The sequence below is a fragment of the Ralstonia mannitolilytica genome (genome assembly GCF_905397375.1).
GTDB classification, from domain to species: Bacteria; Pseudomonadota; Gammaproteobacteria; order Burkholderiales; family Burkholderiaceae; genus Ralstonia; species Ralstonia mannitolilytica.
The window spans coordinates 111,337-222,458 of record NZ_CAJPVG010000006.1 but is presented as its reverse complement, the minus strand read 5'-3'; the positions used below and the strand labels follow the sequence as shown (position 1 = coordinate 222,458).

Here is a 111,122-nt window from a genome sequence, read left to right as displayed (position 1 = left end):
GGCGGCTGCGTCATCGCAAGCCGCTCGGCAGCGCGACCGAAGTGCAGCTCTTCGGCCACCGTCACGAAATAGCGCAGTTGGCGCAGGTCCATGTCAGCGATTGATATGTTTTATGAATCAATGGGCTATCAATAATATATTTGACGCGCCTTTCGTCCAAGCGCATGCTGAGCGCCACAGAACAACGCCCACGGAGACCCCATGCCAGACAACAAGCGTTCCCAGCACATCACGCAAGGCGTGGCGCGCTCGCCCAACCGCTCGATGTATTACGCGCTGGGCTACAAGAAGGAAGATTTCAACAACCCGATGATCGGCGTGGCGAACGGCCATTCGACGATCACGCCCTGCAACTCGGGCCTGCAGAAACTCGCGGATGCGGCCGTGGCTGCCATCAAGGAGGCGAAGGCCAATCCGCAGACCTTCGGTACGCCGACCATCTCCGACGGCATGTCGATGGGCACCGAGGGCATGAAGTTCTCGCTGATCTCGCGCGAGGTGATTGCCGACTGCATCGAGACCTGCGTCAACGGCCAATGGATGGACGGCGTGGTCGTCATCGGCGGCTGCGACAAGAACATGCCCGGCGGCATGATCGCCCTGGCGCGCACGAATGTGCCGGGCATCTACGTGTACGGCGGGACCATCAAGCCGGGGCACTGGAAGGGCAAGGACCTGACCATCGTGTCGTCGTTCGAGGCCGTGGGCGAATTCACCGCCGGTCGCATGAGCGAGGAAGACTTCGAAGGCGTGGAGCGCAACGCGTGCCCCACCTCCGGTTCGTGCGGCGGCATGTACACGGCCAACACGATGAGTTCGTCGTTCGAGGCGCTCGGCATGTCGCTGCTGTATTCCTCGACGATGGCCAATCCTGACCAGGAGAAAGTCGACAGCGCCGCTGAATCGGCCCGCGTGCTGGTCGAGGCGGTGCGCCGCGACCTCAAGCCGCGTGACATCATCACGCGCAAGTCCATCGAAAATGCCGTGGCCGTCATCATGGCCACGGGCGGCTCGACCAACGCGGTGCTGCACTACCTCGCCATCGCGCACGCTGCCGAAGTGGAGTGGACCATCGACGATTTCGAGCGCATGCGCCAGCGCGTGCCGGTCATCTGCAACCTCAAGCCGTCAGGCCAGTACGTGGCGACCGATCTGCACGCGGCCGGCGGCATCCCGCAGGTCATGAAGATCCTGCTCAACGCCGGCCTGCTCCACGGCGATTGCATCACCATCACCGGCAGGACGCTCGCCGAAGAGCTCGCGCACGTGCCCGACCAGCCGCGCGCGGATCAGGACGTGATCCTGCCGCTTGACCGTGCGCTCTACAAGGAAGGCCACCTCGCGATCCTGAAGGGCAACCTGGCGCCGGAAGGCGCCGTGGCGAAGATCACCGGGCTGAAGAACCCCGTCATCACCGGCCCGGCCCGCGTGTTCGACGACGAGCAGAGCGCGATGGACGCGATCCTGGGCGATCGCATCCAGGCCGGGGACATTCTCGTGCTGCGCTATCTCGGGCCCAAGGGCGGCCCGGGCATGCCGGAAATGCTCGCGCCGACGTCGGCCATCATCGGCAAGGGCCTGGGTGAGTCGGTGGGCTTCATTACCGACGGTCGCTTCTCGGGCGGCACGTGGGGCATGGTGGTGGGGCACGTCGCGCCGGAAGCATACGTCGGCGGGACAATCGGGCTGGTGCAGGAAGGCGACTCGATCACCATTGACGCGCACCAGCGCCTGCTGCAGCTGAACGTGCCGGACGACGAGCTCGCGCGCCGCCGCGCCGCATGGAAGCAGCCGGCGCCGCGCTACACCCGTGGCGTGCTGGCGAAGTTCGCGAAACTCGCGGCACCGGCCAGCAAGGGCGCCGTGACGGATTGAGTCCGGACGGCGTCCCAACAAAAAACCCGCCATCGGCGGGTTTTTCTTTTGCGGAATCAGCGGTGCGGCGGCTTGCGCTCGGCAGCCAGCGCATCCTCCAGCGCCGCACCGAGCCAATCCATCAGCCGGGCCTCCAGCGTGCGGGTCAGGTCGGCGGCCAGTTGCTCGCTCAGCAGTGCCAGGCGCGATTCCATGGCCTCGCGGCATTGCGTTTCGATCAGCGCAGGCCACTCGGTCTGGAAGCGCCACATCACGTGGCCCATCACGCGTGCGGCGTCGGTGCCGGAGGGCGGCATGGCTGAGGTGGGCGCCAGACCCTGCTCGCGCAGCGCGGGCGGGACGACGTTCGCCGGCGCCGAAGCCGGCTCTGCAACCGGCTCAGCCACGGGCGGGGCGTCGTCCAGCTCGACGATCTCCGTCAGAACAGGGATGTTGTTGTCCGCTTGCGAGCCGGGATAGCGTCCGTCGCTCATGCGCGCCCCACGTCGTGGTGTTGGATCGGATAACCGCGATCGCGGTAGAAGCGGAAGCGCTCCCGTGCAGCGGCGCGGTCGGCATCGTCATCGCCGACGATCTCGATCAGCCGCTCGAAGCGCGCAAACAGCGGTGGCGGATCGAACGACAGGTTGACGAGGATGTCGTGATGCGGCGCGTCGTCCAGCGGCTCGGATGCATCGGCCAGCAGGATGGGCGTCTGGGCGGCCAGCGGGTGCCGCAGGCCGCAATGCGGGAGGAAGTCGAGTGCGCTGAAGGTCCACAACTGCGTGTCGAACGCTTCGAGCGCGGCGCGATCCCCCACCACGATCACGTTCTGGCCCGCGCCGTAAGCCTTGCGCACCAGCCGGCAGGCGTAGGCCAGCTTGCCGGGCACGTTGCTGTGGAAATCGACGCGCGTCATACGATGCCTTGCCTGCGATGGATCAGCCGCGGTCCATCAGGAAGCGCGTAAGCAGCGGCACCGGCCGGCCCGTGGCGCCCTTGGCCGCGCCGCTCTTCCAGGCGGTGCCGGCGATGTCCAGGTGGGCCCAGTCGTACTTCTCGGTAAAGCGTGCCAGGAAGCAGGCCGCCGTCACGCTGCCGGCCGGCCGGCCGCCGATGTTGCCCATGTCGGCAAAGTTGGACTTGAGCTGCTCCTGGTACTCCTCGTCCAGCGGCATGCGCCAGGCGGTGTCGAGCGACTGCTTGCCGGCAGCGATGAGCGCATCGGCCAGCGCATCGCTGCGGGCGTACATGCCGGTGTTGACGTGGCCGAGCGCGATGATGCAGGCGCCCGTCAGCGTGGCCACGTCGATCACCACGGCCGGCTTGAAGCGCTCCACGTAGGTGAGCGCGTCGCACAGGATCAAGCGGCCTTCGGCATCGGTGTTCAGGATCTCGATGGTCTGGCCCGACATGCTGGTGACCACGTCGCCCGGCTTGGTCGCGATGCCGCTGGGCATGTTCTCGCAGGTCGGCACCACGGCGATGACGTTCTGCTTGAGGCCCATCTCGGCCACGGCGCGCAGCGTGCCGAGCACGGACGCAGCGCCGCACATGTCGTACTTCATCTCGTCCATGCCCTCGCCCGGCTTGAGCGAGATACCGCCCGTATCGAACGTGATGCCCTTGCCGACGAGCACGACCGGCGCCTGCTTGGGCGACCCGCCCTCGTAACGCAGCACGATGAACTGCGGCGGCTCTTCGCTGCCCTTGGTGACGGCCAGGAACGCGCCCATCTTCAGGGCTTCGATCTGCTTGCGGCCGAGCACCTCGACCTTCAGCTTGAAATCCTTGGCGATCTGGCGCGCGGTGTTGGCCAGGTAGGTCGGCGTGCAGATATTGGACGGCAGGTTGCCCAGGTCACGCGTGAGGTCCATGCCGTTGGCGATGGCGGTGCCGCGGGCGGCGGCCACGCTGGCGGCCTTGGCGTCGGCCGCCGGCACAGCCAGCACGACCTTGCGCAGGCCGCTGGCGGCGCCGTTCTTGTCGCGCTTGCTCTTGAGTTCGGGATGGCGCTCGATGAAGCGGTAGCTCGCTTCGCGGATGAGCGTGACGGTGGTCAGCACGGACCAGGCGGTGTCCTTGTCGCGGGCGGACTGTTCGGTGAGCGTCCACGTGACGTTGGCGGCCTTGGTGCCGGCCAGCGCGCGCAGTGCGGTACGCACGGCTTCGGCATAGGCCCGGTCGGTCAGGTCGGCCTCCTTGCCGAGCCCGACCAGCAGCACGCGGGCGGCGCCCACGCCGGCCACTTCGTGCAGCAGCAGCGACGTGCCGCGCTTGCCTTCAAAGTCGCCCAGCTTGATCAGGCGGCCCACCAGGCCCTTGGTGGCTGCGTCCAGCGCCTTGGCGGCGCCGGCCAGGGTCTGCGACTCGAACAGACCGATCACGAGGCAATCGCTCTTGGCGGCCAGGGCGCCCGCTTTGGCCCAGTCCAGGGCTTTTGTGCTAAATTCCATCGCGCTTCTCTCTATGAGGCGAGTCAACGAAAGCCCACATTATCCGCGATTTTGCGCAGGGGCTCCGGTGGAACGCACACTGGTCATGACCTCGCCCTCCCATCCCGCATCCGCATGATTTTCGAACAAGCCCTGCGACGCGAGCTGTCCTTCACCGCCGGCGCCGTCTTTCTCGTGCTGCTGACGTTCATGCTGACCACCCTGGTGATCCGCATCCTCGGCATGGCCGCCAACGGCGAGGCGAATCCGAACGACGTCCTGCTCCTCATCGGCCTGGCAACGCTGGGCTACCTGGCGATTCTGCTGTGCGCCACGCTCTTCATCTCGGTGTTGCTGGTGCTGACGCGCTGGTACAAGGATTCCGAGATGGTGGTGTGGTTCACCTCGGGCATCAGCCTGACGGATTTCATCCGCCCCGTGCTGCGCTTCTCGCTGCCGTTCATCGTGCTGGTGGCGCTGCTGGCGCTGTTCGGCTGGCCCTGGGCCAACCAGCAGAGCGCGCTGTTCCGCGACCGCTTCGAGCAGCGCGACGTGCTGTCGATGATCTCCGCCGGCCGCTTCATCGAGCCCGCGCACGGGAACTACGTGCTGTTCATCGAAGGCGTGGATTCCGGCATGAAGCACGCCCGCAACCTGTTCGTCGCCAATGCCGAGCAGGACAAGATCGGCGTGGCGCTGGCCAAGACCGGCGAGTTCAAGACCATGCCCAACGGCGACCGCTTCGTCGTGCTCGACAAGGGCCGCCGCTATGAAGGCACGCCCGGCAAGCTCGACTACCGCATCGTCGAATTCGACAAATACGGTGTGAAGGTCGCCAACAAGCCACCCCAGGCCGACGCCAACCTGCCGACCAAGAGCCGCTCCACCAAGGACCTGCTCGCCAACCCGACGCCCGAAAATCTCGGCGAGCTGGTCTGGCGGATCGGGCTGCCGCTGCTGGCGCTGAACTTCGTGCTGATCGCCATTCCGCTGGCCTACGTCAACCCGCGTCTGGGCCGCTACACGCCGATGATCTTCGCGGTGCTGATCTACCTGACGTACTCGAACCTGCTGAACCTGTCGCAGGCGTGGGTCTCGCAGGGCAAGATGAACGTATTCATGGCGTGGTGGCCGATCCACCTCGTCGCCTTCATCTGCGCTGTGCTGCTGTTCCGCTTCCGCCACTACAGCGCGGCCGGCCTGAAGGGCATTTCGGCGCTGCTGGGCTTCGCTTCGCGGGCGGCACAGACCAAGGCGGGCGCATGATGAAGATGCCGGTCTACGAGAAGTACTTTGCGCGCCAGATCTACGGGGTGTTCGTCTTCATCCTGTTTGCGGTGCTGGCGCTGTTCATCTTTTTCGACATGCTTGGCGAGCTCGGCTCGGTCGTCGGGCGCTACACCACGCTCATCGCGTTCTTCCACGTGCTGCTGCAGGCGCCGACGCGCGTGTATGAAGTGATTCCGGTGGCGGCGCTCATCAGTGCCATCTACGTGTTCTCGCAGATGGCGAGCCAGTCGGAGTTCACGATCTTCCGCGTGGCCGGGCTCGACACGAAGCGGGCGCTGCTCTCGCTGTTCAAGATCGCGCTGCCCCTGGCGCTGGTGACCTACGTGTTCGGCGAGTTCATCGGGCCGAAATCGGAGCAATACGCGCAGAAGGTGCGGCTCGAGGCGCTGGGCGCCACAGTGTCTGCCGGCTTCCGCTCGGGCGTGTGGGTCAAGGATCGCGGCCCCGCCAAGGCCGACGGCAGCGGCGGCGAGGTCACCCGGTTCGTCAATGTGGGCAGCCTGCAGCCCGATCAGTCCATCAAGGGCCTGCGCATCTATGAATTCGATGCGGACTACCGGCTGAGCTCGATCCGCGTGGCGCAGCAGGCGCGCTATCAGGGCCACCAGAACTGGCAGCTGAATGACGTGACGGAAACGCGCTTCATCGAGTTCCCGCGCAAGCCCGGCACCGTGGCATCGCGGGACACCGTGCAGGCCGTGCCCGGCGCCCCGGATGCACTGGCGCCGGACTTCCGCGGCGAGCAGACCAAGGTGCCACAGCAGGAGATGCGTTCCGAACTCACGCCGCAGATCCTGTCGGTGCTGATGGTGACGCCCGACCGCATGGCGACGCTGGACCTGTTCCAGTACATCCGCCATCTGCGCGACAACAAGCAGGACACCCAGCGCTACGAGATCGCCCTGTGGAAGAAGGTGGTCTATCCGTTCACGGTGCTGGTGATGATGGCGCTGGCGCTGCCGTTTGCGTACCTGCATGCGCGTGCCGGAGCGGTCGGCCTGAAGGTGTTCGGCGGCATCATGCTGGGGCTGTCGTTCCAGCTGGTGAACAACCTGTTCTCGCACGTTGGCCTGCTCAACACGTGGCCGGCCATCTTCACGGCCATCGTGCCCGGGGCGCTGTATCTGGCGCTGGCGCTGGTGAGCCTGCGCTGGGTGGAGCGCCACTGATGGCCGCGCGCGCGCTCGTCCTGTTTGCGCACGGCGCGCGCGACGCCCGCTGGCGGGAGCCGTTTGACCGCCTGAAGGATCGCCTCTGTGTGCAGCAACCGGACGTTGACGTCCGCCTCGCCTTCCTTGAACTGATGGCGCCCGACCTGCCCGGCACCATCGACGACCTGGCCGCAGCCGGCGCCCACCGCATCACCATCGTGCCGGTGTTCTTCGGCCAGGGCGGGCACTTGCGGCGCGATCTGCCCGCGCTCGTTGCGCAATGCGCGCAGGCCCATCCCACCCTTTCCATCCATTGCGCCGATGCCGTTGGCGAGGACGACGCCGTGCTCGATGCCATCGCCGGCTATTGCGCGCGGCAGCTCAGCTGATCTGGCCAGGTAGCGGCTGCGGCGCGCGTGCAAAACGCGCATGCACGTTGTTCTCGACGTGGAAGCCGTGCGTGTCGAACTCGATCAGTTCCAGCGTCAGGCCCAGATAGCGACGCGCAAATACGTCGGCCAGGTGCGCACGGGCCGCGGCAAACATCTCCGCACAGACCGGCCCGGTCACGCTCTTGGGCCGCCCGGCCTTGATGCGGAACGTGACATGGATGAACGCGTCGTCTTCCGAGCCGTCTGCCATGCGGTATTGGTCGAGGCGCAGCGCACGCGTGCGGATGCCGCCGATGGGGAAGACGTCGGCGTGGCGGATCAGCACATCGCTGAGCACGCGCATCAGCTCGGGAATGCGGGCGTCGGCCTCGACATTGGCGGTGTATTCGATGATGACGTGCGGCATCGCAGGTATCCGAAGGGAGGATCAGAGATTAACGCTCTGCGGCCGCTTGCGTCGACAGCGCAGACTCGAGTGCATCCACCACTTGCGCTAGGCGGCCCAGCGACGGCGCACGTTGCACGCAGACATCCCAGTCGGCAGGCGCCGAGGCGAGCTTGTGCATCGACAGCGAACCCTCGGCCAGTTGGGCCCGGATGAGCCGCACGGGCGCAAACCCGAGCCCGAAGCCCTCTGCCACGAGCGCGTGCTGCAGCGGCACCGATTGCACCTCGGCGGCGACATTCGGCGTCACGCGATCGGCCTCGTAACGGCTCAGCAGCCACGCGCGCATCTCGCAGCCAGCCGGGTTGAGCACCCACGCCTCGTCCCGCACCTGCGCCATCGACAGCGCATGCGGCAGCTTGCGGGCCGGCGCGGCGATCAGGCTGACAGCCTCGGTGCCAATCACGCGCACATCCGCGTCGGCATGGTGACCCGCGGTATTCGAAGGCGCCAGCCACAGCGCGGCGTCCAGCTCGGCGCGCTTGAGCCGCTCGCGCAGCACGCCGCCCCACTCGCAGCTGAGCCGAAACGAAACGGCCGGGTAGCGCTGCCGCAGCGCCGACAGCGTCCGTGCAAAGCGGGCATCGCCCACGGCATGGCTGACGCCCACCCGCAGCACGCCTTCCGGCTCGGCCGTGGTGCGCACGCTGCCTCGCAGCGCTTCGAACTCCCCGACGATGGTGCGGCAGCGCGCCAGGATCGCCTCGCCCTCCGCGGTCAGACGAAACGGCTTGACGCGCCGATCGAACAGCACGGTATCGAGCGCGCGTTCCAGCCGCTGAATCTGCTTGGTGACGGCAGGTTGCGTGAGCGGCAGGCGCTCCGCCACGCGGGCAATGGAGCCCGTCTGCGCCAGCAGCACAAAGGTACGCATCTCTTCGAGCATGGCGACATTCCTACCAGTTATATTGAATCTGAACAAATTGAATTGGATTCATCTTAAGCCAGGCGCCACAGTAGTGCCACACGCGTTTTGCGTGGCCCTTCCACCCCACCACGAGGACGACCATGAAAGCCTTGGCACTGACCGACGGTTACGGCATCAACGCCTTGCACCCCATCGAGCGCGACGATCCCACGCCTGGTCCGGACGAGATCATCGTGCGCACGCGCGCTGCCTCACTCAACTACCGTGACCTGGAGATCGTCTCGGGCACGTTCTTCACGCGCTTCCCGCTGCCGCTGATTCCACTTTCGGATGGCGTAGGCCACGTCATCGCGGTGGGCGAGAACGTCAGTCGCGTGTGCGTTGGCGATCGCGTCGCCGGCACGTTCTGGCAGCGCTGGGACGGCGGCGACTTCCGCAATGCCGACACACGCCGCATGCTCGGCGGCCCGATCGACGGCTGGCTGGCCGAAACGATCCGCCTGGATGCGGGCGGCAGCGTGCTCGTGCCCCGGCACCTGAGCGACGCAGAAGCCGCCACCCTGCCCTGCGCGGGGCTCACGGCGTGGCATTGCCTGATCGAAACAGGCAACCTGCAGCCCGGCGAAACCGTGCTCGTGCAAGGCACGGGCGGCGTGGCGATGTTCGCGGTGCAGTTTGCGCTCATGGCGGGCGCTCGGCCGATCGTGCTGTCAAGCAGCGATGCCAAGCTCGAACGCGTGCAGACGTTGGGCGTGCCCGAGTCGGACACCGTCAACTACCGCGTGACGCCCGAATGGCATGAAGCGGTGCTCGCACGCACGGACGGCCGCGGCGTCGACCACGTGATCGAAGTCGGTGGAGGCGGCACGCTGCAACGTTCGCTGAAGGCATTGCGGGTGGGTGGACAGATCCACCTGATCGGCTACCTCGCCGGGCGCGACGGTGGTGTGAATCCGCTGGAGATATTCGCCCGCAAGGCCGTCATCCGGCCCGCATCTGTGGGGTCGCGCGGGTCGTTCGAGGCGATGAACCGCGCGCTGGCGGCGCACGGCCTGCACCCGATCGTCGACCAGGTACTGCCGTGGCAGGAGGCGCCCGATGCGTTCCGCGCGCTTGAGGCCGGTGCCGTCTTCGGGAAGGTGGCGCTGGCGTTCTGACGATGCTCAGGCGGCCAGGATATGCGGCTCGCTGACGAGCACCTCCGGCGCGGCGGCGCTCGCCCGCACGGCAAACGCGTCGCCGATCATCAGCAGGCTCGGATGCTCGGGGTCGATCCACGCGGCGGCAGCGCCGTCGGCCATCTGCTGCAGCGTGAAGCACGCCGAGCGCTGCTCGGGCGTGGTGGCCGCCTCGACGACCCACGCGGGTGTCGAGGGCGCGCGGCCGCGGGCGATCAGATCGGCGGCGATGGAAGCTGCCTGGTCGCGGCCCATGTAATAGACGAGCGAATCGGCCTGTGCGGCCGGTTCCGGTGTGACACCTTCGGGTGGTGGCGTGTCGGGATCGGCAGCCTTGGCTTGCGTGACGAACGCCACGCTGCGCGCCACACCCCGCTTGGTCAGCGGCTGGCGGATGGCCGACGCCGCGGCCAGCGCCGCCGTGATGCCCGGCACGACCTCGTAGTCGATGCCGGCTTGCTCAAGCGCCTGCAGTTCCTCGTCGGCGCGGCCGAACAGCATCGGATCGCCGCCTTTGAGACGCACCACGCGCTGGTACTTGGTCGCCAGGTCGACCAGCTGGCGGTTAATGAAGCGCTGCGCGGTCGAGCGCTGGCCGCAGCGCTTGCCCACCGGGATCAGCACTGCCTGCGGGCAGTACCGGAAGACCTCCGGCGAAACCAGTGCGTCGTGCAGCACGACTTCGGCCTCGCCCAACAATCGTGCACCGCGCACCGTGATGAGGTCTGCAGCACCGGGGCCGGCACCAATCAGGCTCACACGGCCGAGGGTTTTGCGGGTCTTCGCTTGCATGGATTGGCTTCCTTTGCTTTTCCGGACGGCGTGTGTCACCGCGCCGTCTCCACCTCAGGAAAATGCACGGATCATGCCAGCGGCCACGGTGTGGTGCGTCGCTTCGTCCACCAGGATGAAGGCGCCGGTCGCCGGATTGTCGCCGTAGGCATCGCACACGATCGGCTTCTGCAGGCTGATGTTGACCGTGCCGATGTCGTTCAGCGCGATCTGCTTGCGCCCGGTTTCGTGCGACAGCGTGTGCACGTCCAGCACGCGCTCGACTTCCGACACGCGCGCGAACACGGTGGCGGTTGTGTGCTTGAGCACGTACTTGCGGGCCGGGTTCAGCTCGTGCTCGTCGAACCAGCAGAGATCGGCATGCAGCTTCCTGGCGGCGCTGGCGGCAGTCGTCGGCGCCGCGACGATGGTATCGCCGCGCGAGACGTCGACGTCATCGGCCAGCCGCACGGTGATGGTTTCGCCCGGGCCGGCGGAGTCGGCGGCGCCGTTGGGCGTCAGCACTTCGGCAACCGTCGTCTCGCGGTTGGCGGGCAGCACGCGCACGGCCTGGCCCACGCGCACGGTACCGGCTTCGACGCGGCCCATGTAGCCGCGGAAGTCGTCCGCCTGCGACCCGTCCTGGCGCGCCACGAGCTGGACCGGGAAGCGCAGCGCATCGTCACCTACCGGTGCCGTCTCTTCCACCTTCAGGTCTTCGAGCAGCGCCAGCAGCGGCTCGCCCTGGTACCACGGCATGGCTTCGGACGCATGCACGATGTTGTCGCCGCGCAGGGCCGAGACCGGCACGTAGCGCACCGCATGTTCGTGATCCTGCAGGCCGAGTTGTACGGCCAGCGCATCGTAGGCGGTGCGGATTTCGTTGAAGCGCGCTTCGCTGTAGTCGACCAGGTCCATCTTGTTGACGGCCACGATCACGTGCTGCAGTTCGAGCAGCTTGACGATGGCCGAATGGCGCTTGGTCTGGGCGAGCAGTTGCGCCTTGCCGTCCACGGTCGTCACGCGCGTGGCGTCGATCAGGATGATGGCGGCGTGCGCGGTGGATGCGCCCGTCACCATGTTGCGCGTGTACTGCTCGTGGCCCGGCGTATCGGCAATGATGAACTTGCGGCGTGCGGTCGAGAAGTAGCGGTATGCCACATCGATCGTGATGCCCTGCTCGCGCTCGGCTTCCAGCCCGTCGGTCAGCAGCGAGAAGTCGATGTCTTCGCCGGCGGTGCGCTTGTTCTTGGCACGCGTGAGCGCCTGCAGCTGGTCCGTCAGCACGGCCTTGCTGTCGTACAGCAGGCGGCCGATCAGCGTGCTCTTGCCGTCGTCGACCGAACCGGCGGTGATGAAGCGCAGCAGGCCTTGGTGCGTTGCTTGATTCGTCATGATCAGAAATACCCTTCCTTCTTGCGCTTTTCCATCGAGGCTTCGCTCGTCTGGTCGTCCATGCGCGTGGCACCGCGTTCGGTGATCTCGGTGATGGCCGTCTCGGCGATGATCTCGGCCGGTGTGGCGGCGGTACTCGCCACCGGGCACGTGCAGCTGATGTCGCCCACCGTGCGGAAGCGAACCGACAGGACTTCGCTCACATCGCCGTCGGCCTTGGGCGTAATCGGCGTGACCGGCACCAGCAGGCCGTTCTTGCGCACGACTTCACGCTGGTGCGCGTAGTAGATCGGCGGCAGGGCGAGGTTCTCGCGGGCGATGTACTGCCAGACGTCGAGCTCCGTCCAGTTCGAAATCGGAAACACGCGCATCTGTTCGCCCTGCGCCATGCGGGCGTTGTACAGGCTCCAGAGTTCAGGGCGCTGGGCCTTCGGGTCCCACTGGCCGAACTCGTCGCGGAACGAGAAGATGCGCTCCTTGGCGCGGGCCTTCTCTTCGTCGCGGCGGGCCCCGCCCATCAGGGCGTCAAAGCCGTGGGCTTCGATGGTTTCGAGCAGCGTGACGGCCTGGGCGGCGTTGCGCGAATCGGTTTCCTTGCGCAGGCGTACGGTGCCGCGCTTGATGGAATCCTCCACATGGCCGACCACCAGGCGCGCGCCGAGCTCGGCCACGCGCTGGTCGCGGAACGCGATCACTTCCGGGTAGTTGTGACCCGTGTCGATGTGCACCAGCGGAAACGGCAGTTCGATCTTGCGGTCGCCCAGCCGGAAGGCCTTGAGCGCCAGGTGCAGCATGACGATCGAATCCTTGCCGCCCGAGAAGAGCAGTGCCGGGTTGCGGCACTCGGCCACCACTTCGCGGATGATGTAGATCGACTCGGCTTCGAGCCAGTCGAGGTGGTCGTTCTGCACAGGCGTCAGCGCCGTGCCGGGGATCTCGCTCATCACTCCCATCTTCATTTCCTCAAGCTTTGTGCGACAGGTTTGTCGCATGCAGACCGCATTCCTTGCTGTCGCGCGATTCCCACCACCAGCGGCCGGCGCGCACGTCTTCGCCGGCGCGTACCGCACGCGTGCAGGGCTCGCAGCCGATGCTGGGGTAGCCCTTGTCGTGCAGCGCATTGGTGGGCACGTTGTGCTGCTCGAGGTAGGCCCAGACCTCGGCCTCCGTCCAGTCGAACAGCGGGTTGTACTTGGCGATGCCGCGAGCGTCGTCGTCTTCGGCAAACGGCAGGTCGGCACGCGTCACGGCCTGCTCGCGGCGCTGGCCGGTGAGCCATGCATCGGCATCTTTGAGCGCGCGGTTCAGCGGCACCACCTTGCGGATGTTGCAGCAGGCCTTGCGCAGCTCGATGCTGTCGTAGAAGGCGTTCAGGCCGTGGTCGCGCACGTAGGCCTCGACGGCGCGGGCGTCCGGTGCGTATTGCTCGATCGCATGACCGTAGTGCTCGCGGATGCGGTCGAGCATTGCCAGCGTTTCCGCATGCAGCCGGCCCGTCTGCAGCGTGAAGATCGGCAGGTGTGCACGCACCGCCTCGGGGCTGCGCAGGATGGCGTCGGTCACGACCATGTCTTCGGCGGCCAGGCTCGTGGCGAACTTCGCCACACCGTGCTTGCCGGCGATTTCAGCCAGGCGCGCGAACAGCGTGGCCTCCTTGGCCGCCAGCGCCTGTGCCGTGCCGGTGTACGGAGGACGCGTCCACAGCGCCGGTCGCCCGATCGCGGACACCGGCACTTCCGACACGCTCACGTCCTGAACGTCGCTCACGCGGCCTCCTGCACGGCACGCTCGCGGCGGAACAGCGGGCGCGGGTCGTCGATGGCGCCCTGGTAGCGCACGCTGATCTCGCCGAAGCCGTTCAGCGCATCCTCGATGCTCTTGTCGGCGCGCACGGCGTAGGCGTCGAAACCGCAGCGGCGCATGAAGTCGAGCTGGTCGCGCAGCACGTCGCCGATGGCGCGCAGCTCACGCGTGAAGCCTAGGCGCTGGCGCAGCAGGAACGCCGTGCTGTAGCCGCGGCCGTCGCGGAAGACCGGGAAATCGACCGCCACCAGCGACAGGTTCGGCAGGTCGGCTTCCAGCGCGAACGGCTCGTCGTCCGGCGCCAGCCACACCGCCAGCGTGCCGGCACGCGCGCGGCCGAGCAGCGCATCGCGATGGGCTTGCCAGAATGCCAGCGGCACGATGGCGTGCGAAGCGGCATCCACTTCGGCTTGCGTCAGCTCGCCGCCTTCGGGGGCGCGCAGCACCGTCCACGCGTCCGCCACGATCTGCGGGGCACCGTTTTGCAGCTTGATGATCTTGCTCATGTTCGTTTCCCTGGGCTTAGGCAGTCTGCTTGTCGCTGTGGGCATAGACACGTTCCTTGAACGGCGTCAGCCCGATGCGGTGATAGGTGTCGATGAACCGCTCGTCGTCCGTGCGGTGGGCCACGAAGGTGTCGATGATGCGTTCGATCACGTCGGGCATTTCCTCGGCCTTGAACGACGGGCCGATGACCTTGCCGATCGCCGAATCGTTGCCCTGCGCGCCGCCCAGCGACACCTGGTACCACTCCTCGTCGTGCTTATCGACACCGAGAATGCCGATGTTGCCGACGTGGTGATGGCCGCACGAGTTCATGCACCCCGAGATGTTGAGCGACAGCTCGCCCAGGTCGTACACGTAATCGAGGTCATCGAAGCGCGCCTGGATGGCCTGCGCGATGGGGATCGACTTGGCATTGGCCAGCGAGCAGAAATCGCCGCCCGGGCACGCGATGATGTCGGTCAGCAGGCCGATGTTGGCGGTCGCCATGCCGTTGGCCTTGGCCAGCTGCCACAGCTCGAACAGATCGCGCTTCTTCACGTCGGGCAGGATCAGGTTCTGCTCGTGTGCGACACGCACTTCCCCAAAGCCGAAGCGCTCGGACCAATCCGCCACCAGCGACATCTGCTCGGCGGTGGCATCGCCCGGCGGCTGCGCCACGCCCGGCTTGAGCGACAGCGTCACCGCTGCGTAGCCGGGCACGCGGTGCGCATGCACGTTCCGGCTGACCCAGCGCGCAAACGCCTTGTTCTCGAGCAGAGCCTTCTCGTAGCCGGCGTCGGTGTCGGCCAGCTTCTCGTAGGCGGGCGGTGCGAAGAACTTGGCCACGCGGTCGAACTCGGCCTGCGTGATGGTCGACGGGCCGTCCTTCGTGGCGTGCCATTCCTCTTCCACCTGGCGCGCGAATTCTTCGGCGCCGATGGCCTTGACCAGGATCTTGATGCGCGCCTTGAACTTGTTGTCGCGGCGGCCGTAGCGGTTGTACACGCGGATGGCCGCCTCGATGTACGACAGCATGTGCTGCCACGGCAGGTCTTCCTTGATGATCGCGCCGAGGATCGGGGTGCGGCCCATGCCGCCACCGGCCAGGATGCGCAGCAGCGTCTGGCCGTTCTTTTCGTACACATACACGCCGATGTCGTGCAGCTGGGTCACGGCGCGGTCTTCGCGCGTGGCCGAAATGGCGATCTTGAACTTGCGCGGCAGGAAGGCAAACTCCGGGTGGAACGTCGACCACTGGCGCAGGATTTCCGCCAGCGGACGCGGATCGACGAACTCATCCGGCGCAACGCCCGCAAACTGGTCGGTCGTGATGTTGCGCACGCAGTTGCCGGAGGTCTGGATGGCGTGCATTTCCACCGACGCCAGCTTGGCGAGGATGTCGGGCACCTGTTCCAGCTCGATCCAGTTGTACTGGATGTTCTGGCGCGTGCTGAAGTGGCCGTAGCCGCGGTCGTGCTCGGCGGCGATGTGGCTGAGCATGCGCAGCTGGTTGGCACGCAGGTGGCCGTATGGGATCGCCACGCGCAGCATGTAGGCGTGGCGCTGGTAGTACAGGCCGTTCTGCAGGCGCAGCGGCAGGAACTCTTCTTCCGTCAGTTCGCCCGAAATACGGCGGCGCACCTGGTCGCGGAACTGCGCAACGCGGTCGGCGACGAGGCGGTGATCGTAAGCGTCGTATTGGTACATGACTGTTCAGTCCATTCCGGCTGGCGCCGGCGTGCGATTCAATTTGGGGGAAAGCGTTTCGTGATGTGGCTGCTGCCGTCGCTCAACGACAGCAGCAACACACAAGCAGGGTCGGCATGACGTTGCGCATCACGACACCAGCTTGATGGCCGTGACCGTCAGCGTGGCGGCAAGCGCGCCGCGCACCAGACGTTCCGGCAGATTCCTGGACAGGCGCGCCCCCAGCCAGATGCCGGGGATGGAGCCCACCAGCAGCGAGGCCAGCAGGTTCCAGTCGATCGTGCCGAGGTACATGTGGCCCAGGCCTGCCACGGCGGTCAGCGGCACGGCGTAGGCGATGTCGGTGCCGGCCACCTCGGCGCTCTTCAATTCGGGATACAGGATCAGGATGAGCGTCGCGCCGACGGCGCCGGCGCCAATCGACGACACCGTCACCAGCACCCCGAGCACCACGCCGACGATGATGGTTGCCACAGCCAGCGTCGAGCCCTGCAGGCGATAGCGCGGGTTGCGGGCGAGCCAGCCCAGCACACGCTGGCGGAACAGCAGCGAGATCACCGTCAGGATGACCGACACGCCGATCGTCACGCGGATCACGTGCATCCACTCGGCATCGAGGTTGCCCGCGTTCTTCAGCACGATCACCGTGATCAGCGCGGCCGGCAGGCTACCGAGGCACAGGCGCTTGACGATGTCCCAGCGGACATGCCCATGGCTGCGGTGCGCGATCGTGCCGACACCCTTGGTCAGCGAGGCGAATGCCAGATCGGTGCCCACGGCGGTCGCCGGCGAAAAGCCGAACATCAGCGTCAGCAGCGGGGTCATCAGCGAACCGCCGCCCACGCCCGTCAGGCCGACCAGCAGGCCGACCAGCAGACCGGAAACCGTATAAGCAAGCGTCATGGCGCGGGGGACACGAGGGACAGTGTGGGCGTGTTATCACGAAGTTCGAGCATCGTAATGAAGCGGCCTCATATCCCAAACCAATAAAAAATTGTTTGTTTATATGGCGTGGGTTATAAGTAGCGTTCTGATCGCTCGCTTTTCTTCGCATCCGATCGCGCGCCATGAACCTTCATCAATTTCGCTTCGTTCGCGAGGCCGTCCGGCAGAAATTCAACCTGACCGAGGCGGCGAAAGCGCTCTACACATCACAACCCGGGGTCTCCAAGGCCATCATCGAGCTGGAAGAGGAACTGGGTGTCGATATCTTCACGCGGCACGGCAAGCGCATCCGGGGTCTCACGGAGCCCGGCCGACGCATTCTCGCTTCCGTCGAGCGGGTACTGGAGGAAGTCGAAACCCTCAAGCGCGTGGGCAAGGACTACGCCGCGCAGGACCAGGGCAACTTCACCATCGCGACCACGCACACGCAGGCCCGTTACGCACTGCCCAAGGCGATCGCCGAATTCACGCGCAAGTACCCGAAGGTGCGCCTGTCCATTCAGCAGGGCACGCCGGCGCAGATCGCCGAGATGGTGCTGCACGACCAGGCCGACCTGGCCATCGCCACCGAAGGGCTTTCGCAGATCAAGGACCTGATCTCGATCCCGGGCTACCAGTGGCAGCACGTGGTGGTGACGCCGCCCGACCACCCGCTCCTCTCCCGCCCGAACCTGACGCTCGACGACTTGAAGGGCTATCCGATCATCACGTACGACCAGCACTTTGCCGGCCGTCCGAAGATCGACCACGCATTCGAGCTGCGCCAGATGAAGCCGGACATCGTGCTCGAGGCCATCGACGCGGATGTGATCAAGACCTACGTGGAAGTCGGCCTGGGTGTGGGCATCGTGGCCGGCGTCGCGTTCGATGCCGAGCGCGACCGCAACCTGCGCGCAATTCCGGCCGGGCACCTGTTCGGCACCAACGTCACCCACCTGGGCATCAAGCAGGGGGCGTACCTGCGTGGCTTCGTCTACACATTCATCGAACTGTTCGCGCCGACGCTCACACGCAAGCTGGTCGAGCAGCTGATGTCCGGCGAGCACGAAGCGTACGAGCTTTGAATCGCCCCGAATTCCGCCTGACAGGCCTGGAGACCTCATGACGACCCGACGTCGCCGCCTCTTCGACCGTATATGCGGCCTCGCGCTGTTCGCCGGCGCTGCCGCCATCGCCCTGCCCGCCCACGCCGATATCCGCGTCGGCGTGGTGCTGTCGAGCACCGGACCCGCCGCGGCCATCGGCATCCCGAGCAAGAACACCGTGCAGATGTGGCCCGCGACGATCGGGGGCCACCGCGCGCAGGTCATCATCCTCGACGATGCATCGGACCCTTCGGTGGCGGTGCGCGATGTGCGCAAGCTGATCGCCGAAGAGAAGGTCGATGTGATCGTCGGCCCGACCATCGCGCCGACGGCGCTCGCCTCGCTCGACGCCGTGGCCGAAGGGCAGACGCCCATGGTGGCGCTGGCCGCCTCCGCCTCCATCGTCGAACCGCAGGACGCCAAGCGCCACTGGGCCTTCAAGATGCCCCAGAACGATTCGCACATGGCGACGCTCGTCACGCAGCACATGGCGGATACCGGCGTGCGTACCGTCGGCTTCATCGGTTTTGCCGACGCGTATGGCGAGAGCTGGTGGCGCGAGTTCTCGAAGCTGGCCGACGTGCGCAAGCTGCACGTCGTCGCCAACGAGCGCTTTGCGCGCACGGACGCCAGCGTCACCGGGCAGGCGCTCAAGCTGATGGCCGCCCGGCCGGATGCCATCCTGATCGCGGGCTCGGGCACGCCGGCCGCGCTGCCCGAGCGCACCCTGGTCGAGCGCGGCTACAAGGGCCGGATCTACCAGACGCATGGCATCGCCAGCACGGAATTCCTGAAAGTGGGCGGCAAGGACGTGGAAGGCACGCTGTTCCCCACCGGCCCGGTCGTCGTCGCCCGCGAGTTGCCAGCCAGCCATCCGGTGCGCAAGGTCGCGGTGGAATTTGCCGAGCGCTACGAGGCCAGGTACGGCCCCAACACCGTCACGCAGTTTGCGGGCGATGCGTGGGGCGCGTGGCAGTTGCTCGACAATGCCACCGCCCGTGCGCTCAAGACCGGCACGCAGCCGGGCACCCCGGCCTTTCGCGCCGCCCTGCGCGACGCGCTGGAAACCACGCGAGACCTGACCGTGCCCAACGGCGTGCTGAACCTGAATGCACAGGATCACCAGGGCTTCGACCAGCGCTCGCGCGTGATGGGCATCATCAGGAACGGCCGGTTCGCCTACGCCGGCCCGCGTTAAACCCGAGCAACACAGATTCGAGATTCGCCATGACACGACTCGCCTTCATCGGCCTCGGCAACATGGGCACGCCGATGGTCCAGCACCTGATCGCCGCCGGCCATACCGTGCGTGCCTATGTGCGCCGCCCGGAAGCGGCCGACAACGCCCGCACCCTAGGTGCGGAGCCGGTCGCCACGCCGGCCGAGGCCGCGCGCGACGCGGAGGTCATCTTCACCAATGTCACCTCCACCGCCGACGTCGAAGCCGTGCTGCTGGGGCCGTACGGCGTCATCCACGGCGCACCGCGTGGTGCGGTCTGCATCGACCACAGCACGATCTCCGCCGTGGCTACGCGGCGCATTGCGGCGGAACTGGAAGCGGCGGGGCTGGAGTTCCTGGATGCGCCCGTCTCGGGCGGCACGATGGGCGCGCAGAAGGCCACGCTGTCCATCATGGTGGGCGGCAAGCCCGAGGTGCTGGAGCGCGTGCGCCCGCTGCTTCAGCTGCTGGGCACGACCATCACCTATATCGGTGCGGCCGGGTCGGGCCAGGTTGCCAAGGCGTGCAACCAGATCGTGCAGGTCATCAACATCCAGGGCATTGCCGAAGCGATGCTGTTTGCGCGCGAGCAAGGCACCGACCCCGCGCGCGTGCTGGACGCCATCCGGCCCGGCTTTGCCGGCAGCCGCATGCTCGACATGATGGGCCCCAAGATGGCCGAGCGGAACTTTGCCGCCGGCATCGAAGCGCGCCTGCACGACAAGGACTTCGGCCTCGTGCGCGAGATCGCCCACGAGCTGGGCCTGCAGATGCCGGCGATGGAGCTGGTGGCCTCGCAGCTCAACGCGCTGGTGGCCAACGGCTGGGGATACGACGATACGTCGTCCTTGCTGCGCGTGCTGGAACTGCAGAACGCGCACAAGGCGGGCTGAGCCGCGGCCCGTCGCCCCGCCTGCCTTGTTGGGCGAGCCGAACTTCTGGCATAATTGCCGGCTCGTTCGCACCTGCCCGGGTGGTGAAACAGGTAGACGCAGGGGACTCAAAATCCCCCGCCGCAAGGCGTGTCGGTTCGAGTCCGACCCCGGGCACCAGATTCCAAAGCCGCTTCTGTTGATGCAGAAGCGGCTTTTTCATTGCACGTCCGGCAGGACGAGGATGCAGGACAACGCGCCCGGCGCGGCGTGGGATAATCCCTGTTTTGCCCCGGGCGTGGCTCAAGAGGCCGGTTGCACGGGCGCGCGAGGGCCTGTATCCGCGTGGCCCGCCCCACAATCGACTTGCTTCCGTACCCAAAATGCCCGCATACCGTTCCAAAACCTCCACCGCCGGCCGCAACATGGCGGGGGCCCGCTCGCTGTGGCGCGCCACCGGCATGAAAGACGAAGATTTCCAGAAGCCGATCATCGCGGTCGTCAACTCGTTCACGCAGTTCGTGCCCGGGCACGTGCACCTGAAGGATCTCGGCCAACTCGTCGCGCGCGAGATCGAAGCCGCCGGCGGCGTCGCGAAGGAATTCAACACGATCGCCGTCGATGACGGCATCGCCATGGGCCACGACGGCATGCTCTATTCGCTGCCGAGCCGCGACATCATCGCCGACTCGGTCGAATACATGGTCAACGCGCATTGCGCCGACGCCATGGTCTGCATCTCGAACTGCGACAAGATCACGCCGGGCATGCTGATGGCCGCGATGCGCCTGAACATTCCGGTGATCTTCGTGTCGGGCGGCCCGATGGAAGCCGGCAAGACGCGCCTCGCGAACCCGGTCACCAAGACCGTCGAACTGAAGAAGCTCGACCTCGTCGACGCGATGGTGATCGCGGCCGACCAGTCGTATTCAGATGCCGAAGTCGCGGAAGTCGAACGCTCGGCGTGCCCGACCTGCGGCTCATGCTCGGGCATGTTCACCGCGAACTCGATGAACTGCCTGACCGAAGCGCTCGGCCTGGCGCTGCCGGGCAACGGCACCGTCGTCGCGACGCACGCGGACCGCGAGCAGCTGTTCAAGCGCGCCGGCCGCCGCATCGTCGAGCTGACCCGCGAATACTACGAACAGGAGAACGACCGCGTGCTGCCGCGCTCGGTCGGCTTCAAGGCGTTCGAAAACGCGATGACGCTCGACATCGCGATGGGCGGTTCGACCAACACGATCCTGCACCTGCTGGCGATTGCTCAGGAAGCCGGCATCGACTTCACGATGAAGGACATCGACCGCCTGTCGCGCGTCGTGCCGCAGCTGTGCAAGGTCGCGCCGAACACGAACAAGTACCACATCGAGGACGTGCATCGCGCCGGCGGCATCATGGCGATCCTCGGCGAGCTCGACCGTGCCGGCAAGCTGCACACCGACGTGCCGACCGTGCATGCGCCCACGATGAAGGACGCGCTGGATCAGTGGGACATCGTCCGCACGTCCGATGAAGCCGTGCAGACGTTCTACCGCGCCGGTCCCGCCGGTATCCCGACGCAGGTCGCGTTCAGCCAGAACACGCGCTGGCCGAGCCTCGACCTCGATCGCGCCGAAGGCTGCATCCGCTCGTACGAGCATGCGTTCTCGAAGGAAGGCGGCCTCGCCGTGCTGACCGGCAATATCGCGCTCGACGGCTGCGTGGTGAAGACGGCCGGCGTCGACGAGAGCATCCTCGTGTTCGAGGGCACCGCGCACGTGACCGAATCGCAGGACGAAGCGGTCGAGAACATCCTCAACGACAAGGTGAAGGCCGGCGACGTGGTGATCGTGCGCTACGAAGGGCCGAAGGGCGGCCCCGGCATGCAGGAAATGCTGTACCCGACGAGCTACATCAAGTCCAAAGGCCTGGGCAAGGCGTGCGCGCTGCTGACGGATGGCCGCTTCTCGGGCGGCACCTCGGGCCTGTCGATCGGGCACTGCTCGCCGGAAGCGGCGGCAGGCGGCGCGATCGGCCTCGTGCGCGACGGCGACCGCATCCGCATCGATATCCCGAACCGCACGATCAACGTGCTCGTGTCGGACGAGGAACTTGCACGCCGCCGCGAAGAGCAGAACGCCAAGGGCTGGAAGCCGGCGAAGCCGCGTCCGCGCAAGGTGTCGGCAGCGCTGAAGGCCTACGCGAAGCTGGTGATGTCGGCCGACAAGGGCGCCGTGCGCGACCTGTCGCTGCTGGACGACTGACCCCGGCGCAACTGCTGCTGAAGCCGCTCTCCGGAGCGGCTTTTTTCTTGGTGGCGATGCACAAGACCGCCAGGCTCGGAATCGACTACGGGTTCACCGCAAGCCGGCTCCGGCGCTGCGCCACCTGCAGCAGCACCAGCAATAGGCCCCCGGCCGCGATGAGCGCACCGGCCACGGGCACCGCCGCATAGCCGAAACCCGCCGAAATGACCGCGCCGCCGGCCGCCGCTCCGAGCGCGTTGCCCAGATTGAACGCCCCCACGTTGATCGACGACGCCAAACCGGGGGCCTCCGCGGCCGCGCGCATGACGCGCATCTGCAGCGGCGGCACGACGGCAAACGTGGCAATGCCCCACACCAGCAACGCAGCTGCGGCGCCGGCATGCGTTTTTGCAAGCACGGGAAAAGCCAGCATCGTCGCGATCAGGAGCACCAGGAAACCGATGAGGCTGCCGTCGAGCGAGCGATCCGCCAGCCGGCCTCCCGCCATGTTGCCGATGGAAAACCCAACGCCGATCAGCACGAGCATGGCCGTCACGAAAGCGGGGGTGGCGCCGGTCAGCTGGGCCAGCGTGGGGGCCACATAGGTGTACAGCGTGAACATCGCGCCGGCGCCCAGCACCGTGGTCAGCAGCGCACCCACGACGACGGGGCTCGTCAGCACGCGCAGCTCGGCGCGCAGGTTCGGCATCTTGCCGGCGTCACCCTTGGGCAACGCCGCGAACAGGCCCGCGATGGCGATGAGGCCGAGGCTCGCCGTCGCCATGAACGACATGCGCCAGCCGATCATCTGGCCGAGCCACGTGGCCGCCGGCACGCCGCCCACGTTGGCAATCGTCAGCCCCATGAACATGGTCGCCACGGCGCTCGCCTGCTTCTCGCGCGGTACGAGGCTCGCCGCCACCACGGAGCCCAGCCCGAAGAACGCGCCATGGTTCAGGCTGGTCACCAGACGCGCAAGCAGCAGCGTCGTGTAATTCGGCGCGATGGCCGACAACAGGTTGCCGAGCGTGAAGATGCTCATCAGCGCAATCAACGCCGAGCGGCGCGGCCAACGTGCCAGCAGCAGCGTCATGACGGGCGCACCGAGCATCACGCCGATGGCATAGGCGCTGATGAGCATGCCGGCCTGCGGAATCGATACGTGCACGCCTTCGGCAATCACGGGCAGCAGGCCCATGGGCGAGAACTCGGTGGTCCCGATGCCGAACGCGCCGGCTGCGAGTGCGAGCAACGGCAGCGTTGCGCTGACGGGTGCGCGATCAGAGGAAGCGGGTGTGGCATGCATGCCGCAAAACTCCTGGGCAAGACGCGGAAAGCCGACGGCATCGTGGCCGGACGCTCCGCAAACGTTTTGACAGGCTCGCAGTGTGCTGTCTTTGCCGTGCCGGAAAAACCCGTTGGGGGACCAAACAGTCTTGCGCGGAATTCAACAATCTCGGGCCCGTTATGGCGCACCTGCGGCATCACGGCCGTTTCCGCTGGACATCGCCAGATATATCATGTTGTGATACATTCGGGCCGAAACGCTGATTCCATCATGTCTGCCACCAATCCACGACCGTTGTCCAAGCAGGATTTCGAGACCCTTTCCGATTTCCGCTACCACCTGCGTCGCTTCCTGCGTGCCTCTGAAGACCTGATCCACTCCAAGGGCATCACGCCGTTGCAGTACCAGTTGCTGCTGCACGTGAAGGGCTACGCCGGGCGCGAGTGGGCGACCGTGGGCGAGCTCGCCGAGCGGCTGCAGGCGTCTGCGCACGGCACCGCGGCCCTGGTCACGCGCTGCGAGGAAGCCGGCCTGGTCGAGCGCCGCCAGAGCGACGCCGATGCGCGGCAGGTCGAAGTCCACCTCTCCAGGAAGGGCGATCGTCTCGTCGCGCTGCTGGCTGGGCTGCACCAGAGCGAGCTGTCGGCCTTCAGCCGCGCCTTCAAGATCCCGCATCTCGACCAAGCCGCTGACCCCTCCGCCGCGCAGTCACGTCATGCAAACCCCTGAACACTCGCTGCATCGGCGTGACTTTGCGACCGACACCACATTGTTCCGCACGACTGCGCTGGCGGTGGTCATTGCCGCATTTGCCACGCTGGCGGCGGTGGTGCTGCTCAACCTGATCCGCTTCTTCACCAACCTGTTCTTCTTCCAGACGCTGTCATTGGCGGATCGCTCGCCGGCCACCAACACGCTCGGGATCTGGGTGGTCGCGATCCCGCTCATCGGCGGGTTGATCGTTGGGCTGATGGCGCGCTTCGGGTCGGAGAAGATCCGCGGCCACGGCATTCCCGAAGCCATCGAGGCCATCCTGTTCGGCAAGAGCAAGATGTCGTCGAAGGTGGCGGTGCTCAAGCCGCTGTCGTCGGGCATCGTGATCGGCAGCGGCGGGCCGTTCGGTGCGGAAGGCCCGATCATCATGACGGGCGGTGCGGTGGGCTCGTTGTTTGCGCAGTTCTTCAAGCTCACCGCCGCCGAGCGCAAGACGCTGCTGGTGGCCGGTGCCACGGCCGGCATGACGGCAGTGTTCGGCACGCCGGTGGCCGCGCTGCTGCTGGCCGTCGAGTTGCTGCTGTTCGAATGGCGCCCGCGCAGCATCCTGCCGGTGGCAGTGGCGTGCGCGGTCGCGGGCTTCCTCCGTGTGCTCGTGCTGGAGCCCGGCCCCCTCTTCCCGCTGGAAACCGCACCGGCGACGCTGCCGGCGCTCGGCTCGTGCATTGTCGCCGGGCTGCTGTGCGGCGCGCTGGCACGGTCGCTGTCGATGGCGCTGTACAAGACCGAAGACCTGTTTGGCCGCCTGCCGATCCACTGGATGTGGTGGCCGGCCATCGGTGGGCTCGTGGTCGGCATCGGCGGCTATTTCGAGCCGCGCGCGCTGGGCGTCGGCTACGACGTCATCGGCGACCTGCTGCACAACCACCTGGCCATCGGCGTGGCGCTGGCGCTGCTGGTCGTCAAGGCGATCATCTGGGTGATCGCGCTGGGCTCGGGCACCTCGGGTGGCGTGCTGGCCCCGCTGCTGATGATGGGCGCCGGGCTTGGCGTGCTGATCGGCCCCGTGCTGTCGGGCGGCGATCCGGGCCTGTGGCCGCTCGTCTGCATGGCCGCCACGCTGGCTGGCGTGCTGGGCGCCCCGCTCACCGCCATTGTCTTCGCCTTCGGGCTCACGCACGATGTGAATGCCCTGCTGCCGATCCTGCTGGCGGTAGCGGTGTCCTATGGCTTTGTCGTGCTGACCATGCCGCGCTCGATCATGACCGAGAAGATCGCGCGCCGCGGCTTCCACATCTATCGCGAATACGCCGTCGACCCGCTCGAGCGCCACGCCGTCGATGAAGTGATGACGCGCTCGGTGCAGACCATCGATGCGCACGCCACGCTGCAGGAGACGCTGGCCACGCGCTTTGGGGCCAAGCAGGCGCACCGCGCATTCCCGGTGGTGCGCGATGGCGCCCTCGTCGGCATGCTCGACCGCGAGGCGCTACTGGCCGGCCAGGCGCGCGGCGCGCACACCGTGGCTGAACTGTTCGGCGCCAACGCACCATCAATGGCGCTGCCCGGCGAGACCTGCCGCATCGTCGCCACACGGCTGGCCGTGCATGGGCTGGAGCGGCTGCCCGTGGTGGCCGATTCGCAATCGCGCCGCGTGGTGGGCATCGTCTCGCGCAGCGACCTGGTCAAACCGTCGCTCGCGTTCTTCGACGAGGAGCAGCGCCGGGAGCGCTTCCGCCGGGTGCCGCTGTCGGGCACACGCACACACCTCCAGCTGCGCCGCCGTCGCAACGGGCGCGCCAGCCAGGCCCGCTGATCTCAGCCGGCCACGTGCCGGTTGCGGCCGCTTTCCTTGGCGCGATAAAGCGCAAGGTCTGCGCGCTTGAGCATCTCCGATGCGGTATCGCCCGGCCGGCGGGCCGTCATGCCCATGCTGACGGTCATCGACAGGCCGGTGGGAAAGTTGTCGTCGGTCTCGGCCACGGAGGCGCGCAGGTGCTCCGCGACTTCCGTTGCCGCGTCCAGCGTCGTGCGGCCCATGACGATGGCGAATTCCTCGCCGCCCAGGCGGCCGACCATGTCGCTGCTGCGCAGGACCGCGGTGGCAAGGGAGGCAAAGCGCTGCAGCGCCAGATCGCCTACCGCGTGGCCCCATGTATCGTTGATGCGCTTGAAGTGATCGAGATCGGCGAGCACCAGCACAAGCGGCTCGCCGCGGTTGTGCGCACGCATCAGCACCGTATCGAACAGCGCCAGAAAGCGCCGGCGCGTGAGCACGCCGGTCAGGTGGTCGAAGTGCGCCTCGTTGGCCAGTGCGCTGTTGGTGCGCTGCAGCCGCTGGTTCAGATGCCGCGTGACGCGATGATGCTGCCGTTCGCGCACCAGCGACCACACCACCAGAACGAACGTCGCCAGCACGCTCACGAAGAGCACGAAACAGAGGGTGCGATTGCGAGTGTGGTCCGCAATCTGCTGGCTCCACGCGGGCAGCGGCTCGGCCACGACGACGGTGAGATCGGCACTGGCATTGCGTGACACCGTCAGCGACGGCATTGCGCTGCCCTCGCGCCAGGCCAGCGTATCGCGGACGTCCTGCGGCACCCATCGCGGCACCGGGTGATGCGGCTGCGCGGCGGACTGGTACGGCCAGACGTCGAAGTCGACGCGCTGGTACGCGTCGTACCGATCGGTGGCGCTCATCTGCTGCAGACGGGCGCCCGGCAGCATCTTGCCGACCAGCGACGCGTCAGTCGACAGGATGATCAGCCCGTTTGCGTCAGCGACCAGCGAGGTCGGGTGCGATACCCAGTGCTGCAGGCGTGCCAGACTGACCTTGGTGCCCATCGCCGCAACGAGGTAGCCGCCCGCGTCGTACACCGGCGCGGCGAAGAACAACCCGGGCACGCCGGTGACACGCCCGACCGTGAACTGCTCGCCCAACCCGCCGAGCATCGCCTCCTTCATGTACGGCTGCATGCTCGACAGCACGCCGATGAACGACTCCGGGTGTCCGGCGATGTTGCCCAGCACCACATAGTGGTGCCGATTGACCACCCAGACGTAGTCGAGGCCGAGGTTGCCGGCGGTCGTACTCAGGAACGCGTTGATGTCGGCAACCTCCGGATACGACTGCGCCTCCTTGGCGCGCGAGCCCTGGTCCATCAGGCTCCAGCGGCGCGTATCGATGCGGTTGACCGCGCGCGGGATGGCATCGATCTGCGCGAGCGTCTGCGGAATGGCGCGCAGCAGGGCGACGTCGGCCGTGATCTGGCTCGACATGCCCTCGGCCACCTGGGCGGCAAGCTGGCGCCGGGCTTCGACCATCTGTTGCACGTCGCGCGCGGCAATCATGTCCGCAACGATGCATGCGGCAATCCAGCACGTTCCCACGCCGACCACCACCGCGGTCAGCGCAAGCGCGAGCCGGATCGCACGCCGCCGCGCCGGGCTGGGCGAAGATACCGCGGGCGCCGGGGGCTCCATGTCAAGCCCCACCGCTCAGGAAATGCGCCACCGTCGGATACCGCAGCACCACGCGCAGCTCGCGCATCAGGCGGGCATTACGCAGACGGCGCGATTCGCTCATGAACGACAGCAGCGTCGGCTCGATCTGCTGCGTGGCATCGGCCCGCGAGATGCGCGGCGGACGCGGCAAGCCGCGGGCATCGGCCACGGCGTCGAAGTAATCGCCCATGCGCAACTCCGACGCATCGCTTGCATGCACGATGCGCTGCGGCCTGCCGCGGAACAGCGCCGCGATCAATGCCCGCGCGAGATCGTCGGCGTGAATATGGTTGGTGTAGACATCGTCCTCGGCGCGCAAGGCTGGTGTGCCGCGCTCCAGCCGGGCGGTCGGCAGGCGCTCGGCCGCATAGATTCCGGGGATGCGCAGGATGGACGTGCGCCAGCCGCCGCCTGCTCCGAACCAGCGCACGCGGCGCTCGGCGGCCACGCGGCGCTGGGCACGGGCGGTGGCCGGCTTCACGGGGCGGCTTTCTTCCACCCAGGCGCCGCCGGCATCGCCGTACACGCCGCTCGTGCTGGCGTACACGAACGCACGCGCCTGGAGGCGGGTTTTCAAGCGGCCCGTGAAGCGGCCAGACGTGCGCGGCCGCTCGGGTAAAATGCGATGCTTTGTGGCCCGGGGGCTCCGGGCGGGACGCGCGAGCGCATGCAGCAGCGCGCCGGTGCGTGGATCGTCGCGGCCGGTGGCGGGCGGCGGTGCCAGGTGCAGGACGCGCTGGCTCAACCCGCGCAGACGGCGCAGCGATGCGGCATCGTCAAGATTCGCAAGCACCGGCACGGCGCCCGCTTCGCGCAAGGCAGCACGGCCCGCTTCGCGCGACGTGACGGCAAAGACGCGGAAACGCGTGCGCAGCATCGCCAGGCAACGTTGCCCGACGTCCCCGCAGCCGACGATGAGTACGCGCGGAAGCCCCAGACGTGACATGGATTCCGGTGGCCGGGCGACTGCCGGGCTCACCCTCGGATGTGCCGCCGAATGCGCCGCATTCAGGCGACCAGAGACTCTTTTCAACATATTCGGATTGTAGTATGGCTTACCAGATCAACGTGCTGCCCAGCGGCCGCCAGTTCCAGGCCGAAGACGGCGAGACCATCCTTGCAGCGGCGCTTCGCCAGGGCATCGGCCTGCCGTACGGCTGCAAGAACGGCGCATGCGGCTCGTGCAAGGGGCATGTGCGCGAGGGCTCGATCGTGCAGGGCAACCATTCGCCCAACGCGCTGTCCGCGCAGGAAGCTTCCGAGGGCCGCGCGCTGTTCTGCTGCGCCACGCCAGCCACGGACGTCACCATTGAAGTGCGCGAAGTGCAAGGCGCCGGCGACGTGCCCATCAAGAAGATCCCGTGCCGCGTGGCGTCCCTGGAAAAGGCCGCGCCCGATGTGACCATCGTCAAGCTGCAACTGCCGGCCACCGAGCGCATGCAGTTCCTGGCCGGGCAGTACGTCGAATTCCTCCTGCGCGACGGCAAGCGCCGCAGCTACTCGATCGCCAATCCGCCGCACGAAGAAGGCCCGATCGAGCTGCACATCCGCCACATGCCGGGCGGCGTATTCACCGACTACGTGTTCGGCGCCAAGGAAGGCGCGCCGGCCATGAAGGAGCGCGACATCCTGCGTTTCGAAGGGCCGCTGGGCAGCTTTTTCCTGCGCGAAGACTCGGACAAGCCGATCATCCTGCTGGCCTCCGGCACGGGCTTCGCGCCCATCAAGGCCATCATCGAGCACGCCCAGTTCATCGGCAGCAAGCGCCCGATGACGCTGTACTGGGGCGGCCGCCGTCCGCAAGACCTGTACATGCACGCCAGGGCCGAGGAATGGGCGCGCACGATCCCGGGTTTCACTTACGTGCCGGTCATCTCGAACGCCCTGCCCGAAGACGCGTGGACGGGCCGCACCGGCTTCGTGCACCACGCTGTGATGGCCGACCACCCAGACCTGTCCAACCACGAGGTCTACGCGTGCGGGGCGCCGGTCATGGTCAATGCCGCCCGCAACGACTTTGCCGCGCAATGCAAGATGCATCCAGACGCGTTCTTTGCCGACTCGTTCACCTCGGAAGCCGACCTGCACCCGGCGGGCTGAGGCGTTGCACAAATCCAAAGACGGTCAAAATTTGGTTTTGACTTGACATGGCATCCGTCTTATTCTTGCGCCTTATGAACCAGGCCCTGCACCTCCGACGCCGCCGTACGTTGCTCCCTTCGGGAAGCCGCGCGGCTGTCTGCTGATTGCATATCGGGTTCGCAGGATTCGACGATCACAAGGCCACGGGGCGACCCCCGTGGCCTTTGTCTTTTTCCCGCCGCTCTTTTCACGCTCTTTTCATTTCCTTGCCGCCTTTTTTCTGGAGCTTCTGCCATGGCGTTTGCTGACTACCCCGTCCAGTCCCTGATGTACATCACCAACCGGCCCGAGATCGTCTTCACCGAGGGCAAGGGCTCGTGGCTGACGGACCACAACGGCAAGCGATACCTGGACTTCGTGCAGGGCTGGGCCGTCAACTGCCTCGGCCACTCGAACGACGGCATGATCGAGGCGCTCAACACCCAGGCCAGGAAGCTCATCAACCCGAGCCCGGCGTTCTACAACGAGCCGATGGCCAAGCTGGCCGGCCTGCTGACCGCGCACAGCTGCTTCGACAAGGTGTTCTTCGCCAACAGCGGCGCCGAGGCCAACGAAGGCGCCATCAAGCTCGCGCGCAAGTGGGGCAAGAAGCATAAGAACGGCGCCTACCAGATCATCACGTTCGACCACAGCTTCCACGGCCGCACGCTCGCCACCATGAGCGCATCCGGCAAGGCAGGCTGGGACACCATCTTCGCGCCGCAAGTGCCGGGCTTCCCGAAGGCCATCCTGAACGACATCGCGTCGGTGGAAGCGCTGATCACCGATGAGACGGTCGGCGTGATGCTCGAGCCGGTGCAGGGCGAAGGCGGCGTGCTGCCAGCCACGCCAGAATTCATGCAGCAATTGCGCGCGCTGACCAAGAAGCACAAGATCCTGCTGATCGTCGATGAAGTACAGGCCGGTTGCGGCCGCTGCGGCACGCTGTTCGCCTACCAGCTCTCGAACATCGAGCCGGACATCATGACGCTCGGCAAGGGCATCGGCGGCGGCGTGCCGCTGTCGGCCCTGCTGTGCACCGATGAAGTCGCGAGCTTCGAAGCCGGCGACCAGGGCGGTACGTACAACGGCAACCCGCTCATGACGGCCGTCGGCTGCTCCGTCATCGAGCAGCTGCTGGCCCCGGGCTTCCTGGCCGGTGTGCAGGAGCGCGGTGCGTACCTGCGCACGCAGCTGCTGAAGCTGAGCGAAGAGTTTGGCCTGGCCGGCGAACGCGGTGAAGGCCTGCTCCGCGCCCTGCTGCTCGGCAAGGACATCGGCGGCCAGCTCGTCGAGGCCGCACGCGAGATGAACCCGACGGGCCTGCTGCTCAACGCCCCGCGCCCGAGCATCCTGCGCTTCATGCCCGCGCTGAACGTGACGACCGAAGAAATCGACACGATGATCGGCATGCTGCGTACGCTGCTGAAGGCGCACGCTTGAGCCTCGGCGCTCCACTGGCACAAAGAAAAAGCCCCGCAGACATCGCGGGGCTTTTTTGATGACGCTTCCGAACGCTTACTCGCCCAGATAGGCGGCACGCACCTTCGGGTCGTCGAGCATCTGCTTGGCATCGCCGCTCATGGTGATGAGACCCGAGTCCATCACGTAGCCGCGGTGCGCCGCCTGCAGCGCCAGGCGCGCGTTCTGCTCGACGAGCAGCACCGTCACGCCCTGCGCCGAGATGTCGCGCACGACCTCGAAGATCTTCTCCACCATGATCGGCGAGAGGCCCATCGACGGCTCATCGAGCAGCAGCAGCTTCGGCTGGCTCATCAGCGCGCGCGCCATGGCGAGCATCTGCTGCTCGCCGCCCGACATCGTGCCGGCCAGCTGGTTTGCACGTTCCTTCAGGCGCGGGAAGATGCCGAACATGCGGTCGATGTCCGCCTTGATCTGCGCATCGTCGCTGCGCGTGAAGGCGCCCATCTGCAGGTTCTCGGTGATGGTCATGCGCGCGAACACGCCGCGGCCTTCCGGCACCATCGCCAGGCCCTGCTTGAGCAGGTTGTAGCTCGGCACGCCCTTGATCGACTTGCCCAGATACTGCACGTCGCCGCCGGCCCAGCCCTGCAGGCCGGTGATGGCCTTCATGGTGGTCGTCTTGCCGGCGCCGTTGGCACCGATCAGCGTGACAAGCTCGCCTTCGCGGATCTCCAGATCCACACCCTTGACCGCCTGGATGCCGCCATAGGCAACCTTCAGGCCGTCGATCTTCAACATCACTGGTTTCATTGTTCCGTTCCTCCGCATCAGTGCGCCGATGCGCCGAGGTAGGCCTCGATCACGGCCGGGTTGCTCTGCACTTCCTGCGGCAGACCTTGTGCGATGACCTTGCCGTAGTCAAGCACGGTCAAGCGATTGCACAGGCCCATCACGAGCTTCACGTCGTGTTCGATCAGCAGGATGGTCTTGCCGTCGGAACGGATCTTGTCGAGCAGACCGCGGAGTTCGACCTTTTCAGTCGCGTTCATGCCGGCGGCCGGCTCGTCCAGGGCCAGCAGCTTGGGCTGCGTGGCCAGGGCGCGCGCGATCTCCAGACGACGCTGGTGGCCGTACGACAGGTTGCGCGCCGTGTAGTTGGCGTACTTCCCGATGCCGACGTAGTCGAGCAGGTCGTGCGCCCAGTCCTCGATCGACTGTTCTTCTTCACGGGCAGCCTTCGTGCGGAATACCGCGCCGACCAGGCCGGCCTTCGTGCGGACATGGCGGCCGACCATGACATTCTCGGCCGCGGTCATGTCCCCGAACAGGCGGATGTTCTGGAACGTGCGCGCGATACCGGCCTTGGCCACTTCGTGCACGGCGGTCGGCTGATACGGCGTGCCGCCCAGTACGAATTCACCGGAGTCCGGCGTGTACAGCCCGGTGATGACGTTGAAGAACGTCGTCTTGCCGGCGCCGTTCGGGCCGATCAGGCCGTAGATCTCGCCTTCGCGGATCTCCAGGTTCACATCGGACAGCGCCTGCAGGCCGCCGAAGCGCTTGCTCACTCCTCGAATCGAGAGGAGGACGTTGTTGTTGCTCATGTTGCGTGCCTCCAATCAGATGCGGGACAACCCACCGACCCGCGCCTTCTGCGGACGGTCTTCCTTGCGCGGCGAGGGCCACAGGCCCGCAGGGCGATACAGCATCACCACCACCATGGCCAGGCCGAAGAGCAACTGACGCAGCACTTCCGCTTCCACGATCACATGACCGAACAGCTTGTTCTGAAGCGGCTCAGCCAAGGCGCGCAGCAGTTCCTGGAAGCCCACCAGCAGGATGCCGCCCAGGATCACGCCCGGGATGTGGCCCATGCCGCCCAGCACCACGATCGCCAGGATGTAGATCGACTCCCACAGCACGAACGATTCCGGCGACACGAAGCCCTGGAACGATGCAAACATCGCCCCCGAGACGCCACCGAACGACGCACCCATCGCAAACGCCAGCAGCTTGATGTTGCGGGTGTTGATACCCATCGCCTTGGCAGCGATTTCATCTTCGCGGATGGCGACCCATGCACGACCGATCCGCGAGTTCTGCAGGCGCAGGCACACGATGATGATGATCGCGGCCAGGATCACGAACAGGTAGTAGTACATATAGACCGAGTCGAAGCGGATGCCGAAGAAATCATGGCGCTTCGAGAAGTCGAACCCAAAGATCTTGACCGGCTCGATCAGGTTGATGCCCTTCGGACCGTTGGTGATGTTCACCGGCCGGTCTAGGTTGTTCATGAAGATGCGGATGATCTCGCCAAAGCCCAGCGTCACGATGGCGAGGTAATCCCCGCGCAGCTTCAGGGTCGGCGCGCCCAGCAGGATGCCGAACAGCGCCGCAAGCCCCGCGCCCAGCGGAATCACCCACCACACCACCAAGTGCAGCCCGTTGGGGAACAGCTGGTGAACCCACTCGAACTGGGTGGACAGGTGCGGCGAGCCGAGCAGCGCCATCATGTACGCCCCCACCGCGTAGAACGCGATATAGCCCAGGTCGAGCAGGCCAGCAAAGCCCACGACGATGTTCAGGCCCAGGGCCAGCATGATGTAGAGCAGCGCGAAGTCCAGCACGCGCACCCAGTAGTTCCCGCCTGCGGCGCCCACGAGGAACGGCGCGAAGACAGCGAGGATCAGGAAGCCGTAAAGCGCGAGACGCGTTTTCTTCGGGGCCTTGAATTCGGTTGCAGTTTCAGTCATGGCGCTCCCCTTCTTATGCACGGTCCGCAACGCGTTCGCCCATGATGCCGGACGGCCGGAACAGCAGCACGCCGATCAGCACGATGAACGCGAAGACATCCTGGTAGTTCGAACCGAACACACCGCCAGTCAGATCACCGATATAGCCGGCACCCAGCGCCTCGATCAGGCCGAGCAGCACGCCGCCCACCATGGCGCCCGCCAGGTTGCCGATGCCACCCAGCACCGCGGCGGTAAACGCCTTCAGGCCAGGGATGAAGCCCATGTAGAAGTGGGCGTTGCCGTAGTTGGTCGCCATCATCACGCCAGCGACCGCCGCCATGGCAGCACCGATCATGAAGGTGGCGGAGATCACGAAGTTCGGATTGACGCCCATCAGGCCCGCCACACGCTGGTTCTCGGCGGTCGCGCGCATGGCGCGGCCGAGCTTGGTGCGGTTGACCAGCAGGATCAGCCCGATCATCACCAGGATCGACACCACGATGATGACGATTTCCTTGCCGGTGATGGTCGCACCCGTCGAGCCGATGTCGATCGGGTTCGAGGGCAGCAGTTGCGGGAAGGTCAGCGGGTTGCGTGACCAGATCATCATCGCCAGGGTCTGCAGCACGATCGACACGCCAATAGCGGTGATCAGTGGGGCCAGGCGCGGCGCATTGCGCAGCGGCCGGTAGGCGACCCGTTCAATCGTGTACGCGACGATGGCGCAAACCGGCATCGCAAACAGCAGCGCGAGCACCAGCGTCAGCCAGTCGGGCAAGTTGGGGAAGAACTTCTGGAGGAAGTTGATGGCGGTCAGCGCGGACATGGCGCCAATCATCAGGACGTCGCCGTGGGCGAAGTTGATGATGCCGAGAATACCGTAGACCATGGTGTAGCCCAGTGCGATCAGCGCGTAAATGCTGCCGAGCACCAGGCCGTTCACGATCTGCTGGATAAAGATATCCATGAGAACAGCTCCTGCTATGCCTTGCTTGTTGTAGGCGACGCGGTGGCGCGCCCGCAAGGTATGCGATCAATCGGATGGGTAAGGTGAGGTTGCTGGTAAGCGGCCTGCCGAACGCGCCCATGGTGAGGGCCTTGTGTAACTGGCGAGGCTATAAAAAACGGCACCGCAGGGGTGGGCGCGGTGCCGTTTCCAGGGCGGATGACCCTTGATTACATCTTCACAACGTCAAGAACGGTCTTCTTCTTGTCCTTGTAGTTGTACAGGGTGATGGAGCCTTCCTTCAGGTCACCCTTGTCGTCAAACGCGATGTTGCCGATCACGCCGTGATAGTTGGTTGCCGGCATGGCAGCCAGGATCTTGGCCGGATCGGTCGAGTTGGCACGCTTCATCGCATCGATGATCACGTTGACGGCGTCATACGTGAACGGGGCATAGATCTGCACCGGCGTGTTGAAGCGCGCTTGATATTTCTTCTCGAAGTCTGCGCCCTTCTCCATCTTCGACAGCGCCAGGCCCGCCTCCGAGCAGATGATGTTGTCGATGGCGTCGCCGGCCAGTTCGGCCACCTTGTCGGTACACACGCCGTCGCCGCCAACGATCTTGGCCGTGATGCCCAGTTCCTTGGCTTGCTTGGCGAACGGACCGCCGGTGGCGTCCATGCCGCCGTACATGATCACGTCCGGCTTCTTGCCCTTGATCTTGGTCAGAATGGCCTTGAAGTCGGTGGCCTTGTCGTTGGTGGCTTCCCGCGCCACCACGTTCATGCCGTCGGCCTTCGCGGTCTTCTCGAACTCGTCGGCCAGGCCCTTGCCATAAGCGGTCGCGTCGTCAACGATCGCCACGCTCTTGGCATTCAGGCTCTTGGCAGCGTAGTTCGCCAGTGCCGGACCTTGCTGCGCGTCGGTTGCCACCACGCGGTAGGTCGTCTTGAAGCCTTGCTTGGTGTAGTCGGGGTTGGTCGACGACGGCGAGATCTGCACGATGCCTGCATCGCTGTAGATCTTCGAGGCCGGGATCGAAACGCCCGAGTTCAGGTGGCCAACGACGGCAACGACGTGCTCGTCGACCAGCTTTTGCGCCACGGCGGTGCCGGTCTTCGGATCGGCCGCATCGTCTTCGCCCACCAGCTCCAGCTTGATCTTCTTGCCGTCGATGGTCAGGCCTTCCTTGTTGGCTTCTTCAACGGCCAGGCGTGCGCCGTTTTCATTGTCTTTGCCAAGGTGAGCAATACCGCCCGTGAGCGGAGCCGCGTGACCGATCTTGACGACGGTCTCGCCGCCGCCAGCAGCCGCGGCCGGAGCCGACGTTGCTGCGGGTGCAGCAGCCTGGTCTGCGGGCTTTTCCTCGTTCTTACCGCAAGCTGCTACGAGTGCCACGGCAGCCGCAAGCGGCAGAACTTTGGCAAACTTAATTTGCATGAGTGATCTCCTAGATCTCGCAAGAGCAAGGAGAGCGTCCTGCCTCCCGGCCGCTCCCCCCGCGCCGATTTGTTTCAATTTGAAACGCGCGCATTGTATCCCCTTTTTTTGCGGATGCAATACGCGTCGCAACAACGTTTTTTGCCGTAACCACGCCGTTTTACGGGGTTTCCCCAATGCACAAAAACGGGTGATTTCGCGCAGGCGAACACGAATGGCGGACGAGAAGATCAAGAAGCGTGCCAGAGCAGGGAAAACCCTGTCACCACGCGGCTTGCCGGGCGACATCCACAGTAAATCAAGGCTTGGCGGGTAGCGGGTCTCTTTTTGCGGCGCACAAAATGAAACAGCCACGCTCGATTGCGTGGCTGTCATTTATGAAAAAGCGCTCGATGCACCGCTTTGGCGCGCACTTCTTTAGGGCATTTTTTAAGTGGGCATTTACATAAACGCATTCAATTCATTTGAAGGCCCCTCGGAAGAGGGAAGGACATGTTTTCCTGGATTCCCTCCAGCGGTCGCACCGTCCGCGCGCCCAGCGCCTTGAGCCGATCGACGATCGACTGCGCCAGCTCCTCGGGCGCGGACGCCCCCGCCGTCAGGCCCACGCGGCGCTTGCCGGCCACCCATTCCGGTTTCACCTGTTCTGGGGTGTCCACCATGTAGGCCGGTACGCCCAGCTTTTCGGCCAGTTCGCGCAGGCGGTTGGAGTTCGAACTGTTCGGGCTGCCGACCACGATCACCACTTCGACCTGCGGCGCCATGAATTTCACCGCGTCCTGGCGATTCTGCGTGGCGTAGCAGATGTCCTGCTTCTTGGGCTCGTGCACAGCCGGAAAGCGCGCCTTGATGGCAGCGACGATCTCTTGCGTCTCATCCACCGACAGCGTCGTCTGCGTGACATACGCCAGCCGCGTCGGGTCCTTCACTGCAAGATGGGCAACGTCAGCCACCGATTCGACAAGCAGTATGCCGTCGTCGGCCTGCCCCATCGTCCCCTCGACTTCGGGATGGCCCTTGTGCCCGATCATGATGATCTCGAAGCCCTGCGCCCGCATCTTCGAGACTTCCACGTGCACCTTGGTGACCAGCGGGCAGGTCGCATCGAACACGCGCAGGCCGCGGGCCTGCGCCGCCTCACGCACAGCACGCGACACCCCGTGCGCGCTGAAGATGACCGTGCCGCCCACCGGCACGTCGTCGAGTTCCTGCACGAACACGGCGCCTTTGTTTCGCAGGTCGCTCACGACATAGGCGTTGTGGACGATCTCGTGACGCACATAAATCGGGGCGCCAAAAAGCTGCAGCGCCCGCTCGACGATTTCGATGGCGCGGTCCACCCCGGCGCAGAAGCCTCGCGGCTGCGCGAGCAGGACTTCGGCATCGGCTTGGGTGACAGGATCGACGGGCGCGTTCACGGTGGTGCTCATCACAGAATGCCGATCAGCTGGACTTCAAACACGATGGTCTGGCCGGCGAGCGGGTGGTTGAAATCGAACAGCGCGGAGGTCTCGCCCACTTCCTTGAGCACGCCGGCGTATTTGCCGCCGCTCGGGGCGTTGAATTCGACGAGATCGCCTGGCTGGTAATCCTCTTCAAAGGAGGAGTTTTCGCGCAGCGTGGCCAGCGACACGCGTTGCAGCAACTCCGGGTTGCGCGGCCCGAAGGCATGTTCGGGCGCAAGGCGGAACGTCGTCCGCTCCCCCTCGCGCATGCCGAGCAGCGCCTGCTCCAGCGTCGGCGCCAATTGGCCCTGGCCCAGCAGCAGCGTGGCGGGCTTGTCTCCGAACGTGGTCACGATGTCCGTGTCGTTCTCCAGCGCGATGCGGTAATGCAGCGTCAGATACGAATCCGGCCCAACCACCTTCACTTCGCCGCCTGGCGCCCCTTTGGGCGCGTCGTTCACCAAATTTTGCACGCTCAACCTGCTTGACCGAAAAGTAACCCGTTATTGTACGCCAGCCCTTTTCCCGGCCGCTGGCGTGGCGCGCGCCGCACGCAGCGGTCCACCGCGATCTCAACTATGGCAATCGTCGATTGGCCCGCCCACGAGCGGCCACGTGAAAAACTGCTCGCCCACGGCCCGGGCGCCCTGTCCGATGCGGAACTGCTGGCCATCTTCCTGCGCGTTGGCATGCCGGGCAAAAGCGCGGTCGACCTGGCCCGCGAGCTTCTCGCGCATTTCGGCTCGCTGAGGCGCCTTTGCCACGCCTCGCAACAGGAGTTCTCCTCGATCGACGGCATGGGGCCGGCCAAGTACGCGCAGCTGCACGCGCTGCTGGAGGTCGCGCGGCGCGCATTGAAGGAAGACATCAGCGTCGGCCTCACCTTCGAGTCGCCGCAAAGCGTGAAGGACTTCCTGCGCCTGACGCTCGGCCATCGCCCACACGAGGTGTTTGCCTGCCTGTTCCTTGACGTGCGGCACCGGTTGATCGCCTGGGAGGAGCTGTTTCGCGGCACGCTCACCGAAGCGCGCGTGTACCCGCGCGAGATCGCCAAGCGCGCTCTGCATCACAATGCCGCCGCCGTCATCCTGGCCCACAACCACCCCACTGGCCACGCCGAGCCGAGCGAAGCCGACGTCACGCTCACCCGCGAGCTCTGCAGGGCGCTGGCGCTGCTCGACGTCATCGTGCTGGACCACATGATCGTGGGCCGCACCACGGTTTACGGCTTTCTGGAGCACGGGAAGATGTAGCGCCGGCGCCGCACCACACGGCACGCAACGGCAATCCACGGATTGCGTTGATTTCACGGTGGTTTTGTGTGTATAATCCGCGTTTCGCTGAAGTGTCCCACCTCTACAGTGGCGCTGCGCATGGCTCAAGTCCTACGCGCCCGGTCGCAAACTGTAGTCATACGAATCAAGTTAGGAGTGCTCCATGGCACGCGTCTGTCAAGTGACCGGGAAAGCGCCGATGGTCGGCAATAACGTTTCCCACGCAAACAACAAGACCAAGCGCCGTTTTCTGCCGAACCTGCAGAATCGCCGCTTCTGGGTCGAATCCGAAAACCGCTGGGTGAGCCTGCGCGTCTCGAACGCTGGTCTGCGCCTGATCGATAAAAAAGGCATCGACGAAGTGCTCGTGGACCTGCGCGCACGCGGCGAAGTCTAATTAGGAGTTAAACATGGCCAGCAAAGGCGGACGCGACAAGATCAAGCTGGAATCGACCGCAGGTACGGGTCATTTCTACACGACCACCAAGAACAAGCGCACCAAGCCGGAAAAGATGGAGATCATGAAGTTCGATCCCGTCGCCCGCAAGCACGTCGCTTACAAGGAAACCAAGATCAAGTAATCCGCCACGGATTGCGCATCTGGCTTCCGCCCGTCCGGCACCATGCGGACCGGCACCGAAAACCCGCCTCATGGCGGGTTTTTTGTTGCGCGCCGCACGGTCAAACCGCGGTGTACACTGCTTCTCTTTCCGATTGACACGCGACTGCGCTACGCCCAGCCGCGTCTGCCCAGCCTCCCGCGTCTTCCATGAATTTCGATGTTGCCGTCGTCGGCAGTGGCCTGGCGGGCCTGACCGTCGCCCTGCACCTCGCCGATCACCGCCGCGTGGTCGTCATCAGCAAACGCAGCCTGCCGGAAGGCGCGAGCGATTGGGCACAGGGCGGCATTGCCGCCGTGCTCGACTCCGGCGACAGCCATGACGAGCACGTCGACGACACACTCATCGCAGGCGCAGGCCTGTGCGATGAGGCGGCCACGCGCTACATCGTCGAAAACGGACGCGAGGCCATCGAATGGCTGATCGGCCACGGCGTGCCCTTTACGCGCGACGAACAGGCCGAGCTCGGCTTCCACCTGACGCGCGAAGGCGGCCACCGCCACCGCCGGATCATCCACGCCGCCGACGCGACCGGCCATGCCGTGGTGACGACGCTGGTGGAAAAGGTGCGCAATCACCCGAACATCACGCTGCTGGAAGACCATTTCGCGATCGACCTCATTACCGATGCGAAGCTCGGCCTGCCTGGCATGCGCTGCCATGGTCTGTATGTGCTGGATGTGGCTTCGGGCCACGTCAAGACGCTCACCGCCAATCACACGGTGATGGCCACGGGCGGCGCGGGCAAGGTGTACCTGTATACGACGAATCCGGACACGGCCAGCGGCGATGGCATTGCCATGGCATGGCGCGCGGGCTGCCGCGTGGCCAACATGGAGTTCATCCAGTTCCACCCGACCTGCCTGTACCATCCGTTCGCCAAGTCCTTCCTGATCACGGAAGCGGTGCGCGGCGAAGGCGGCAAGCTGATCTTGCCCGATGGCACCCGCTTCATGCCCGCGCATGACGAACGCGCCGAACTCGCCCCGCGCGACATCGTCGCCCGCGCAATCGACTTCGAGATGAAGAAGCGCGGCCTGGACTGCGTCTATCTCGATATCAGCCACCAGAGCCCGGCCTTCCTCAAAGAGCATTTCCCGACAATCCTGGCGCGCTGCCTGGAGCTGGGCATCGACATCACCCGAGAGCCGATCCCGGTCGTGCCGGCGGCGCACTACACGTGCGGCGGCGTGGTGACGGATCACCTCGGCCGCACCGACATCGCCGGCCTGTACGCCGTGGGGGAGACGGCCTACACCGGCCTGCACGGGGCCAACCGGCTGGCCAGCAATTCGCTGCTGGAATGCATGGTCATCGGACGCGGCGCGGCGGAAGACATCCTTGCGCAGCCGCAATCGCACCCGACGTCGGTGCAGATTCCGGCTTGGGATGAAAGCCGCGTGACCGATGCCGACGAGGAAGTCGTCGTCTCGCACAACTGGGACGAACTGCGCCGCATGATGTGGAACTACGTCGGCATCGTCCGCACGAACAAGCGGCTGGAACGCGCGCAGCATCGCATTGCACTGCTGCGCGAAGAGATCACCGAGTACTACGCGAACTTCCGCGTGAGTCACGACCTGCTGGAACTGCGCAACCTCGTTGAAGTGGCCTCGCTCATCGTCGACAGCGCGCTGTCACGGCACGAGAGCCGTGGCCTGCATTTCTCGCGCGACTATCCCGAGACGCTGCCCAAGGCGCTGCCGACGGTCATGCAGCCGACGCATCGGCAGATCGCGCGCAAACGCTGAGGCCTATTCGACGATCCGCAGGGAATAGTCGGTGGCGCGCACGTCTTTCGTGAGCGCACCGACGGAGATGCGGTCCACGCCCGTTTCGGCAAACGCGCGGATCGTCTCGATGTTCACGCCGCCGGACACTTCCAGCAGCGCCCGCCCCGCCGTCAGGCGCACCGCCTCCCGCATCGCGGGCGTATCGAAGTTGTCGAGCAGCACGGACGTGGCGCCGGCTGCCAGCGCTTCTTCCAGCTGCGCGAGCGTTTCCACTTCCACCTGGATCGATACCCCGGCATTCAGCGCCTGGGCAGCACGCAAGGCCGCCGTCACACCACCGGCTGCAGCGATGTGGTTTTCCTTGATGAGGATGCCGTCGTACAGCGCGAGGCGCTGGTTCTCGCCGCCGCCAATGCGCACGGCATACTTCTGCGCAAGCCGCAGGCCGGGCAATGTCTTGCGCGTGTCCAGCACGCGCGCACGCGTACCGGCAATGGCTTGTGCGTAGCGCGACGTTGCGGTCGCCACACCGGAAAGCAGTTGCAGGAAATTCAGCGACGGACGCTCCGCCGTCAGCAACGAACGCGCAGGGCCTTCGATTTCGCACACCACGGAATCGGGCGCCATGCCATCGCCTTCGTGCTGGCGCCATGTCACACGCAGCGCCGGGTCGACGGCGTGCATGCACGCGTCGAACCAGGGCGTGCCGCACAGCACGGCGTACTCGCGCACAATCACGCGCGCGCGCGCATGCCTGTCTGCGGGGACGAGCAAGCCCGTGCGGTCGCCCGTGCCGACATCCTCCGCAATCGCTGCAGCCACGTTGGCAGCCAGCGCCTCGCGCAGTGCCGCGCCGAAGCTGTCGAAAATCGCCTGCGCGGTGCTGCCGTTCATCTGGGTCGCCGTCATGCCGGGCCAATTCCTTGGAAGAGTTGTGCATTGGCCGCCAGATCGCCGTGCGGCCGGACGGCGGCTTTCTCGCGTGCGGCAAAGTCGAGCATGCGGTCGATGCAGACCACGGCCTGCCGGGCTGTCGCCGGGTCGACGTGGATTTCGTTGCGGCCGGTCTCCAGCACCTCGGCCAGGTTCGTGAGCGCGTTCATCGCCATCCACGGGCAGTGCGCGCAGCTCTTGCAGGTGGCGGCATTGCCGGCGGTCGGCGCTTCGATGAAGCGCTTGCCGGGCGCGGCCATGCGCATCTTGTGCAGGATGCCGTTGTCCGTCGCGACGATGAACTCGTTGGCCGACAGCGACTGCGCAGCCGCAATCAATTGCGACGTCGAGCCCACCACATCGGCCTGCGCCACCACGGATTCGGGCGATTCCGGGTGCACGAGGATCTTCGCGTTCGGGTGTTCGGCACGCAGCAGGTCCAGTTCCACGCCCTTGAACTCGTCGTGGACGAGGCACGAGCCCTGCCACATCAGCATGTCGGCGCCGGTCTGCTTCTGGATGTAGCTGCCGAGATGCCGGTCCGGGGCCCACAGGATCTTGTTGCCCTGCGCGTGCAGATGCTGCACGATCTTCAGCCCGATGGACGAAGTGACCATCCAGTCGGCTCGCGCCTTCACGGCCGCGCTGGTATTCGCATAGACGACGACGGTGCGATCCGGATGCGCGTCGCAGAATGCGGCAAATTCGTCCGGCGGACAGCCCAGGTCCAGTGAACACGTGGCGTCCAGGTCGGGCATCAGCACGGTCTTCTCGGGGCTCAGTATCTTGGCCGTCTCGCCCATGAAGCGCACGCCTGCGACCACCAGCGTCTTGGCGGAATGGTCGCGGCCGAAACGCGCCATCTCCAACGAGTCGGACACGCAGCCGCCGGTCTCTTCGGCGAGGTCCTGCAGGTCGGCGTCGACGTAGTAATGCGCGACGAGTACCGCCTCGCGCTCCTTGAGCAGCCGCTTGATGCGGGCCTTCAGCCCATCGCGCTCCTCGCGCGACAGCGCCGGCGGCACTTTCGCCCATGCGTGGGCGACACAGCTCGCGCCGGATTGCGTCTCGGCCAGCATGTCCGGGCGCTCGAATTCAACCGTCTTGATGTGGGTTTCCATGGTGGTCTCCGCGTCCGTTCCTGCCGTTAAGGCGTCAGAAAGGTGGCGTGGCAATGAAACGGACGGCGTGTGAGGAGGACTCGCGCCGCGATGCTTTGCCGCAGCTTAAGAATGTGAATTGGGGCAGTTTACCCAAAAGAAAAGCCCCGCTGCGGAGCGGGGCTTCACCTATGAAACAGAAAAGTCAGGCGTAGCGGCGCAGGCGCACAGCGAATTCCTGGAGCGCGTGGATGCCGCTTTCCTCGGCGCGCTTGCACCAGTCCTGCAGTTGATGCAGCAGCTGCTCGCGCGTAGCGTTCGAACGGCTCCACAGCGCGCCCAGTTCGCGGCGCATCTCCACGAACGTGTGCAGCGACGAATGGTCCGAGACGATCTGCGAAAGCTGCTCGCGTTGCGGCGGGCCGAGCTTGGTCTCGTCGCGGTGGAACCACTTGCGGGCCGGCTTCAGCGCACGGTATTCGACATCGCGCGACGCCTTGAGCTTGGCCAGCTCCTGGCGATAGGCCGCCTTGACGGTCTTGGCGTAGCGCGCCATCACGTCATAACGGTTGGCGATGATGGCTTCCAGCGTGTTCTGGTCGACCGGTTTGACGTCGCCAAAACGTGCCTTGGGCGCCACCTTCTTGACCTTGGCCAACCCAACCATTTCCAGCGCACGGATGTAGCCCCAGCCGATGTCGAACTCGTACCACTTGACCGAGAACTTGGCCGACGTGGCGTACGTATGGTGGTTGTTGTGCAGTTCTTCGCCGCCGATGATGATGCCCCACGGCGACACGTTGGTCGAAGCGTCTTCGCACTCGAAGTTGCGATAGCCCCAGTAGTGGCCCAGGCCGTTGATGATGCCGGCAGCGTGGATGGGAATCCACAGCATCTGCACGGCCCACACCGTCAGGCCGATCGCGCCGAACATCACGACGTCGAGGATCAGCATCAGGCCGACACCCTGCCACGTGAACTTCGAATACACGTTGCGCTCGATCCAGTCGTCGGGCGTGCCGTGGCCGAACTTCTGGATCGTTTCCTTGTTCTTGGCCTCGGCCCGGTAGAGTTCGGCGCCCTCGAGCAGCACCTTGCGGATGCCTCGCGTTTGCGGGCTGTGCGGATCGTCTTCGGTTTCGCACTTGGCGTGGTGCTTGCGGTGAATGGCCGTCCACTCCTTGGTGACCATGCCGGTGGTCAGCCAGAGCCAGAACCGGAAGAAATGTCCAGCGATGGGATGCACGTCCAGCGCCCGGTGCGCCTGGCAGCGGTGCAGGAAAATCGTCACGCTCGCGATGGTGATGTGCGTCACCACCAGCGTAAAAATCAGGATTTGCCACCAGGCCCAGTCCAGGGTGCCGTTGGCAAGGAAATTCAGAAGAGAGTCGATCAAAGTGTTCTCCGTGGTCAACTCGGGTGATTGAAGCAGCCTGGGTCGATAGCGCCATTGCTGCCTCGTCAGGCCATCCGCTGTCGCACGGTGGCGACAGTGGGGTCGTGTTGGCGGAGATTCGGGTGTTGGCACCCGGCTTGCGCGTCACATCGGCGAACTCTCCGGCTGCCGGTCATATGACCTCCGCCCCTGCGCAATGCAAGGCTTTCGCGGCAATGCGTCGCAAGCTTCAGGCCATTGCGACGGCCGCCTGATCCTTCGGGGGAACATCCGGCATTTTAACCGAAGACCCCCTCTACTCCATGGGGGAAAACCGTGAGTTTGACCCTGAGCAAGGGCGCACCGTTCCGCACCGGGATGTGTTAAAGCCGGGCACCCAGGCGCCTCATGCATCACCCGCCGATAAGCTATCCCCAGCCACGGGCCCCAGCACGCGCACTTCCCGCTGCGGGTATGGAATGTCGATCCCCGCCTCCTTGAAGCGCCGATAGATCGCCCGATTCAGATCGGACTGCACACCGAGCTTGCCGTTGTGCGGATCGTTGATCCACACGCCCAGTTCGTACTCGATGCCGCTGTCGCCGAACAGCGCGAGGAACGCGGCGGGCGCCGGATCTGCGAGTACGCGAGGAATGCCCTCGGCGCACTGGACCAGCAAGGCCAGCACGGTCTCGGGGTCTGCCGCATACGAGGCCTGCACCCGCACCGCCACACGGACGGTGCCGCGCTCGTTATGGTTCTGCACGGCCTGCGCGACCATCAACTCATTCGGCACGAGTGTGTCGCCGTCGCCGTTGCGCACGACGGTGTAGCGCGTGCGGATCTGCGTGACGATGCCGGTGTAGCTGCTGACCGTGATCTGGTCGCCCAGCTTGAGCGAGCGCTCGAGCAGGATGATGAAGCCCGACACATAGTTGCTCGCGATCTTCTGCAGGCCCAGGCCCAGCCCCACACCCAGCGCGCCGCCAAACACCGACAGCACCGTCAGGTCGATGCCGACCAGCGACAGGCTCAGCAGCAGCGACACCAGGAGCAACATCGCCTTGGTCACGCGCGACAGCACCACCTTGAGGTTGGCGTCGAGCGCCGTGGCGCGGGTGATGCGGCTGTCAAGCCAGGAGCCGAACCACATCGCCACGAGCACCGTGACGAGAATCCACACGACGCCCATGAGCAAGGCGGCGAGGCTGACCTTCTGCTTGCCGCCCAGCGCAAAGCGGATGCCCTCGAGGTAATCGACCACGTCGCCCAGCACACCGAGCACGTAGAGCACCATGCCGATCCACATGAGCGTTGTGAGCACGCGCTCGGCCAGCACGAGCATGCCGTGCAGCTCGCCGTTGGCCGACAACACGCGGCGCAGCACATAGAAGCCCAGGTAGAGCACCGCCAGCCCGAAGAGCGGCACCGCCGCGAGCCGGAATACGCTGATCGGCATGGTGCCGACCAGCGCGTAACGGGCCCCGAGCACCAGCAGCCAGCCGATCAGCGGGAACATCGCCCGCTCCAGGCTCGACCACGCAAAGCGCAGCGCGAAGGTCTCGTTCACGTGGCGCGCATGCAGGCGCCGCGCGATCGAGCGGGCCATGAGCCAGGCCGCGCCGAGCAGCAGCACGAGCACGCCCAGCTGCCAGATAAAGCGCGGGCCGCCCAGGTCGGCGACAATGTCGTCGATCATGTGGCCCAGCGCGAGGTGGCTCAGGTTCTGTGGCAATCCGTTCATTCGGCCGACACGTTATTGCGTTCGATAAGGCAGGGCGTCGCCCGCGTGCTTCTGCCAGTTGGCGGCATAGCGCTGGGCGAGATCGGCGTCGCCGCGCACGATCAGGACGTTCTCGGCATTGCCGCGCTGCGCCGTCTGCGTGAAGTTGAAGCTGCCCGTCACGAGCACCGGGCGGGCGCCGCGCGGGTCGATCACGATGACCTTGTTGTGCGCGTTCTTGTAGCGCACTTCCAGCCACACGGGAATGCCGGCATTGGCGATTTCCGGCACGCGGCTGCCGTTGGCGCGCATCATCTGTTCGCGGTCGGCCAGCACCCGCACATCGACGCCGCGCTGATGCGCCGCCAGCAGCGCGCGCACGATCGCCTTGTTTGACAGCAGGTAGGCCTGCACCAGCACCTGCTCGCGCGCCTGGTCGATGGCGTCCGCGAGCAGGCTCTCGATATCGTCATCGGGCGTGAAGGCGGCCTGCACCGTACCTTTGGCCGGCAGAACCGGTGGTGTGCTGCGGGCCTGGGCGAGGCCGGTGCCACTGAATGCAAGCGCAGCGGCCAGCAGCAGACCGACTTGGCGTGCGGTCATGCGCGGCGCTCCAGTACGGCCGCGAAGAAGCCGTCGGTCTGGTGCACGTGCGGATACAGCTCCAGGTAAGGGCCCATCTCGAGCGCGATCTTCTGGGCCGCCAGCACCTCGCCGGCAGGCACGAGCACGAAGTCTTCATGCGCGGCCAGGAACTGCTCGACCACCTGCTGGTTCTCGCGCGCCAGCACGCTGCACGTTGCGTAGACGAGGCGGCCGCCCGGCTTGAGGAGCCGCGCCGCGGAGTCCAGAATCGACCGCTGCTTGGCTGACATCTCTTCCACGGCCCGCGCGGATTGCCGCCATTTCAGGTCCGGATTGCGGCGCAGCGTGCCGAGCCCGCTGCACGGTGCGTCGACCAGCACGCGGTCGATCTTGCCCGCCAGGCGCTTGACCTTGGCGTCGTGCTCGCTGTCGATCCGGCTCGGATGCACATTGGACAAGCCGCTGCGCGCCAGACGCGGGCCCAGGTTCGACAGGCGCTTCTCCGATACGTCAAATGCGTACAGCCGCCCCGTCGAGCGCATCGCCGCACCGATCGCCAGCGTCTTGCCGCCCGCGCCCGCGCAGAAATCGACCACCATCTCGCCGCGCTTGGGCGCCAGGAGCTGGCACAGCAGCTGGCTGCCTTCGTCCTGCACTTCGACGGTGCCGTTGGTGAAGATCTCGAGCTTGTTCAGCGCCGGCTTGCCCGCCAGGCGAATGCCCACCGGCGACAGCGGTGCCGCGGCGCCCTCGATGCCGGCCTCGGCCAGCGTCGCCAGCACCGTGTCTCGATCGCCCTTGAGCGTGTTGACGCGCAGGTCCAATGGCGCGGGATTGAGCCACGCCTCGGCAAGGGCCTCGGTAAATTCCGCACCGTGCTGCGCAACCAGGGCGTCAAAGAGCCAGTCGGGCAGGTTGGCTCGCACACGGGGCGCCAGCGCAGCGCGGTCGCGCAGTTGCCAGCGGTCGAGCCACTCGGCTTCCGCGGGATTCAGGAACGGCGCGATCGCTTCACGTCCTGCGGTCTGCACGAGGCCGAGCAGCGCGAGGCGGCGGCGCGCCGGCCCCGAACCGCTTTCGGCGAACTGGCCAAATTCGTTCTTTCGGCGCAGCACGGCAAAGGCCGCCTCGGCGACGATGCCGCGCTCGCGGTGGCCGAGTTCGTGGTGCTCACGGAAGTACTGGCTGACCACCATGTCGGCCGGTGCAGCAAAGTGCAGCAGGCGGGCGAGCACCTTGTCCAGGTGCTCAAGATGGCTGCCGTGCACGCCCGTGCGCGGGCGCGGCGTACGTTGGGCCGGCTTGCCTTGCGGTGCCCGGTACCAGCCACCGCCCCCCGAACCCGAACGCTTGCTACCCGACCCCCCATTGCGCGGCCGCTGGCGATCCTGGCTCATGCAGCCTCCCGGGCATCGGCCCCGATCACGAGTTGTGGAGCGTCCGGCGAAACACGCACCACGCCGTTCTGCACACTCAGCCGGTCTTCGACAAACCAGCGCACGGCGCGCGGATAGATCACGTGCTCCTGCGTGAGCAGCCGCGCGGCGAGCGACTGCGGCGTGTCGTCCTGGCGCACGTCGATGATGGCCTGCAGCACGATCGGACCGTGATCCAGATCCGCGGTCACGAAATGGACGGTCGCGCCATGCACCTTCACGCCCATGGCCAGCGCCGCCTCATGCGTATGCAGACCAGGGAAGCACGGCAGCAGCGACGGATGGATGTTCAGCATGCGTCCGGCGTAATGCTTCACGAAGCCGGGCGTGAGAATGCGCATGAAGCCCGCCAGCACGACCAGATCAGGCGAGTAGCCGTCGATGGCCTGCGCCAGCGCAGCATCGAAGTGCTCGCGGTCGGCAAACGTCTTGTGATCGACCACCGCCGTGGCGATGCCGTGCGACGCGGCAAATTTAAGTCCGGCCGCATCGGGCCGATTAGAAATGACGGCGGCAATGCGCGCCTGCCAGCCTTCTGCCTGGCAAGCCCGCACGATGGCTTCCATATTGGAGCCCCGCCCGGAAATGAGAATGACGATGTTTTTCATCGCGGCATTTTATCAAGTGCGCCGCAGTTCGCCGGAGAAAATCCGGTGCGGCGCTTGGCAAGCCCGCGTCACGCGGCTTTCCGGCGTACCGTGGCATTTTGCCGACGGCGCGTAGCAAAAAGCTCGCCGCATCCCAAAAATGGAGGGTGCAACCGTTGGCGTGCGATGGCGCGCTCTGATAATCTCAACACCATAATTGCCCGCACACCCGGGGGGGTCCGGTGTGCCGTCAGCGACGACTGGAAGTCCCTTGCGGCGTTCCGGCATCTTCGCTGCAACACTGCGCGGGCAATAACCGTGAAAGCCGATCGGCCGTGGGCGACCCAGCCCGGCCCGCCGGCCACCGCCCGCGCCGGGTCGGCACGCGTACAACAACAAGAGGGCCTTGCCCTCACCGGGGAATAAGAATGACGAGCTCGCTGCGTAGCCTGCTGGTGGTCGACGACCACCCCCTCGCCTTGTCTGGCACGACCACGTTTCTCGCGCACGCCTTGCCTGAAGTCCAGGTGCACGCAGCAATCGGCCGCCGCCAGGCGCTGGCGCTGGTGGACGAAGGCGTCCGGCCCGACGTGGTGCTGCTCGACGTCTGGCTCTCCGACTGCACCGGCTTCGACGCCATGCGCGAGCTGCGCGGCAAGCTGCCCGAAGCGCGCTTTGCCTTCATGTCGGCTGAGAACACGCCGGAGATCGTCGCCAAGGCACAGGCGCTGGGCGCCATCGGCTTCATCGGCAAGCACGCCGATGCCCATGCGTTTTCGAAGGCCGTGGCCGGCATCTTCAGCGGCGATGCGTCGTTCCCGTCGGAAGACGACATGGGCGGCAGCAACAAAGGAGGCGCCTCCCACGGCATCCCGATCACGCCGGCAGAACTCGGCCTGACGCCGCGCCAGGGTTCTGTGCTCGCGCTGTTGCTTGAAGGACTGCCCAATAAATCGATCGCCCGCCAGCTGGGCCTGACGGAGAACACCGTCAAGGAACACGTCTCGGCGATCCTGCAGCGGCTGGGCGTGCGCACGCGCATCCAGATCATCTCGCGCATGGAGCGCTTCCGCCTGACGGGCGCGGCCTGATTTGCGCGGCGCCGCATCCGACGGCGCCGGCTTTCCGCGTTGCTCAGTACGCGACCTGTGGCTCGGCCGCACGGCCCCGCAGCCAGCGCTTGAGCAGTACGCGCAGCATGTTCGGATCCATCGGCTTGGCCAGCAGCAGGTAGCCGGCCTCTTCCGCACGCGCCAGCGCGGCGGAGTTGCGGTCGCCAGTCAGCAGCACGGCGTGGGCGTCGGGATGGCTGACCTGCCAGCGTTCGAGCAGTTGCAGGCCGTCTTCCTCTCCGGGCAGGCGCAGGTCGCAGAAGATGATCTGCGGGCGAATGCCGCGCGCGAGCAGTTGGTCCGCGGCACGGCCATCGGCGGCGCTGTGCACCTCCACGCCCCACGCCTCGAGCAGTGCGTGCCAGGCCTTGCGGATCTGCGGATCATCGTCCACCACCAGTACCACGCCCGAGAAACGCGGCTGGTCCAGCACCGCACGCTTCTGCTCCGCCCGCGGCTGGGCGGCCAGCGGCGCCTTCACCTCGGCCGGCACGGGCCGCAGCGCCATCCAGAACATCGAGCCCCGGCCCGGCACCGAACGCACGCCGAACGTACCGCGCAGCAGGCGCACGCATTCCTTGTAGATGGCCAGCCCCAAGCCGAGACCCTGGCTTGGGTCGCGCTCGGGGTTTTCGACCTGGTAGTAGGTCGAGAAGATTTCTTTCTGGTGCTCCGGCGCCACGCCGATGCCGGTATCCCACACCTCGATGCGCAGATGCTTCTGGCGCACGCGCAACGCCACCATCACGCCGCCGCGCTCGGTATAGCGCAGCGCATTCTGCAGCAGGTTGAACAGCGCCCGGCGCAGCAGCACCGGCTCGGCCATGCCGAATACCGGCAGCGGCGGAATGCGCTGCGTGAGCGTCAGACCCTTGGCGCGCGCATCCGGCATGAACTGCTGGACCACCTCGGTGATGACCTCGCCCAGATCCACCGGCTCCAGCGTCGGCGAGGTCTTGCGGCTCTCGAGCTTGGACAGGTCGAGCAGCGAGCGGAACAGCAGATCGATCGTCGCCGCGCCCGAGGCAAGCTGCTCCACCAGCGGCGCCAGCGATTCGGACTGGTTGCGCGCCCGCAACGCCTCCACCAGCAGCACGAGCGCATGCACGGGCTGCCGCAGATCGTGGCTGGCCGCGGCCAGGAAGCGCGACTTTTCCTCCGACGCCGACAGCGCGCGCTGCTTTTCGTCCTGGTAGCGGCGCGCCAGCTGGCGGCTTTCGTTCTCGAGCTGGATTTCACGCACGAGCGTGTTGTGGATGTTCACCGCATGGCGCGTCAGCAGGGCCGCAAAGAAGAGCAGCACCCCGCGCAGGTACAGCCCGTGGCCCGGAAACGCCTGCTCCGCCAGCACGAAGTGCGGCGCCAGGATGCCCGTGCCGAGGATCAGCAGGCTCGACGGCACCGGCGCCTGCGACAGCACCGCGGCCGCCGCCACGCCGATGATCACGATCATCAGCAGGCTGCTGAACTCCAGCGACGGCGACATCAGGTACAACCCGGCCGAGCAGCCCCATGCCACGCCACCCACCGCCGACATGACGTGCATGCCCGTCCACCACTTGCGGGTGTGCGCAGCCAGCGTCATGCGGGGGAGGTCGTAGCGGTATCCGAAATAGAAGCGCAGGCCCGACGCCGTCAGGCACAGCATGATCAGGCACCAGCCCAGCAGCGCCGGGCGATTGGGCGCATCCCAGAATGCCGCCACTGTCAGCGCAGGCAGCACGACCGAGGCGGCAATCCCCATGGGCGCCCCCCGATGCACGGCGGCGAGCAGCTTGGCTCGGGCATCCAGTTCGAGCGGCGCACGGCTGGCCAGCCCGAACTTGGCGAAGAAAAGGCGCAACGAGGCGTTCAAGGGAATGCGGGGAAGAAGAAGCCGGATCTCAGCGGATATCGGATTGTGCCGCAAGCCCGCAACGGGCGGGCGCACCGTTCGGAGGATTGTGCAACAGCCCGACACCTGGCTCGCCGCGCGCCGGGGACGCGGCAATCCCTTATATAATGTGCGTTTTGCTGGATTTTTGCGCAGTGCCGCGGCAATCCAATCCGAAACGCTGCCCTTTCTTCCTCCATCACCGACGCCTCTCGTGAAAGTCTTTCGCGGCCTGCCCAATGCCGAAAGTCGCGCGCCGTGCGCGCTGACCATCGGCAACTTTGACGGCGTGCACCGCGGGCACCAGTCTCTGCTGGCCCGGGCGCGCGCGGCGGCCGACGCACGCGGGCTGCCGCTCACGGTGATGACGTTCGAGCCGCATCCGCGCGAATTCTTCATGCCGGATCGCGCGCCCACCCGCATTGCCCTGCTGCGCGACAAGCTCGAAAGCCTGCGGCGCCAGGGCGTCGACCGCGTGGTCGTGGAGCACTTCAACGCGCATTTCGCCGGCCAGACGCCGGACGAGTTCGTGCGCAACGTGCTCGTCGACGGGCTGCATGCGCGCTGGCTGCTGGTGGGCGATGACTTCCGCTTTGGCGCCAAGCGCGCCGGAGATTTCACCTACCTGCAGGCCGCCGGCGCGCAGTTCGGATTTGAAGTCGAGCAGATGGGCTCGGTGTCGGAGTCCGGCATTCGCATCTCCAGCTCGGCGGTGCGCGAGGCGCTGGCCGCGGGCGACCTCGAACATGCCCGCCGCCTGCTCGGTCACGGTTATGCCATCAGCGGGCACGTGGTGCACGGGCAAAAGCTCGGCCGCTCGCTCGGCTTCCCGACGCTGAATCTGCGCATTTCGCACCGCAAGCCCGCAGTGGCCGGCATCTTTGTCGTGCAGGTGCACGGGCTGGCCGAAAAGCCGCTGCCGGCCGTCGCCAGCATTGGCGTGCGCCCGACGGTGGACGATTCCGGCCGCGTGCTGCTGGAAGTGCACGTCTTTGATTACAACGCCAGCGTCTACGGCAAGCTGGTCCGCGTGGAATTCATGAAGAAGCTGCGCGACGAGGCTCGCTACGATTCGCTCGATGCGCTCAAGGACGCCATCGCGCAGGACTGTGTTCACGCGCGGCAGTTCTTCGGCCTGCCCGTTCCACCGGCCGGCGAGTCGCCAACGCTTCGGCGCGACTTCGCGACCTCCGCCACCGACCGAATTCAGTAGGCGGCTGACGCACCCGCCGCCCGAAAGCCACACCACGCACGCGCCTGCTCTGACCGGCGCGCTGCATCGATCCGATTTGCCCGAATCTGCCTCACATCACACCATGTCTGACGCCAAGAAGCCCACGCCGGAGAAAAGCAAGTACCCGGTCAACCTGCTGGACACCCCCTTCCCCATGCGCGGCGATCTGCCCAAGCGCGAGCCGCAATGGGTCAAGCAGTGGCAGGACAAGCAGCTCTACAAGAAGATCCGCGCCGCGCGTAAAGGCGCGAAGAAGTTCATCCTTCACGATGGCCCGCCGTATGCCAACGGCGACCTGCACATCGGCCACGCGGTCAACAAGATCCTCAAGGACATGGTGATCAAGTCGCGCGGCCTGACCGGCCTGGATGCCGTGTACGTGCCGGGGTGGGATTGCCACGGCATGCCGATCGAGATCCAGATCGAAAAGCAGTTCGGCAAGGGCCTGCCCGTCAAGGAAGTGCAGGAGAAGGCGCGCGCCTACGCCACCGGCCAGATCGCGCGCCAGAAGGCCGACTTTGAGCGCCTGGGCGTGCTGGGCGACTGGGCGGACCCATACCTCACCATGAACTTCCGCAACGAAGCCGACGAGCTTCGCGCGCTGGGCAAGATTCTCGAAAAGGGCTACGTCTTCCGCGGCCTGAAGCCGGTCAACTGGTGCTTCGACTGCGGCTCGGCATTGGCTGAGGCAGAAGTCGAATATGCGGATCGCACCGACCTGTCGATCGACGTCGGCTTCCCGTTCGCCGACATCGACGCGCTGGCGAGCGCCTTCCACGTCGGCGCCGATGTGCTCAAGGCCAAGCCGGGCTGGATCGTGATCTGGACGACGACGCCGTGGACGATCCCGTCCAACCAGGCGCTGAACCTGCACCCGGAAATCGAATACGCGCTGGTCGACACGCCGCGCGGGCTGCTGATCGTCGCGAAGGAGCGCGTCGAGGCCTGCCTGCAAAGCTGGAAGCTCGAAGGCACCGTGCTGGCCACGTGCGAAGGTGCCGCGCTCTCGGGCGTGCGTTTCCACCATCCGCTCGCGAAGATGGATGCGGGCTACGACCGCACCTCGCCCGTCTACCTGGGCGACTACGTGACCATCGACACCGGCACCGGCATCGTCCACTCCGCGCCCGCCTATGGCGTGGAAGACTTCCAGTCGTGCAAGGCGCACGGCATGCCCGACGCGGACATCATCAACCCGGTGATGGGCAACGGCGTCTACGCATCGACGCTGCCGCTGTTCGGCGGCCAGATGATCTGGGATGCCAACCCCAAGATCGTCGAGGTGCTGCGCGAATCGGGCAACCTGTTCGACGCGCACAAGTACAACCACAGCTACATGCACTGCTGGCGCCACAAGACGCCGATCATCTATCGCGCCACGTCGCAGTGGTTTGCGGGGATGGACGTGCAGCCCAACGACGGCAACGCCACGCTGCGCGAAACGGCGCTCGCCGGCATCGATGCCACCGCGTTCTACCCGTCGTGGGGCAAGCAGCGCCTGCACAACATGATCGCCAACCGCCCGGACTGGACGCTGTCGCGCCAGCGCCAATGGGGCGTGCCGATGGCGTTCTTCGTGCACAAGGAAACCGGCGCGCTGCACCCGCGCACGCCTGAGCTGCTGGAGCAGGTCGCGCAGCGCATCGAACAAAACGGCATCGAAGCCTGGCAGACGCTCGACCCGCGCGAGCTGCTCGGCGACGAGGCTGACATGTACGAGAAGAATCGCGACACGCTCGACGTGTGGTTCGACTCGGGCACGACGCACTGGCACGTCATCCGCGGCTCGCATGCGGCGGATCTGTACGACGCTTCGGCCGAGCTGCCGGACGGCCGCCTGGCCGATCTGTACCTGGAAGGCTCCGACCAGCACCGCGGCTGGTTCCACTCGTCGCTGCTGACGGCTTCGATGCTGTACGGCAAGCCGCCGTACAAGGGCCTGCTCACGCACGGCTTCACGGTGGACGGCGAAGGCCGGAAGATGTCGAAGTCGATCGGCAACACGATCGCACCGCAGGAAATCGCCAACAAGATGGGCGCGGAGATCATCCGCCTGTGGGTCGCCTCGACGGATTATTCGGGCGAACTCGCCATCTCTGACGAGATCCTGAAGCGCGTGGTCGAAAGCTATCGCCGCATCCGCAACACGCTGCGCTTCCTGCTCGCCAACCTGACCGACTACGATCACGCCAAACACGCGTTGCCGACCGAGCAATGGCTCGAAATCGACCGCTATGCCGTAGCGCTGACGGATGCGTTGCAGAAGGAAGTGCTGTCGCACTACGACGTGTATGAATTCCACCCGGTGGTCGCCAAGCTCCAGACGTTCTGCTCGGAAGACCTGGGCGGCTTCTACCTCGACGTGCTGAAGGACCGCCTGTACACCACGGCACCCGATTCCGTGGCGCGCCGCTCGGCACAGAACGCGCTGTATCACATCACCCAGGCCATGCTGCACTGGATGGCGCCGTTCCTGTCGTTCACGGCCGAAGAGGCTTGGCAGGTCTTCGCCCACGGCACGGAGCACACCGACACCATCTTCACCAGCACCTACTACACCGCCCCGGTGCCGCAAGGCGCCAGCGCGCTGCTGGAAAAGTGGGCCGCCATCCGCAACGTGCGCGGCGAAGTGACCAAGCAGCTCGAAGCGCTGCGCATCGACGGCAAGATCGGCGCGTCGCTGCAGGCGGAAGTGACGGTCGCTGCCGGTGACACCGTGTACGACGCCCTGGCGAGCCTCGGCGACGACCTGCGCTTCGTGCTGATCACGTCGGCGGCCAAGCTCGAACGCGCGCCCGAGGGCGGCGATCTGCTCATCACCGTGGCACCTTCGACGCATGCCAAGTGCGAACGCTGCTGGCACTACCGCGCCGACGTCGGCCACGACCACGCCCACCCGACGCTCTGCAAGCGCTGCACTGACAACCTGTTTGGCGCCGGTGAACAACGGAGCGCTGCCTGATGGCCACTCGCAACAACGGCAAGAGCAAGGCGGTTTCGCGTTCAGGCGGCGGTCATGGTCTGGGCCCCTGGCTGGGCCTGGCCGTGATCTGGATCCTGCTGGACCAGCTGACCAAGATCGCGATCCTGAAGACGTTCACGTACGGACAATCGCGCCCGATCACGGGTTTCTTCAACCTGGTGCTGGCCTACAACAAGGGGGCGGCGTTCTCGTTCCTGGCGGCGGCTGGGGGCTGGCAACGCTGGTTCTTCACAGGCCTGGGAATCGCGGCGGCGCTGTTCATCGTGTGGCTGCTCAAGCGGCACAGCGCGCAGAAGCTGTTCTGCTTTGCGCTCGCGCTCATCCTGGGTGGGGCGCTTGGCAACGTGATCGACCGCGTCGTCTACGGCCACGTGGTGGACTTCCTCGACTTTCACCTCAACACCTACCACTGGCCCGCATTCAATGTGGCGGACTGCGGGATCACGATCGGCGCCGTGCTGTTGATCGTTGACGAACTGCGGCGCGTGCGGCGCTGAACGCCGACGCAGTGGCGTGGTAGTGAATCAGTATCGAATCGCGTACCACGCCCGTTTGATGTACTCGGCCAAGATGGTTCCGCTCTCGTAAATCGGCAACGACTTGGTGAGCGTGTCCCCGGCGAATACGCCGTGCACGCCCCATGCCACATCAGGCCACACCTGGCGGAATACGTCCCGCGCCCGGCCTGTGTGGTACCAACTGGTGACCAGCACCGCGCGGCCGACATGCTGACCGGTCAACGCCCGGTGCGTCATCTGCGCGTTTTCCATCGTGCTACCCGATTCACACTCGTAGCCGATGCGGTCAGCCGGTATGCCGGCCATCACCAGCCGGCGCACGATCAGCAGGCAATCTCCCTCCCCGCTCACGAACACGCGCGGCGCCACACCCGCGTGATACAGCTCCGCCGCACCGATCACGCGCTGACCCGATTCCCCGCCGAGGACAACGATCACGTCTGCCCTCGCAGGCACGGACTCCTCGCGCAACCACGCTTTGGCTTCGCGCACGAGCACCGCGCCCGTCACCAGGGCGACAAGGGACAATGCGCCGACTACCGCCAGGACATTGCAGACTGCCGAACGAGCGAAAACCATATCGGGAATGAGCATTTGAGGAAAAATCCGGGCGCCGGACGGGCTTCGGGCCAAGCCGGTATCATCGCCACACTGACGGGCGGGCCGATCCGGCTCCGGGTTGTATCCTGCCCAAGCACATTGCGTCAATCGGACCCCAGCGGACAGTTATGGAACTGCAAGGCAAACATTTCGTGCTCGGCCTGACCGGCGGCATCGCGTGCTACAAGTCGGCCGAGCTCGTGCGGCTGCTGACCAAGGCCGGTGCGACCGTGCAGGTGGTGATGACCGACGCCGCCACGCACTTCATCACGCCGGTGACGATGCAGGCGCTTTCCGGACGCCCCGTCTTCACGTCGGAGTGGGACAACCGCATCGGCAACAACATGCCGCATATCGATCTCTCGCGCGAAGCGGACGCAATCGTCATCGCCCCAGCATCGACGGACTTCCTCGCCAAGCTTGCGCACGGCATGGCCGACGATCTGCTCTCCACGCTATGCATCGCGCGCGACTGCCCGCTGCTCGTGGCCCCCGCCATGAACCGGCAGATGTGGGCCGCGCCCGCTACTCAGCGCAACGCCGCGCAGCTGCGCGCGGATGACGTCACGCTGCTCGGCCCCGATGCCGGCGACCAGGCCTGCGGCGAAGTCGGCGACGGCCGCATGCTCGAGCCGGAAGACATCGTCGAGCAACTCATCGGCTTCTTCCAGCCCAAGCTGCTGCGCGGCCACCGCGTGCTGTTGACAGCCGGCCCGACCTTCGAGCCGATCGACCCGGTGCGCGGCATCACGAATCTGTCGAGCGGCAAGATGGGCTTTGCGCTGGCGCGGGCTGCATCGCAGGCCGGTGCGACGGTCACGCTCGTCGCTGGGCCGTGCCATCAGGACACGCCTGCAGGCGTATTGCGCATCGATGTGCAGACTGCCCAGCAGATGCACGATGCCGTCATGCGCGAGCTGGACACCACGAAGAACGACATTTTCATTGCCGTGGCCGCCGTGGCGGATTGGCGTGTGGCGCAAGCCGCGGAGCAGAAGCTCAAGAAGCAGAGCGATTCCGACGTACCGACACTGACGTTCACGCAGAACCCGGACATCCTGGCCGCCGTGGCACGCCGTGCGAATGCGCCCTTCTGCGTCGGCTTTGCAGCAGAAACCGAACGCCTGGAAGAGTTCGGCGAGGCCAAGCGCCAGAAAAAAGGCATCCCGTTGCTGGTCGGCAATCTCGGGCATCAGACCTTCGGCCGCGACGACAATGAAGTCGCGCTCTTCGATGCCAAGGGCATCACGCGCCTGCCGCGCGCCGACAAGCTGACGCTCGCGCGCCAGATCGTCGCCGCCATCGCCGACCGCGTGCACGGAGCACGGTCATGAGCGCCGCGCCGATCCGTCTATCGGTCCTGGACCAAAGCCCCGTCATCTATGGCCACAGCGCACGCGATGCCATTGCCGCGACGGTCGACCTGGCGCAACTGACGGATTCGCTCGGCTACACGCGCTACTGGTGCGCCGAGCACCACGGCCTGCGCGGCGTCAGCAACCCCGCGCCCGAAGTGATGATCGCCCGCGTGGCGAGCGCCACGAAGCACCTGCGCGTGGGCTCCGGCGGCGTGATGCTGCCGTACTACAGCCCGTTCAAGCTGGCCGAGCAGTTCCGCCTGCTGGAAGCGCTGTTCCCGAACCGTATCGACCTGGGTGTCGGCCGCGCACCCGGCGGCGACATGCGTACCGCGCAGGCCGTGGCCATGGGCGACTACAACCGGGGCGACATCTTCCCGCAGCAGGTGCAGGAACTGATCTGGCACCTGACGGGCACGCTGCCACCGGATCACCCCGCTTACGGCGTCATCCTGCAGCCCGAGATCGACACCCAACCCGAACTGTGGGTGCTCGGCTCCAGCGATTTTGGTGGCGCGTTGGCCGCGCGCCTCGGTACCCGTTTCGCGTTTGCCCATTTCATCAATCCGCACGTCGGGCACATCGTCGCGCAGCAGTACCGTACCGATTTCGAACCCGGCTACGACGCACGGCCGTACAGCGCTGCCGCCGTCTTCGTGATCGCGGCAGACACTGAAGCCGAGGCGCGCCGCTACGAAGCTGCGATTGATTTGCGCCGCGTGCAGATGGCGATTGGCGTGAATGGCCCGATCCCGACTGTCGAGCAAGCCGAAGCGCACGTCTACACCGAGCGCGACCAGGCCATCGTCATGCGGGAGCGGCCGCGCAGCATCATCGGCACACCGGAATCCGTGGCCGAGCAGATGCTTGCGCTCAAGAGCCGCTTTGTCGCCGACGAACTGATCGTGCTGACCGTCGCGCCCAGCTACAAGGCGCGCCTGCGCTCGTACGAGCTGCTGGCCGAGGCGTTTGCGCTACCATCTCCGGCTTCTGCAACCTCCTCGGCCTGCCCCGCATGAAACTCGACGTCAAGATCCTCGACGCCCGCCTGCACGAACAGCTTCCGCAGTACGCCACCGCCGGCAGCGCCGGGCTGGACCTGCGCGCCTGCATCGACGCCCCGCTCACCATCGAGCCCGGCACCACGCACCTGATTCCGACCGGCATGGCGATCCACCTGGCCGACCCCGGTTATGCCGCGCTGATCCTGCCGCGCTCGGGCATGGGCCACAAGCACGGCATCGTGCTGGGCAACCTGGTCGGCCTGATCGATTCGGATTACCAGGGCCAACTGATGGTGAGCACGTGGAACCGTGGCAGCACGGCGTTCGTGCTCAATCCGATGGAGCGCTTGGCACAACTGGTGATCGTGCCGGTGGTGCAAGCCGAGTTGAACATCGTCGATGACTTTGCAGAAAGCGAGCGCGGTGCCGGTGGCTTCGGCAGCACGGGACGCCACTGAGTGCATCGTCGGCACATAGAAAAACGGCCCGGAGTTTTTCCGGGCCGTTTTCTTTGGAGCGTCTGACGGGTCAGGCTTCCGCTTCTTCCTGGGCAGGTGCGGGCGGTGCTTCGTTCTCGGAGAACTCCAGCTTCACCGCATCCGCATCGTCCAGATCCACGACCACCTTTCCGCCGTTCACCAGCTTGCCGAACAGCAGTTCGTCGGCCAGCGCCTTGCGGATCATGTCCTGGATCAGGCGCTGCATCGGGCGCGCACCCATCAGTGGGTCGAAACCCTTCCTCGCCAGGAAGCGACGGAGCTTCTCGGTGAAGATGGCATCCACCTTTTTCTCGTGCAGTTGCTCTTCCAGCTGCATGAGGAACTTGTCGACCACGCGCATGATGATTTCCTCATCGAGCGAGCGGAAGCTGATGGTTGCGTCCAGACGGTTGCGGAACTCCGGCGTGAACATGCGCTTGATGTCGGCCATCTCGTCGCCCTGTTCGCGCGCCGTGGTGAAACCGATCGTTGCCTTGTTCATCGTCTCGGCGCCCGCATTGGTCGTCATGATGATGATGACGTTGCGGAAGTCCGCCTTGCGGCCGTTATTGTCCGTCAACGCGCCGTGGTCCATCACCTGCAGCAGGATGTTGAAGATGTCCGGGTGCGCCTTCTCGATCTCGTCCAGCAGCAGCACGCAGTGCGGCTTCTTGGTCACGGCTTCCGTCAGCAGACCGCCTTGGTCGAAGCCCACGTAGCCCGGAGGCGCGCCAATCAGCCGGCTCACCGCATGGCGCTCCATGTACTCCGACATGTCGAAGCGGATCAGCTCGATGCCGAGGATGAACGCGAGCTGCTTGGCGACTTCCGTCTTGCCCACGCCCGTCGGGCCGCTGAACAGGAACGAGCCGATCGGCTTGTCCGTCTTGCCCAGGCCGGCACGCGACATCTTGATGGCCGAAGCCAGCGCGTCGATGGCCGGATCCTGCCCGAACACGACCGACTTCAGGTCACGCTCCAGCGTCTGCAGCTTGCTGCGATCGTCCTGCGACACGCTTTGCGGCGGGACGCGGGCAATGCGCGACACGATGTCTTCGATCTCGCTCTTGCCGATGGTCTTCTTCTGCTTCGACTTCGGCAGGATGCGTTGCGCCGCACCCGCTTCGTCGATCACATCGATCGCCTTGTCCGGCAAATGACGGTCGGTGATGAAGCGCGCCGACAGCTCAGCCGCCGCAGTCAACGCCGACGACGCGTACTTCACGCCATGGTGTTCTTCGAAGCGCGACTTCAGGCCGCGCAGAATCTGCACGGTCTGATCCACCGACGGCTCCACCACGTCGATCTTCTGGAAGCGGCGCGACAGCGCTGCGTCCTTCTCGAAGATGCCCCGGTATTCCGTGAACGTCGTCGCACCGATGCACTTGAGCGCGCCCGACGACAGCGCCGGCTTGAGCAGGTTGCTGGCATCCAGCGTGCCGCCCGATGCAGCGCCCGCGCCGATCAGCGTATGGATTTCGTCGATGAACAGGATCGCGTTCGGGTTGTCCTTGAGCGACTTCAGCACGCCCTTCAGGCGCTGCTCAAAGTCGCCACGGTATTTGGTGCCGGCGAGCAGGGCGCCCATGTCGAGCGAGTAGACGACGGACTTCGCGAGGATGTCCGGCACTTCGCCCTTGGTGATGCGCCATGCCAGGCCCTCAGCGATGGCCGTCTTGCCGACGCCGGCCTCGCCGACCAGCAGCGGGTTGTTCTTGCGGCGGCGGCACAGCACCTGCACCACGCGCTCGACTTCCTGCTCGCGGCCGATCAGCGGATCGATCTTGCCGGCCTTGGCCAGCGCGTTCAGGTTCTGGGTGAACTGCTCGAGCGGGCTTTCCTTGCCGTCGCCGCCTTCGCCTTCGGGGTTGCCCTCGCCTTGCTTGGCGGGCTCCGCCTGGTCCTTGCGGATGCCGTGACTGATGAAGTTGACGACATCCAGGCGGGTCACGCCCTGTTGCTGCAGGTAATACACCGCGTGCGAATCCTTCTCGCCAAAGATGGCCACCAGCACATTCGCGCCCGTGACTTCCTTCTTGCCGTTGGAGGTCGACTGCACGTGCATGATGGCGCGCTGGATCACGCGCTGAAAGCCGAGCGTCGGCTGCGTGTCCACCTCGTCGGTGCCGGGCACGACGGGCGTGTTGTCAGCGATGAAGTTCTTCAGGTGCGTGCGGAGATCTTCGATGTTGGCGGCGCAGGCGCGCAGCACCTCCGCGGCCGTCGGATTGTCCAGCAGCGCAAGCAGCAGGTGCTCCACCGTAATGAATTCGTGGCGAGCCTGACGGGCTTCGACAAACGCCATGTGCAGGCTGACTTCCAGTTCTTGCGCGATCATGCTTCCTCCATCACGCACTGCAGCGGGTGCCCCGCCTGCCGTGCATGGGTTGATACCAATTCCACTTTCGTCGCGGCGATATCCCGAGTGTAGATACCGCACACGCCCTTACCTTCCCGATGCACAGTCAGCATGATCTGTGTGGCAGTCTCCCGGTCTTTGCTGAAATATTGCTGAAGGATCATCACGACGAATTCCATCGGGGTGTAGTCGTCGTTGAGCAGCAGCACCTTGTACATCGCGGGCGGTTTGAGCGCTTGCTCTTTCCGCTCCAGGACGGTGCCTGCATCGTGTTGTGGAGTGGTCGCTTGCCGGATTGCCATGGTCTTATTCTAACCACTCCTTTCGACTTCGCAATTTGGGGAAATAACGCTGACTTCAAGGTCTGCAAACGGTTTGGCCGAGCCGGCGTGCTTCCGTCGGCCCTCGGCGCGGAGGGGTTTTTCCGCCGCTGCCCGCCGGAGAGCGGCGCAAGCTCCGGGCCTGCCATGCCAATCGTTTTCTCATAGTGGGGGCGACCGGCTCAATTTCGAGCGAAACCTCTTCCAAAACTGACCGTTTTTCGCCACAAACCCATCTTCGGCGGCCTTGACAGTCTGTTGCTTTCCTCGAACAATCGAATTCAACATGTGCGTCTTACTGCCCCGCAAACCGTTGGCAGCAGGCCTCATGATGGTGAGCCGGGGAGGCCTCACACCAGTCGACAACAGATCGACAACCGCTTCAGGCTGTGGCGCCTGCCACGAGAAGACCGATCGCTGACGGCGCGGTTCCATCCGCGCCTTTCGTCGTGCCCCACGGCCGACGCCCGGCGATGACTGCGCGGTACCGCTCTGCACTGGCCCGACAGGCATGCTTTCCCCGCTCGGACTTGTGTTTCCACGGAGGGGTTGTTTATGGCAAGCGGTACTGTCAAATGGTTCAACGATGCCAAGGGTTTCGGTTTCATCTCGCCTGACGAGGGTGGTGAAGAACTGTTCGCGCATTTCTCGGCCATCCAGATGAGCGGCTTCAAGACGCTCAAGGAAGGCCAGCGCGTCACGTTCGAGGTGACGCAGGGTCCGAAGGGCAAGCAGGCCACCAATATCCAGTCGGCCGCCTGATCGGCGTCATGGGGCGCCCGCCGCTGGCGGACGCCCAATTGCAAAAAACCCGGTACCACGCCGGGTTTTTTGTTGCCGCAGCGGCGGACAATGGCGGCACACCGCAAGCAACACGCCATTTCGTCGCAGCGTGCGCCAGGGTGCGTGGATGATCCCCGTGTTCAAGGAGCCCCCCGCATGAAACAGCACATCGCCTGTACCGCCCTCTCCGTCGCCCTCATTGCGGCGTTACTGCCGGCCGGTGCCAGCGCAGATCGGCGATCTCATCAAAAGCGCCACGCAAGGCGGGCACGAATCCTCCGGCGGGTTGGGCGCCCTGGGGAATCTCGGTGGAATGGGCGGCGGCCTGCCGTCGCTGGGTTCGCTCAGCTCGGGCAGCACCGGCAATGTGGCCGGGGTGCTGGAGTTCTGCGTGAAGAACAATTACCTGAGCGGCGCCGGCGCGGAGTCGGTCAAGGACAGGCTGCTCGGCAAGCTGGGGGGCGCGCCCGCGTCTGACCCAGGCTATACGGATGGCACCCGGGGCATCCTCACCGGCGCCGACGGCAGCACATTCGACCTGGCCAGCATCAAGTCGCAGATCACCCGCCAGGCCTGCGACAAGATCCTGTCGCAGGGCAAATCGCTGCTCTGAGGCGCGACGCGGCCAGGCGCGCACTACACTGCAGTATCGATGGGCGTTCGCCCGCCATTTTGCTCGAGGCATCCATGCTGGAAACCGCCGCGCTGGCCGCCGGCTTGTCCTGGACCAGCGGCTTCCGTCTCTACCTGGCCGTGTTCGCTGCGGGCATCCTGGGCCGCGCGGGGTGGCTGCACCTGCCGCCCGGTCTGCAGATGCTGGAATCGTGGTGGGTCATCGGCTTGGCCGGCGTGCTGGCGGTGGCGGAATTCCTCGCCGACAAGATTCCCGGTTTCGATTCCGTTTGGGATGGCATCCAGACCTTCATCCGCGTGCCTGCCGGTGCGATCCTGGCTGCGGCTGCGTTCGGACAGCTCGATCCGCAATGGATGGTGGCTGCGGGACTGATTGGCGGGACGCTGGCCGGCACAGCCCATGCCACCAAGGCCGGCACGCGCGCGCTGATCAACACGTCGCCGGAACCGTTCTCGAACTGGGTGGCGTCGTTCAGTGAAGACGTGGCCGCCAGCGGCGGTTTGTTGATGGCGTTTTTCCTGCCGATCGCGTTCCTGGTGGTGCTGGCGCTGCTGCTGTTGGTATCGGCGTGGCTGCTGCCCAAGCTGTGGCGCGGCGTGCGGCGGCTGCGCGATGTGCTGCGCGGGCGCTCGCCGGGGCCGCAATCGCCCGGCACAACGCGGGTGCCTCACTAGGCGCCATCCGCGCGCAGCCGCGACAACGCGCCTCTAGGCGCTGCACGTGCCTCCCCTAGACAAACTCTGATTTATAGTTTCGCCCCTGCTCAGACGAAGCAGCCATCGGTACACTCGCGCCCATCGCTTCAGTGCCATAGAGAATGCGATCGAGGTGTGGAAACCTCGGGTATAGCGGGCAAGCGCCGAGCATAGGTGCTTGTCCTGAACCGTTATGGCTTGGCTTCGTCTCCTTCCTGGGGCGAGCCAGGCTTGAACGGCTTCGGCCGTGCCGATCGCTATACCTCGGTTTTCCACCTTGCCTGTGCTCGCCCACCCCTCCCGCCAAGGGTTGGGCGCGGTTCCGTTCATCACATGAAGAGGAATGCCGTGACCCGCTCGATCTTCCCATCCGTCGATCCCGCTGTTGCCGATTCGCGCGGCGAATATCAAAAGGGCGTTGGTGCTGCGCGGGACCTCCTGCATGCATTGGCCGCGCGCGCCGCAGCCATGAAGCAGGCCGCCACGAGCAAGACGGCTTCGCCGGAACGTCGCGGGCCCCCGCTGATTGATGGGCGAGGCCGACGCATGGGCCGCGGCGCCTTTGTTGCAGCATCGGCGTTGAGGCTTGTTGGGACTCGCCCGCCCCTTTGAGAGTGCAAGCCGCCCAAGACTGGAGCACACGCGGGCGGCTGGTTGCGGCTCGAAACGAAAAACCCCGGCCAGCCGAAGCTGCCGGGGTTTTTGTCATATCCATCGCGGCCGGAGCCGCGAGCGACATGCTTACATATTCTCGATCATCACCTGACCGAAGCCCGAGCACGACACTTGGGTCGCGCCTTCCAGCAGACGGGCGAAGTCATACGTGACCTTCTTCGACAGGATCGACTTTTCCATCGAGCTGATGATCAGATCAGCGGCTTCCGTCCAGCCCATGTGGCGCAGCATCATTTCGGCCGACAGGATTTCCGAACCCGGGTTCACGTAGTCCTTGCCCGCGTACTTCGGCGCGGTGCCGTGGGTGGCTTCGAACATTGCCACCGAATCCGACAGGTTGGCACCCGGGGCGATACCGATACCGCCGACTTGCGCGGCCAGGGCGTCGGAGATGTAGTCGCCGTTCAGGTTCAGCGTGGCGATGACCGAGTACTCGGCCGGACGCAGCAGGATCTGCTGCAGGAAGGCGTCGGCAATGGCGTCCTTGACGATGATTTCCTTGCCCGTCTTCGGGTTCTTGAACTTGCACCACGGGCCGCCGTCGATCAGCTCGGCGCCGAATTCCTTCTGAGCCAGTTCGTAACCCCAGTCACGGAAGCCGCCTTCCGTGAACTTCATGATGTTGCCCTTGTGCACCAGCGTGACCGACGGCTTGTCGTTGTCGATCGCGTACTGGATGGCCTTGCGCACCAGGCGCTGCGTGCCTTCCTTCGACACCGGCTTGATGCCGATGCCCGACGTTTCCGGAAAACGGATCTTCTTCACGCCCATTTCGTTGCGCAGGAAGGCGATGACCTTCTTGGCCTGCTCGCTCTCGGCGGCCCATTCGATGCCGGCGTAGATGTCTTCCGAGTTCTCGCGGAAGATGACCATGTCGGTCTTCTCGGGCTCACGCACCGGCGACGGCACACCCTTGAAGTAGCGCACCGGGCGCAGGCAGACGTACAGGTCCAGCTCCTGGCGCAGCGCCACGTTGAGCGAACGGATGCCGCCGCCCACCGGCGTCGTCAGCGGGCCCTTGATGGACACCACGTAGTCCTTCAGGACTTGCAGGGTCTCTTCGGGCAGCCATACGTCCGGGCCGTACACCTTGGTCGACTTTTCCCCGGCGTAGATTTCCATCCAGGAAATCTTGCGCTTGCCGGCGTAGGCCTTCTCGACCGCGGCGTCCACGACCTTGATCATGACCGGCGTGATGTCGAAGCCCGTGCCGTCGCCCTCGATGTAGGGAATGATGGGGTTGTCGGGGACGTTCAGGGAGAAGTCCTTGTTGACGGTGATCTTCTCGCCGGCCGGGACCTTGATGTGTTGGTACATGACGACTCCAGTGCTGACCGCAGGTGAGCGGATGGACGGTGGGGGTTGACAGCACAGCGCGCCGCGCGCGGGTTGGCCGATGCGGCACGCTGCAATGAACTGGCGATTCTAGCGGCCCGCGATGGCGCTCTCACGATGCACCGCACAAAATCCTTGCAAGCCGCAACTCTTATATAAGACACAAGAGTGAATTCCGCATTATGCCGGAAAATTTCACCATCCGCCATACTCCCGCGCGTGGCGGACCGGCCCCTAGCTGCCGGGCAAACCACCGTCCGGACGGTGTGCGACAACGGTGCGGGCATCCGTCAGTGCCGGCGCGGCGTCGGGCAGCGCGCTCCAGGCGGCGACAACCCGGGCCAACGCGTCGCGCAGCCCGGCGGAAGCGTCGGTGTTCAGCAACCCGGCCAGCCCCGCGGCATCCAGACCGGGGTGACGGCGCACCAGCCAGGCGAGCGTCTGGATGTGGTCGCCGAAGCGGCCGTCCGCCTCGAGCAAGGGGCACAAACGTGCCAGGGCCGCACGGCGGTCCAGCGGCGCTCCGGCGATCGTCTCCGATACCAGAAGGAAATCGTCGAGGTGCGAACTGGGCCCCGGCGCGGAGCGGAAAACTCCCGGCAAGGCGGCGAGCGCCACCCAACCACCGGCGGCCAGCAGCACGTCGCGGCGCCGAAGCGGCTCCGGCTTGGGCGGGGAAAGCGACAACGAAAGCGGGGACACGGCAGCATGAAGGAAAACGGGCCTGCATTCTCAAGGTCCGCAGCGGCGCCCTCCTATCAGACGAGTCCGAAATGGCGGCCCGCAGGCGGCGCGTCGGGCAACTTTCTTGCGTGGCGCAACATGGTTCACATCGCGGATCCGCGTGTGCCGGGACTTTCGTCGCCGCCCGCAAAAAATTCGATCCGGCGTGTCAACGGGCCTGTAACGGGCTGCGTTATTGCAGATGACTCATTTAGCGGGTCGATGGTTTAACTCACTGATCTATAAAAGGATTCACCATGAAGAAGCTGATCGCTGCCCTGATCGCCGGCCTGTTCGCCACCGGTGTGTTCGCTCAAGCCTCGGCCCCGGCTGCTGACGCAGCTGCTGCTCCGGCCGCTGAAAAGGCTGCTCCGAAGGCCAAGAAGGCCAAGAAGCACCACCACAAGAAGGCCAAGAAGGCCGCTGCTGCTGACGCTTCGGCTCCGGCTGCCCAGCAATAAGCTTGTGGCGACGCCGGGCCCTCGCGGCTCGGCTGGCCCAGAGAAAGCAGATGCTTATGCATCTGCTTTTTTTTCGCCCCGCTTTGGCCGATACCCCAGCACGCAAGTGGGGCTGTCAAAATAGCGCCATCTAGCTTGGGTACGTTGCGCGTTCCTCACAACAAGAAACAGGGAAGGCGCGATGGAATTCCGATCGATGTTCGCTGCGGTGCGGCGCAAACGCACCGTGTTGACGATGCTCTCTCTTGCCGCGCTGGCTGCGGCAGCCGTGATCGCAGGCTGCGGCGGCTCGTCCTCCGATTCCACGCCTGCACCGACGCCCGCGCCGGCTGACGCCGCCACGGCGGATGCCAATATCCAGGCCGCGTGGGTGGAGATCGGTGACAACAATCAGGCCATCGTCCGCGTCGCCACGAGCTACACGAACGGCGCAACACCGGCCGACAGCTCCGTGTGTCCGCTGCTGACGGTGGACGGCTCCACCACCCGCATGAGCCTGCGCGTGGCCGCCGGCACCGTGGCACAACGCACCACCGCCAGCGCCGCGAGCGATTCCAAGGCTTCGTCCTTTCCGGTGAGCGCCTGCGAGGCCACGGTGGCATCGACCGCCAAGGCCGCGTCGATCGGCTCCCGTGTGCTGCCGCTGCCCAAGGCCAACCCGCAACGCGTGGTGATCCTGGCGGACACCGGCTGCCGCATGAAGAAGTCGAGCAACACGTTCCAGGCGTGCAACGATCCGCTGTCGTGGCCGTTCTCGACTGCTGCCGCCACGGCAGCGGCCATGAAACCCGACCTCGTCCTGCACGTGGGCGACTACCACTACCGCGAAAACGCCTGCCCGCCCGACGTGGCCGGCTGCCAGGGCAGCCCGTGGGGCTACGGCTGGGATACATGGCAGGCCGACCTGTTCCAGCCCGCCGCCCCGCTGATGGCCGCCGCCCCGTGGGTGCTGGTGCGCGGCAATCACGAGGAATGCGCGCGCGCCGGCCAGGGCTGGTATCGCTTCCTCGATCCGCGCCCGTATTCCGCGGACCGCTCGTGCGACAACCCGGCCAACGACACCGCAGCCAACGCGTCGGACCCGTACGCCGTGGCCATCGGGAGCGATACGCAAGTCATCGTGTTCGATTCGGCCAAGGCGGGCACCACGCCGCTGGCGACCACCGACCCGTGGTTCCAGACCTACCAGAAGCAGTTCGCCACCGTCGGTACGCTGGCCGCCAAGCCGGGCGTGATGTCGATCTTCACCAACCACCACCCGATCCTCGGCTTCGTGCCGATCGCAGGGGGCACGCCGCTGGGCGGCAACGCGGCACTGCTGTCGGTCATGAACAGCCTGAACGCCACGGCCTACTACCCGCCCGGCGTGCAGGTGGCGCTACATGGTCACGTGCACGACTTCCAGGCCATCAACTTCACCAGCAACCATCCGGCGACCATCGTGGCGGGCAACGCCGGCGATTCGCTGGATGTGGCCCTGCCCGATCCGTTCCCGGCCATCAGCCCGGCCTCCGGTGTGACGGTGGGCAGCATCTCGCACAACAACTCGTTCGGCTTCATGGTGATGGACCGCCAGCCGGCGCCCGCCAAGGGCTGGCTGTTCAAGGCGTACACCGTCAACGGCAAGCTGCTGACGACGTGCACGCAGAACGGTTCGAGCCTGGTGTGCGACAAGACCGGCTTCGTCGCACCTTGAAGCGCCTGCGCATTGCGCTTTGGGTTGCCGCCACACTCATCCCGGGTGTGGCGCTGGCCGAATCGATTGGCATGACGCCCAAGCTGGACGCCGTGCCGCCGCCTGCCGAGTCGGCCGTGTTCAAGCCCGACCCGAACCTCGTCGCGCTCGGCAAGCGGGTGTTTTTCGACCCGCGCCTGTCGGAGCCGCAGGGCACGTCGTGCGCGGCGTGCCATGACCCCGGCCGGGCGTTCGCGCCCACGCTCAAGGGCGAGGCGCTGCGCATCGGCGTGCCGGCAGGCAGCCGCCCGGGGCACATGGCCGCGCGCAATGCGCCATCGCTGCTGTATCTGCGTTACGTGCCGCAGCGGTACTTCTTCCAGGACGACGACGCGAGCTTCCCGTCGCCGTTTGGCGGCTTCTTTGCCGATGGCCGTGCCGACTCCATCGCCGAGCAGATTCGCGGCCCGCTGTTCAGCCCCGATGAAATGGGCAATCGCTCGCCGCGCACGCTGCAGCGCAAGGTGGCCGGCACGGACCTCGGCCAAGCGCTGACGCAGCAATTCGGTGCCGATGCGGTCCGCGACCCCGAACGGCTCGTGGGCGCGCTGGGAAAGGCGCTGGAGGCGTATTTCCAGAGCGACGAGATGGCGCCGTTCACCTCGCGCTTTGATGATTTCCTGCGCAAGCGCACGCCGCTTTCGCCGGCCGAGATGCGCGGCCTCGCCCTCTTCCGCAACCCCGACAAGGGCAACTGCGCCTCGTGCCACCTGATGGTGGAATCGTCGTCGCGCCCGGAGCGCTCGCTGTTCACCGATTTCGGCTACGACGCCATCGCCGTGCCGCGCAACCCGCGGCTGCCCGCCAACAAGGACGCGCGCCACTTCGACGTCGGCCTGTGCCAGACCGCCCGCGCCCTCGGATGGCCCGAGCCCGACCAGTGGTGCGGCTACTTCCGCACGGCCGGCCTGCGCAACGTGGCCGTGCGGCAGACGTTCATGCACAACGGCGTGTTCCGCACGCTGCGCGATGCGGTGGCCTTCTATGCCACGCGCTCGACCGACCCGGCGCAGTGGTACCCCGGCGGCAAGCGTTTCGACGACGTGCCAGCCAGATACCAGGGCAACATCAACGTGAACGCTGTGCCGATGAACCGCCGCGCCGGCGCTACACCCGCGCTGACGGAAGACGAAATCGACGACATCGTCGCCTTCCTGCGCACGCTCACCGATGCGCGCTACGTGGCGCAGATGCCGGACCCCGCGGTGGACAAGGCACGCTCGGCGCACGCGCCCAGGGCGGGCACAAGGACCGCCGCCATCCGGCCCGACCAGGCCACTACGCGGTAACAACTTTTTATCCCCGCGGGCCCTCGCCGCATTGACGCCGGGAGGTCGAGTGCCGATCATGTTGCGTTTCGTTTCTGCCTTGCTTGCCATGACCACGCTCTCCCGCCTGCTTGCCGGCCTGTGCCTGTCGATCGCCGCCGGCACGGCCTTCGCGCAAACGCCGACCGGCCCGAACACCGGCCTGCCCGTCACCGATCTGACGATCGGCATGTACAAGGTCCACGCTGAAGTGGCCGCCACCCCGCAGTCTCGCGAGACGGGGCTGATGTTCCGCAAGTCGATGCCCGACACGGCCGGCATGCTGTTCGTGTTCGACGAGATTGCCGGACACTGCTTCTGGATGAAGAACACGGATCTGCCGCTCTCGATCGCGTTCATCACCGAGGACGGCACCATCTCCGACATTGCCGAGATGAAGCCGCAGACCGAAGACAACCACTGCCCGACCCGCGCCGGCCGCTATGCGCTCGAAATGAACAAGGGCTGGTTCTCGCGCAAGGGCATCAAGCCCGGCATGAAGGTCGGCGGCCTGCCGCGCTGAGGCGCATCCCACAACAACAGAGAGGAGACCGCCGCATGCACGCATTCAGCAACAACCGCCGCCGCTGGATGCAGCAGGCAGGCGCACTGGCCGCAGGCGCGGGCGCTGCCGCCGCAGGCTGGCCGATGGCAGCATCGGCGGCAGGGGCGGGCAAGGGCACGCGCCTGATCCTGCTCGGCACCGCCGGGGGGCCGACGCCCAAGAAGAACCGCTCAGCGCCGGCGCAGGTGATCGTCATCAACGGCGTGTCGTACGTGGTGGACTGCGGCAACGGTGTCGCACGCCAGTATGTAACGGCGGGGCTCAAGCTCAAGGACATTCGCCACGTCTTCCTCACGCATCAGCACTCCGACCACAACGCCGATTACGGCACGCTGATGCTGCTCGCCTGGGCCACCGACCTGACCGGCCCCGTCGACGCCTGGGGCCCGCCCCCGCTGACCGCGATGACGACCAGGTTTCTCGAACTGTACGACTACGACATCCGCACCCGCATTGCCGACGAAGGCCGGCCGCCGCTGGCGCCGATGATCCACCCGCACGAGATCACCGAAGGCGGGCTGGTGATGCAAGACGCCAACGTCAAGGTCACGAGCGCATTGGTGAAGCACCCCCCGGTGGCGCCCGCCTTGGCGTTCCGCTTTGATTCGGCAGACCGCTCCATCGTCATTTCCGGCGATACGGCGCCGAGCGAAAACCTCGTGCGCCTGGCCTATGGCGCCGACGTGCTCGTGCACGAGGTGATGCACCTGCCGTCGCTCGACAGGCTGCTCGCCACCGAGCCGAATGCCAAGACGCTGCGCGAGCATCTGCTGGCGAGCCACACCTCCACCGAAGACGTCGGCCGCATCGCCACCGAGGCCAAGGTGAAGACGCTGGTGCTGTCGCACTTCGTGCCGGGCGGCTATCCGTATCTGGAAGATGCGGTGTGGCTGGATGCGGTGCGCCCGCACTTCAAGGGCGAGATCATCGTGGGCCGCGACCTGCAGGAAATCTAGGGGCGGCCGCTGGTCGCTTCGTTGCAGTCGCGGTAGAGGACGTTGCGGTTGGCGGGCAGCGTCTCATCGGTGAGGAAGCCGGTGGGACCCTTCGTCCACCAGACGTACGGGCCCGACGCATAACGCGCGCCCGACGCCGAGATGACGTTGGCGAACACGTGGGTCTTGCCGTCGAGCGTGATGGCCGCCAGCGGTGTATCGCCCACCGTCATGTACTTCACGAGCAGCGTCTTGCCGCCCCCGCAGCTGTAGCGCACGTCGTGCGGCTCCTTGATCGGCAGTGCGGAGTACGCGCGGGCCTGGTCGATGGCCTTGTTCAACCCGGCCTTGGCAAAGTCGAGCGCGGTATTCAGATCGTCGGACGACATGCCGGGCACGGGCGACTGCTGCGCGGTGGCGAAGCCACTGAACACGCCGGCGCCCAGCGCCACGCCCAACATCATTGCGGTTGCAGAACGACGCATGGATCGGTCTCCTTGGAAGATCAGCGGGAGCCCGTTAGACGTGTACGGGCCCGAAAAGTCAGTCCGCCGCGTCGTCGGCTTCCGCGGCTGACGGGCTCAGCACAAGCGGTGTCGGCTCCAGGCGTTGCGGCAGTTCCTCGGACAACGCGCGCGCCGCTTCGGCAAAGCACTGCACGAGGCTGTCAGCCAGCGATGACGGCGCATGGTGCTCGGCACGCATGGCGCGCACATCGAAGGTCTGCGCCGGTTCCAGCGCGAACAGCGCGATGCGCTCCATGCTGCCGGTGGCGGCGGTGAACTGGTCGAGCATCGTCACCCCCAGCGATTCCTCCACCAGCGAGCGCGCCAGCGAATACGTCTGCACCTCCAGCGTCGACTGCGGCGCCAGTCCGCCGCGTGCCAGCGTCTGCCCGACGAGCGAGCCGAGCGAGATCTGGTCTTCGAGGCCGATGAACGGTTTCTCGGCGACGAGCCTGTGCAGCGCGCGACCGTCGGTCTTTCCGCCGACCCACGCGCGCGGTGCGGCCAGCAGGATGCGGCCCTGGGCAACCGGCGTCGTGCTGATGGCGGGATGCACGGGCGGCGCAAAGGCGAAGCCGACATCAATATCCTGCGAGAGCAAGCCCTGCACGATCTCGGCGGTGTGATGGGTGAACACGCGCACGAGCGTGTCGGGGTGACGCTGTGAGAAGCGGCGCACAGCCGGCGCGAGAATGCTCGGCGCCAGGCTCGGCGTGGCCGCCACGCGCAGGCGCCCCGCCCCCTTGTGGCGCAGGTTGGCCGACACGCGCCGCACGCGCTCGACCTCCTGGTACAGGCGTTCGACCTCCGCGAACAGCTCGAATGCCTCCGCGGTAGGCTGCAAGCGTCCCTTGGTGCGATCGAACAGGCGGAAGCCGAGCTGCAGCTCGGTGTGTTGCAGCACGCGCGTCACCACGGGCTGCGACACGTTGAGCATGCGCGCGGCCTCGCTGACGGTGCCCACCAGCATCACGGCGCGGAAGACTTCAATCTGGCGCAAGCGCATGGCCGCCGGTCCTCACAAATCCGAATGGGAAAGCGCCGATTGTGACATCGGCCCCGAGTCTTCGGCTAGGCCGGATCGGCGGGCGCCGGCGTGGCGGCGACGCCCTCCGCCTCGAGCGCATCCAGAAACACGCGCACCTTGCGCGGCACGAGCTTGCGCGCAGGCATCAGCGCGTACACACGCAGCGCGGTCAGCTCGAAGTCGGGCAGCACGCGCACGAGCCGGCCGGTGGCGACTTCGGCATCGCCCACGGAACGCGCCATGCGCGCCACGCCCAAGCCGCGCACGGCGGCGCGGGCGCGCATTTCGGCATTCAGCGTCTGCAGGCGCGGCTGGATCGGAACCTCGATCGGCTCAGCCGCTGGGTCGCCCGCGGGGCGGAAGGCCCAGCTCGCATCGTCGGGGCCGGAGAGGCAGGGCCAGCCGGCCAGGTCGGCGGGCGTCTTCAGCGGCGGGCGTTCCGCCAGCAATGCCGGCGAGGCGTACAGGCCGCGCGGGATCATCACCACGCGGCGCGCCACCAGCGACGAGTCCGGCAGCATCTGGTCGACCATCACGAAGACGATGTCGTAACCGCTGGCCAGCAGATCGGGCTGCTCCCACGAGATGTGCACCTGGATCTGCAAGTGCGGGTATTTCTCGAGCGTGCGGCATACCGGCTCGGTCAGGTGCTGTGCACCCACCTCGTACGGCGCAGCGATGCGCAGCGTGCCGGCGACGGTTTCGCTGGCGGCGGTGGTGTCGGCGTGCACTTCGCGCAGGCGCTCGAACAGTGGGGCGATGTCGTCGTAGAAGTGCGAGCCCGCTTCGGTCAGGCGCAGCTGGCGCGTGGTGCGCGTCATGAGCCGCACGCCGAGCGAGGCTTCCAGCCGCGAGACGGCGGCGCTGGCGGTCGATTTCGGGATCCCGAGCGCCTCGGCGGCGGCGGTGAAGCTGCCGGCCTCCACCACGCGGCAGAAGGTCTCCCAGTCGTTCCACTCCATTGTTCGCATGACTGGACAGTGTTCCTAGAGTTCGCCGTTTATCCGGCTGGCGGGCAAGTTTATGCTCGGGCACATGTCGCTGCAAATCCTCAAACCCGCGTCGCTGCGGGCGTTTCCCCATTTTTCTTCTGCGCGTGTCCACGCATTCGGGCTCGCGCTGGGCCTGTCCACCGGGCTCGACTTCGTGTCTTCGCAGATGTTCGCCGTGGCCGGGCAGCACATCCAGGGCGGCGTGCATGCCAGCCCCGAAGCGTATCTGTACGCCGTCACCGCTTATGCCGTGGCCGCGGTGGTGGCAAACCTCGCCATCGGCCGCATTGCCGCGCACGTGGGCTACCGCATGTACTCGCTCGTAGGGATCGCGCTGTTTGCCGCCGGCTGCGTGGTGTGCGCGCAATCGAACACGATTGGCGAGCTGGTGGTCGGCCGGACGATCCAGGGGCTGGGCGCGGGCGGCCTGTTCTCGGCATCGCGGATCCTGGTGCAGCTCACCGCAGAGCCCGACGAGCGCATCCCGCCGATGCTCATGTTCAGCGTCGGTCTCTTCGGCCTGACGACGATCGCGCCGTGGATCTGCGCCGAGGTGCTCGAATACAGCGAATGGCGCGTGATCTTCTGGCTGGAGCTCGTGCTGGCCGTCGTGGCGTGGATGGCGATGTTCTTCCTGCCGCCCGAACGTCACCAGCCCCGCACACGCGCCGCACGCCGCCCGCACGAGGCGCCGCCGCAGGACAGCCTGTGGGACTGGGTCGGCGTCGGCGCCATGGCCATCGGCGCGTTGTCGTTCCTGATGGGCCTGTCGGAGCTGCGTTATAGCCGGCTCACGGCGTCGCCGGCGATCCCGCTGCTGCTGATTGGCGGGGCGGCATCGCTGCTGCTGGCCATGCACCGGCTGCGCACGCACCCCGATCCGTGGCTCGACCTGTCGCGCCTGAACGGCCGCCGCTACCTGTGGGGCATCGGCTTCTACGGCGTGTACTACCTGATGAGCGGCTATTGGTCTTACCTGTTTCCGGCGGTGTCGCAAGGCGGGCTCGGTTTCACGTTCCGCACGACCACGCTGTTCCTGATGATCAGCGGCGCGGTATCGACCGTGGTGGCGGTGATCATGACGATCTGGCTGCCGTTCTTCTTCCGCAAGCGCCGCTTCATCGCGATCGGCTTTGGCGTGTATGCGGCGGCAGCGCTGCTGCTCGGCACGAGCCTGATGCCGGGCGCACCGGACTACGCCTTCTTCCCCGTATCGATGCTCGAAGGCATCACGCCGGGTGCGGTGATGATCCAGGTCGCGATGATGACCTACCTCGATCTCGACCGGGAAGACTTCGCGCACGGCTACCAGATGAAGAACATCGCACGCCAGTTCGCCACGGCAGTCGGCACGGGGCTGGCGGCGGTGTCGCTGCAGACGCAGCAGGCCGAATCGCGCTCGCTGATCGTGGCGCACATCACGCGTTTCACATCGGATCTGCAGGCCGCCGGACCGCTGACGCCGCAACGCCTGGCGAGCCTGTCGGCGGAGATCGACCGACAGGCCACGCTGGCGGCCGGCACGCAGCTCTTCAGTTGGTTTGCCGTGGTGTGCGGCGTGCTGGCGGTGGTGGTGCTGATGCAGCGCTCGCTGCGCTGAAAGCGCCCGCTACGATGTCTGCACCGCGTACTTGCCCGGCCCCACGGCGGCCAGCAGGAACAAGCCGCCCATGATCGTCAGGTTCTTGTAGAACTGGATCTTGTTGGCCGCCTGCGCCGCGCCTTCCATGCTCCAGTAATGGTGGCCAATCAGCGACGTGCCGAGCACGAACAGCGCCATCAGCAAGGCCAGCGGCCGCGTCCAGAAACCGATCAGCAGGCAGATCCCCACGCCCAACTCCATGATGACGGCAATGGCGGCGGCCACCGCCGGTACGGGCGCGCCCGTGCTTGCCATGTAGCCGACCGTGCCCTGGAAGCCGGTGAGCTTGGCCCATCCGGACATCACGAACAGCACCATCATGAGGATGCGGGCGAGCAGCATCAGCTCGTTTCGCCAACGTTCGATGAACGCGTCCATTTCTGGCCTCCGGGGCGCATTTTGGTGATTGCAGTCTAGGCGCTCGATTTGCCAAGTGTGGTTTCGAGCGCATCGAGTACCGCTTGGATCACACCGTGCCGCACGTGCTCCTTGCGCTCGATCATGCCGACAGTGCGCACGGGGGTCTGCGGCGGCATGGGCAGCACGCGCAGGGCGGGATCGCTCTCCCAACTGGCGCGGCGCAGGCGCGGCACCAGCGTCACCCCAACCTGCTGGCGCACCAGCTCAACGATCGCCTCGATCGAATTGACCTCGATGAACTCGTTGACCGCCATGTGCGTCTTGCGCAAGGCACGGTCGATGAGGGCGCCCGTGCGCACCGCGCGGTCAAAGCGCAGGAACGGGTGCGTACGCAACACCTCCTCGGCACGGCCGCCCGTATGGCGCCCGGCCACGACGACCAGCGGCTCGGTGTAGAGCGGGTGCCACGCGAGGTTGGCCGGCAGCCGCTCCAGATGCTCCACCACCAGCGCGCCATCGAGTTCCCCCGCCTCCACCTGCTCGGCCAGTTCGCCCGATTTGCCGGTGATGAGCTTCACGTCGAGCGCCTTGTGCACCTGCTTGAGGCCCGCCACCGCATGCGCCAACGACCCCATGACCGACACCACCGCGCCGATCGCCACGGCGCCGGCAAGCTCGGTCTGCGGCTCGTCGCCGATGCGCATGGCGTCGTACAGCGCCAGCAGATGTTCGGCCTGCGGCAGGAGCGCCCGCCCGCGCGCATTGAGCGTGACGGTGCGGCCCGAGCGGTCGAACAGGTCGCGGCGCAACTCGGCCTCGAGCGCACGCATCTGCAGGCTCACGGCGGCCTGCGTGAGCGCCACGCGCTCGGCAGCGGCGGCAAACGAGCCATGGCGCGCCACTGCGACGAAGGTGCGGAGAAAGCGGATCGTACTCACCGACGGAATCTCAAGATTTTCTTAAGCAACATCAAATGAATTTTAACTTTATTAAATCCAGCGCGAGGCAAATAATCGGCGTTCAACTCCATCCCGCTTGAGCACCATGTCCCACCGCTTCGACTGGCAGAACCCCTACCCGACCGTGCGCATTCCGCTGTTTGCGCGCAACGTTGTGTCCACGTCGCACCCGCTGGCCGCGCAGGCTGGGCTGCGCATGCTGCTCGCGGGCGGCAGCGCCGTGGATGCGGCCATCGCCGCAGCGGCCATGCTGACCGTGGTCGAGCCCGTCTCGTGCGGCCTCGGCAGCGATGCATTCGCAATCCTGTGGGACGGCAAGGAACTGCACGGCCTGAACGCCTCCGGCACCGCGCCGCAGGCTTGGAACCTCGATTACTTCCGCAAGAAATACGGCGAAGACGCCAACGGCAACCCCAAGCGCCCCACGCGCGGCTGGGACGCGGTAACCGTGCCCGGCGCCATCTCCGCGTGGGCTGCGTTGCACGAGCGCTTCGGCAAGCTGCCGTTTGCCGACGTGCTGGAACCTGCCGCCGAGATTGCCGAGCGCGGCCACACCATCGCGCCCATCGTCGCGCACAAATGGGCGGCGGCCATTCCCGAGCTGCACAACCAGCCCGGCTACGCCCAGGCCTTCATGCCGCACGGCCGCGCGCCGGAAGTGGGCGAAAAATTCAAACTGCCCGACGCAGCCGCCACGCTGCGCCGCCTCGGCCAGACCAATGGCCGCGATTTCTACGAAGGGGAACTCGCCGAGCGCATCGCCGCCTACTCGCGCGAATGCGGCGGCGCCATGACTGCACAGGACCTGCGCGACTATCGTCCCGAATGGGTCAAGCCGATCACCAAGCGCTACCGCGGCTACGACCTGCACGAGATCCCGCCGAACGGCCAGGGCATCGCCGCGCTCATCGCGCTGGGCATTCTCGATCGCTTCGATCTTGGCGCCCTGCCGGTCGACTCCGCCGATTCGCAGCATCTGCAGATTGAAGCGATGAAGCTGGCGTTTGCCGATCTCTACCAATACGTGGCCGACCCGCGCTCGATGGAAGTCACGCCAGAGCAGATGCTCGACGACGCGTACCTCGATGCACGCGCCAAGCTCATCGACATGGGCCGCGCGCAGATGCCGACCTTCGGCATGCCGCGCGCCGGCGGCACGGTGTACCTGACGGCCGCCGACGAGAGCGGCATGATGGTCTCGTTCATCCAGTCCAACTACATGGGCTTCGGTTCCGGCGTGGTGGTGCCCGGCACCGGCATCAGCCTGCAGAACCGCGGCTTCGGTTTTTCGATGGACGCGCGTTCGGCCAACGTGGTGGAAGGCGGCAAGCGACCATTCCACACCATCATTCCAGCGTTCCTGACCAAGGATGGCCAGCCGCAGATGAGCTTCGGCGTGATGGGCGGCGACATGCAGCCGCAAGGCCACCTGCAGACGCTCGTTCGCATGCTCGATTACAAGCAGCAGCCGCAGGCCGCGTGCGACGCGCCGCGCTGGAAGGTCAACCGCGATTTCACGCTGGACGTGGAAGGCACGATGAACGCCAAGACCGTCGCTGCACTGGAAGCGCGCGGCCACAAGCTCGAATCGGTGGCCGATCCGTACATGGATTTCGGCTCCGGCCAGTTCATCTGGCGCCTGTCGGACGACGCCGATCACGGCTACGTGGCCGCCAGCGACAGCCGCCGCGACGGCCACGCGGTGGGCTTTTAAGAAAGCTCCGCCGCACCAGCGCGCTGACCCGTGGGACCGGGCGGGCAACGCGCTGCAGTTCCCATAAAAACGATCCCGGCCGGCACCAAAGGAACCCTCATCATGACCGCCCCCTCTGCGGCAGGCACTGCTGCACCTGCTCGGCACGCAACAACGACTGCAGCGCACGCACGCCGCATCGTCATTTCGTCGTCGATCGGCAATGCGCTGGAGTGGTACGACTTTCTCGTCTACGGCTTCTTTGCGTCGGTCATCGGCAAGCTGTTCTTTCCGGCCGATGACGAATGGGTCTCGCTGCTGTTTGCAGTGGGCAGCTTTGGCGTGTCGTTCATCACGCGGCCGGTGGGCGCCATCGTGCTGGGCATGTATGCCGACAGAAAGGGGCGCAAGGCGGCGCTCACGTTGTCGATCCTGCTGATGATCGTCGGCACGCTGGCGATTGCCGTGATGCCGGGCTATCAGCAGATCGGTATCGTCGCGCCCATCACGATCCTGCTCGCACGTTTGGTGCAGGGCTTTGCGGTGGGCGGTGAATTCGGCAGCGCGACCGCCTTCATGGTCGAGCACAGCACGCGCGGGCGCGGCTACTACGCCAGCTGGCAATTCGCCAGCCAGGGCATTGCCACCATTCTGGCGGCCGGGCTCGGGGCGCTGCTCACCGCGTCGCTCACGCCGGCCGATCTGGAAGGCTGGGGCTGGCGGTTGCCGTTCGTCTTCGGCTTGCTGGTCGGCCCGGTGGGTTTCTACATCCGCCGCCATCTGGATGAGACGCCCGAGTTCGTCGCCGAGCAGAAGAAGACGACCGTCGATCCGCAAGCGTCGTTCAAAGCGCAGTGGACGAACCTGCTGCTGGCGGTGGGCGTGGTGGCGCAGTCCACCGTGTCGGTGTACGTGCTCCAGCTCTACATGCCGACGTATGCCGTCAAGCAACTGCATCTGCCGGCCGCACAGTCGTTCGCGGTGGTGGTACTCAATGGCGGGCTGCAGTTTCTGCTCTCGCCGGTGATGGGCGCGCTGTCGGATCGCATTGGCCGCATCCGCATCATGCTCAGCACGTCGGTGCTGATGATCCTGCTGATCTACCCGATGTTTGCGCTGTTGCGCGCGTACCCGACCATCGGTGCGCTGCTGGCGCTGCAAGCTGTGTCGGGCATCTTCAAGGCCGCGTATTCGGGCCCGATGCCGGCGCTGATGTCGGAGATCTTCCCCACGCGCGTGCGCTCGACCGGGCTGTCGCTCGGCTACAGCCTCGGCGTGACGCTGTTTGGCGGGTTCGCGCCGTTCATCGTCACATGGCTGATCCACACGACGGGCGATACGCTGGCACCGAGCTACTACGTGCTGACGGCCGCTGCGGTGAGCGGCATCTCGCTGACGATCATCGCGCTGCGTCGTTGCAAGGCAGTGGACGCTGCCTGAGCATTTACGCTTTCTTTACGCAGCGTCACGCCCCTTTTTCACGCTTTTTACGAGCGATTCGATACGGTGTCGTCATGTTCAACGACATGGCGACGCGGGCCGTCGCCAACTCATCATGGCGCGATCGATGCTCCTGTCTTCGCTGATTCCGCAATTGCTGCCGCCCTCGCCGGCGACGGTGCCTCGGGCGGCGGCGCTGCCGGCACGCCAATATGTGTGCCTGCGCGTGACGGTGCCCGGCGATGCACCGCACGCGGTTCGGCGGCAGCTGCATGCGCTGCTTGGCGACACGCTTGGGCTGTACATCGTCCGGCATGACGCTCGCCGCAAGGCAGTCACGGTCGACCTCGAACTGCCGCATGCGGATGTCGACGCGGTAGTGGGCGCGCTGCTGCGTGGCCTGCCCCGCGCCACACTGGGCCGCATCACGCCGCTGAGCACGTCCCACAAACGCGCGCATGCGCTGCTGCATTGAGGCGCGCCATGTTTTCGGGAATCTGGATTCCGCTGGTCACGCCGTTCCACCATGGCCAGGTCGACACCGCTGCCCTGCGGCGGCTGGTGCGCCATTACCAGGGCGCGGGCGTGTCGGGCTTCGTTGCGCTGGGCACGACCGGTGAAGCCGCGCTGCTCTCTCAGATCGAGCGCTACACCGTGCTGGAGGCCATCGCCTACGCTTGCGCCGACCGCACGCCTTTTCTGATCGGCGTAGGCGCGGCGGACACGCGCGAGGTGTGCGCGCAGATCCGTCATTACGAGCGCTGGAACAGCGCGGGCTACCTTGTTCCGCCGCCGTATTACGTGTGTCCATCGCAAGCCGGGGTGCACTGGCATTACACACAGGTGGCCGCCAGCACGGCGCGGCCCGTGGTGCTGTACAACGTGCCCAAGCGCACGGGCGTGTCGATCGCGCCTGCCACCGCACTGGCGCTGGCAGAGACCGCCAACATCGTCGCCATCAAGGAATGCGTGGCCGAGCAATTTGCCCAGATCGAAGGCGGGCCGCTCGCTGTCCTGAGCGGCGATGACGGCGCGCTCCTCGACTGCCTCGCACATGGCGGCACCGGAGGCATCCTGGCGGGCGCCCACCTGCGCCCGGATCTGTTCGTGGCGTTGGTCGCGCACCATCGCGCAGGCCGCGTCGACGAAGCACGGCGCCTCGCCAGCGCGCTTGCGCCCTTGGCCGAGCTGCTGTTTGCCGAGCCGAACCCGGCGCCCGTCAAGGCGCTGCTGTCGGAGGCGGGCCACATTGCTGCCGATACGCGCGCGCCCCTCCTGCCGGTGTCGGAACCGCTGCGGCGCCGCCTGCGCGCAGCGGTGCACGGGCTCGACCACATCGGCGGCGGCGCGGGCTTCGACTTGCGAAAGGCCCCTCAGGCGCCCTTGTACCAAGACGCGTCGAACGGTGCCCCGCGATGCATGTAGCGCGTGCCGCGATGGTGTCGGCGCGCCTTGGCCGGTGCCGGGGCGTCCGGCTCGTCGATGGTCTCGCGCTCGGCCACGGTGCGCGCGCGGGGCTGCTGGACCTGCGAATAGATCCGCTGCTCCATCCGGTCACGTGCAGCCGCCACGCGGTCGGGCGACGCGGGCGCCTCGGCCGCAGGCGGCGCCTCCACCGGCGTCGAAGCATTGGCCGGAGTGGCGGCCACGGCCACGCTCATCGCGTTGCCCGCCTGGGCCGCCGTGGGCGTGTGGCTGGCGAGACTCTTCACCCAGGGCGCGTGGTACATCCCCACGTAGATCGCGCCCGTGACTGCGATGAACGCAGCCGCGACGCTGCCGAACGCGCCATCAAACACCGCGGCGGAAACGCGCCCCCAGAAGGGCTTGCGCTCGGCATCGGTCTGCTCCACGTCCGACACCTCGGTGGGGTCGACGTGCGTGGCGGCCAGATGCGACGGATCCGCGGCGTCCGGTGGCTGAGCAGTGATGGAAGCAGGCAAACGCATGGTGAACACTCGAAGTCATGGATCGGCAACCTCATCTGCGCCGATCGTGATTCGGAAACCGCCGTGTGTCGGCAACATGACAGGGCCGGCGGGCGATGAGCAGCTTTGCATAGCAAGTTTCCTGCCGGACTTTGTGCGTTGCCGCAATCGTCTGCAAACCCTTGTTCCACCGGGAAAAACGTCCGGGAACAGACGATTGGGCCGCCCAACGGAATGTCCGTGCGCGCATACAGCGGGTAGACTTTGCAAAGTTTACCGGGTGTGACACCGGAACCTGCCACCGACCCCTAGCCCTCAAGGAGAACAACGTGCGTTGGGATGACATGCGCGAGAGCAACAACGTCGAGGACGAGCGCGCGTCCTCGGGGGGCGGCTTTGGCGGCGGCGGTATCCGCTTGGGCATCGGTGGCATCGCGGTGGTGGCCATCGTCGGTCTGCTGATGGGGAAGAACCCGCTTGAGATTCTCGGCATGGTGATGCAGGTGTCGCAGAATGCACCGGTGCAATCCGCGCCGGGCCCCGCGCGGCCCACCGGCGAAACCGACAACGACCGCAGCAAGGCGCTGGTCAGCCACGTGCTCGGCGATACCGAAGACACCTGGTCGCAACTCTTCAAGCAGGCCGGGCGCGCGTATCAGCCGCCCAAGCTGGTGCTGTTCCGCCAGGGCATCCGGTCGGGTTGCGGAGACGCCACGTCGGCGGTCGGCCCGTTCTATTGCCCGGCGGATACGAAGGTGTACCTCGATCTCGGCTTCTTCGATGAACTCCGCCGCCGCTTCGGCGCCCCCGGCGACTTTGCCGCCGCCTACGTGGTCGCGCACGAAGTCGGACACCACGTGCAGAACCTGCTCGGCGTGTCGGAGAAGGTCAGCCGCGCGCAGGCGGGCAAGCCGGAGCGCGTCGCCAATGCGCTGTCGGTCAAGCTCGAACTGCAGGCCGACTGCCTGGCCGGTGTGTGGGGCCACTACGCGCAGCAGCGTGGCCTGCTCGAGCGCGGCGATCTGGAGCAGGCGCTCACCGCGGCGCACGCCATCGGCGACGACACGCTCCAGCGCAACGCGGGCCGCAGCGTCACGCCCGATGCGTTCACGCACGGCACGTCCGAGCAGCGCATGCACTGGTTCCGCCAGGGCTTCGATGGCGGCGACCTCCGCCAGTGCGACACATTCCGCACTGGCGCGGACGCCTGAGCGCAGACGAGGCGGGCATGCTGTCACGCATGCCCTGCAACGCGCTTTCCCGTCGCGCGATTCGCCCCCGGAAAAAAAAGGCGCGCCCTCCTGGAAGACACGCCCACCGGCGATCCGCAGTCGCCGTCCGTACAACGGCCGACTGAACGTTGTACAGATGCAGGGACGCCGCATTCGCCCATGCCGGGCGGCTGCAACGTCATGCTGCGATCGTAGAAACGCACACCGGGCGCCGCATCCACAAATTGGGGGATGACACCACCAAGTGCGCTGGGGGAAAAACCGGCTCAGCGACCGCCGCTGCAATCGAGCAGCGCGCCCGTCACGTACGACGCGGCATCGGAGAGCAGCCAGACGATCGTTTCCGCGACCTCCTCCGGCGTGCCGGGCCGGCCGATCGGCGTCGTGGCACCCAGGCGCCGCGCCCGATCGGGCTGGCCGCCGGAGGCGTGGATGTCGGTCTCGATCAGGCCGGGGCGCACGGCGTTGACGCGCACGCCGTCGCGGGCCAGCTCGCGCGCCAGGCCCAGCGTCATGGTGTCGACGGCGCCCTTGGATGCAGCGTAATCCACGTACTCGTGCGGCGAGCCCAGCCGCGACGCCGCCGACGACACGTTCACCACCGACCCGCCCACGCCGCCGCGCGAAGTCGACAGGCGCCGCGCCGCCTCGCGCGCCACCAGGAAGGCGCCCAGCACGTTCGTCTCGAACATCGTGCGCAGGCGATGCGTGGTCATGTCGGCCACGTCCTGCGCCTCGGCGACGATGCCGGCGTTGTTCACCACGCCATGCAGCGCGCCAAACCGCCCGGCCGCCGCTTCGAACAGCGCGATCACGTCTTCGTCGCTCGACACGTCGCCCTGCACGGCCAGCGCCTGCGCGCCGGCCTGCTCGATGAGGCCCACCGTCTCTTCGGCCGCCGCCCGGTTGCCGCGGTATTGCAACGCGACCGACCAGCCGCGTTGTGCGCAAAGTACCGCCGTGGCGCGGCCGATGCCGCGGCTGCCGCCGGTAATGACGATGGTCTTCGACATGCCGATCTCCGATGTGTTGTTGTGCTGGCATTGTGCCGGCCCCCCGGCATTTCGGCACCCAGGGAGATGTCCGAATCCGGCGAACCCCCTCCCCGTGACAGGGCTAGACTAGGTGCCAGTTCACCCCATCACCGCCATGCACCTCGACCACAACGCCTGCTACCACGCCGTGCGATCGCGCGACCGGCGCTTCGACGGCTGGTTCTTCGTGGGTGTGACGTCGACCGGCGTATATTGCCGGCCCGTCTGCGCGGTGCGCACGCCGCAACAGAAGAACTGCCGCTTCTTCGCCACGGCCGCCGCCGCCGAGCGCGCGGGCTTTCGCCCGTGCCTGCGCTGCCGGCCGGAACTGGCGCCCGGGCACAGCCTGGCCGAGATGTCGTCGGACCTGGCGCGCGCGGCGGCCCGCATGATCGACGAAGGCTTTCTGCAGGAACACGACCTCGCCGCACTGGCCGCCGCGGTGGGCGTGACGGATCGACACCTGCGCCGCATCTTCCGCGCCGAGTTCGACGTGTCGCCCATCGACTATGCGCAGACGCAGCGCCTGCTGCTGGCCAAGCGGCTGCTGACGGACACCGCCCTGCCGGTCGGCGAAGTGGCCTTTGCGGCGGGCTTTGGCAGCGTGCGGCGGCTGAACAGCGGTTTCACCGAACAGTACGGATTTGCGCCGACCCGCTTGCGGGCCCGCGCGGCCGCTGCGCGCTCGGAAGACGGGCCGACGCTCATGCTCGGCTACCGGCCGCCGTTTGCGTGGCATGCGCTGCTGGCCTTCCTGGGCGCACGCGCCGTCGAGGGCGTGGAGCAGGTCGACGCCGACAGCTATGCCCGTACCATCACCGTGGACTACGCCGGCATGCGCCACACCGGCTGGCTGCATGCGCGCAATGTGCCGCAGCGTCACGCGGTGGCGCTCACGCTGTCGCCGAGCCTGCTGCACGCGATACCGCCCGTGCTGGCCCGCGTGCGGCGCCTGTTCGACCTCGACTGCCGGCCCGACCTGGTCGATGGGCATCTGGGTGCGCTCGCTGCCGGCACGCCAGGGCTGCGCGTGCCTGGTGCCGTGGACGGCTTCGAGATCGCCGTGCGCGCCATCGCCGGGCAGGTCGTTTCGTTGGCGCAAGCGCGGCGCATGCTCGGGCGGCTGACGGCCGCCTATGGCACACCGCTCGCGCAGCCCCGCGAAGGCGTGTCGACGGTGTTTCCGTCTGCGGCAACGCTGGCGCAAGTCGCGCCGCAGGCGCTGTCCACGCAGACCGGTCTGCAGGCGAGTCGCGCCGCTGCCGTGGTGCAGCTCGCGCGCGCCATCGACGCCGGCGACTTGCGCCTGGAGCCGCTGGTGCCGCTCGCCCCGACGCTGGCCGCACTGCAGGCGCTGCCCGGTGTCGGCGAATGGACGGCGCAATACGTTGCCATGCGGGCACTGGGCTGGCCCAACGCGTTTCCGCTGGGCGATTACGTGCTTCGCAAGCGCCTGGCCGATGCCCATGGCGCCTTGCCCACGCGCCGCGCCATGGTCGAACGCGCAGAACCGTGGGCGCCGTGGCGCGCCTATGCCGCCATGCACCTCTGGCACCGCGAGGACACCCTCGCCGAGACCGCTCCGGGTTGAATCCATGTACCGCCATACCTTCCGCTGTCCGCTCGGCGACCTGCTGCTGATTGCCACCGACACGCACCTGACCGGCGCGTTCTTCCCCGGCCAGAAGACGATTCCCGCGCACGCCGGTCGCATGCACGACGGCGCCGATGTGCCGATCGTGCGCGAGGCGCGGGCGCAGTTCGTGGCTTACTTCGCGGGCCGGCTGCGTGCGTTCGATCTGCCGATGGCGCCCGAAGGCACGCCGTTCCAGCAGGCGGTATGGCGGCAGCTGTGCGACATCGCCTTCGGCGATCGCACGACCTACGGCCAGATCACGGCGCGTCTTGGCGTGCCGCGCGAACATGCGCGCGCGGTCGGTACCGCAGTGGGCCGCAACCCGATCTCGATCGCCATCCCGTGCCATCGCGTGGTGGGTGCCGACGGCGCGCTCACGGGCTATGCCGGCGGCCTGCCGCGCAAGGCGGCGCTGCTGCGGCTCGAAGGCCATCCGGCGCAGGTCGGCGAACGCCTGCCCGTGCCCGCCGATGCCCGCCAGGGCGCGCTGGCATTCGCGCCTGCATGAAAAGCGAATCGAGCGGACAATGCACACCGCCCTTCACACAACACAACCATAACGAGACCCTCATGCGCCGCTCCGATGTGCTGGAACTGCTCACGCTCGCCGCCCTGTGGGGCGGTTCCTTTCTGTTCATGCGTGTGGCGGCACCGCCGTTCGGGCCGGTTCCCCTGATCGCGCTGCGCGTGACCATTGCCTCGTGCTTCCTGCTGCCGGTGCTGACATGGCGCGGCGGGCTGGGGGCGCTGCGCGCGCACTGGCCGCACATGCTGGCCGTGGGCGTGCTCAACTCGGCCATTCCGTTCTCGCTGTTCGCCTATGCCGAACTCACGCTGACGGCGGGCTTCACCTCGGTGCTGAACGCCGCCGCGCCGCTGTTCGCGGCCATCGTCGCGTTTGCGTGGCTGGGCGAGCGGATGTCGTCGCTGCGGATGCTGGGGCTCGCCATCGGGTTCGTCGGCGTGATCGTGCTGGTGGGCGGCTCCTCGGTCATCGATGCCAAGGAGGGCGGCATGGCGGTGGCGGCGGCGCTGTCGGCCACGGTGCTCTACGGCGTGGCCAGCAGCTACACCAAGCGTTTCCTGACGGGCGTGCCCGCCCTTGCGGTGGCCACCGGGAGCCAACTGGGCGCCACCATCGTGCTGGCCCCGCTCGCCTACTGGCTATGGCCTGCGCAAACGCCCACCGGCAGCGTGTGGCTGCATGTGATCGGGCTGGGCATCGCCTGCACGGGCGTCGCGTACATCCTGTTCTTCCGCCTGGTTGCGCATGTGGGCCCGACGCGCGCCGTGTCGGTCACCTTCCTGATCCCGGTGTTCGGCGTGCTGTGGGGCATCCTGTTCCTCGGCGAGCAGTTGACGCTGAACATGGTGATCGGCTGCGCCGTCATCCTGCTGGGCACGTCGCTGTCCACGGGCGTGCTGTCCTTTGGCAAACAGGCGAAGCCGAACGGCACGGAATCGGCCGACGCCAAGGACCATCTGCTGCGCTCGGGCCGCTGAGCGCGGCCCGGCCGCCGCTGGCCGCGCCGGCGGCACCGGGCCCTATGCCGGAATACGCTGATTTGTCGGCAACGCCGGAGATTTCAAATCCAAGGCGCCTATTAAGACATCCAATCGCCCGATTGCAAACTGAATGGTGAATCGCATTGCAATAAATACCGCACGCACAGGCACATGCTGAAAAATCTGCAAACGGCCTCATTGGCTGCGGTGGCGCGTCGACTTAAGGCCTTTAAACGTAGAACCAAGCGCCAAAGACATCGCCGGCATCGCACGCGATATTAACGATCCGATAATCGCCGTTCAGTAATCTGCATCACTAAAACCGGATTTCGCAGCGATTAACCGGATTTTCTGCGTTATGCTCGGCCACGGTCGATAAGGGGCGCGCAAGGGAATGGTGCCAGGCATTGCATTCCCGCTTGCCGGCGGATTGTCCGCTGCACGGGCCGACCACGCACGCTCCATCAAACACGTTGGATACGCGCATGCTGGACGTCTACCTGAACAAGCACCTGATCGGTCAACTGTCGTGCGGCCGCAGCGGTTGGGCGTTCGAATACGATGCTCGCTGGCAGGCTTCTGCGCAGGGCTTCGACTTGAGCCCGCACCTGCGCCGCAGCGCCGGCACGATCGCCGATACGGCAAAAGCGCAGCCGGTGCGCCACTTCTTTGAATACCTGCTGCCTGCACCCGCACGCGAAGCGCCCAAGGCCGCGGCTGCGGCGCTCGATCATTTTGCGCAGGCAGCACCGCATCTCGACGGCCCGTTGACGGTCGTGCCCGTCGGAGCCAAGCCTTCTCATGGCCACGCCGATGGGCTTTCGGAGCGCGACGTGGTTTTGCAGTTCCGGCAGACCATCGGCCGGCCGCAGCGCGCCACCTCCCTGCGCGTGGCGGAAACGCGTGCGCGCTACGGCAGCGACGTCGAGCGCGAGGCCGAAGCGATCCGCCTGCCGTTCCTCGCCTCGAACGGACTGCCGGTCTCGATGTGGCTCGGCCGGTTTTCGGCACCGGCCAATGCTGCGCAGTCGAGCCACTTCGTCCGGCTCGATCTTGGCGAAGGCGCCCCCTTGCCCTATGCGACCATCAATCACTGCTGGGCCACGCTGCTCGGGCGCAGCATCGGGCTGGAAACGCCGTTCATCGGCCTGCGACAGTTTCCGGAAACCGCCGCCGTGGTGCAGCGGCTCGATCGCACCCTGCGCTGCAAGAGCGACGATACGGCGCTCGTCCAGGCGCGCTATGTGGTGTCGGCGGTGCAGCTGCTGGGCCTTTCGCCGGAGCATCGGTTCTTGCCGATCACGGTGGAGCAGGTGTCTCAATGCGCGCGCCTGTGCGCCGACCCGGTAGCGGCCACGGCATCGCTGTTCCGCTGGATGGTGTTCTGCCTGCTGATCGGCGGACGCAACGCTTCGGCCGGCACGCTGCATTTCCATATCGGCGCCGACGGCATCCGGCTGGCCGCGCACGATCACCTCTTTTGTGCCGCCGTCTATGCGAACGAGTGGGATGCCCAGACGCTGTCACCCACGGCACAAGCCCGTTACGACGCCATCGATCAGGACGCCCTGCTAGCGCTGGCCGACCACCTCGGCTACGACGCCAGCCAGGCACGCCGCGAACTGTTGCGCCTGATCAGCATGCTGGCACCGCAGTCGTCGTTCGTCGCGACGCATCTGTCGCAGGCGCTGGGCCATTCGCCGACACGGGCCGCGGAGGTCGACTTCCTCGCGCGCATCCATCGCCACGTTTCGGAAACGGCCCGGCGGCTGGGCGGGAAGGCCGCCGAAGTCTGAAGCGCCCACGCTAGAGCGCCGCGAGACTCACCGAGCCATAGTGCGGATACCCGTGCGCGGCCAGGGTATCCATGGCCTCGGCTTCGGCCCGTGCAAAGGCCAGGGCCAGGGCATCCGGCCCGCGGCTGCCGCTGGCAAACGCCTGATACGCCGCGAATGCCTCGCGCGGCGACACACCGGTGTGCTGCAGCACGCGCTGGGCGGCCTCCAGCGCCGCGCCAATCGCTGAATCGGCTGGCGGGGCATCGCTAAACGAGAGCTGCAGGCACATCGGCGTCATTCCGTTTGCGATTTCCAGTAGACCGCACACCCGAGCCAGTCTAGGCAAGCCCGCGGCCGGTGCCAACCTGCGCCGCTTCAGAATCCGCATCGATGACGGCGGAGCTGAATCCGATTGACGTCCGTGTTGGGCGACAAACGCCCTGGTCTATCCGGGCTGCCCCGGGGTGCGCACGGCTGCACGCAATTGCATAATCAGGACGTTTGACGAAGCAACGATATTGCATCAAACCCGTGCCACGCAAGGAGACCCCATGACCCTTCGCTCGACCCGCTTCAAGCGCACCGCGCTCGCCTGGCTGATTGCCGGGGTTGCGCTTCCCGCCTTCGCTCAAACCCCGTCCGCCGCGCCAGCCGCGGGCGGCATCGACGTCGCGCAGATCAAGCCGGCCGTCGACGCAGCGGTCAATGCCGAATACGGCCAGCTCGATGCGCTCTACAAGGACATCCACGCGCATCCGGAACTGGCCTTCCAGGAAACGCGCACCGCCGCCAAGCTGGCCGAGCAGATGCGCAAGATCGGCTTTGACGTGACGGAGCACGTCGGCAGGACGGGCGTGGTGGCGGTGTACCGCAACGGGACCGGCCCGACGATCCTGGTGCGTACCGAACTCGACGCGCTGCCGATGGAAGAGAAGACCGGCCTGCCCTATGCCAGCCACGTGCGGACGAAATGGAAGGGGGAGGACGTGGGCGTCGCACATAGCTGCGGGCACGATCTGCACATGGCATCGTGGGTCGGTACGGCCAAGACGCTGGTGTCGCTGAAGGACCGCTGGCACGGCACGCTGGTGTTCGTGGCCCAGCCGGCGGAAGAAACCGTATCGGGCGCGCAGAGCATGATCGACGACGGCTTCTTCAAGCGCTTCCCGAAACCTGACTATGCGTTTGCGCTGCATACGGGCCCGGGGCCGTATGGTTCGATCGTGTTCAACAGCGGCCCCGTCACGTCCAACTCCGACGGGCTGGAGATCACCTTCAAGGGCCGCGGCGGCCACGGCTCCGCGCCCGACAAGACGATCGACCCGGTGATGATGGCCGCGCGCTTCGTGGTCGACCTGCAAAGCGTGATCAGCCGCGAGAAGGATCCGCAGGAATTCGGTGTGGTCAGCATCGGCGCCATCCAGGGCGGCAGCGCCGAGAACATCATCCCCGACAGCGTGCTGCTGCGTGGCACGATCCGTTCGTACAAGCCGGCCGTGCGTCAGAAGATGCTCGACGGCATCCGCCGCACCGCCAAGGCCGTCACGGAGATGTCCGGCGCGCCCGAAGCCGACATCAAGATCACTGAGGGCGGCAAGGCCGTCAACAACGACCCGGCCGTGGTCGCGCGCACCGAGGCGATGTTCAAGACCGCCTTCGGCAACGACCGCGTGCTGCGCGTGCCGCCCATCACGGCCAGCGAAGATTTCTCGGCGTTTGTTGACGCGGGCATCCCGTCGATGTTCTTCTTCATCGGCGTAAATGATCCGCAGACGTTCCTTGCGTCGCTCAAACCGGGCGCCAAGCCGCTGCCGACCAATCATTCGCCACTGTTCGCGCCGGTGCCCGAGCCGTCCATCAAGACGGGCGTGACGGCGATGTCGCTGGCCGTGCTCAACGCGCTGCAGTGGAACAAGACGTCCGGCCAGTAAGCCGGCATTGAGGGGGCGCGGCGCCGCGGCGTCGCGCTTTTTTGTTGCACAGGAGGAGTCTCATGTTGAACCGCTTCATCCGCACGGGCGCCCTGCTGTTCTGCGCCGCCCTGGCCGCACCTGCCGTGGCCCACACCCAGACCAATCGCCTCGACGAGATCATCGCGCGCGGCACACTGCGCGTCGGCACCACTGGCGACTACAAGCCCTTCAGCTACAAGAACCCGGCAGACGGCCGCTTCATCGGCCTGGACGTGGAGATGGGCGAAAGCCTGGCCAAGGCGCTGGGCGTGAAGCTGGAAGTCGTGCCGACCACGTGGTCCACGCTGATGCAGGACTTTGCGGCGGACCGTTATGACATCGCCATGAGCGGGGTGTCTGTCACGCTCGATCGGCAGAAGAAGGCGTTCTATTCGATTCCGTATCAGCGCGATGGCAAGACGCCGATCACCCGCTGCGAGAACCAGGCGAAGTTCCAGACGCTGGCGCAGATCGACCAGCCGAACGTGCGCGCCATCGTCAACCCGGGCGGCACCAACGAGAAGTTTGCACGCGCGAACCTGAAGCAGGCGCAGATCCGGGTGTATCCGGACAACGTGACGATCTTCAACGAGATCGTGGCAGGCCGCGCCGACCTGATGATGACCGACGCGGTCGAAACCAAGCTGCAGCAGAAGCTGCATCCGGAACTGTGCGCGGTGCACCCGGAGGCGCCGTTCGATTTCTCGGAGAAGGCCTACCTGCTGCCGCGCGACGTCGTGTTCAAGAACTTCGTCGACCAGTGGCTACGCCAGACGATCGAGAGCGGCGAATTTGCCAAGCGCTTCGATGCGTGGCTCGCGTATCCGTGGACCGCGGCCGCCAGGTAAGCGCGGCTAAGACAGGGCGGTGCGCGGCAGCCGCGCCTTCGCGGCAAGGGCCCGCATGCAAAAGCACCGCGGCCCTGGCCGGCAACCGGGCCACGAGAGCGAAAAATCGCGAGGATGTGCGCATCCGCACGCGGCGTGGCACGCAGCACGGGCTCGCCACGCGTCCACGCTGTCAGTGCAGGCGCGTCCGATCGCCGTGCTGCAACGCGAGCGCGTCGCGCAGCAGCGCATCGGTCATGTCGCGGCCCAGCAGCGCCGGGTCGAAGCGCGCCGAGAACCGCGTGGAGCACGATTCCACCTGCAGCACCACCTGGCCGGGCGGCAGCAGTTCGATGTCGACGTGGATATCCTCGTCGCCTTCGGTAAAGGAATGCAGCAGCGTGAGCGCACGATAGCCGTCAGCGCGTTCCACGGCGGCTTCCGTCCACGCCGGCGCCAGTAGCGCACAGTTGACCAGCGCTTCCGGTTCGTCCGGCCGATACAGGTGCAGCCCCATCATGGTCGAAGCGGCGCCGGCCACATTCGCCCACTCGGCTGCCGGAATCAGATCGCCCAGCAGGCGGACATCGTCCACGGCGGCATCGCTCTGTACAAACGCTGCGCCGAGGAAGAACGCGGTTTCATCGCGAAAGCCGCCTGCCACGGTGTTGCGCCACAGGCGATGACTGGACCTGGCGCCCAGCGCCACCTGCGACAGCACCTTGGCCGCGCGTGCGCCGTCCGCGCCGGACCACTGCTCCACCGCGCCGTGCGAGAACAGGCGGTCCGCCATGACGAGGCCCACGCCCTGCGGCAACGCGCGCGCTTCCAGCCACTTGCCCAGCACATGCACACCGCTGAACGGCATGTCCGGGCGCCCGATCGCGTGCGCGCGCACGCGGCCGTTTTCCGGCACGTGAAACGGCAGCGCAAACAGTCTCGCCTGGTAGGCGACGCCGTCGATTTCGAAACGGGCAATGGAACCGGAGGTAATGGACATGGGACCTTCCTGACTGCAGTGGGCGCGAAACGTCGCCCGTACCTGCATCAACGACCATCCGCCCGGAAGGTTTAGCGGCAAACCGCCCCACCGTGGGGAGGGGAATCCCCATGTGTGAAATGCAATGCAACAAAGCGGGGCGTGTGCGCCGGGAATTTTCGTACTGCCGCGTAGTCAGACTTCCGCATTAAGGGTTATCCCGCATCGCATATTTGTGTGTCAAATCAATGACTTAGACGCAGATGCAGGTGCCTGGAGCAGCACAATTGTTCTTGTTTTTTGAACAAAGAGTTTAAGAGAACTGCTTTTTTCCTGTTCGAGCAACGACTAAGCTTATGCCATCGCGTTACCGCACTGCAGCAAACCTGCTCGTGCGCAAGCGCTTCCCCCCAGACTGTGGAGCTCATCATGAAGACCAAGAACCTGATCCTCGCCTCGCTGATCGCTGTTGCCGCCGTTCCCGCCTTTGCTGCCGGCGTGCAAAGCCAAGACCCGTACACCAACGGCCAGGCCGTCACCAAGGCCGACCCGTACACCGACGGCGCCCGCGTGAGCAAGGCTGATCCGTACACGGACGGTGCTCTGCGCAAGGCCGACCCCTACACCGACGGCCAACTGCGCAAGGCCGATCCGTACACCGATGGCGCCCTGGTCGGCAAGGCTGACCCGTTCACCGACGGCCAATAAGCGGTTCGTCCTGACGTCTCTCCCTCCCCGATGCCGCGCGCCCGAGTGGGCGCCGGTACCGGCTTACCGAAGCGGCCTTCTGGCCGCTTTTTTTTTGAGGCCTCCGCCCGCGGGCTTCTATATGGCAAGTCCGGATTTCCCCCCTCCCAAGCCCGGTGACGCACGTCCGATAACAGTGGTGTATTCCATTGGCAGGCGGCGTTCCTTTGCGCGAACCGCCCTGTCTCGACGCTCGACACCACTCTATGCGCAAGCGCATTGCCATCGAAGACCTGCGGGTTGGCATGTACCTCGACGAATTCGTCGGCTCGTGGCTCGACCACCCGTTCTGGCGAGCGCGCTTTCGCGTGGAAGACGCCGCCCAGCTGCAACGCCTGCGCACCAGCGGCGTGCGGGAGGTCTGGATCGACACCGCCCGCGGCACCGATGTGGCAGCCGCACGTGCCGTGCCCACGGCAATGGCGCCGCCCACCCCGCCGGCAACACTGGCAGGCGCCACCATCGCACCCCGCGCGATCACGCGCGCAGAGGAAATGCGCCACGCGGCCCGCCTCATCAGCAAGGCTGAAGCGGCCGTGCAGGCGATGTTTGCCGACGCGCGCATGGGCCGCACAGTCGAAGCGCGCGACGCATTGCCGCTGGTGGAAGCGATTTCAAGCTCGGTCGACCGCCACCCCGGCGCCCTCACGAGCCTGGTGCGCCTGAAGACCAAGGACCGCTATACCTTCTTGCACTCCGTGGCGGTTTGCGCGCTCATGGTGGCGCTCGGCCGGCAGCTCGGGCTGTCCGATGACGAGGTACGCGACGCGGGGCTGGCGGGCTTGCTGCATGACATCGGCAAGATTGCCATTCCGCCCGAGGTGCTGAACAAGCCGGGGGCGCTCACGGCAGAAGAATTCCGCAGCGTGACCACGCACCCGCAAGCCGGCTACGACATCCTCGTCGGCGACAGCAACATGTGCGAGGTTGCCCTCGACGTCTGCCTGCACCATCACGAACGCATGGACGGGACGGGCTACCCGCACAAGCTGGCCGGGGACGGCATCTCGCTGTTCGCGCGCATGGGAGCGATCTGCGATGTGTATGACGCGATCACGTCGGACCGCCCGTACAAGAAAGCCTGGGGGGCCGCCTACGCGGTGCAGCGCATGGTCGAATGGCGCGGCAACCATTTCGACCCGGTGGTCTTCAACGCCTTCGTGAAAAGCGTGGGCATCTACCCGGTGGGCTCGCTGGTGCGGCTGCGCTCGGGGCGGCTGGCGGTGGTCATGCAGCATGCGCCCGGCGCGTTGCTCACGCCCACGGTCAAGGTATTCTTCTCCATATCGTCGGGTACGCGGATTGCGCCCGAGGTGATCGACCTGGCGCAGACAGGCGACCAGATTGTCTCAAGAGAAGAACCCCGGGACTGGGGCCTGACCGACCTCGACGCACTTTGGATGCACGGCGACTGATCCGTAGTTTGCGCTTCCGGCGCTGCCTCATGTGGATGGCGTGGCTGGCGCTGAGCACATCTGCATTGGCGCAGGAGCCGCTGCGCATCGGTTCCAAACGCTTTACCGAGTCGTACGTGCTGGGGGAAATCCTCTCGCAGACGGCCGCCCCGCATGGCCCTGCCCAACACGTGCCGGGCCTCGGCAACACCGCCATCGTCTTCGCCGCGCTCAAGAACGGCAGCATCGACGTCTACCCCGATTACCTCGGCACCATCGCCGCTGAAGTCCTGCATCTGCCGGCTGCGCAAGCCGCCAATCCGGATCAGGCTGCGCTGCTGGCCGACGTCAATCGTGCGCTTGCACCGTTGGGGCTCGCCGCCGGCGTGCCGCTGGGCTTTGAAGACACCTACGCGCTGGCCATGCGCGAGGCCGACGCCGAACGCGCACACATCCGCACGTTGGCCGATCTGGCCACGCACCCGGCGCTGCGCCTTGGCTTGTCGCATGAATTCCTCGGCCGCGCGGACGGCTGGCCGGCGATCGCCGCACATTACAAGCTGCCGCAGCGTCCGACTGGCCTCGATCACGGCGTCGCTTACGACACGCTGCGCGCCAGCCAGGTCGACGTGATCGACATCTACTCGACCGACGCCAGGATCCGCGGCGAACAGTTGCGCGTGCTCGACGATCCCGCGCACATTTTCCCGCGCTACGACGCCGTGCTGCTCTATCGCGCCGACGTTGCGCGACGGCACGCTGCGCAATGGCAGGCGATTGGCGCGCTGGCCCGCCGCATCCAGCGCGACGACATGATTGCCATGAACGCGGCGGTAGAGCTCGAGGGCAAGTCGTTCTCGCAAGTCGCGCGGCAGTTTCTGGCCGGCCATGGCGATGTACCTGCGGCCACACCCACACGAGGGTTCTTCACGCAGCTGACCGATGACCTGTGGCGCCTCACCCAGCGCCACCTGGCGCTGGTGGGCATTTCCACGGGCGTGGCCGTCCTGCTTGGCGTGCCGCTCGGGCTCATGGCGGCGCGGCGGCCGATCAAGCAGCCGATCCTGGCCATGGTGGGCGTGCTGCAGACAATTCCGTCGCTGGCGCTGCTGGCGATGCTGATCCCGGTCGTCGGGTCGATCGGCGTGGTGCCGGCGCTGATTACGTTGGCCGTGTACGCGCTGCTGCCGATCGTGCGCAACACCATCGTCGGACTGGAGCAGGTGCCCGCAGGCCTGCGCGATGCCGCCCTGGCGCTGGGCTTCACGCCATCCCAGCGCACGCGCGTGGTCGATCTGCCGCTGGCGCTGCCCGTCATCCTGGCGGGCGTCAAGACAGCGGCCGTCATCAGCGTGGGCACGGCGACCATCGCTGCGTTCATCGGCGCTGGCGGCTACGGCGAGCGCATCGCCACCGGGCTCGCCGTGAACGACAGCGCAACGCTGCTGGCAGGCGCCATCCCCGCCGCAGTGCTGGCACTGGCGGTGCAAGGCGCGTTCGAACTCGCCGAATGGGGGTTGCGGCGGCACGGCGACACCCCACTCCGGTAACAAGCGCGGGCGCGGGCGTTCCATTACCATGCGGCCTGACCTCAGCCGCGCCGGACCTCTCGCCCATGACCACGCTTTCGTTTTCCACCGCCCTGCTCGTCGCGGCGGCCGGCGTCTATGCCGGCGCGCAGAATGCGCTGGCCGGCGGTGGGTCGTTCATCACGTTTCCCGCGCTGCTGCTGGCGGGGCTCAACCCGCTGGCGGCCAACATGACGTCGACGATTGCGCTGTTCCCGAGCCAGATCACCTCATCGATTGCCGGACGCAAGCTGGCCGGCGGCGTCGATGCCGGCGCGCATCATCTCTCGCTCAAGCAACTCATCGTCATCAGCCTGATCGGCGGCGTGCTCGGCGCGCTGTTGCTGCTGGCGACACCGCCGTCGTTCTTCGCCAAGCTGGTGCCCTACCTGGTGCTGTTTGCGACGACCGTGTTTGCGTGGGGCAGCTTCCGCCGCAAGCCGTTGCACGCGACGGCGGGCATGTCGACCACGACGCTGGCGGCCATCCAGTTTGCGATTGCGATCTACGGCGGCTACTTCGGCGGCGGCATCGGCTTTCTCATGCTGGCGGCGCTCACCGTGGCGGGCCAGCAAGTGCGCACGGCGGGCGCTACCAAGAACGTGCTTGCCATGACGATGAATGCATCCGCGGTGGCGGTGTTTGCGTTCTCGCCGCGGGTCGACTGGGCGGCGGTGTTGGCGCTCGCCATTGGCGGCATCGCGGGCGGTTTTGCCGGGGCGTGGCTGCTGCACCGGCTGCCCGAAAAGGTGCTGCGCGGCTTTGTGGTTGTCGTGGGGGCGGTCCTGACGGTCTGGCTGTTCGTACGGGCCTGAGCCGCCGATCGGCGTTGTCTGACACCGGGTTCAGCCAAAGCCCTACTGCCCACCGGTTTGCCGCTTTTCTATTGTGACGTTCGGGGCCCCCGTGAATGGCACGCTGCGTGCGTGTCGTTGAGTCCGCCCCGTTTCACAACAAGGAGAACGAGCATGCAAGCACGCAAGATGTCGAGCCTGGCCGCGGCCATCGTCGTGGCCACCTGCGCGTGGATCGGCGCGGCGCCCGCGCAGGCCCAGCAGAAAGATCACAGCGCTGTCACCGGCGTCGACAGCCCGATGGAAGGCCCGCGCACGCAGATGCAGCGCAACGCCGACGCCGCCGAGAACCCCGGCTATCACAACAAGGCCATGTCCGGCGCGCAGCCCCAGGCCACGCCCGGCACCCTGAGGCAGAAGGTCCACCGTGCGCATGTGAAGACCGACAAGTGGGTCGACAAGCACGTCACGCACCGCCACGGCAAGGCGACGGCCGAATCGTCGTCGGACCGCGCGTTCTGGTCGCGCCGTGCCAACCAGTGCGATTCGCTCGTCGGCGAAGCGCAGCGCGTCTGCCGTGAGCGGCAGCCGGAAGCGGTCAACGGCCGATAACGCCCGCGCGCGGCTATAAGAAAAAGCCACCGGCTATCGGTGGCTTTTTTCGTTGCGGCCGTCGCGGCGTCAGACGATGCCCGTGCCGTAGAACACAGCGATCACGAAGAACACGGCCAGCGTCTTGATCAGCGTGACGCAGAATACGTCGCGATACGCCTCGCGATGGGTGAGGCCCGTCACGGCCAGCAGCGTGATGACGGCGCCGTTGTGCGGGAGGGTGTCCATGCCGCCCGAGGCCATCGACGCCACGCGGTGCAGCACCTCCATCGGAATGCCCGTCGCCTGTGCGGCCTGGATGAACTGGTCGGCCATTGCCGCCAGCGCAATGCTCATGCCGCCCGACGCAGAGCCGGTGATGCCCGCGAGCGTGCTGACCGTCACCGCTTCATTGACGAGCGGATTCGGAATCGCACGCAGCCCCTCGGCCAGCACCAGGAACCCCGGCAGCGCGGCGATGACGCCGCCGAAGCCGTATTCCGAGGCGGTGTTCATCGCCGCGAGCAGCGCGCCCGAGACCGCGGACTTGCTGCCTTCGGCAAAGCGATCCTTCACGGCGCGAAAGCCGAACACGACCACCACGATGATGCCGATCAGCAGCGCGGCCTCCACGGCCCAGATGGCGGTCAGCTTGTCGGCCTCGACCGTCAGCGGCTTGGGCAGGCCCGGCAGTGCCACCGTGACGACCTTGCCGTACCACGTCGGAATCCAGCGCGTGAACAGCAGGTTCATCACACCCACAAGCACCAGCGGCGACAGCGCGACGAGCGGATGCGCGAGCGCGCCGGTCTCGGCCGTCTCCGGCTCGTTCACCAGCTTGGCGAGGCCGTGGTCATAACCGTGACCATTGCGCAGCGCGACGCGGCGGCGCCATTCGAGATACGCCATGCCCACCACGATGATGAACAGCGCGCCGATGGTGCCCAGCCAGGGCGCCGCCCACGACGTGGTGTGGAAGAACGTGGTCGGGATGATGTTCTGGATCTGCGGCGTGCCCGGCAGCGAGTCCATCGTGAACGAAAACGCGCCCAGCGCGATCGTGCCCGGGATGAGGCGCTTGGGGATGTTGCCTTGGCGGAACATCTCCGCCGCGAACGGGTACACCGCAAACACCACCACGAAGAGCGACACACCGCCGTACGTCAGCAGCGCACACACCAGCACGATGGAAAGCATCGCCCGCTTGGCCCCCACCACACGGATGACCGACGCGACGATCGAGCGCGAAAAACCCGACAGCTCGATCACCTTGCCGAACACGGCGCCCAGCAGGAACACAGGGAAATACAGTTTGACGAAGCCGACCATCTTCTCCATGAAGATGCCGGAGAACACGGGCGCCACGGCCGATGGGTCGGTCAGCAGCACCGCGCCGAGGGCGGCCAGTGGTGCAAACAGGATGACGCTGTAGCCGCGATACGCGGCGAACATCAGAAATGCCAGCGCAGCCAGCACGATGATGACGGACATCGACAATCTCCTCGCATGCTTTTCTTTTTAAGAGCGAAGGATTGTATGTCGCGATGCGACAGATGCCGTTACGCAATCACGCGTATTGAACTGGCCGCAGAACTGGCGTTCGGCCGCGCCGCCGTGCGTCTGCGTGACGCCGGCTTGACAGCTCAGCGATGGTGCCAGCCGCCGTGTCCCCAGTTGCCATGCCCCCAGCCGTGGCCGCCCCAGCCTCGCCCTCCCCAGCCGCGGCGGCAGTTCCAGCACCCGCCGCTGCCGATCCACACGCTGCCGTAGACGGGCGCCGGGTAGACGACCGGCCCGTAATACGGATATGGGTCGTACACGGGATACGCCGCCACGGGCGCGACGACGGCCGGCGACACCGGGTTCCCGTAGGCGTCGTAGTACGGCGCAGCCACGCAGCCGGTCAGCAACGCGGCGGCGCCCGCAACGAGCGCCCCCGGCAGGAAGGCGGCAAGGCGACGGCCGCATTGCAGCGTCGGGATCATGATGTGCTCCATTGAATGCCTATGCATATGTGTTCGACCGCGTTGAACGCTTTCAATTCCGAGGACTTCACCGCCGGGCGCTGCCAATTGCGGCCGGATCACTTACCATGACCGCTTCGCCGTCCGCACGGGGGAGAGAGAGCGCGGCCGGCGATGCCCCACACACACTGGAGGACACATCCATGCAAGCCACGGCAACGCCCAACCCGGGCGATCGTGCAACGGCCCCGGCCATCTCGGCAGCCACTCGACGCAAGGCCATCATTGCCGCCACCATCGGCAACGGTCTCGAATGGTTCGACTTTACGGTCTACAGCTTCTTTGCGGTCATCATTGCCAAGCTGTTCTTCCCCACGGGCAATGACTTCACCTCGTTCATGCTGACCGTCGCCACGTTTGGCGTCGGCTTCTTCATGCGGCCAGTCGGCGCGGTGGTGCTCGGCATCTATGCCGACCGCGTGGGCCGCAAGGCTGCGCTCACGCTCACCATCATGCTGATGGCGCTGGGCACGGCCATCATCGGGCTTGCGCCGACGTACGCGCAGATCGGCATCGGCGCGCCGATCCTCATCGTGATCGCGCGGCTCATCCAGGGCTTCTCGGCCGGCGGTGAAGTGGGCGGCGCCACGGCGTTCCTCATCGAATATGCGCCGGACGAGAAGCGCGGCTACTTCGCGAGCTGGCAGCAGGCGAGCCAGGGCATCTCGTTCATCCTCGGTGCGGCAATGGGCGCGATCGTCACGAATGGCCTGTCGCCCGAGCAGATCGACGCTTGGGGCTGGCGCATTCCGTTCCTGTTCGGGCTGCTGATCGGGCCGGTCGGCATGTACATCCGCTCGCATCTGCACGAGCCGCCCGCCTTCGAGGCGCAGAAGGCGAAGGCCGCCAAGGAGTCGCGTCTGGCGCCGCTGTCGCAGGTGCTGCGCGACCATCCGCGCGAAGTGCTCGGCGGCCTCGGCGTGACGATTCTCTGGACGGTCTGCACGTACACGCTGGTGTTCTACATGCCGACATACGCGAAGCAGCAGCTCGGCCTGCCGCTGGGCGCGACGTTCCAGTCGACGGCGCTGTGCGGCGCGATCATCTTCGTGCTGTGCCCGCTCATGGGCACGCTGTCCGATCGCGTGGGCCGCAAGCGCATGCTGGGCACAGTGGCGCTGGCCATTGCGGTGGCGGCCTATCCGCTCTTCCACTGGCTGAACGTCAACCCGACCGTGCAGACGCTGCTGCAGGTGCAGGTGATCCTGGGCGTGCTGCTGGCGGCGTTCACGGGTCCGGCGCCGGCGGTGCTGGCCGAACAGTTCCCGACCGCCGTGCGCTCGACCGGCCTGTCGATTTCGTACAACCTGGCGGTGACGATCTTCGGCGGCTTTGCCCCGCTGATCGTGACGTGGTTGATCGCAACGACCGGCAGCAAGCTGGCACCGTCGTATTACGTGATGGCCGCCGGCATCATCAGCGTCTGTGCACTGGCGCTGATGCACGACCGCACGGGCAAGCCGATCGAGAAGTAACGCTCGCAGATCCAGCTGTGCGCAACGGCCGGTGGCTTACCCCACCGGCCGTTCGTCTTTGGCGGCGAGCAATGCCGCGTTTTCGAGCAGGCGCACACCGGGCGCATCCACGCGCGCTGCGCTCACGAGCGCCGCCGCCACCGACTCCGCCGGCACGGGCCGCCAGGGCCTGGGCACCATCCAGCCGATCGCGCCCGACAGCGATTGCGCAATGCGTTCACCACGGCGCAATTCAGCCCGCTTGCCGAGCAGCAGCGAAGGCCGCACCACCGTGACCGACGCAAAGCCGACCGACAGGATCTCCGCCTCGGCTTCCCCCTTGCAGCGGTTGTAGAACACCCTGGATCGCGCATCGGCGCCCAGCGCGCTCACCAGCAGGAAATGATGGGCGCCAGCCGCAAACGCGCGGCGTGCCAGCTCCGCCGGATACTCGACATCCACGCGCCGGAATGCCGCCTCCGAACCAGCCTGGCGAAGGGTCGTGCCGAGCGCGCAGATGACGATGTCAGCAGCGAGGGCCGGCTGCGCTTCGGGCGCGTCCAGCCGCTCAAAGTCGACGACGTATTCGTGGAGCCGGCCCGGCATCGCGTGCTCGGGTGTCAAGGTTCCGGCGCGGCGTACGAGCGCGGTGACACGGCCGGGCCACGATTGCGCGGCGAGCCGACGCACCACGGCGCGGCCCACCAGCCCGCTTGCGCCGGCGACCAGCACCGACGGTCCGCGCGTTTGCCCGCCGACATGGCCATCGGCTGCCAAGCCTTGCGCAACAAGTGTTTGCGAACGCGACATGATGTTCTCCATGAGCTGCTACCTCGACAACGATGCGGCGCCCGACAGTTCGAGGGCGTGTCTGCCGCCTTCCCCCTGTGCGGTTCCGGGGCGAGAAAGGCTGTCTGAAATGCAAACAAACCCTGTCGATATCAGGTTTTTCCCGGATGCCGGCCCGCAAACGTAGACAGGACAAGTGTCGGCTGCAAGCAACGGCCCGCAAAGCCTTGCAGTTAGGGGATGTGCAACCCTTCGCAACGATGATATAAAACGGGTCGCAGTACAACGCTGTCCAACAAACCTGAAGTGGGGAAATGACATGACGACCAAAGCCGAACTCGTAGCCGCCATTGCCAAAGACGCAGAACTGAGCATCGCCGCCGCTGAGCGCGCACTGAACTCCGCGCTGGAAAACATCAAGAAGACCGTCGCCAAGGGCGGCACCATCACGCTGGTTGGCTTCGGTTCGTTCTCGTCGGGCAAGCGCGCAGCACGCACCGGCCGCAACCCGCGCACTGGCGAAGCCATCAAGATCCCGGCAACCAAGACCGTGAAGTTCACGGCTGGCAAGGGCTTCAAGGACGCCGTGAACAAGAAGAAGTAAGCGTCTTCCACCGTGCCCCGCGGGGCCGGGAGACTTGCAAGGGACCCTGCGGGGTCCTTTTTCTTTTGGCGCGCGGCAAGCTCACGTTGCTGGCCATAGGCTGACCAGATAGCCCGCCGAGGCCATGCGCGCAATGAGCGCATCGCTGCCGCTCGGGGCATCCAGCCAGGCAGCGGCATGCGGCCGCACCTCGATGGTGCCCACCGACAGCGCCCCCTCCACGCAGTACACCAGCCACTGCGCACCCGGATGCGCGACCGGCAATGCGCGGCGTGCGCCTGCCTCCATCGTGATGACCTCGACGTGATGCGCCCAGGCGCCGCGCCTGGTCATCACGTTGAAATCCGACAGCGGCGCGTCAAGCGTGGCATGGATATCGATCTCCCCGGCGAACCGCACGGGTGCATCGCCCGGCTTTAGCGAAACCGTCTCGCCATCTGCGCGATGCATCGTCAGGCGCCCGCCCGCGATCACCGCCAGCGAGCGGTCGATGCCGACAAAGCGCGAGAACGGTCCGGACACATCGACCTGCGCAGTACTGATGCGCCAGTCGAAGCCGTCCAGCGTCGCACCTGCCGGTGCGATGGCGATTTCGGTCGTAACGCCGCCGCCGTTCTTCCACGGCATGCGGCGCATGGCATCGGCAGAAATCAGCTTCATGGGCGAGACGGGCGACGCAAAAGGTGATACGCCAGACGCGCGGCCACGCGCACGGTGCGGCGGTCCTGGTCGTATTCGGGATTGGTTTCAGCGATGTCCGCCACGCGCACCTTGCCCGTGCCGCAGACGTGCTGCACCAGCGCTTCGAGCACCGGCAGCGTGATGCCGTACGCGGCGGGCGCGGACACACCGGGCGCGACCGCGGCAGCCAGCACGTCCATGTCGATGGTCAGGTAGACATGGTCGGCATCGGCCAGCCACGCATCGAGATCGGCCATGCGCGCATCGAGGTGGCGCTCCTGCACGTCGGTGTCTTCCACGTAGCGCGCGTGCAGCGCATCGGCGCGATCGAACAGCGCGGGCGTATTGGACAGGCGGCTCACCCCGAGGCAGCAGTACGTCAGGTCGATGCCGTGCGCGGCGCAGTCCTCGGCGATCTGGTCGAACGGCGTGCCGGAGTTGCCGGGCCGGCTCGTGCGCAAGTCGAAATGCGCGTCGAAATTGACGATGGCGAGGCGGCCGCGCCCGCCTTGCTTCTGCCAATGCCTGCGCAAGCCCTGGTAGGTGCCGAACGCAACTTCATGCCCGCCGCCGAGCACCACCGGGCGCGCGCCCGCATCGAGCAGATGGAAGACGGCATCACCGAGCGCCGCCTGCGCACGTTCCAGATCGCCGTCGTCGCAGGCCACGTCGCCGGCATCGGCCAGGTGCGCGAGTCCGTGTGCTGGCACATTGGCCAGCGCCCGGCGAATTTCGCGCGGGCCTTGCGCGGCACCGGCGCGGCCGTGGTTGCGCACCACGCCCGCGTCGCATGCAAACCCGAGTACGGCAGGCGTGCCCGAGAGCTTTACCGCATCGGCGCGCTGCACGATCTGGAACAGGCGCGTGACGTCGCCACGCTCGCCGGTGTCGTTGCGGCCCTGCCAGACGGAGGCATCGAACGTTGCAGCTGCGGTCATCGTCATGCGCGTGTCAGCACCGCTTGCAGGAACGACCGCGTGCGCGCTTCCTTGGGCTCCCCAAAGATGACCGACGGCGGTCCGGCCTCGACGATGCCGCCGCCATCCATCACCACCACCACGTCGGCCACCTCGCGCGCGAAACCCATCTCGTGCGTGACGACCAGCATCGTCATGCCTTCCTTGGCAAGCAGCTTCATGACCTGCAGCACCTCGCCCACGAGTTCGGGGTCCAGCGCAGATGTCGGCTCGTCGAACAGCATCACCTTGGGCTGCATCGCCAGTGCGCGCGCGATCGCCACGCGCTGCTTCTGCCCACCGGAGAGGCTCGCGGGCATCGCATCGGCCCTGTGTGCCAGGCCCACTTTCTGCAGCAGTTCACGCGCTTCGGCTTCCGCTTCGCTCTTCGACTTGCCGCGCAGCATGCGCGGGCCGATGGTGACGTTGTGCAGCACCGAAAGATGCGGGAACAGATTGAACGACTGGAACACCATGCCGACCTGCTGGCGCAGGTGGTTCAGTTCGCCATCGGGCAGCATCGTGCCGTTGTCGATCAGACGCTTGCCGCAGATGTCGATGGTGCCGCCTTCGGGCACTTCCAGCCCGTTGCAGCAGCGCAGGAACGTGCTCTTGCCCGAGCCGCTCGGGCCGATCACGACGACCACCTGCGAAGCGTCGACCTCGAAATCGATGCCCTTGAGCACGGGGTGATCGCCGTACGATTTCGTCAGGCCGCGGATCCGGATCATCGGTACGTCCGTCGCCGATTTCAGCGTTGCAGAATTCGTGTTCATTGCACCATGCCTCCTGCACGGATGTTGCGTTCAATCCGGTGCAGCAGATAGCTCGCGGCGCTCGTGAGCACGAGGTACACCAGCGCAATCGCCAGGTACACCTCCAGCGAGCGGTACGACACGCTGATGATCTTCTGCCCCTCGTGCATCAGGTCGTGAATCGTCAGCAGCGACACCAGCGCCGAGTTCTTGATGAGCGCGATGAACTCGTTGCCCAGCGGCGGGATCATCCGCACCACGGCCTGCGGCAGGATGATGGCGCGCATCGCCTGCCCCGACGACATGCCGATCGAACGCGCCGCCTCCATCTGCCCGCGGTCGACCGACTGGATCGCGCCGCGGACGATTTCCGACACATAGGCGCCCGAATACACGCCCAGCCCCAGCACGCCGCACACAAACGCCGGCAGCAGGATGTCGAACTGCGGCAGACCGAAGAACAGCAGGAAGAGCTGCACGAGCAGCGGCGTCCCGCGGATGAACGTCACGTACACCGTGCAGATGCCGTAGACAAAGCGCCGGCGCGGGTTCAACCGGCCGATGCCGACCAGCAGCCCGAGCACGCAGCCGAGCACCAGCGCGGCGGCCGTCACCTCCACGGTGACGAGCGCGCCGTGCACGATGTCGGCCCACCCCGCCCAGACGGGAGAAAAATCCAGTTCCATCAGCGTGTCCGTCGGTGGTTACTTGGCGGCCGCGCCAAACCATTTCTTGACGATCTGGTCGTACGTGCCGTCGGCCTTGATCTTCTCCAGTGCGGCGTTCAGCGCCTTGGTCAGTTCAGGCTGATCGCGGCGCACGGCGATGCCGTATTCCTCCGTCGTCAGCGCCGGCTCGACCAGGCGCAGGCCTGGGCGCATCTTCACGTAGTACGCGGCGGCGGGACGGCCCGTGACCGCCGCATCGGCACGGCCGATTTCGACGAGATTGAACATCTGCTCGTTCTTCTCGACTTCCACGCGCTCGACCTTCGGGTAGTTCTCCTTCAGGAAGTTGACCGACTTGGTGCCCACCTGCACGCTCACCTTCTTGCCGGCGAGGTCGGCCGGCGTCTTGATGGCGGTGTTGCCCTGCTTGACCATCGCCACCAGGCCGCCGTGGTAGTACGGTTCGGTAAAGTCGACCACCTTCTTGCGCTCGGGCGTGATGTAGATGCCCGAGATGGCCACGTCGAAGCGGCGCGACACCAGGCCCGGCACAAGGCCCTTGAAGTCGATGTCGGTCCATTCGACCGGGCGGCCCATGGTGCGGGCCAGGGCTTCGATCAGGTCGATATCGAAACCGGTGCGCTTGCCGTTTTCAACGAACTCCATCGGCGCGAATGTGGCATCGGTGGCCACGCGCAGCGGCTCGGCGGCGGCGTGCGCAGCGGTGGCGAAAGACACCGCAGCAGACAGCGCCACGGCACAAGCCAGCATCGAATGCATGAACTGACGGCGATTCCCCATGAGTGGTCTCCTTGTGTGGTGCATGTGGGGTGAAAAATCAGGTGTCCTGCAGCCGCGCTGAAATGGACGCAGCCGCAGCAACGGTCATATCGATCAGGCGCTGCTCCTTGCCGCGCACGCGCGTGGCAGGTGCCATCAACGTGATCGAGCCGAGCGCCTGGCCGGGCAGCCGGAACACCGGCACGCTCACGCCCCAGACGCCGGGGTCGACTTCACCTTCGGACAGCGCATAGCCCGCCGCGCGGATCTCGGCGAGTTCGGTCTGCAATTGGGCCTGCTGCTCCGGCTGGCCGGCCAGCAGGTCTGCGAGGATGGCGCGCGACGCGGCGGCCGGCATGAAGGCAAGCAGCGACTTGGCCGAGGCGCCGGCCAGCAGCGGCACGCCGCGCCCCTTCTCGAACGAGCAGCGCAGCGACTGCTGGCTCTCGACCATCTCGAGACAGACCGCCTGGTCCTTGACGGCCACCACCAGCCCGACCGATTCACCGGACTCCGCCACGAGCCTACCCATGCCGATGCGCGCTTCCTGCACGAGATGCGAGGCGTGGTCGAAGCCGAGCGCGAGCTGCAGGCTGATCGGCCCCGGCGCATACGTGCCCGCCGATTCGAGCACGAAGCCCCAGCGCTTGAGCAGCGCCACCTGGCGATACAGCGTGCTCTGCGGCAGCCCCGTCAGTTCGATGAGCTCACGTGCCGCAACGGGCCGGCCATGGCGCGCAATGGTGGCGAGCACCATCAGCACGCGGTCCGCGCCGGCGGCGGGGGGTGCTGAGATCGGCTCGGTCATCGCGGGGCTCCGTCATGTGATGTCGCGACGGAGAATGCGACGGATTTCTCAATCCATCAACGCATCATTCCCACAGAACGAGAAAAATGCTCGAACTCAGTATTTATACCTAGGGAGAATACGTCACATTTCTGTGTGCGCGGCGTGCAGACGGGTTTCGAGAAAGGCGGCGACCGCATGCGCCGACGCCTCACTCCGACATGTTGCGAGCGCGGCGTACAGCGGCGCGGCCAAACCGCTGAGGAAGTCGATCGGTGCCTCCGGACCTTCTGCGATGTAACGCTGCAGCGCAGAGAATGCGCCGGCCTGGCCCAGGCGCCAATCAGCAATGGAGCCCTGCCGCTCATGCCGTGCGGCCACCTGCCTGCCCGGTGCGGGCTTGGGCGGCATCTTGGGCTTGGGGGCATCGTTGACCGGCGCGCGGCTCGCGACGTAACCCTCGGCGAGCAGGCGCGCGAGGTCGTCCGTGACGGGGCCGGCGCCGCTCAACTGCGCGAGGATTTCCGCCGCCGTGCGCTCACCGCCCGCGAGCAGCAGGATCGCCCGCTGCCGGTGCGTGAGGTGTCCGCTGCGCGTTTGCAGCTCCTGCGTGCCGCGCTCCGTGCGCGACAGGATGTGGCTCAGATCCATCGCTCCCCCTGGTTTTGTGTGACGGCCGGATGACGTACCAGTCTAGAAAAAGCCGGTGCGATGCGGGCCGCTACGGCCGCAGGAAGCTCGTCATACCGACTATCATGTGCACGGCATTGCGCTGCGCACGAAATCGGGCTTGCAGTGAGCGGTGCTATGCAGCGTGCGGGGCTGCCGCATGCAAGTGCCTGAGTTGAGCGGAAAAAACAAGGCCCTCACGCGGAGGGCCTTGCTTCGGACGGGATGTCGAACCGTGGTTCGCTTCAGGCGAAGTTCTTCGCAACGAAGTCCCAGTTAACCAGATTCCAGAACGCCTCGACGTACTTCGGACGGGCGTTGCGGTAGTCGATGTAGTAGGCGTGTTCCCACACATCGCAGGTCAGCAGCGGCTTGGCATCCGTCGTGAGCGGCGTGGCGGCGTTGGAGGTCGACACCAGATCCAGCGTGCCGTCGGCCTTCTTCACCAGCCAGGCCCAGCCCGAACCGAAGGTCGTGACGGCGACCTTGGTGAACTCTTCCTTGAACTTGTCGAAGCTGCCCCACTTGGCGTTGATGGCGTCAGCCAGCGCGCCGGTCGGAGCGCCGCCGCCTTGCGGCTTCATGCAGTTCCAGTAGAACGTGTGGTTCCAGACCTGTGCGGCGTTGTTGAACACACCGCCCGACGACTTCTTGACGATGTCTTCCAGGCTCAGGTTCTCGAACTCGGTGCCCTTGATCAGGTTGTTCAGGTTCGTGACGTAGGTCTGGTGGTGCTTGCCGTAGTGGAACTCCAGCGTTTCCTTGGAGATGTGCGGCGCCAGGGCGTCTTGGGCGTACGGCAGCGGGGGGAGCGTGTGTTCCATTGTTCTTGCCTTCTGTGGGTTGTACAGGTTGGGAGCGACGATTGTAGGAGACTTGCAAAACCCGCGCAAACCGCCTGCCGAATAGTCGGAATACCCGCAAAACACACGCGGAATCGTGCCAAACCGGGCGGTTCCGCTGCGGTCACATGTCGAGCTTGGGCTGTGCCTGGGCGATCTCGATGTCCACGACGCCCTGCGCCAGGCGGGCTTCGACGTGCGCGCGGGCATGGAGCGCATTCGGGTCGCGGATCGCGTGGCCGCGGGTATCGAGCAGCACCGCGTAGCCGCGCTCCAGGGTGCGCTGGGGCGCCAGCAGCTCAAGGCCGGTGTGCTGGCGCGCCAGGCGCTCCCGTGCGCGGGTCAACGTCTCTCGCATGGCGCGTGCCAGCGCGGCTTCTGTCTGGGCGACGGCCGCCCGTTCGCGCGTGGCGTCCGGACGCGCAGCGGCAAGCCGCATGGCCAGCAGACGCCGCACGTGTTCCGCCCGCTGCACGCGGCCACTCAGGGCAGATTGCAGGCGCCGCTGCAGGTTCGCGAGTTGCGCGCGCCGCTCACGCATCTGCGCCTGCGGGCTGCGCAGCCGGCGTGCGAGCCAGTCCACCGTTTGCGCGCGGCGATCCAGCTGGCGGCGGAATTGCGCCGACAGCGCATCCCAGTCGCGCGCGACGTCGCGCAGCATGCGCGCGCGGTCCGGGCTGACCAGCTCGGCGGCGCCGGTGGGCGTGGGCGCGCGCACGTCGGCGACAAAGTC

The 111,122-nt window shown here is 66.2% G+C and carries 109 protein-coding genes and 1 tRNA gene (2 of these 110 only partly in view); 53 read left to right on the top strand and 57 right to left on the bottom strand.

What is annotated here, in order from left to right; translation table 11 throughout:
* Nucleotides 1-92 carry the 5' portion of a LysR family transcriptional regulator gene (locus KHN96_RS13925; protein ID WP_062737827.1) on the bottom strand. 853 nt of this gene lie to the left of the window's left edge, so only the first 92 of its 945 coding nucleotides appear in the window; its start codon is at nucleotides 90-92; its stop codon lies off the left edge, out of view.
* 109 nt (nucleotides 93-201) lie between these two features.
* Between KHN96_RS13925 and ilvD (KHN96_RS13920) the strand changes: the two genes are divergently transcribed.
* Nucleotides 202-1,875 (top strand): dihydroxy-acid dehydratase, encoded by a 1,674-nt coding sequence (ilvD, locus tag KHN96_RS13920; RefSeq protein WP_045787472.1) that lies wholly within the window; start codon nucleotides 202-204, stop codon nucleotides 1,873-1,875.
* Nucleotides 1,876-1,931: 56 nt separating this feature from the next.
* Here ilvD (KHN96_RS13920) and KHN96_RS13915 read toward each other — a convergent pair whose 3' ends face one another.
* The 3 genes from KHN96_RS13915 to KHN96_RS13905 are packed head-to-tail and all read right to left on the bottom strand — an operon-like array spanning nucleotide 1,932 to nucleotide 4,310.
* Nucleotides 1,932-2,348, bottom strand: coding sequence for a hypothetical protein (locus tag KHN96_RS13915; protein WP_062737828.1), 417 nt, complete (start codon nucleotides 2,346-2,348; stop codon nucleotides 1,932-1,934).
* Nucleotides 2,345-2,773 (bottom strand): DNA polymerase III subunit chi, encoded by a 429-nt coding sequence (locus KHN96_RS13910; RefSeq protein WP_045787474.1) that lies wholly within the window; start codon nucleotides 2,771-2,773, stop codon nucleotides 2,345-2,347. Before KHN96_RS13910 ends, KHN96_RS13915 begins: the two co-directional genes overlap by 4 nt.
* Before the next feature lie 22 nt (nucleotides 2,774-2,795).
* Entirely contained in the window at nucleotides 2,796-4,310 is a 1,515-nt protein-coding gene (locus tag KHN96_RS13905; protein WP_045787475.1) for a leucyl aminopeptidase, read from the bottom strand.
* A gap of 114 nt (nucleotides 4,311-4,424) precedes the next feature.
* On the opposite strand from KHN96_RS13905, the gene lptF reads away from it, so the two are divergent.
* The 3 genes from lptF to KHN96_RS13890 are packed head-to-tail and all read left to right on the top strand — an operon-like array spanning nucleotide 4,425 to nucleotide 7,119.
* Complete coding sequence (gene lptF, locus KHN96_RS13900) at nucleotides 4,425-5,555, top strand: LPS export ABC transporter permease LptF (RefSeq protein WP_045787476.1); 1,131 nt, start codon at nucleotides 4,425-4,427, stop codon at nucleotides 5,553-5,555.
* Complete coding sequence (gene lptG / locus KHN96_RS13895) at nucleotides 5,555-6,748, top strand: LPS export ABC transporter permease LptG (protein WP_045787924.1); 1,194 nt, start codon at nucleotides 5,555-5,557, stop codon at nucleotides 6,746-6,748. The genes lptF and lptG overlap by 1 nt, the downstream gene beginning before the upstream one ends.
* Nucleotides 6,748-7,119, top strand: a complete 372-nt coding sequence (locus tag KHN96_RS13890; RefSeq protein WP_045787477.1) for a sirohydrochlorin chelatase — start codon at nucleotides 6,748-6,750, stop codon at nucleotides 7,117-7,119. Before lptG ends, KHN96_RS13890 begins: the two co-directional genes overlap by 1 nt.
* Here KHN96_RS13890 and KHN96_RS13885 read toward each other — a convergent pair.
* Complete coding sequence (locus KHN96_RS13885) at nucleotides 7,112-7,528, bottom strand: 5-carboxymethyl-2-hydroxymuconate Delta-isomerase (RefSeq protein ID WP_115044063.1); 417 nt, start codon at nucleotides 7,526-7,528, stop codon at nucleotides 7,112-7,114. The genes KHN96_RS13890 and KHN96_RS13885 overlap by 8 nt on opposite strands.
* A 28-nt stretch (nucleotides 7,529-7,556) precedes the next feature.
* Entirely contained in the window at nucleotides 7,557-8,453 is an 897-nt protein-coding gene (locus tag KHN96_RS13880) for a LysR family transcriptional regulator (RefSeq protein WP_062737829.1), read from the bottom strand.
* Nucleotides 8,454-8,575: 122 nt separating this feature from the next.
* On the opposite strand from KHN96_RS13880, the gene KHN96_RS13875 reads away from it, so the two are divergent.
* Nucleotides 8,576-9,592, top strand: a complete 1,017-nt coding sequence (locus KHN96_RS13875) for a zinc-dependent alcohol dehydrogenase family protein (protein ID WP_062737830.1) — start codon at nucleotides 8,576-8,578, stop codon at nucleotides 9,590-9,592.
* A gap of 6 nt (nucleotides 9,593-9,598) precedes the next feature.
* On the opposite strand, the gene cobA is transcribed toward KHN96_RS13875, so the two are convergent.
* The 7 genes from cobA to KHN96_RS13840 all read right to left on the bottom strand — a co-directional run bounded on the left by cobA (nucleotide 9,599) and on the right by KHN96_RS13840 (nucleotide 16,678).
* Nucleotides 9,599-10,405: a uroporphyrinogen-III C-methyltransferase gene (gene cobA / locus KHN96_RS13870; RefSeq protein WP_045787481.1), complete on the bottom strand. Its 807-nt coding sequence runs from the start codon at nucleotides 10,403-10,405 to the stop codon at nucleotides 9,599-9,601.
* Nucleotides 10,406-10,459: 54 nt separating this feature from the next.
* Entirely contained in the window at nucleotides 10,460-11,779 is a 1,320-nt protein-coding gene (locus KHN96_RS13865) for a sulfate adenylyltransferase subunit 1 (protein ID WP_062737831.1), read from the bottom strand.
* 2 nt (nucleotides 11,780-11,781) lie between these two features.
* Nucleotides 11,782-12,732 carry a sulfate adenylyltransferase subunit CysD gene (gene cysD, locus KHN96_RS13860; protein WP_045787483.1) on the bottom strand — a complete coding sequence of 317 codons (951 nt, stop codon included), beginning with the start codon at nucleotides 12,730-12,732 and terminating at the stop codon, nucleotides 11,782-11,784.
* Nucleotides 12,733-12,742: 10 nt separating this feature from the next.
* Nucleotides 12,743-13,546, bottom strand: a complete 804-nt coding sequence (locus tag KHN96_RS13855; RefSeq protein ID WP_045787484.1) for a phosphoadenylyl-sulfate reductase — start codon at nucleotides 13,544-13,546, stop codon at nucleotides 12,743-12,745.
* Nucleotides 13,543-14,088: a DUF934 domain-containing protein gene (locus KHN96_RS13850; protein WP_045787485.1), complete on the bottom strand. Its 546-nt coding sequence runs from the start codon at nucleotides 14,086-14,088 to the stop codon at nucleotides 13,543-13,545. Before KHN96_RS13850 ends, KHN96_RS13855 begins: the two co-directional genes overlap by 4 nt.
* Nucleotides 14,089-14,104: 16 nt before the next feature.
* A complete protein-coding gene (locus KHN96_RS13845; RefSeq protein ID WP_115044065.1) occupies nucleotides 14,105-15,775 on the bottom strand; it encodes a nitrite/sulfite reductase in 1,671 nt (556 codons plus the stop codon).
* Between the two features lie 129 nt (nucleotides 15,776-15,904).
* The gene (locus KHN96_RS13840) at nucleotides 15,905-16,678 is read right to left on the bottom strand and encodes a sulfite exporter TauE/SafE family protein (protein ID WP_045787487.1); all 774 of its coding nucleotides are present in this window, start codon (nucleotides 16,676-16,678) and stop codon (nucleotides 15,905-15,907) included.
* Nucleotides 16,679-16,842: 164 nt separating this feature from the next.
* Here KHN96_RS13840 and KHN96_RS13835 point away from each other — a divergent pair, with 164 nt between their 5' ends.
* From KHN96_RS13835 to ilvD (KHN96_RS13815), 5 genes are all read left to right on the top strand, one after another.
* Nucleotides 16,843-17,784, top strand: coding sequence for a CysB family HTH-type transcriptional regulator (locus KHN96_RS13835; RefSeq protein ID WP_045787488.1), 942 nt, complete (start codon nucleotides 16,843-16,845; stop codon nucleotides 17,782-17,784).
* A gap of 37 nt (nucleotides 17,785-17,821) precedes the next feature.
* On the top strand, nucleotides 17,822-19,003 hold the full coding sequence (locus KHN96_RS13830) for an ABC transporter substrate-binding protein (protein ID WP_062737832.1): 1,182 nt from the start codon (nucleotides 17,822-17,824) through the stop codon (nucleotides 19,001-19,003).
* A 29-nt stretch (nucleotides 19,004-19,032) separates the two neighbouring features.
* Complete coding sequence (locus tag KHN96_RS13825) at nucleotides 19,033-19,917, top strand: NAD(P)-dependent oxidoreductase (protein WP_062737833.1); 885 nt, start codon at nucleotides 19,033-19,035, stop codon at nucleotides 19,915-19,917.
* A 74-nt stretch (nucleotides 19,918-19,991) separates the two neighbouring features.
* Nucleotides 19,992-20,076, top strand: a tRNA-Leu gene (locus tag KHN96_RS13820).
* A 203-nt stretch (nucleotides 20,077-20,279) separates the two neighbouring features.
* Nucleotides 20,280-22,139, top strand: a complete 1,860-nt coding sequence (ilvD, locus tag KHN96_RS13815) for a dihydroxy-acid dehydratase (RefSeq protein ID WP_062737868.1) — start codon at nucleotides 20,280-20,282, stop codon at nucleotides 22,137-22,139.
* Nucleotides 22,140-22,224: 85 nt separating this feature from the next.
* Here ilvD (KHN96_RS13815) and KHN96_RS13810 read toward each other — a convergent pair whose 3' ends face one another.
* The gene (locus KHN96_RS13810; protein WP_062737869.1) at nucleotides 22,225-23,427 is read right to left on the bottom strand and encodes an MFS transporter; all 1,203 of its coding nucleotides are present in this window, start codon (nucleotides 23,425-23,427) and stop codon (nucleotides 22,225-22,227) included.
* 252 nt (nucleotides 23,428-23,679) lie between these two features.
* Between KHN96_RS13810 and KHN96_RS13805 the strand changes: the two genes are divergently transcribed.
* Both KHN96_RS13805 and KHN96_RS13800 read left to right on the top strand, forming a co-directional pair.
* The gene (locus KHN96_RS13805) at nucleotides 23,680-24,138 is read left to right on the top strand and encodes a MarR family winged helix-turn-helix transcriptional regulator (RefSeq protein ID WP_045787493.1); all 459 of its coding nucleotides are present in this window, start codon (nucleotides 23,680-23,682) and stop codon (nucleotides 24,136-24,138) included.
* Nucleotides 24,125-25,939: a chloride channel protein gene (locus KHN96_RS13800; RefSeq protein WP_062737870.1), complete on the top strand. Its 1,815-nt coding sequence runs from the start codon at nucleotides 24,125-24,127 to the stop codon at nucleotides 25,937-25,939. Before KHN96_RS13805 ends, KHN96_RS13800 begins: the two co-directional genes overlap by 14 nt.
* A gap of 2 nt (nucleotides 25,940-25,941) precedes the next feature.
* Here KHN96_RS13800 and KHN96_RS13795 read toward each other — a convergent pair whose 3' ends face one another.
* Nucleotides 25,942-27,606 (bottom strand): GGDEF domain-containing protein, encoded by a 1,665-nt coding sequence (locus KHN96_RS13795; RefSeq protein WP_045787495.1) that lies wholly within the window; start codon nucleotides 27,604-27,606, stop codon nucleotides 25,942-25,944.
* Nucleotide 27,607: 1 nt separating this feature from the next.
* A complete protein-coding gene (locus KHN96_RS13790; RefSeq protein WP_045787496.1) occupies nucleotides 27,608-28,573 on the bottom strand; it encodes an NAD-dependent epimerase/dehydratase family protein in 966 nt (321 codons plus the stop codon).
* 104 nt (nucleotides 28,574-28,677) lie between these two features.
* Here KHN96_RS13790 and KHN96_RS13785 point away from each other — a divergent pair, with 104 nt between their 5' ends.
* The gene (locus KHN96_RS13785) at nucleotides 28,678-29,727 is read left to right on the top strand and encodes a CDP-6-deoxy-delta-3,4-glucoseen reductase (protein WP_045787497.1); all 1,050 of its coding nucleotides are present in this window, start codon (nucleotides 28,678-28,680) and stop codon (nucleotides 29,725-29,727) included.
* A 276-nt stretch (nucleotides 29,728-30,003) separates the two neighbouring features.
* The gene (locus KHN96_RS13780) at nucleotides 30,004-31,191 is read left to right on the top strand and encodes an acetylornithine transaminase (RefSeq protein WP_045787498.1); all 1,188 of its coding nucleotides are present in this window, start codon (nucleotides 30,004-30,006) and stop codon (nucleotides 31,189-31,191) included.
* A 75-nt stretch (nucleotides 31,192-31,266) separates the two neighbouring features.
* On the opposite strand, the gene KHN96_RS13775 is transcribed toward KHN96_RS13780, so the two are convergent.
* The 7 genes from KHN96_RS13775 to KHN96_RS13745 form a co-directional block, all read right to left on the bottom strand.
* Nucleotides 31,267-31,983 carry an ABC transporter ATP-binding protein gene (locus KHN96_RS13775; protein ID WP_045787499.1) on the bottom strand — a complete coding sequence of 239 codons (717 nt, stop codon included), beginning with the start codon at nucleotides 31,981-31,983 and terminating at the stop codon, nucleotides 31,267-31,269.
* A gap of 17 nt (nucleotides 31,984-32,000) precedes the next feature.
* A complete protein-coding gene (locus tag KHN96_RS13770; protein WP_045787925.1) occupies nucleotides 32,001-32,777 on the bottom strand; it encodes an ABC transporter ATP-binding protein in 777 nt (258 codons plus the stop codon).
* 15 nt (nucleotides 32,778-32,792) lie between these two features.
* Nucleotides 32,793-33,929: an ABC transporter permease subunit gene (locus KHN96_RS13765; protein ID WP_045787500.1), complete on the bottom strand. Its 1,137-nt coding sequence runs from the start codon at nucleotides 33,927-33,929 to the stop codon at nucleotides 32,793-32,795.
* Nucleotides 33,930-33,942: 13 nt separating this feature from the next.
* The gene (locus tag KHN96_RS13760; protein ID WP_045787501.1) at nucleotides 33,943-34,878 is read right to left on the bottom strand and encodes a branched-chain amino acid ABC transporter permease; all 936 of its coding nucleotides are present in this window, start codon (nucleotides 34,876-34,878) and stop codon (nucleotides 33,943-33,945) included.
* A 209-nt stretch (nucleotides 34,879-35,087) separates the two neighbouring features.
* A complete protein-coding gene (locus tag KHN96_RS13755; RefSeq protein WP_045787502.1) occupies nucleotides 35,088-36,296 on the bottom strand; it encodes a branched-chain amino acid ABC transporter substrate-binding protein in 1,209 nt (402 codons plus the stop codon).
* Between the two features lie 455 nt (nucleotides 36,297-36,751).
* On the bottom strand, nucleotides 36,752-37,726 hold the full coding sequence (gene ispH, locus KHN96_RS13750; protein WP_045787503.1) for a 4-hydroxy-3-methylbut-2-enyl diphosphate reductase: 975 nt from the start codon (nucleotides 37,724-37,726) through the stop codon (nucleotides 36,752-36,754).
* A complete protein-coding gene (locus KHN96_RS13745; protein ID WP_045787926.1) occupies nucleotides 37,726-38,214 on the bottom strand; it encodes an FKBP-type peptidyl-prolyl cis-trans isomerase in 489 nt (162 codons plus the stop codon). Before KHN96_RS13745 ends, ispH begins: the two co-directional genes overlap by 1 nt.
* A 105-nt stretch (nucleotides 38,215-38,319) precedes the next feature.
* Between KHN96_RS13745 and radC the strand changes: the two genes are divergently transcribed.
* The 4 genes from radC to nadB all read left to right on the top strand — a co-directional run bounded on the left by radC (nucleotide 38,320) and on the right by nadB (nucleotide 41,386).
* Entirely contained in the window at nucleotides 38,320-38,994 is a 675-nt protein-coding gene (gene radC, locus KHN96_RS13740) for a RadC family protein (RefSeq protein ID WP_115044067.1), read from the top strand.
* Between the two features lie 184 nt (nucleotides 38,995-39,178).
* Nucleotides 39,179-39,412: a 50S ribosomal protein L28 gene (rpmB, locus tag KHN96_RS13735; protein ID WP_004631999.1), complete on the top strand. Its 234-nt coding sequence runs from the start codon at nucleotides 39,179-39,181 to the stop codon at nucleotides 39,410-39,412.
* A gap of 13 nt (nucleotides 39,413-39,425) precedes the next feature.
* Nucleotides 39,426-39,596, top strand: a complete 171-nt coding sequence (gene rpmG / locus KHN96_RS13730) for a 50S ribosomal protein L33 (RefSeq protein WP_003262397.1) — start codon at nucleotides 39,426-39,428, stop codon at nucleotides 39,594-39,596.
* Nucleotides 39,597-39,784: 188 nt separating this feature from the next.
* Nucleotides 39,785-41,386, top strand: coding sequence for an L-aspartate oxidase (gene nadB / locus KHN96_RS13725; protein ID WP_062737871.1), 1,602 nt, complete (start codon nucleotides 39,785-39,787; stop codon nucleotides 41,384-41,386).
* 3 nt (nucleotides 41,387-41,389) lie between these two features.
* On the opposite strand, the gene nadC is transcribed toward nadB, so the two are convergent.
* The 7 genes from nadC to purN all read right to left on the bottom strand — a co-directional run bounded on the left by nadC (nucleotide 41,390) and on the right by purN (nucleotide 49,128).
* Nucleotides 41,390-42,277 (bottom strand): carboxylating nicotinate-nucleotide diphosphorylase, encoded by an 888-nt coding sequence (nadC, locus tag KHN96_RS13720; RefSeq protein ID WP_045787506.1) that lies wholly within the window; start codon nucleotides 42,275-42,277, stop codon nucleotides 41,390-41,392.
* Nucleotides 42,274-43,422, bottom strand: coding sequence for a quinolinate synthase NadA (gene nadA, locus KHN96_RS13715; protein ID WP_045787507.1), 1,149 nt, complete (start codon nucleotides 43,420-43,422; stop codon nucleotides 42,274-42,276). The genes nadC and nadA overlap by 4 nt, the downstream gene beginning before the upstream one ends.
* Before the next feature lie 184 nt (nucleotides 43,423-43,606).
* Complete coding sequence (locus KHN96_RS13710; protein ID WP_045787508.1) at nucleotides 43,607-44,797, bottom strand: DesA family fatty acid desaturase; 1,191 nt, start codon at nucleotides 44,795-44,797, stop codon at nucleotides 43,607-43,609.
* Between the two features lie 385 nt (nucleotides 44,798-45,182).
* Nucleotides 45,183-46,520 carry a mechanosensitive ion channel family protein gene (locus KHN96_RS13705; RefSeq protein WP_062737872.1) on the bottom strand — a complete coding sequence of 446 codons (1,338 nt, stop codon included), beginning with the start codon at nucleotides 46,518-46,520 and terminating at the stop codon, nucleotides 45,183-45,185.
* Nucleotides 46,521-46,532: 12 nt separating this feature from the next.
* Nucleotides 46,533-47,102 (bottom strand): phospholipase D family nuclease, encoded by a 570-nt coding sequence (locus tag KHN96_RS13700; protein WP_062737873.1) that lies wholly within the window; start codon nucleotides 47,100-47,102, stop codon nucleotides 46,533-46,535.
* Complete coding sequence (locus KHN96_RS13695; RefSeq protein WP_045787511.1) at nucleotides 47,099-48,481, bottom strand: RsmB/NOP family class I SAM-dependent RNA methyltransferase; 1,383 nt, start codon at nucleotides 48,479-48,481, stop codon at nucleotides 47,099-47,101. The genes KHN96_RS13700 and KHN96_RS13695 overlap by 4 nt, the downstream gene beginning before the upstream one ends.
* Complete coding sequence (gene purN / locus KHN96_RS13690) at nucleotides 48,478-49,128, bottom strand: phosphoribosylglycinamide formyltransferase (RefSeq protein ID WP_045787512.1); 651 nt, start codon at nucleotides 49,126-49,128, stop codon at nucleotides 48,478-48,480. The genes KHN96_RS13695 and purN overlap by 4 nt, the downstream gene beginning before the upstream one ends.
* Here purN and KHN96_RS22930 point away from each other — a divergent pair.
* Entirely contained in the window at nucleotides 49,112-49,243 is a 132-nt protein-coding gene (locus KHN96_RS22930) for a hypothetical protein (RefSeq protein ID WP_258558487.1), read from the top strand. The genes purN and KHN96_RS22930 overlap by 17 nt on opposite strands.
* 292 nt (nucleotides 49,244-49,535) lie before the next feature.
* The gene (locus tag KHN96_RS13685; protein WP_045787513.1) at nucleotides 49,536-50,198 is read left to right on the top strand and encodes a response regulator transcription factor; all 663 of its coding nucleotides are present in this window, start codon (nucleotides 49,536-49,538) and stop codon (nucleotides 50,196-50,198) included.
* A 43-nt stretch (nucleotides 50,199-50,241) separates the two neighbouring features.
* On the opposite strand, the gene KHN96_RS13680 is transcribed toward KHN96_RS13685, so the two are convergent.
* Nucleotides 50,242-52,074, bottom strand: a complete 1,833-nt coding sequence (locus tag KHN96_RS13680; RefSeq protein WP_045787514.1) for an ATP-binding response regulator — start codon at nucleotides 52,072-52,074, stop codon at nucleotides 50,242-50,244.
* A 232-nt stretch (nucleotides 52,075-52,306) separates the two neighbouring features.
* Between KHN96_RS13680 and KHN96_RS13675 the strand changes: the two genes are divergently transcribed.
* The 3 genes from KHN96_RS13675 to lspA all read left to right on the top strand — a co-directional run bounded on the left by KHN96_RS13675 (nucleotide 52,307) and on the right by lspA (nucleotide 56,806).
* Entirely contained in the window at nucleotides 52,307-53,305 is a 999-nt protein-coding gene (locus KHN96_RS13675) for a bifunctional riboflavin kinase/FAD synthetase (protein ID WP_045787515.1), read from the top strand.
* A 103-nt stretch (nucleotides 53,306-53,408) separates the two neighbouring features.
* On the top strand, nucleotides 53,409-56,288 hold the full coding sequence (ileS, locus tag KHN96_RS13670; protein WP_062737875.1) for an isoleucine--tRNA ligase: 2,880 nt from the start codon (nucleotides 53,409-53,411) through the stop codon (nucleotides 56,286-56,288).
* A complete protein-coding gene (gene lspA / locus KHN96_RS13665) occupies nucleotides 56,288-56,806 on the top strand; it encodes a signal peptidase II (protein WP_045787517.1) in 519 nt (172 codons plus the stop codon). Before ileS ends, lspA begins: the two co-directional genes overlap by 1 nt.
* Before the next feature lie 27 nt (nucleotides 56,807-56,833).
* Here the strand turns inward: lspA and KHN96_RS13660 are convergent, their stop codons facing one another.
* Nucleotides 56,834-57,406, bottom strand: coding sequence for a YdcF family protein (locus tag KHN96_RS13660; protein WP_045787927.1), 573 nt, complete (start codon nucleotides 57,404-57,406; stop codon nucleotides 56,834-56,836).
* Between the two features lie 149 nt (nucleotides 57,407-57,555).
* Here KHN96_RS13660 and coaBC point away from each other — a divergent pair, with 149 nt between their 5' ends.
* From coaBC to dut, 3 genes are read left to right on the top strand one after another with little or no spacing between them, the layout of a single operon-like run.
* A complete protein-coding gene (coaBC, locus tag KHN96_RS13655) occupies nucleotides 57,556-58,761 on the top strand; it encodes a bifunctional phosphopantothenoylcysteine decarboxylase/phosphopantothenate--cysteine ligase CoaBC (protein WP_045787518.1) in 1,206 nt (401 codons plus the stop codon).
* On the top strand, nucleotides 58,758-59,804 hold the full coding sequence (locus KHN96_RS13650) for an LLM class flavin-dependent oxidoreductase (RefSeq protein WP_115044069.1): 1,047 nt from the start codon (nucleotides 58,758-58,760) through the stop codon (nucleotides 59,802-59,804). The genes coaBC and KHN96_RS13650 overlap by 4 nt, the downstream gene beginning before the upstream one ends.
* The gene (dut, locus tag KHN96_RS13645) at nucleotides 59,801-60,247 is read left to right on the top strand and encodes a dUTP diphosphatase (RefSeq protein WP_062737877.1); all 447 of its coding nucleotides are present in this window, start codon (nucleotides 59,801-59,803) and stop codon (nucleotides 60,245-60,247) included. The genes KHN96_RS13650 and dut overlap by 4 nt, the downstream gene beginning before the upstream one ends.
* Before the next feature lie 70 nt (nucleotides 60,248-60,317).
* On the opposite strand, the gene clpA is transcribed toward dut, so the two are convergent.
* Together clpA and clpS are read right to left on the bottom strand one after the other, a co-directional pair.
* Entirely contained in the window at nucleotides 60,318-62,606 is a 2,289-nt protein-coding gene (gene clpA / locus KHN96_RS13640; protein ID WP_062737878.1) for an ATP-dependent Clp protease ATP-binding subunit ClpA, read from the bottom strand.
* Nucleotides 62,603-62,929 (bottom strand): ATP-dependent Clp protease adapter ClpS, encoded by a 327-nt coding sequence (gene clpS / locus KHN96_RS13635; RefSeq protein WP_003261876.1) that lies wholly within the window; start codon nucleotides 62,927-62,929, stop codon nucleotides 62,603-62,605. The genes clpA and clpS overlap by 4 nt, the downstream gene beginning before the upstream one ends.
* 573 nt (nucleotides 62,930-63,502) lie before the next feature.
* On the opposite strand from clpS, the gene KHN96_RS13630 reads away from it, so the two are divergent.
* The 3 genes from KHN96_RS13630 to KHN96_RS13620 all read left to right on the top strand — a co-directional run bounded on the left by KHN96_RS13630 (nucleotide 63,503) and on the right by KHN96_RS13620 (nucleotide 65,038).
* On the top strand, nucleotides 63,503-63,709 hold the full coding sequence (locus tag KHN96_RS13630; RefSeq protein WP_045787522.1) for a cold-shock protein: 207 nt from the start codon (nucleotides 63,503-63,505) through the stop codon (nucleotides 63,707-63,709).
* Between the two features lie 241 nt (nucleotides 63,710-63,950).
* The gene (locus KHN96_RS13625; protein WP_373271735.1) at nucleotides 63,951-64,343 is read left to right on the top strand and encodes a DUF2501 domain-containing protein; all 393 of its coding nucleotides are present in this window, start codon (nucleotides 63,951-63,953) and stop codon (nucleotides 64,341-64,343) included.
* 74 nt (nucleotides 64,344-64,417) lie between these two features.
* On the top strand, nucleotides 64,418-65,038 hold the full coding sequence (locus tag KHN96_RS13620) for a DUF4126 domain-containing protein (RefSeq protein ID WP_062737879.1): 621 nt from the start codon (nucleotides 64,418-64,420) through the stop codon (nucleotides 65,036-65,038).
* Nucleotides 65,039-65,800: 762 nt separating this feature from the next.
* Here the strand turns inward: KHN96_RS13620 and icd are convergent.
* Nucleotides 65,801-67,051, bottom strand: a complete 1,251-nt coding sequence (gene icd / locus KHN96_RS13615) for an NADP-dependent isocitrate dehydrogenase (RefSeq protein WP_062737880.1) — start codon at nucleotides 67,049-67,051, stop codon at nucleotides 65,801-65,803.
* 252 nt (nucleotides 67,052-67,303) lie between these two features.
* Nucleotides 67,304-67,711, bottom strand: a complete 408-nt coding sequence (locus KHN96_RS13610; protein WP_238587548.1) for a hypothetical protein — start codon at nucleotides 67,709-67,711, stop codon at nucleotides 67,304-67,306.
* A 338-nt stretch (nucleotides 67,712-68,049) separates the two neighbouring features.
* On the opposite strand from KHN96_RS13610, the gene KHN96_RS13605 reads away from it, so the two are divergent.
* The 5 genes from KHN96_RS13605 (at nucleotide 68,050) to KHN96_RS13585 (ending at nucleotide 72,816) form a co-directional block, all read left to right on the top strand.
* On the top strand, nucleotides 68,050-68,253 hold the full coding sequence (locus KHN96_RS13605; RefSeq protein WP_045787526.1) for a hypothetical protein: 204 nt from the start codon (nucleotides 68,050-68,052) through the stop codon (nucleotides 68,251-68,253).
* Nucleotides 68,254-68,434: 181 nt separating this feature from the next.
* A complete protein-coding gene (locus KHN96_RS13600; RefSeq protein ID WP_045787527.1) occupies nucleotides 68,435-69,949 on the top strand; it encodes a metallophosphoesterase in 1,515 nt (504 codons plus the stop codon).
* Entirely contained in the window at nucleotides 69,946-71,277 is a 1,332-nt protein-coding gene (locus KHN96_RS13595) for a cytochrome-c peroxidase (protein WP_045787528.1), read from the top strand. The genes KHN96_RS13600 and KHN96_RS13595 overlap by 4 nt, the downstream gene beginning before the upstream one ends.
* Nucleotides 71,278-71,365: 88 nt before the next feature.
* A complete protein-coding gene (locus KHN96_RS13590) occupies nucleotides 71,366-71,818 on the top strand; it encodes a DUF192 domain-containing protein (RefSeq protein WP_045787928.1) in 453 nt (150 codons plus the stop codon).
* A gap of 35 nt (nucleotides 71,819-71,853) precedes the next feature.
* Complete coding sequence (locus tag KHN96_RS13585) at nucleotides 71,854-72,816, top strand: MBL fold metallo-hydrolase (RefSeq protein ID WP_062737881.1); 963 nt, start codon at nucleotides 71,854-71,856, stop codon at nucleotides 72,814-72,816.
* Here the strand turns inward: KHN96_RS13585 and KHN96_RS13580 are convergent.
* The 3 genes from KHN96_RS13580 to KHN96_RS13570 form a co-directional block, all read right to left on the bottom strand.
* Nucleotides 72,813-73,280 carry an MliC family protein gene (locus KHN96_RS13580; RefSeq protein ID WP_045787530.1) on the bottom strand — a complete coding sequence of 156 codons (468 nt, stop codon included), beginning with the start codon at nucleotides 73,278-73,280 and terminating at the stop codon, nucleotides 72,813-72,815. The two genes, KHN96_RS13585 and KHN96_RS13580, sit on opposite strands and share 4 nt — an antisense overlap.
* A gap of 58 nt (nucleotides 73,281-73,338) precedes the next feature.
* Nucleotides 73,339-74,307, bottom strand: coding sequence for a LysR family transcriptional regulator (locus tag KHN96_RS13575; protein ID WP_045787531.1), 969 nt, complete (start codon nucleotides 74,305-74,307; stop codon nucleotides 73,339-73,341).
* Nucleotides 74,308-74,372: 65 nt separating this feature from the next.
* On the bottom strand, nucleotides 74,373-75,290 hold the full coding sequence (locus KHN96_RS13570) for a LysR family transcriptional regulator (protein WP_045787532.1): 918 nt from the start codon (nucleotides 75,288-75,290) through the stop codon (nucleotides 74,373-74,375).
* A gap of 73 nt (nucleotides 75,291-75,363) precedes the next feature.
* Between KHN96_RS13570 and KHN96_RS13565 the strand changes: the two genes are divergently transcribed.
* The gene (locus KHN96_RS13565) at nucleotides 75,364-76,920 is read left to right on the top strand and encodes an MFS transporter (protein ID WP_062737979.1); all 1,557 of its coding nucleotides are present in this window, start codon (nucleotides 75,364-75,366) and stop codon (nucleotides 76,918-76,920) included.
* Between the two features lie 9 nt (nucleotides 76,921-76,929).
* On the opposite strand, the gene KHN96_RS13560 is transcribed toward KHN96_RS13565, so the two are convergent.
* Complete coding sequence (locus KHN96_RS13560) at nucleotides 76,930-77,340, bottom strand: DoxX family protein (RefSeq protein ID WP_045787533.1); 411 nt, start codon at nucleotides 77,338-77,340, stop codon at nucleotides 76,930-76,932.
* Nucleotides 77,341-77,375: 35 nt separating this feature from the next.
* Entirely contained in the window at nucleotides 77,376-78,260 is an 885-nt protein-coding gene (locus KHN96_RS13555; RefSeq protein ID WP_062737882.1) for a LysR family transcriptional regulator, read from the bottom strand.
* 106 nt (nucleotides 78,261-78,366) lie between these two features.
* Here KHN96_RS13555 and KHN96_RS13550 point away from each other — a divergent pair, with 106 nt between their 5' ends.
* The 4 genes from KHN96_RS13550 (at nucleotide 78,367) to dapA (ending at nucleotide 82,839) form a co-directional block, all read left to right on the top strand.
* Nucleotides 78,367-79,995, top strand: coding sequence for a gamma-glutamyltransferase family protein (locus KHN96_RS13550; protein ID WP_062737883.1), 1,629 nt, complete (start codon nucleotides 78,367-78,369; stop codon nucleotides 79,993-79,995).
* A gap of 102 nt (nucleotides 79,996-80,097) precedes the next feature.
* Nucleotides 80,098-81,414: an MFS transporter gene (locus tag KHN96_RS13545; protein ID WP_062737884.1), complete on the top strand. Its 1,317-nt coding sequence runs from the start codon at nucleotides 80,098-80,100 to the stop codon at nucleotides 81,412-81,414.
* A 127-nt stretch (nucleotides 81,415-81,541) separates the two neighbouring features.
* Complete coding sequence (locus KHN96_RS13540) at nucleotides 81,542-81,889, top strand: hypothetical protein (protein ID WP_062737885.1); 348 nt, start codon at nucleotides 81,542-81,544, stop codon at nucleotides 81,887-81,889.
* 8 nt (nucleotides 81,890-81,897) lie between these two features.
* Entirely contained in the window at nucleotides 81,898-82,839 is a 942-nt protein-coding gene (gene dapA / locus KHN96_RS13535) for a 4-hydroxy-tetrahydrodipicolinate synthase (RefSeq protein ID WP_115044071.1), read from the top strand.
* Here dapA and KHN96_RS13530 read toward each other — a convergent pair.
* Nucleotides 82,788-83,363, bottom strand: coding sequence for a hypothetical protein (locus KHN96_RS13530; protein WP_045787539.1), 576 nt, complete (start codon nucleotides 83,361-83,363; stop codon nucleotides 82,788-82,790). The two genes, dapA and KHN96_RS13530, sit on opposite strands and share 52 nt — an antisense overlap.
* A 308-nt stretch (nucleotides 83,364-83,671) precedes the next feature.
* On the opposite strand from KHN96_RS13530, the gene ypfJ reads away from it, so the two are divergent.
* A complete protein-coding gene (ypfJ, locus tag KHN96_RS13525) occupies nucleotides 83,672-84,553 on the top strand; it encodes a KPN_02809 family neutral zinc metallopeptidase (protein WP_045787540.1) in 882 nt (293 codons plus the stop codon).
* A gap of 287 nt (nucleotides 84,554-84,840) precedes the next feature.
* On the opposite strand, the gene KHN96_RS13520 is transcribed toward ypfJ, so the two are convergent.
* Nucleotides 84,841-85,587 (bottom strand): SDR family oxidoreductase, encoded by a 747-nt coding sequence (locus tag KHN96_RS13520; protein WP_045787541.1) that lies wholly within the window; start codon nucleotides 85,585-85,587, stop codon nucleotides 84,841-84,843.
* Nucleotides 85,588-85,723: 136 nt separating this feature from the next.
* Between KHN96_RS13520 and KHN96_RS13515 the strand changes: the two genes are divergently transcribed.
* The 4 genes from KHN96_RS13515 to KHN96_RS13500 all read left to right on the top strand — a co-directional run bounded on the left by KHN96_RS13515 (nucleotide 85,724) and on the right by KHN96_RS13500 (nucleotide 90,546).
* A complete protein-coding gene (locus KHN96_RS13515) occupies nucleotides 85,724-87,199 on the top strand; it encodes a DNA-3-methyladenine glycosylase 2 family protein (protein WP_062737886.1) in 1,476 nt (491 codons plus the stop codon).
* Nucleotides 87,200-87,203: 4 nt separating this feature from the next.
* A complete protein-coding gene (locus KHN96_RS13510) occupies nucleotides 87,204-87,752 on the top strand; it encodes a methylated-DNA--[protein]-cysteine S-methyltransferase (protein WP_062737887.1) in 549 nt (182 codons plus the stop codon).
* A 62-nt stretch (nucleotides 87,753-87,814) separates the two neighbouring features.
* Complete coding sequence (locus tag KHN96_RS13505; protein WP_045787544.1) at nucleotides 87,815-88,747, top strand: DMT family transporter; 933 nt, start codon at nucleotides 87,815-87,817, stop codon at nucleotides 88,745-88,747.
* A gap of 488 nt (nucleotides 88,748-89,235) precedes the next feature.
* Nucleotides 89,236-90,546 (top strand): HipA N-terminal domain-containing protein, encoded by a 1,311-nt coding sequence (locus KHN96_RS13500; protein WP_102080067.1) that lies wholly within the window; start codon nucleotides 89,236-89,238, stop codon nucleotides 90,544-90,546.
* A 10-nt stretch (nucleotides 90,547-90,556) separates the two neighbouring features.
* Here the strand turns inward: KHN96_RS13500 and KHN96_RS13495 are convergent, their stop codons facing one another.
* A complete protein-coding gene (locus tag KHN96_RS13495) occupies nucleotides 90,557-90,826 on the bottom strand; it encodes a hypothetical protein (RefSeq protein ID WP_045787546.1) in 270 nt (89 codons plus the stop codon).
* 253 nt (nucleotides 90,827-91,079) lie between these two features.
* Between KHN96_RS13495 and KHN96_RS13490 the strand changes: the two genes are divergently transcribed.
* Nucleotides 91,080-92,459: a M20 family metallopeptidase gene (locus KHN96_RS13490; protein WP_045787547.1), complete on the top strand. Its 1,380-nt coding sequence runs from the start codon at nucleotides 91,080-91,082 to the stop codon at nucleotides 92,457-92,459.
* Between the two features lie 62 nt (nucleotides 92,460-92,521).
* Nucleotides 92,522-93,328 (top strand): transporter substrate-binding domain-containing protein, encoded by an 807-nt coding sequence (locus KHN96_RS13485; protein WP_045787548.1) that lies wholly within the window; start codon nucleotides 92,522-92,524, stop codon nucleotides 93,326-93,328.
* Between the two features lie 172 nt (nucleotides 93,329-93,500).
* On the opposite strand, the gene KHN96_RS13480 is transcribed toward KHN96_RS13485, so the two are convergent.
* Nucleotides 93,501-94,307, bottom strand: coding sequence for a hypothetical protein (locus KHN96_RS13480; RefSeq protein ID WP_045787549.1), 807 nt, complete (start codon nucleotides 94,305-94,307; stop codon nucleotides 93,501-93,503).
* Nucleotides 94,308-94,715: 408 nt separating this feature from the next.
* On the opposite strand from KHN96_RS13480, the gene KHN96_RS13475 reads away from it, so the two are divergent.
* The 5 genes from KHN96_RS13475 to KHN96_RS13455 all read left to right on the top strand — a co-directional run bounded on the left by KHN96_RS13475 (nucleotide 94,716) and on the right by KHN96_RS13455 (nucleotide 99,401).
* Nucleotides 94,716-94,994: a hypothetical protein gene (locus KHN96_RS13475; RefSeq protein ID WP_062737889.1), complete on the top strand. Its 279-nt coding sequence runs from the start codon at nucleotides 94,716-94,718 to the stop codon at nucleotides 94,992-94,994.
* A gap of 245 nt (nucleotides 94,995-95,239) precedes the next feature.
* Nucleotides 95,240-96,448, top strand: a complete 1,209-nt coding sequence (locus KHN96_RS13470) for an HD-GYP domain-containing protein (RefSeq protein WP_062737890.1) — start codon at nucleotides 95,240-95,242, stop codon at nucleotides 96,446-96,448.
* Entirely contained in the window at nucleotides 96,430-97,977 is a 1,548-nt protein-coding gene (locus tag KHN96_RS13465; protein WP_062737891.1) for an ABC transporter permease/substrate-binding protein, read from the top strand. Before KHN96_RS13470 ends, KHN96_RS13465 begins: the two co-directional genes overlap by 19 nt.
* Nucleotides 97,978-98,042: 65 nt before the next feature.
* Nucleotides 98,043-98,810, top strand: a complete 768-nt coding sequence (locus tag KHN96_RS13460; protein ID WP_045787553.1) for a sulfite exporter TauE/SafE family protein — start codon at nucleotides 98,043-98,045, stop codon at nucleotides 98,808-98,810.
* A 153-nt stretch (nucleotides 98,811-98,963) separates the two neighbouring features.
* Entirely contained in the window at nucleotides 98,964-99,401 is a 438-nt protein-coding gene (locus tag KHN96_RS13455) for a hypothetical protein (protein WP_045787554.1), read from the top strand.
* 69 nt (nucleotides 99,402-99,470) lie between these two features.
* Here KHN96_RS13455 and KHN96_RS13450 read toward each other — a convergent pair whose 3' ends face one another.
* Together KHN96_RS13450 and KHN96_RS13445 are read right to left on the bottom strand one after the other, a co-directional pair.
* On the bottom strand, nucleotides 99,471-100,871 hold the full coding sequence (locus KHN96_RS13450; RefSeq protein ID WP_062737892.1) for a GntP family permease: 1,401 nt from the start codon (nucleotides 100,869-100,871) through the stop codon (nucleotides 99,471-99,473).
* A gap of 152 nt (nucleotides 100,872-101,023) precedes the next feature.
* The gene (locus KHN96_RS13445) at nucleotides 101,024-101,365 is read right to left on the bottom strand and encodes a hypothetical protein (RefSeq protein ID WP_062737980.1); all 342 of its coding nucleotides are present in this window, start codon (nucleotides 101,363-101,365) and stop codon (nucleotides 101,024-101,026) included.
* Between the two features lie 182 nt (nucleotides 101,366-101,547).
* Between KHN96_RS13445 and KHN96_RS13440 the strand changes: the two genes are divergently transcribed.
* Nucleotides 101,548-102,879 carry an MFS transporter gene (locus KHN96_RS13440; RefSeq protein ID WP_045787556.1) on the top strand — a complete coding sequence of 444 codons (1,332 nt, stop codon included), beginning with the start codon at nucleotides 101,548-101,550 and terminating at the stop codon, nucleotides 102,877-102,879.
* Between the two features lie 36 nt (nucleotides 102,880-102,915).
* Here KHN96_RS13440 and KHN96_RS13435 read toward each other — a convergent pair whose 3' ends face one another.
* Nucleotides 102,916-103,668 (bottom strand): NAD(P)H-binding protein, encoded by a 753-nt coding sequence (locus tag KHN96_RS13435; protein ID WP_062737981.1) that lies wholly within the window; start codon nucleotides 103,666-103,668, stop codon nucleotides 102,916-102,918.
* A 298-nt stretch (nucleotides 103,669-103,966) separates the two neighbouring features.
* Between KHN96_RS13435 and KHN96_RS13430 the strand changes: the two genes are divergently transcribed.
* Complete coding sequence (locus KHN96_RS13430; RefSeq protein WP_045787558.1) at nucleotides 103,967-104,251, top strand: HU family DNA-binding protein; 285 nt, start codon at nucleotides 103,967-103,969, stop codon at nucleotides 104,249-104,251.
* An 81-nt stretch (nucleotides 104,252-104,332) separates the two neighbouring features.
* Here KHN96_RS13430 and KHN96_RS13425 read toward each other — a convergent pair whose 3' ends face one another.
* The 9 genes from KHN96_RS13425 to xseA form a co-directional block, all read right to left on the bottom strand.
* Nucleotides 104,333-104,911 (bottom strand): HutD/Ves family protein, encoded by a 579-nt coding sequence (locus KHN96_RS13425; protein ID WP_062737893.1) that lies wholly within the window; start codon nucleotides 104,909-104,911, stop codon nucleotides 104,333-104,335.
* Complete coding sequence (gene hutG, locus KHN96_RS13420; protein ID WP_233902596.1) at nucleotides 104,908-105,876, bottom strand: formimidoylglutamase; 969 nt, start codon at nucleotides 105,874-105,876, stop codon at nucleotides 104,908-104,910. The genes KHN96_RS13425 and hutG overlap by 4 nt, the downstream gene beginning before the upstream one ends.
* Entirely contained in the window at nucleotides 105,873-106,664 is a 792-nt protein-coding gene (locus tag KHN96_RS13415; protein ID WP_062737894.1) for an amino acid ABC transporter ATP-binding protein, read from the bottom strand. Before KHN96_RS13415 ends, hutG begins: the two co-directional genes overlap by 4 nt.
* Entirely contained in the window at nucleotides 106,661-107,329 is a 669-nt protein-coding gene (locus KHN96_RS13410; RefSeq protein WP_062737895.1) for an amino acid ABC transporter permease, read from the bottom strand. The genes KHN96_RS13415 and KHN96_RS13410 overlap by 4 nt, the downstream gene beginning before the upstream one ends.
* A gap of 18 nt (nucleotides 107,330-107,347) precedes the next feature.
* Nucleotides 107,348-108,112: a glutamine ABC transporter substrate-binding protein gene (locus tag KHN96_RS13405; RefSeq protein ID WP_045787562.1), complete on the bottom strand. Its 765-nt coding sequence runs from the start codon at nucleotides 108,110-108,112 to the stop codon at nucleotides 107,348-107,350.
* A 37-nt stretch (nucleotides 108,113-108,149) separates the two neighbouring features.
* Nucleotides 108,150-108,899, bottom strand: coding sequence for an IclR family transcriptional regulator (locus KHN96_RS13400; protein WP_045787563.1), 750 nt, complete (start codon nucleotides 108,897-108,899; stop codon nucleotides 108,150-108,152).
* Nucleotides 108,900-109,022: 123 nt separating this feature from the next.
* Entirely contained in the window at nucleotides 109,023-109,529 is a 507-nt protein-coding gene (locus KHN96_RS13395; protein ID WP_045787564.1) for a hypothetical protein, read from the bottom strand.
* Between the two features lie 263 nt (nucleotides 109,530-109,792).
* The gene (gene sodB, locus KHN96_RS13390) at nucleotides 109,793-110,371 is read right to left on the bottom strand and encodes a superoxide dismutase [Fe] (protein WP_045787565.1); all 579 of its coding nucleotides are present in this window, start codon (nucleotides 110,369-110,371) and stop codon (nucleotides 109,793-109,795) included.
* Nucleotides 110,372-110,513: 142 nt separating this feature from the next.
* Nucleotides 110,514-111,122 carry the 3' end of an exodeoxyribonuclease VII large subunit gene (gene xseA, locus KHN96_RS13385; RefSeq protein WP_062737896.1) on the bottom strand. The gene runs 792 nt beyond the window's last position, so 609 of the gene's 1,401 nt are visible here — the last part of the coding sequence; the start codon falls outside the window, past its right edge; its stop codon occupies nucleotides 110,514-110,516.

Excerpts from the sequence above, each read along its gene's own strand:
- lptF (WP_045787476.1), top strand. The coding sequence starts at position 4,425 with ATGATTTTCGAACAAGCCCTGCGACGCGAGCTGTCCTTCACCGCCGGC.
- KHN96_RS13825 (WP_062737833.1), top strand. The coding sequence starts at position 19,033 with ATGACACGACTCGCCTTCATCGGCCTCGGCAACATGGGCACGCCGATG.
- KHN96_RS13810 (WP_062737869.1), bottom strand. The coding sequence starts at position 23,427 with ATGCATGCCACACCCGCTTCCTCTGATCGCGCACCCGTCAGCGCAACG.
- KHN96_RS13650 (WP_115044069.1), top strand. The coding sequence starts at position 58,758 with ATGAGCGCCGCGCCGATCCGTCTATCGGTCCTGGACCAAAGCCCCGTC.
- KHN96_RS13415 (WP_062737894.1), bottom strand. The coding sequence starts at position 106,664 with ATGAACACGAATTCTGCAACGCTGAAATCGGCGACGGACGTACCGATG.
- lspA (WP_045787517.1), top strand. The coding sequence starts at position 56,288 with ATGGCCACTCGCAACAACGGCAAGAGCAAGGCGGTTTCGCGTTCAGGC.
- KHN96_RS13905 (WP_045787475.1), bottom strand. The coding sequence starts at position 4,310 with ATGGAATTTAGCACAAAAGCCCTGGACTGGGCCAAAGCGGGCGCCCTG.
- KHN96_RS13705 (WP_062737872.1), bottom strand. The coding sequence starts at position 46,520 with ATGAACGGATTGCCACAGAACCTGAGCCACCTCGCGCTGGGCCACATG.
- KHN96_RS13440 (WP_045787556.1), top strand. The coding sequence starts at position 101,548 with ATGCAAGCCACGGCAACGCCCAACCCGGGCGATCGTGCAACGGCCCCG.
- KHN96_RS13515 (WP_062737886.1), top strand. The coding sequence starts at position 85,724 with ATGCACCTCGACCACAACGCCTGCTACCACGCCGTGCGATCGCGCGAC.
- KHN96_RS13790 (WP_045787496.1), bottom strand. The coding sequence starts at position 28,573 with ATGTCACGTCTGGGGCTTCCGCGCGTACTCATCGTCGGCTGCGGGGAC.
- KHN96_RS13480 (WP_045787549.1), bottom strand. The coding sequence starts at position 94,307 with ATGTCCATTACCTCCGGTTCCATTGCCCGTTTCGAAATCGACGGCGTC.
- KHN96_RS13630 (WP_045787522.1), top strand. The coding sequence starts at position 63,503 with ATGGCAAGCGGTACTGTCAAATGGTTCAACGATGCCAAGGGTTTCGGT.
- ileS (WP_062737875.1), top strand. The coding sequence starts at position 53,409 with ATGTCTGACGCCAAGAAGCCCACGCCGGAGAAAAGCAAGTACCCGGTC.
- rpmG (WP_003262397.1), top strand. The coding sequence starts at position 39,426 with ATGGCCAGCAAAGGCGGACGCGACAAGATCAAGCTGGAATCGACCGCA.
- KHN96_RS13445 (WP_062737980.1), bottom strand. The coding sequence starts at position 101,365 with ATGATCCCGACGCTGCAATGCGGCCGTCGCCTTGCCGCCTTCCTGCCG.
- KHN96_RS13410 (WP_062737895.1), bottom strand. The coding sequence starts at position 107,329 with ATGGAACTGGATTTTTCTCCCGTCTGGGCGGGGTGGGCCGACATCGTG.
- KHN96_RS13505 (WP_045787544.1), top strand. The coding sequence starts at position 87,815 with ATGCGCCGCTCCGATGTGCTGGAACTGCTCACGCTCGCCGCCCTGTGG.
- KHN96_RS13890 (WP_045787477.1), top strand. The coding sequence starts at position 6,748 with ATGGCCGCGCGCGCGCTCGTCCTGTTTGCGCACGGCGCGCGCGACGCC.
- KHN96_RS13455 (WP_045787554.1), top strand. The coding sequence starts at position 98,964 with ATGCAAGCACGCAAGATGTCGAGCCTGGCCGCGGCCATCGTCGTGGCC.
- KHN96_RS13880 (WP_062737829.1), bottom strand. The coding sequence starts at position 8,453 with ATGCTCGAAGAGATGCGTACCTTTGTGCTGCTGGCGCAGACGGGCTCC.
- KHN96_RS13550 (WP_062737883.1), top strand. The coding sequence starts at position 78,367 with ATGTCCCACCGCTTCGACTGGCAGAACCCCTACCCGACCGTGCGCATT.
- KHN96_RS13775 (WP_045787499.1), bottom strand. The coding sequence starts at position 31,983 with ATGAAACCAGTGATGTTGAAGATCGACGGCCTGAAGGTTGCCTATGGC.
- KHN96_RS13405 (WP_045787562.1), bottom strand. The coding sequence starts at position 108,112 with ATGGGGAATCGCCGTCAGTTCATGCATTCGATGCTGGCTTGTGCCGTG.
- KHN96_RS13545 (WP_062737884.1), top strand. The coding sequence starts at position 80,098 with ATGACCGCCCCCTCTGCGGCAGGCACTGCTGCACCTGCTCGGCACGCA.
- KHN96_RS13500 (WP_102080067.1), top strand. The coding sequence starts at position 89,236 with ATGCTGGACGTCTACCTGAACAAGCACCTGATCGGTCAACTGTCGTGC.
- KHN96_RS13695 (WP_045787511.1), bottom strand. The coding sequence starts at position 48,481 with ATGAGCCAGGATCGCCAGCGGCCGCGCAATGGGGGGTCGGGTAGCAAG.
- KHN96_RS13510 (WP_062737887.1), top strand. The coding sequence starts at position 87,204 with ATGTACCGCCATACCTTCCGCTGTCCGCTCGGCGACCTGCTGCTGATT.
- sodB (WP_045787565.1), bottom strand. The coding sequence starts at position 110,371 with ATGGAACACACGCTCCCCCCGCTGCCGTACGCCCAAGACGCCCTGGCG.
- KHN96_RS13865 (WP_062737831.1), bottom strand. The coding sequence starts at position 11,779 with ATGACGAATCAAGCAACGCACCAAGGCCTGCTGCGCTTCATCACCGCC.
- KHN96_RS13805 (WP_045787493.1), top strand. The coding sequence starts at position 23,680 with ATGTCTGCCACCAATCCACGACCGTTGTCCAAGCAGGATTTCGAGACC.
- dut (WP_062737877.1), top strand. The coding sequence starts at position 59,801 with ATGAAACTCGACGTCAAGATCCTCGACGCCCGCCTGCACGAACAGCTT.
- KHN96_RS13605 (WP_045787526.1), top strand. The coding sequence starts at position 68,050 with ATGAAGAAGCTGATCGCTGCCCTGATCGCCGGCCTGTTCGCCACCGGT.
- KHN96_RS13540 (WP_062737885.1), top strand. The coding sequence starts at position 81,542 with ATGCTCCTGTCTTCGCTGATTCCGCAATTGCTGCCGCCCTCGCCGGCG.
- ilvD (WP_062737868.1), top strand. The coding sequence starts at position 20,280 with ATGCCCGCATACCGTTCCAAAACCTCCACCGCCGGCCGCAACATGGCG.
- KHN96_RS13470 (WP_062737890.1), top strand. The coding sequence starts at position 95,240 with ATGCGCAAGCGCATTGCCATCGAAGACCTGCGGGTTGGCATGTACCTC.
- KHN96_RS13435 (WP_062737981.1), bottom strand. The coding sequence starts at position 103,668 with ATGTCGCGTTCGCAAACACTTGTTGCGCAAGGCTTGGCAGCCGATGGC.
- KHN96_RS13755 (WP_045787502.1), bottom strand. The coding sequence starts at position 36,296 with ATGCAAATTAAGTTTGCCAAAGTTCTGCCGCTTGCGGCTGCCGTGGCA.
- KHN96_RS13800 (WP_062737870.1), top strand. The coding sequence starts at position 24,125 with ATGCAAACCCCTGAACACTCGCTGCATCGGCGTGACTTTGCGACCGAC.
- icd (WP_062737880.1), bottom strand. The coding sequence starts at position 67,051 with ATGTACCAACACATCAAGGTCCCGGCCGGCGAGAAGATCACCGTCAAC.
- KHN96_RS13835 (WP_045787488.1), top strand. The coding sequence starts at position 16,843 with ATGAACCTTCATCAATTTCGCTTCGTTCGCGAGGCCGTCCGGCAGAAA.
- nadA (WP_045787507.1), bottom strand. The coding sequence starts at position 43,422 with ATGGAAACCCACATCAAGACGGTTGAATTCGAGCGCCCGGACATGCTG.
- KHN96_RS22930 (WP_258558487.1), top strand. The coding sequence starts at position 49,112 with ATGACGATGTTTTTCATCGCGGCATTTTATCAAGTGCGCCGCAGTTCG.
- KHN96_RS13475 (WP_062737889.1), top strand. The coding sequence starts at position 94,716 with ATGAAGACCAAGAACCTGATCCTCGCCTCGCTGATCGCTGTTGCCGCC.
- KHN96_RS13620 (WP_062737879.1), top strand. The coding sequence starts at position 64,418 with ATGCTGGAAACCGCCGCGCTGGCCGCCGGCTTGTCCTGGACCAGCGGC.
- nadC (WP_045787506.1), bottom strand. The coding sequence starts at position 42,277 with ATGACGGCGACCCAGATGAACGGCAGCACCGCGCAGGCGATTTTCGAC.
- KHN96_RS13425 (WP_062737893.1), bottom strand. The coding sequence starts at position 104,911 with ATGAAGCTGATTTCTGCCGATGCCATGCGCCGCATGCCGTGGAAGAAC.
- KHN96_RS13600 (WP_045787527.1), top strand. The coding sequence starts at position 68,435 with ATGGAATTCCGATCGATGTTCGCTGCGGTGCGGCGCAAACGCACCGTG.
- KHN96_RS13575 (WP_045787531.1), bottom strand. The coding sequence starts at position 74,307 with ATGCGCTTGCGCCAGATTGAAGTCTTCCGCGCCGTGATGCTGGTGGGC.
- cysD (WP_045787483.1), bottom strand. The coding sequence starts at position 12,732 with ATGGGAGTGATGAGCGAGATCCCCGGCACGGCGCTGACGCCTGTGCAG.
- KHN96_RS13660 (WP_045787927.1), bottom strand. The coding sequence starts at position 57,406 with ATGGTTTTCGCTCGTTCGGCAGTCTGCAATGTCCTGGCGGTAGTCGGC.
- KHN96_RS13450 (WP_062737892.1), bottom strand. The coding sequence starts at position 100,871 with ATGTCCGTCATCATCGTGCTGGCTGCGCTGGCATTTCTGATGTTCGCC.
- purN (WP_045787512.1), bottom strand. The coding sequence starts at position 49,128 with ATGAAAAACATCGTCATTCTCATTTCCGGGCGGGGCTCCAATATGGAA.
- nadB (WP_062737871.1), top strand. The coding sequence starts at position 39,785 with ATGAATTTCGATGTTGCCGTCGTCGGCAGTGGCCTGGCGGGCCTGACC.
- KHN96_RS13460 (WP_045787553.1), top strand. The coding sequence starts at position 98,043 with ATGACCACGCTTTCGTTTTCCACCGCCCTGCTCGTCGCGGCGGCCGGC.
- KHN96_RS13700 (WP_062737873.1), bottom strand. The coding sequence starts at position 47,102 with ATGACCGCACGCCAAGTCGGTCTGCTGCTGGCCGCTGCGCTTGCATTC.
- KHN96_RS13565 (WP_062737979.1), top strand. The coding sequence starts at position 75,364 with ATGTCGCTGCAAATCCTCAAACCCGCGTCGCTGCGGGCGTTTCCCCAT.
- KHN96_RS13485 (WP_045787548.1), top strand. The coding sequence starts at position 92,522 with ATGTTGAACCGCTTCATCCGCACGGGCGCCCTGCTGTTCTGCGCCGCC.
- KHN96_RS13400 (WP_045787563.1), bottom strand. The coding sequence starts at position 108,899 with ATGACCGAGCCGATCTCAGCACCCCCCGCCGCCGGCGCGGACCGCGTG.
- KHN96_RS13520 (WP_045787541.1), bottom strand. The coding sequence starts at position 85,587 with ATGTCGAAGACCATCGTCATTACCGGCGGCAGCCGCGGCATCGGCCGC.
- KHN96_RS13780 (WP_045787498.1), top strand. The coding sequence starts at position 30,004 with ATGGCGTTTGCTGACTACCCCGTCCAGTCCCTGATGTACATCACCAAC.
- KHN96_RS13685 (WP_045787513.1), top strand. The coding sequence starts at position 49,536 with ATGACGAGCTCGCTGCGTAGCCTGCTGGTGGTCGACGACCACCCCCTC.
- lptG (WP_045787924.1), top strand. The coding sequence starts at position 5,555 with ATGAAGATGCCGGTCTACGAGAAGTACTTTGCGCGCCAGATCTACGGG.
- dapA (WP_115044071.1), top strand. The coding sequence starts at position 81,898 with ATGTTTTCGGGAATCTGGATTCCGCTGGTCACGCCGTTCCACCATGGC.
- cobA (WP_045787481.1), bottom strand. The coding sequence starts at position 10,405 with ATGCAAGCGAAGACCCGCAAAACCCTCGGCCGTGTGAGCCTGATTGGT.
- KHN96_RS13490 (WP_045787547.1), top strand. The coding sequence starts at position 91,080 with ATGACCCTTCGCTCGACCCGCTTCAAGCGCACCGCGCTCGCCTGGCTG.
- rpmB (WP_004631999.1), top strand. The coding sequence starts at position 39,179 with ATGGCACGCGTCTGTCAAGTGACCGGGAAAGCGCCGATGGTCGGCAAT.
- KHN96_RS13845 (WP_115044065.1), bottom strand. The coding sequence starts at position 15,775 with ATGTACCAATACGACGCTTACGATCACCGCCTCGTCGCCGACCGCGTT.
- coaBC (WP_045787518.1), top strand. The coding sequence starts at position 57,556 with ATGGAACTGCAAGGCAAACATTTCGTGCTCGGCCTGACCGGCGGCATC.
- radC (WP_115044067.1), top strand. The coding sequence starts at position 38,320 with ATGGCAATCGTCGATTGGCCCGCCCACGAGCGGCCACGTGAAAAACTG.
- clpS (WP_003261876.1), bottom strand. The coding sequence starts at position 62,929 with ATGGCAATCCGGCAAGCGACCACTCCACAACACGATGCAGGCACCGTC.
- KHN96_RS13760 (WP_045787501.1), bottom strand. The coding sequence starts at position 34,878 with ATGGATATCTTTATCCAGCAGATCGTGAACGGCCTGGTGCTCGGCAGC.
- KHN96_RS13830 (WP_062737832.1), top strand. The coding sequence starts at position 17,822 with ATGACGACCCGACGTCGCCGCCTCTTCGACCGTATATGCGGCCTCGCG.
- KHN96_RS13530 (WP_045787539.1), bottom strand. The coding sequence starts at position 83,363 with ATGCGTTTGCCTGCTTCCATCACTGCTCAGCCACCGGACGCCGCGGAT.
- KHN96_RS13875 (WP_062737830.1), top strand. The coding sequence starts at position 8,576 with ATGAAAGCCTTGGCACTGACCGACGGTTACGGCATCAACGCCTTGCAC.
- KHN96_RS13585 (WP_062737881.1), top strand. The coding sequence starts at position 71,854 with ATGCACGCATTCAGCAACAACCGCCGCCGCTGGATGCAGCAGGCAGGC.
- KHN96_RS13885 (WP_115044063.1), bottom strand. The coding sequence starts at position 7,528 with ATGCCGCACGTCATCATCGAATACACCGCCAATGTCGAGGCCGACGCC.
- KHN96_RS13395 (WP_045787564.1), bottom strand. The coding sequence starts at position 109,529 with ATGGATCTGAGCCACATCCTGTCGCGCACGGAGCGCGGCACGCAGGAG.
- KHN96_RS13765 (WP_045787500.1), bottom strand. The coding sequence starts at position 33,929 with ATGACTGAAACTGCAACCGAATTCAAGGCCCCGAAGAAAACGCGTCTC.
- KHN96_RS13495 (WP_045787546.1), bottom strand. The coding sequence starts at position 90,826 with ATGACGCCGATGTGCCTGCAGCTCTCGTTTAGCGATGCCCCGCCAGCC.
- clpA (WP_062737878.1), bottom strand. The coding sequence starts at position 62,606 with ATGATCGCGCAAGAACTGGAAGTCAGCCTGCACATGGCGTTTGTCGAA.
- KHN96_RS13770 (WP_045787925.1), bottom strand. The coding sequence starts at position 32,777 with ATGAGCAACAACAACGTCCTCCTCTCGATTCGAGGAGTGAGCAAGCGC.
- KHN96_RS13910 (WP_045787474.1), bottom strand. The coding sequence starts at position 2,773 with ATGACGCGCGTCGATTTCCACAGCAACGTGCCCGGCAAGCTGGCCTAC.
- KHN96_RS13570 (WP_045787532.1), bottom strand. The coding sequence starts at position 75,290 with ATGGAGTGGAACGACTGGGAGACCTTCTGCCGCGTGGTGGAGGCCGGC.
- KHN96_RS13560 (WP_045787533.1), bottom strand. The coding sequence starts at position 77,340 with ATGGACGCGTTCATCGAACGTTGGCGAAACGAGCTGATGCTGCTCGCC.
- ispH (WP_045787503.1), bottom strand. The coding sequence starts at position 37,726 with ATGAGCACCACCGTGAACGCGCCCGTCGATCCTGTCACCCAAGCCGAT.
- KHN96_RS13785 (WP_045787497.1), top strand. The coding sequence starts at position 28,678 with ATGGCTTACCAGATCAACGTGCTGCCCAGCGGCCGCCAGTTCCAGGCC.
- ilvD (WP_045787472.1), top strand. The coding sequence starts at position 202 with ATGCCAGACAACAAGCGTTCCCAGCACATCACGCAAGGCGTGGCGCGC.
- KHN96_RS13850 (WP_045787485.1), bottom strand. The coding sequence starts at position 14,088 with ATGAGCAAGATCATCAAGCTGCAAAACGGTGCCCCGCAGATCGTGGCG.
- KHN96_RS13580 (WP_045787530.1), bottom strand. The coding sequence starts at position 73,280 with ATGCGTCGTTCTGCAACCGCAATGATGTTGGGCGTGGCGCTGGGCGCC.
- KHN96_RS13430 (WP_045787558.1), top strand. The coding sequence starts at position 103,967 with ATGACGACCAAAGCCGAACTCGTAGCCGCCATTGCCAAAGACGCAGAA.
- KHN96_RS13915 (WP_062737828.1), bottom strand. The coding sequence starts at position 2,348 with ATGAGCGACGGACGCTATCCCGGCTCGCAAGCGGACAACAACATCCCT.
- KHN96_RS13795 (WP_045787495.1), bottom strand. The coding sequence starts at position 27,606 with ATGGAGCCCCCGGCGCCCGCGGTATCTTCGCCCAGCCCGGCGCGGCGG.
- hutG (WP_233902596.1), bottom strand. The coding sequence starts at position 105,876 with ATGACGATGACCGCAGCTGCAACGTTCGATGCCTCCGTCTGGCAGGGC.
- KHN96_RS13590 (WP_045787928.1), top strand. The coding sequence starts at position 71,366 with ATGACCACGCTCTCCCGCCTGCTTGCCGGCCTGTGCCTGTCGATCGCC.
- KHN96_RS13840 (WP_045787487.1), bottom strand. The coding sequence starts at position 16,678 with ATGACGCTTGCTTATACGGTTTCCGGTCTGCTGGTCGGCCTGCTGGTC.